This window comes from Minwuia sp. IMCC3060 (assembly GCF_029909435.1).
In the GTDB taxonomy this organism is placed as follows: domain Bacteria; phylum Pseudomonadota; class Alphaproteobacteria; order Minwuiales; family Minwuiaceae; genus Minwuia.
In genome coordinates this window covers 573,305-687,245 of sequence record NZ_CP123782.1, presented here as the reverse complement: position 1 = coordinate 687,245, position 113,941 = coordinate 573,305, and the positions used below count along the sequence as shown (strand labels likewise).

The 113,941-nt window shown below is 65.1% G+C and carries 106 protein-coding genes and 1 tRNA gene (2 of these 107 cut by a window edge); 36 read left to right on the top strand and 71 right to left on the bottom strand.

Going from position 1 to position 113,941, the window contains the following annotated elements; genetic code table 11:
- From ureG to QGV54_RS03060, 22 genes are all read right to left on the bottom strand, one after another.
- Positions 1 to 53, bottom strand: partial view of an urease accessory protein UreG gene (gene ureG, locus QGV54_RS03165; RefSeq protein WP_281018310.1) — the start only. Its footprint begins 568 nt before the window's first position; the window shows 53 of its 621 coding nt (coding positions 1–53); the start codon lies at positions 51 to 53; the stop codon falls past the left edge of the window.
- A complete protein-coding gene (locus tag QGV54_RS03160) occupies positions 50 to 736 on the bottom strand; it encodes an urease accessory UreF family protein (protein WP_281018311.1) in 687 nt (228 codons plus the stop codon). The genes ureG and QGV54_RS03160 overlap by 4 nt, the downstream gene beginning before the upstream one ends.
- Entirely contained in the window at positions 726 to 1,283 is a 558-nt protein-coding gene (locus QGV54_RS03155) for an urease accessory protein UreE (protein WP_348637635.1), read from the bottom strand. Before QGV54_RS03155 ends, QGV54_RS03160 begins: the two co-directional genes overlap by 11 nt.
- Positions 1,283 to 2,995, bottom strand: a complete 1,713-nt coding sequence (ureC, locus tag QGV54_RS03150; RefSeq protein WP_281018313.1) for an urease subunit alpha — start codon at positions 2,993 to 2,995, stop codon at positions 1,283 to 1,285. Before ureC ends, QGV54_RS03155 begins: the two co-directional genes overlap by 1 nt.
- The gene (locus QGV54_RS03145; RefSeq protein ID WP_281018314.1) at positions 2,995 to 3,303 is read right to left on the bottom strand and encodes an urease subunit beta; all 309 of its coding nucleotides are present in this window, start codon (positions 3,301 to 3,303) and stop codon (positions 2,995 to 2,997) included. Before QGV54_RS03145 ends, ureC begins: the two co-directional genes overlap by 1 nt.
- Before the next feature lie 11 nt (positions 3,304 to 3,314).
- Positions 3,315 to 3,617, bottom strand: coding sequence for an urease subunit gamma (locus tag QGV54_RS03140; protein WP_281018315.1), 303 nt, complete (start codon positions 3,615 to 3,617; stop codon positions 3,315 to 3,317).
- Positions 3,618 to 3,652: 35 nt separating this feature from the next.
- Entirely contained in the window at positions 3,653 to 4,531 is an 879-nt protein-coding gene (locus tag QGV54_RS03135) for an urease accessory protein UreD (protein WP_281018316.1), read from the bottom strand.
- Positions 4,506 to 5,201, bottom strand: a complete 696-nt coding sequence (gene urtE / locus QGV54_RS03130) for an urea ABC transporter ATP-binding subunit UrtE (RefSeq protein WP_281018317.1) — start codon at positions 5,199 to 5,201, stop codon at positions 4,506 to 4,508. Before urtE ends, QGV54_RS03135 begins: the two co-directional genes overlap by 26 nt.
- A 3-nt stretch (positions 5,202 to 5,204) precedes the next feature.
- Positions 5,205 to 5,951, bottom strand: a complete 747-nt coding sequence (gene urtD, locus QGV54_RS03125; RefSeq protein ID WP_348637657.1) for an urea ABC transporter ATP-binding protein UrtD — start codon at positions 5,949 to 5,951, stop codon at positions 5,205 to 5,207.
- Positions 5,952 to 5,965: 14 nt separating this feature from the next.
- Positions 5,966 to 7,120: an urea ABC transporter permease subunit UrtC gene (gene urtC / locus QGV54_RS03120; RefSeq protein WP_348637658.1), complete on the bottom strand. Its 1,155-nt coding sequence runs from the start codon at positions 7,118 to 7,120 to the stop codon at positions 5,966 to 5,968.
- The gene (urtB, locus tag QGV54_RS03115) at positions 7,120 to 8,727 is read right to left on the bottom strand and encodes an urea ABC transporter permease subunit UrtB (protein WP_281018320.1); all 1,608 of its coding nucleotides are present in this window, start codon (positions 8,725 to 8,727) and stop codon (positions 7,120 to 7,122) included. The genes urtC and urtB overlap by 1 nt, the downstream gene beginning before the upstream one ends.
- Before the next feature lie 135 nt (positions 8,728 to 8,862).
- A complete protein-coding gene (gene urtA / locus QGV54_RS03110; RefSeq protein WP_348637636.1) occupies positions 8,863 to 10,134 on the bottom strand; it encodes an urea ABC transporter substrate-binding protein in 1,272 nt (423 codons plus the stop codon).
- Between the two features lie 265 nt (positions 10,135 to 10,399).
- Entirely contained in the window at positions 10,400 to 12,592 is a 2,193-nt protein-coding gene (locus QGV54_RS03105) for a hypothetical protein (RefSeq protein ID WP_281018322.1), read from the bottom strand.
- Positions 12,589 to 13,077, bottom strand: coding sequence for a hypothetical protein (locus QGV54_RS03100; RefSeq protein WP_281018323.1), 489 nt, complete (start codon positions 13,075 to 13,077; stop codon positions 12,589 to 12,591). Before QGV54_RS03100 ends, QGV54_RS03105 begins: the two co-directional genes overlap by 4 nt.
- Positions 13,077 to 13,877, bottom strand: coding sequence for a hypothetical protein (locus QGV54_RS03095; RefSeq protein WP_281018324.1), 801 nt, complete (start codon positions 13,875 to 13,877; stop codon positions 13,077 to 13,079). Before QGV54_RS03095 ends, QGV54_RS03100 begins: the two co-directional genes overlap by 1 nt.
- Positions 13,877 to 15,367: a hypothetical protein gene (locus tag QGV54_RS03090; protein WP_281018325.1), complete on the bottom strand. Its 1,491-nt coding sequence runs from the start codon at positions 15,365 to 15,367 to the stop codon at positions 13,877 to 13,879. The genes QGV54_RS03095 and QGV54_RS03090 overlap by 1 nt, the downstream gene beginning before the upstream one ends.
- On the bottom strand, positions 15,360 to 16,241 hold the full coding sequence (locus QGV54_RS03085; protein WP_281018326.1) for a hypothetical protein: 882 nt from the start codon (positions 16,239 to 16,241) through the stop codon (positions 15,360 to 15,362). The genes QGV54_RS03090 and QGV54_RS03085 overlap by 8 nt, the downstream gene beginning before the upstream one ends.
- A gap of 5 nt (positions 16,242 to 16,246) precedes the next feature.
- Positions 16,247 to 19,555, bottom strand: a complete 3,309-nt coding sequence (locus QGV54_RS03080) for a hypothetical protein (protein ID WP_281018327.1) — start codon at positions 19,553 to 19,555, stop codon at positions 16,247 to 16,249.
- A complete protein-coding gene (locus QGV54_RS03075) occupies positions 19,555 to 20,067 on the bottom strand; it encodes a hypothetical protein (protein WP_281018328.1) in 513 nt (170 codons plus the stop codon). The genes QGV54_RS03080 and QGV54_RS03075 overlap by 1 nt, the downstream gene beginning before the upstream one ends.
- Before the next feature lie 206 nt (positions 20,068 to 20,273).
- Entirely contained in the window at positions 20,274 to 21,986 is a 1,713-nt protein-coding gene (locus QGV54_RS03070) for a hypothetical protein (protein ID WP_281018329.1), read from the bottom strand.
- Between the two features lie 92 nt (positions 21,987 to 22,078).
- Positions 22,079 to 22,897, bottom strand: coding sequence for a TIGR00282 family metallophosphoesterase (locus QGV54_RS03065; protein WP_281018330.1), 819 nt, complete (start codon positions 22,895 to 22,897; stop codon positions 22,079 to 22,081).
- Positions 22,894 to 23,484, bottom strand: coding sequence for a 5-formyltetrahydrofolate cyclo-ligase (locus QGV54_RS03060; RefSeq protein WP_281018331.1), 591 nt, complete (start codon positions 23,482 to 23,484; stop codon positions 22,894 to 22,896). Before QGV54_RS03060 ends, QGV54_RS03065 begins: the two co-directional genes overlap by 4 nt.
- 95 nt (positions 23,485 to 23,579) lie before the next feature.
- On the opposite strand from QGV54_RS03060, the gene QGV54_RS03055 reads away from it, so the two are divergent.
- Positions 23,580 to 24,260, top strand: a complete 681-nt coding sequence (locus tag QGV54_RS03055) for a hypothetical protein (RefSeq protein WP_281020058.1) — start codon at positions 23,580 to 23,582, stop codon at positions 24,258 to 24,260.
- The gene (locus QGV54_RS03050) at positions 24,257 to 25,051 is read left to right on the top strand and encodes a hypothetical protein (protein WP_281018337.1); all 795 of its coding nucleotides are present in this window, start codon (positions 24,257 to 24,259) and stop codon (positions 25,049 to 25,051) included. The genes QGV54_RS03055 and QGV54_RS03050 overlap by 4 nt, the downstream gene beginning before the upstream one ends.
- Positions 25,052 to 25,061: 10 nt before the next feature.
- On the opposite strand, the gene QGV54_RS03045 is transcribed toward QGV54_RS03050, so the two are convergent.
- Positions 25,062 to 25,415 (bottom strand): Spx/MgsR family RNA polymerase-binding regulatory protein, encoded by a 354-nt coding sequence (locus QGV54_RS03045; RefSeq protein WP_281018338.1) that lies wholly within the window; start codon positions 25,413 to 25,415, stop codon positions 25,062 to 25,064.
- A gap of 88 nt (positions 25,416 to 25,503) precedes the next feature.
- Between QGV54_RS03045 and QGV54_RS03040 the strand changes: the two genes are divergently transcribed.
- The gene (locus QGV54_RS03040) at positions 25,504 to 27,114 is read left to right on the top strand and encodes an AMP-binding protein (RefSeq protein ID WP_281018339.1); all 1,611 of its coding nucleotides are present in this window, start codon (positions 25,504 to 25,506) and stop codon (positions 27,112 to 27,114) included.
- 24 nt (positions 27,115 to 27,138) lie between these two features.
- Here QGV54_RS03040 and QGV54_RS03035 read toward each other — a convergent pair whose 3' ends face one another.
- A complete protein-coding gene (locus tag QGV54_RS03035; RefSeq protein ID WP_281018340.1) occupies positions 27,139 to 28,116 on the bottom strand; it encodes a helix-turn-helix domain-containing protein in 978 nt (325 codons plus the stop codon).
- 286 nt (positions 28,117 to 28,402) lie between these two features.
- Between QGV54_RS03035 and QGV54_RS03030 the strand changes: the two genes are divergently transcribed.
- The 3 genes from QGV54_RS03030 (at position 28,403) to QGV54_RS03020 (ending at position 33,743) form a co-directional block, all read left to right on the top strand.
- The gene (locus tag QGV54_RS03030; RefSeq protein WP_281018341.1) at positions 28,403 to 30,052 is read left to right on the top strand and encodes a hydantoinase B/oxoprolinase family protein; all 1,650 of its coding nucleotides are present in this window, start codon (positions 28,403 to 28,405) and stop codon (positions 30,050 to 30,052) included.
- Positions 30,049 to 32,088, top strand: a complete 2,040-nt coding sequence (locus QGV54_RS03025; RefSeq protein ID WP_281018342.1) for a hydantoinase/oxoprolinase family protein — start codon at positions 30,049 to 30,051, stop codon at positions 32,086 to 32,088. Before QGV54_RS03030 ends, QGV54_RS03025 begins: the two co-directional genes overlap by 4 nt.
- 107 nt (positions 32,089 to 32,195) lie before the next feature.
- Positions 32,196 to 33,743, top strand: coding sequence for an AMP-binding protein (locus QGV54_RS03020; RefSeq protein ID WP_281018343.1), 1,548 nt, complete (start codon positions 32,196 to 32,198; stop codon positions 33,741 to 33,743).
- Positions 33,744 to 33,922: 179 nt separating this feature from the next.
- Here the strand turns inward: QGV54_RS03020 and QGV54_RS03015 are convergent, their stop codons facing one another.
- From QGV54_RS03015 to QGV54_RS03005, 3 genes are read right to left on the bottom strand one after another with little or no spacing between them, the layout of a single operon-like run.
- Complete coding sequence (locus tag QGV54_RS03015) at positions 33,923 to 34,303, bottom strand: MaoC family dehydratase (protein ID WP_281018344.1); 381 nt, start codon at positions 34,301 to 34,303, stop codon at positions 33,923 to 33,925.
- Between the two features lie 7 nt (positions 34,304 to 34,310).
- The gene (locus QGV54_RS03010; RefSeq protein ID WP_281018345.1) at positions 34,311 to 34,712 is read right to left on the bottom strand and encodes a MaoC family dehydratase; all 402 of its coding nucleotides are present in this window, start codon (positions 34,710 to 34,712) and stop codon (positions 34,311 to 34,313) included.
- 10 nt (positions 34,713 to 34,722) lie between these two features.
- Positions 34,723 to 36,006, bottom strand: coding sequence for a hypothetical protein (locus tag QGV54_RS03005; protein ID WP_281018346.1), 1,284 nt, complete (start codon positions 36,004 to 36,006; stop codon positions 34,723 to 34,725).
- Between the two features lie 303 nt (positions 36,007 to 36,309).
- Between QGV54_RS03005 and QGV54_RS03000 the strand changes: the two genes are divergently transcribed.
- A tRNA-Arg gene (locus tag QGV54_RS03000) sits at positions 36,310 to 36,386 on the top strand.
- 65 nt (positions 36,387 to 36,451) lie between these two features.
- Here the strand turns inward: QGV54_RS03000 and QGV54_RS02995 are convergent.
- Together QGV54_RS02995 and QGV54_RS02990 are read right to left on the bottom strand one after the other, a co-directional pair.
- The gene (locus tag QGV54_RS02995; protein ID WP_281018347.1) at positions 36,452 to 37,471 is read right to left on the bottom strand and encodes a LysR family transcriptional regulator; all 1,020 of its coding nucleotides are present in this window, start codon (positions 37,469 to 37,471) and stop codon (positions 36,452 to 36,454) included.
- Positions 37,464 to 38,402, bottom strand: a complete 939-nt coding sequence (locus QGV54_RS02990) for a LysR family transcriptional regulator (protein ID WP_281018348.1) — start codon at positions 38,400 to 38,402, stop codon at positions 37,464 to 37,466. The genes QGV54_RS02995 and QGV54_RS02990 overlap by 8 nt, the downstream gene beginning before the upstream one ends.
- A 94-nt stretch (positions 38,403 to 38,496) precedes the next feature.
- On the opposite strand from QGV54_RS02990, the gene QGV54_RS02985 reads away from it, so the two are divergent.
- From QGV54_RS02985 to QGV54_RS02970, 4 genes are all read left to right on the top strand, one after another.
- A complete protein-coding gene (locus QGV54_RS02985) occupies positions 38,497 to 43,338 on the top strand; it encodes a tandem-95 repeat protein (protein ID WP_281018349.1) in 4,842 nt (1,613 codons plus the stop codon).
- Between the two features lie 247 nt (positions 43,339 to 43,585).
- Positions 43,586 to 44,461 (top strand): transglutaminase family protein, encoded by an 876-nt coding sequence (locus QGV54_RS02980; protein WP_348637659.1) that lies wholly within the window; start codon positions 43,586 to 43,588, stop codon positions 44,459 to 44,461.
- 434 nt (positions 44,462 to 44,895) lie between these two features.
- Positions 44,896 to 45,300, top strand: a complete 405-nt coding sequence (locus QGV54_RS02975) for a hypothetical protein (RefSeq protein ID WP_281018351.1) — start codon at positions 44,896 to 44,898, stop codon at positions 45,298 to 45,300.
- Positions 45,297 to 46,343: a phosphotransferase family protein gene (locus tag QGV54_RS02970; protein WP_281018352.1), complete on the top strand. Its 1,047-nt coding sequence runs from the start codon at positions 45,297 to 45,299 to the stop codon at positions 46,341 to 46,343. Before QGV54_RS02975 ends, QGV54_RS02970 begins: the two co-directional genes overlap by 4 nt.
- Before the next feature lie 19 nt (positions 46,344 to 46,362).
- On the opposite strand, the gene QGV54_RS02965 is transcribed toward QGV54_RS02970, so the two are convergent.
- From QGV54_RS02965 to QGV54_RS02940, 6 genes are all read right to left on the bottom strand, one after another.
- Positions 46,363 to 47,301, bottom strand: a complete 939-nt coding sequence (locus QGV54_RS02965) for a hypothetical protein (protein WP_281018353.1) — start codon at positions 47,299 to 47,301, stop codon at positions 46,363 to 46,365.
- Entirely contained in the window at positions 47,294 to 48,937 is a 1,644-nt protein-coding gene (locus QGV54_RS02960; protein ID WP_281018354.1) for an AMP-binding protein, read from the bottom strand. Before QGV54_RS02960 ends, QGV54_RS02965 begins: the two co-directional genes overlap by 8 nt.
- A gap of 95 nt (positions 48,938 to 49,032) precedes the next feature.
- Positions 49,033 to 50,097 (bottom strand): branched-chain amino acid ABC transporter permease, encoded by a 1,065-nt coding sequence (locus QGV54_RS02955; protein ID WP_281018355.1) that lies wholly within the window; start codon positions 50,095 to 50,097, stop codon positions 49,033 to 49,035.
- A 1-nt stretch (position 50,098) separates the two neighbouring features.
- Positions 50,099 to 51,016, bottom strand: a complete 918-nt coding sequence (locus QGV54_RS02950) for a branched-chain amino acid ABC transporter permease (protein WP_281018356.1) — start codon at positions 51,014 to 51,016, stop codon at positions 50,099 to 50,101.
- Positions 51,016 to 51,753 carry an ABC transporter ATP-binding protein gene (locus QGV54_RS02945; protein ID WP_281018357.1) on the bottom strand — a complete coding sequence of 246 codons (738 nt, stop codon included), beginning with the start codon at positions 51,751 to 51,753 and terminating at the stop codon, positions 51,016 to 51,018. Before QGV54_RS02945 ends, QGV54_RS02950 begins: the two co-directional genes overlap by 1 nt.
- 4 nt (positions 51,754 to 51,757) lie before the next feature.
- A complete protein-coding gene (locus tag QGV54_RS02940; RefSeq protein ID WP_281018358.1) occupies positions 51,758 to 52,495 on the bottom strand; it encodes an ABC transporter ATP-binding protein in 738 nt (245 codons plus the stop codon).
- A 410-nt stretch (positions 52,496 to 52,905) separates the two neighbouring features.
- On the opposite strand from QGV54_RS02940, the gene QGV54_RS02935 reads away from it, so the two are divergent.
- The 3 genes from QGV54_RS02935 to QGV54_RS02925 all read left to right on the top strand — a co-directional run bounded on the left by QGV54_RS02935 (position 52,906) and on the right by QGV54_RS02925 (position 56,746).
- On the top strand, positions 52,906 to 54,126 hold the full coding sequence (locus QGV54_RS02935; RefSeq protein ID WP_281018359.1) for an ABC transporter substrate-binding protein: 1,221 nt from the start codon (positions 52,906 to 52,908) through the stop codon (positions 54,124 to 54,126).
- An 81-nt stretch (positions 54,127 to 54,207) separates the two neighbouring features.
- On the top strand, positions 54,208 to 54,963 hold the full coding sequence (locus tag QGV54_RS02930) for an SDR family NAD(P)-dependent oxidoreductase (RefSeq protein WP_281018360.1): 756 nt from the start codon (positions 54,208 to 54,210) through the stop codon (positions 54,961 to 54,963).
- Between the two features lie 13 nt (positions 54,964 to 54,976).
- On the top strand, positions 54,977 to 56,746 hold the full coding sequence (locus QGV54_RS02925) for a hydantoinase B/oxoprolinase family protein (protein WP_281018361.1): 1,770 nt from the start codon (positions 54,977 to 54,979) through the stop codon (positions 56,744 to 56,746).
- A 62-nt stretch (positions 56,747 to 56,808) separates the two neighbouring features.
- Here the strand turns inward: QGV54_RS02925 and QGV54_RS02920 are convergent, their stop codons facing one another.
- From QGV54_RS02920 to scpA, 8 genes are all read right to left on the bottom strand, one after another.
- Positions 56,809 to 57,813, bottom strand: coding sequence for an LLM class flavin-dependent oxidoreductase (locus tag QGV54_RS02920; protein WP_281018362.1), 1,005 nt, complete (start codon positions 57,811 to 57,813; stop codon positions 56,809 to 56,811).
- Positions 57,814 to 57,837: 24 nt separating this feature from the next.
- Positions 57,838 to 58,230, bottom strand: a complete 393-nt coding sequence (locus tag QGV54_RS02915; RefSeq protein ID WP_281018363.1) for a Rid family hydrolase — start codon at positions 58,228 to 58,230, stop codon at positions 57,838 to 57,840.
- 11 nt (positions 58,231 to 58,241) lie between these two features.
- Positions 58,242 to 58,835 (bottom strand): hypothetical protein, encoded by a 594-nt coding sequence (locus QGV54_RS02910; protein WP_281018364.1) that lies wholly within the window; start codon positions 58,833 to 58,835, stop codon positions 58,242 to 58,244.
- Positions 58,832 to 59,728, bottom strand: a complete 897-nt coding sequence (locus tag QGV54_RS02905; RefSeq protein WP_281018365.1) for an Hsp33 family molecular chaperone HslO — start codon at positions 59,726 to 59,728, stop codon at positions 58,832 to 58,834. The genes QGV54_RS02910 and QGV54_RS02905 overlap by 4 nt, the downstream gene beginning before the upstream one ends.
- A gap of 39 nt (positions 59,729 to 59,767) precedes the next feature.
- Positions 59,768 to 60,697: an ornithine carbamoyltransferase gene (argF, locus tag QGV54_RS02900; RefSeq protein ID WP_281018366.1), complete on the bottom strand. Its 930-nt coding sequence runs from the start codon at positions 60,695 to 60,697 to the stop codon at positions 59,768 to 59,770.
- Positions 60,694 to 61,881, bottom strand: a complete 1,188-nt coding sequence (locus QGV54_RS02895) for an aspartate aminotransferase family protein (protein ID WP_281018367.1) — start codon at positions 61,879 to 61,881, stop codon at positions 60,694 to 60,696. Before QGV54_RS02895 ends, argF begins: the two co-directional genes overlap by 4 nt.
- Positions 61,882 to 62,029: 148 nt before the next feature.
- Positions 62,030 to 62,821 carry an ABC transporter permease gene (locus QGV54_RS02890; protein ID WP_281018368.1) on the bottom strand — a complete coding sequence of 264 codons (792 nt, stop codon included), beginning with the start codon at positions 62,819 to 62,821 and terminating at the stop codon, positions 62,030 to 62,032.
- A gap of 83 nt (positions 62,822 to 62,904) precedes the next feature.
- Complete coding sequence (scpA, locus tag QGV54_RS02885) at positions 62,905 to 65,058, bottom strand: methylmalonyl-CoA mutase (protein ID WP_281018369.1); 2,154 nt, start codon at positions 65,056 to 65,058, stop codon at positions 62,905 to 62,907.
- Between the two features lie 448 nt (positions 65,059 to 65,506).
- Here scpA and QGV54_RS02880 point away from each other — a divergent pair, with 448 nt between their 5' ends.
- Complete coding sequence (locus QGV54_RS02880) at positions 65,507 to 65,821, top strand: hypothetical protein (protein WP_281018370.1); 315 nt, start codon at positions 65,507 to 65,509, stop codon at positions 65,819 to 65,821.
- 70 nt (positions 65,822 to 65,891) lie between these two features.
- Complete coding sequence (locus QGV54_RS02875; RefSeq protein WP_281018372.1) at positions 65,892 to 66,206, top strand: hypothetical protein; 315 nt, start codon at positions 65,892 to 65,894, stop codon at positions 66,204 to 66,206.
- A gap of 86 nt (positions 66,207 to 66,292) precedes the next feature.
- Here QGV54_RS02875 and QGV54_RS02870 read toward each other — a convergent pair whose 3' ends face one another.
- Positions 66,293 to 67,375: a COX15/CtaA family protein gene (locus QGV54_RS02870; RefSeq protein ID WP_281018373.1), complete on the bottom strand. Its 1,083-nt coding sequence runs from the start codon at positions 67,373 to 67,375 to the stop codon at positions 66,293 to 66,295.
- Between the two features lie 106 nt (positions 67,376 to 67,481).
- On the opposite strand from QGV54_RS02870, the gene QGV54_RS02865 reads away from it, so the two are divergent.
- Both QGV54_RS02865 and QGV54_RS02860 read left to right on the top strand, forming a co-directional pair.
- The gene (locus tag QGV54_RS02865) at positions 67,482 to 68,333 is read left to right on the top strand and encodes an LLM class F420-dependent oxidoreductase (protein WP_281018374.1); all 852 of its coding nucleotides are present in this window, start codon (positions 67,482 to 67,484) and stop codon (positions 68,331 to 68,333) included.
- A 2-nt stretch (positions 68,334 to 68,335) separates the two neighbouring features.
- A complete protein-coding gene (locus QGV54_RS02860; protein ID WP_281020057.1) occupies positions 68,336 to 69,217 on the top strand; it encodes a phytanoyl-CoA dioxygenase family protein in 882 nt (293 codons plus the stop codon).
- Between the two features lie 99 nt (positions 69,218 to 69,316).
- On the opposite strand, the gene QGV54_RS02855 is transcribed toward QGV54_RS02860, so the two are convergent.
- The 3 genes from QGV54_RS02855 to QGV54_RS02845 all read right to left on the bottom strand — a co-directional run bounded on the left by QGV54_RS02855 (position 69,317) and on the right by QGV54_RS02845 (position 72,035).
- Positions 69,317 to 70,102 (bottom strand): SDR family oxidoreductase, encoded by a 786-nt coding sequence (locus QGV54_RS02855; protein ID WP_281018376.1) that lies wholly within the window; start codon positions 70,100 to 70,102, stop codon positions 69,317 to 69,319.
- Between the two features lie 25 nt (positions 70,103 to 70,127).
- A complete protein-coding gene (locus tag QGV54_RS02850; protein WP_281018377.1) occupies positions 70,128 to 70,520 on the bottom strand; it encodes a rhodanese-like domain-containing protein in 393 nt (130 codons plus the stop codon).
- A gap of 63 nt (positions 70,521 to 70,583) precedes the next feature.
- On the bottom strand, positions 70,584 to 72,035 hold the full coding sequence (locus QGV54_RS02845) for an aldehyde dehydrogenase family protein (RefSeq protein ID WP_281020056.1): 1,452 nt from the start codon (positions 72,033 to 72,035) through the stop codon (positions 70,584 to 70,586).
- A gap of 254 nt (positions 72,036 to 72,289) precedes the next feature.
- Between QGV54_RS02845 and QGV54_RS02840 the strand changes: the two genes are divergently transcribed.
- Genes QGV54_RS02840 through QGV54_RS02830 form a run of 3 tightly spaced genes read left to right on the top strand, consistent with a single transcriptional unit; the run spans position 72,290 to position 75,061 of the window.
- On the top strand, positions 72,290 to 73,030 hold the full coding sequence (locus QGV54_RS02840; RefSeq protein WP_281018379.1) for an SDR family NAD(P)-dependent oxidoreductase: 741 nt from the start codon (positions 72,290 to 72,292) through the stop codon (positions 73,028 to 73,030).
- 38 nt (positions 73,031 to 73,068) lie between these two features.
- Positions 73,069 to 74,583 carry a YifB family Mg chelatase-like AAA ATPase gene (locus tag QGV54_RS02835; RefSeq protein ID WP_281018380.1) on the top strand — a complete coding sequence of 505 codons (1,515 nt, stop codon included), beginning with the start codon at positions 73,069 to 73,071 and terminating at the stop codon, positions 74,581 to 74,583.
- A gap of 19 nt (positions 74,584 to 74,602) precedes the next feature.
- Positions 74,603 to 75,061: a GNAT family N-acetyltransferase gene (locus tag QGV54_RS02830; RefSeq protein WP_281018381.1), complete on the top strand. Its 459-nt coding sequence runs from the start codon at positions 74,603 to 74,605 to the stop codon at positions 75,059 to 75,061.
- A gap of 17 nt (positions 75,062 to 75,078) precedes the next feature.
- Here the strand turns inward: QGV54_RS02830 and QGV54_RS02825 are convergent, their stop codons facing one another.
- Positions 75,079 to 75,903, bottom strand: a complete 825-nt coding sequence (locus QGV54_RS02825; RefSeq protein WP_281018382.1) for a DUF1849 family protein — start codon at positions 75,901 to 75,903, stop codon at positions 75,079 to 75,081.
- Between the two features lie 76 nt (positions 75,904 to 75,979).
- On the opposite strand from QGV54_RS02825, the gene QGV54_RS02820 reads away from it, so the two are divergent.
- Positions 75,980 to 76,942: a D-glycerate dehydrogenase gene (locus QGV54_RS02820; protein ID WP_281018383.1), complete on the top strand. Its 963-nt coding sequence runs from the start codon at positions 75,980 to 75,982 to the stop codon at positions 76,940 to 76,942.
- Positions 76,943 to 77,076: 134 nt separating this feature from the next.
- Positions 77,077 to 77,811, top strand: a complete 735-nt coding sequence (locus QGV54_RS02815; protein WP_281018384.1) for a GGDEF domain-containing protein — start codon at positions 77,077 to 77,079, stop codon at positions 77,809 to 77,811.
- Between the two features lie 33 nt (positions 77,812 to 77,844).
- On the opposite strand, the gene QGV54_RS02810 is transcribed toward QGV54_RS02815, so the two are convergent.
- Positions 77,845 to 78,627, bottom strand: coding sequence for a 3-hydroxybutyrate dehydrogenase (locus QGV54_RS02810; protein ID WP_281018385.1), 783 nt, complete (start codon positions 78,625 to 78,627; stop codon positions 77,845 to 77,847).
- A gap of 184 nt (positions 78,628 to 78,811) precedes the next feature.
- Here QGV54_RS02810 and QGV54_RS02805 point away from each other — a divergent pair, with 184 nt between their 5' ends.
- The 6 genes from QGV54_RS02805 to QGV54_RS02780 all read left to right on the top strand — a co-directional run bounded on the left by QGV54_RS02805 (position 78,812) and on the right by QGV54_RS02780 (position 83,762).
- Positions 78,812 to 79,099, top strand: coding sequence for a hypothetical protein (locus QGV54_RS02805; protein ID WP_281018386.1), 288 nt, complete (start codon positions 78,812 to 78,814; stop codon positions 79,097 to 79,099).
- Complete coding sequence (locus QGV54_RS02800; RefSeq protein WP_281018387.1) at positions 79,096 to 80,433, top strand: MFS transporter; 1,338 nt, start codon at positions 79,096 to 79,098, stop codon at positions 80,431 to 80,433. Before QGV54_RS02805 ends, QGV54_RS02800 begins: the two co-directional genes overlap by 4 nt.
- Complete coding sequence (locus QGV54_RS02795; RefSeq protein ID WP_281018388.1) at positions 80,430 to 80,981, top strand: tetratricopeptide repeat protein; 552 nt, start codon at positions 80,430 to 80,432, stop codon at positions 80,979 to 80,981. The genes QGV54_RS02800 and QGV54_RS02795 overlap by 4 nt, the downstream gene beginning before the upstream one ends.
- Entirely contained in the window at positions 80,981 to 81,979 is a 999-nt protein-coding gene (locus QGV54_RS02790) for a ChaN family lipoprotein (protein WP_281020055.1), read from the top strand. Before QGV54_RS02795 ends, QGV54_RS02790 begins: the two co-directional genes overlap by 1 nt.
- A 137-nt stretch (positions 81,980 to 82,116) precedes the next feature.
- A complete protein-coding gene (locus QGV54_RS02785; protein ID WP_281018390.1) occupies positions 82,117 to 83,085 on the top strand; it encodes a hypothetical protein in 969 nt (322 codons plus the stop codon).
- Entirely contained in the window at positions 83,082 to 83,762 is a 681-nt protein-coding gene (locus tag QGV54_RS02780; protein WP_281018391.1) for an SDR family oxidoreductase, read from the top strand. Before QGV54_RS02785 ends, QGV54_RS02780 begins: the two co-directional genes overlap by 4 nt.
- 40 nt (positions 83,763 to 83,802) lie before the next feature.
- Here the strand turns inward: QGV54_RS02780 and QGV54_RS02775 are convergent, their stop codons facing one another.
- Genes QGV54_RS02775 through QGV54_RS02765 form a run of 3 tightly spaced genes read right to left on the bottom strand, consistent with a single transcriptional unit; the run spans position 83,803 to position 86,827 of the window.
- Entirely contained in the window at positions 83,803 to 85,056 is a 1,254-nt protein-coding gene (locus tag QGV54_RS02775; RefSeq protein WP_281018392.1) for a serine protease, read from the bottom strand.
- Between the two features lie 50 nt (positions 85,057 to 85,106).
- Entirely contained in the window at positions 85,107 to 86,054 is a 948-nt protein-coding gene (locus QGV54_RS02770; protein WP_281018393.1) for a hypothetical protein, read from the bottom strand.
- Positions 86,051 to 86,827 (bottom strand): class II aldolase/adducin family protein, encoded by a 777-nt coding sequence (locus tag QGV54_RS02765; protein ID WP_281018394.1) that lies wholly within the window; start codon positions 86,825 to 86,827, stop codon positions 86,051 to 86,053. Before QGV54_RS02765 ends, QGV54_RS02770 begins: the two co-directional genes overlap by 4 nt.
- Positions 86,828 to 86,941: 114 nt before the next feature.
- Between QGV54_RS02765 and QGV54_RS02760 the strand changes: the two genes are divergently transcribed.
- A complete protein-coding gene (locus QGV54_RS02760; RefSeq protein ID WP_281018395.1) occupies positions 86,942 to 88,144 on the top strand; it encodes a cupin domain-containing protein in 1,203 nt (400 codons plus the stop codon).
- 32 nt (positions 88,145 to 88,176) lie between these two features.
- On the opposite strand, the gene QGV54_RS02755 is transcribed toward QGV54_RS02760, so the two are convergent.
- From QGV54_RS02755 to QGV54_RS02710, 10 genes are all read right to left on the bottom strand, one after another.
- Positions 88,177 to 88,425: a hypothetical protein gene (locus QGV54_RS02755; RefSeq protein WP_281018396.1), complete on the bottom strand. Its 249-nt coding sequence runs from the start codon at positions 88,423 to 88,425 to the stop codon at positions 88,177 to 88,179.
- A gap of 76 nt (positions 88,426 to 88,501) precedes the next feature.
- Positions 88,502 to 89,386: an MBL fold metallo-hydrolase gene (locus QGV54_RS02750; RefSeq protein ID WP_281018397.1), complete on the bottom strand. Its 885-nt coding sequence runs from the start codon at positions 89,384 to 89,386 to the stop codon at positions 88,502 to 88,504.
- A gap of 112 nt (positions 89,387 to 89,498) precedes the next feature.
- The gene (locus QGV54_RS02745; protein WP_281018398.1) at positions 89,499 to 90,443 is read right to left on the bottom strand and encodes a MoxR family ATPase; all 945 of its coding nucleotides are present in this window, start codon (positions 90,441 to 90,443) and stop codon (positions 89,499 to 89,501) included.
- A gap of 75 nt (positions 90,444 to 90,518) precedes the next feature.
- Complete coding sequence (locus tag QGV54_RS02740) at positions 90,519 to 91,607, bottom strand: acyl-CoA dehydrogenase family protein (RefSeq protein WP_281018399.1); 1,089 nt, start codon at positions 91,605 to 91,607, stop codon at positions 90,519 to 90,521.
- Positions 91,604 to 92,377, bottom strand: a complete 774-nt coding sequence (locus QGV54_RS02735; RefSeq protein WP_281018400.1) for an enoyl-CoA hydratase-related protein — start codon at positions 92,375 to 92,377, stop codon at positions 91,604 to 91,606. The genes QGV54_RS02740 and QGV54_RS02735 overlap by 4 nt, the downstream gene beginning before the upstream one ends.
- Positions 92,378 to 92,422: 45 nt before the next feature.
- Positions 92,423 to 94,201, bottom strand: a complete 1,779-nt coding sequence (locus tag QGV54_RS02730; protein ID WP_281020054.1) for a M3 family oligoendopeptidase — start codon at positions 94,199 to 94,201, stop codon at positions 92,423 to 92,425.
- Between the two features lie 33 nt (positions 94,202 to 94,234).
- A complete protein-coding gene (locus tag QGV54_RS02725; protein WP_281018402.1) occupies positions 94,235 to 94,729 on the bottom strand; it encodes a PaaI family thioesterase in 495 nt (164 codons plus the stop codon).
- A complete protein-coding gene (locus tag QGV54_RS02720) occupies positions 94,729 to 95,178 on the bottom strand; it encodes a PaaI family thioesterase (RefSeq protein WP_281018403.1) in 450 nt (149 codons plus the stop codon). The genes QGV54_RS02725 and QGV54_RS02720 overlap by 1 nt, the downstream gene beginning before the upstream one ends.
- 4 nt (positions 95,179 to 95,182) lie before the next feature.
- Positions 95,183 to 95,647, bottom strand: a complete 465-nt coding sequence (locus QGV54_RS02715) for a PaaI family thioesterase (RefSeq protein ID WP_281018404.1) — start codon at positions 95,645 to 95,647, stop codon at positions 95,183 to 95,185.
- A 6-nt stretch (positions 95,648 to 95,653) separates the two neighbouring features.
- Complete coding sequence (locus tag QGV54_RS02710) at positions 95,654 to 96,637, bottom strand: NAD-dependent epimerase/dehydratase family protein (protein ID WP_281018405.1); 984 nt, start codon at positions 96,635 to 96,637, stop codon at positions 95,654 to 95,656.
- A gap of 180 nt (positions 96,638 to 96,817) precedes the next feature.
- Between QGV54_RS02710 and QGV54_RS02705 the strand changes: the two genes are divergently transcribed.
- On the top strand, positions 96,818 to 98,245 hold the full coding sequence (locus tag QGV54_RS02705) for a sigma-54 dependent transcriptional regulator (protein WP_281018406.1): 1,428 nt from the start codon (positions 96,818 to 96,820) through the stop codon (positions 98,243 to 98,245).
- A gap of 12 nt (positions 98,246 to 98,257) precedes the next feature.
- On the opposite strand, the gene QGV54_RS02700 is transcribed toward QGV54_RS02705, so the two are convergent.
- From QGV54_RS02700 to phaC, 7 genes are all read right to left on the bottom strand, one after another.
- Positions 98,258 to 99,520: a cyclopropane-fatty-acyl-phospholipid synthase family protein gene (locus QGV54_RS02700; protein WP_281018407.1), complete on the bottom strand. Its 1,263-nt coding sequence runs from the start codon at positions 99,518 to 99,520 to the stop codon at positions 98,258 to 98,260.
- Between the two features lie 145 nt (positions 99,521 to 99,665).
- On the bottom strand, positions 99,666 to 100,691 hold the full coding sequence (locus QGV54_RS02695; RefSeq protein WP_281018408.1) for a helix-turn-helix domain-containing protein: 1,026 nt from the start codon (positions 100,689 to 100,691) through the stop codon (positions 99,666 to 99,668).
- 161 nt (positions 100,692 to 100,852) lie between these two features.
- On the bottom strand, positions 100,853 to 101,698 hold the full coding sequence (locus QGV54_RS02690; protein ID WP_281018409.1) for a PhzF family phenazine biosynthesis protein: 846 nt from the start codon (positions 101,696 to 101,698) through the stop codon (positions 100,853 to 100,855).
- A gap of 95 nt (positions 101,699 to 101,793) precedes the next feature.
- Positions 101,794 to 102,432 carry a 50S ribosomal protein L9 gene (rplI, locus tag QGV54_RS02685; RefSeq protein WP_281018410.1) on the bottom strand — a complete coding sequence of 213 codons (639 nt, stop codon included), beginning with the start codon at positions 102,430 to 102,432 and terminating at the stop codon, positions 101,794 to 101,796.
- 31 nt (positions 102,433 to 102,463) lie between these two features.
- Entirely contained in the window at positions 102,464 to 102,739 is a 276-nt protein-coding gene (rpsR, locus tag QGV54_RS02680) for a 30S ribosomal protein S18 (protein WP_281018411.1), read from the bottom strand.
- The gene (gene rpsF, locus QGV54_RS02675; protein WP_281018412.1) at positions 102,739 to 103,200 is read right to left on the bottom strand and encodes a 30S ribosomal protein S6; all 462 of its coding nucleotides are present in this window, start codon (positions 103,198 to 103,200) and stop codon (positions 102,739 to 102,741) included. The genes rpsR and rpsF overlap by 1 nt, the downstream gene beginning before the upstream one ends.
- Before the next feature lie 190 nt (positions 103,201 to 103,390).
- Positions 103,391 to 105,196 carry a class I poly(R)-hydroxyalkanoic acid synthase gene (gene phaC, locus QGV54_RS02670; protein WP_281020053.1) on the bottom strand — a complete coding sequence of 602 codons (1,806 nt, stop codon included), beginning with the start codon at positions 105,194 to 105,196 and terminating at the stop codon, positions 103,391 to 103,393.
- Between the two features lie 265 nt (positions 105,197 to 105,461).
- Here phaC and QGV54_RS02665 point away from each other — a divergent pair, with 265 nt between their 5' ends.
- The 5 genes from QGV54_RS02665 to recJ all read left to right on the top strand — a co-directional run bounded on the left by QGV54_RS02665 (position 105,462) and on the right by recJ (position 112,555).
- Complete coding sequence (locus tag QGV54_RS02665) at positions 105,462 to 106,967, top strand: OmpA family protein (protein WP_281018414.1); 1,506 nt, start codon at positions 105,462 to 105,464, stop codon at positions 106,965 to 106,967.
- A gap of 91 nt (positions 106,968 to 107,058) precedes the next feature.
- Positions 107,059 to 108,273: an LL-diaminopimelate aminotransferase gene (locus QGV54_RS02660; protein ID WP_281018415.1), complete on the top strand. Its 1,215-nt coding sequence runs from the start codon at positions 107,059 to 107,061 to the stop codon at positions 108,271 to 108,273.
- A gap of 56 nt (positions 108,274 to 108,329) precedes the next feature.
- The gene (locus QGV54_RS02655) at positions 108,330 to 109,622 is read left to right on the top strand and encodes a homoserine dehydrogenase (RefSeq protein ID WP_281018416.1); all 1,293 of its coding nucleotides are present in this window, start codon (positions 108,330 to 108,332) and stop codon (positions 109,620 to 109,622) included.
- 53 nt (positions 109,623 to 109,675) lie between these two features.
- Positions 109,676 to 110,638, top strand: a complete 963-nt coding sequence (glpX, locus tag QGV54_RS02650) for a class II fructose-bisphosphatase (protein WP_281018417.1) — start codon at positions 109,676 to 109,678, stop codon at positions 110,636 to 110,638.
- 126 nt (positions 110,639 to 110,764) lie between these two features.
- Positions 110,765 to 112,555 carry a single-stranded-DNA-specific exonuclease RecJ gene (gene recJ / locus QGV54_RS02645; protein ID WP_281018418.1) on the top strand — a complete coding sequence of 597 codons (1,791 nt, stop codon included), beginning with the start codon at positions 110,765 to 110,767 and terminating at the stop codon, positions 112,553 to 112,555.
- A 20-nt stretch (positions 112,556 to 112,575) separates the two neighbouring features.
- On the opposite strand, the gene QGV54_RS02640 is transcribed toward recJ, so the two are convergent.
- Together QGV54_RS02640 and QGV54_RS02635 are read right to left on the bottom strand one after the other, a co-directional pair.
- Entirely contained in the window at positions 112,576 to 113,775 is a 1,200-nt protein-coding gene (locus QGV54_RS02640; protein WP_348637637.1) for a hypothetical protein, read from the bottom strand.
- A gap of 49 nt (positions 113,776 to 113,824) precedes the next feature.
- Positions 113,825 to 113,941 carry the final stretch of a sulfite exporter TauE/SafE family protein gene (locus QGV54_RS02635; protein WP_281018420.1) on the bottom strand. Its footprint extends 654 nt past the window's final position, so only the last 117 of its 771 coding nucleotides appear in the window; its start codon lies off the right edge, out of view — the gene reads right to left on this strand; the stop codon is at positions 113,825 to 113,827.

Sequence of the window (113,941 nt, the reverse complement as noted above, 5' to 3'; positions counted from 1 at the left end):
GGACCACCGATGCCGACGCGCAGCGGACCATTGGGTGAAGCGGATGCAGTCATGATCGGAAGAGCCTCGTTCGTTGGGTTTCATGCTGCATCGACGCAATGTCGGCAGCCAGGCAGCAGGTGGCAATCTCGTCCAGGCTCGTGGCCATGGCAACGTCCGCAAGCGCCTCCAGTCGCGGTTCCACAAGACGCAGCAGGTGCAGCCCGTCGGTCTGGCCCAGCGGCACCAGCCGGACAATGGCCGAGATCAGGTTGGCGGCGAAGGCATGCAGATAGCCGACGATGACGGGCCGCAGCGCCAGTCCGTGCCCGGCAGCGGCAGCACCCACCGCAACCGGATAGGCTACCGGCGCAATCGCGGCACCGGCCCGCAACCCATCGATGGCCGGGGTCGGCCAGGCTGCGGCAATGGCGGTCAGGAACGCCCTGCCCTGTGCCTCCGTCTCCAGCGCCAGCTCCGATGTGGCGGTCAGGGCAACAGCTTCTTCCGCCACGTCGTGCAGGCGATGGCTGTCCCCGGCCGTCACGGCGCGCCACGCCTCCGCCAGCAGCACCGCATCCGACTTGCCACCACCATCTGTCAACAGGTCCAGCACCCAGTCACCGGCGGTGGCACGGTCGCGGATATGCTCCAGTTCGACCGCGCGCTCCAGCCCATGACTGTAGGTATAGGCCCCGACAGGAAAGGACGGCGACAGCCAGGTCAGCAGCCGTGGCAGGTCCGCGTCAGACGGCATTCGCAATATCCTCGGGCAGCAGTTCGCCATCGTCGCCCGCATGGTCATGGTCGTGATCGTGCGCATGCGCATGGCCGTGACTGTGGCCATGGTCATGACCATGCACCGGACCATGGCCATAGGCACCACCCTCCGGCGTGAAGGCCGCGGACAGATGTCTGGTCTCGCCCCCCAGGCCGCGCACCATGTCCTCGATCACATGATCGGAGCGGATACGCAGACGGTCGCCGTCCAGTTCCGTCGGCAGATGCCGGTTGCCGAGGTGCCAGGCAATGCGCATCAGCGCATCGGCATCCGGTGCGGTGATCTCCGTCAGTTGCTCCAGCGCGGGCAGCACGGCAACCGTCCGCCCGTCCGTCAGCCGCAGTCCGTCACCATCCTTCAGGTCCGGCACCTGCGCCAGATCAAGGACGAACGACAGGCCGTCACAGCCTTCGAGTTTCAGTCGCCGACGACGCCGATCCTCGATATCCAGAACAACGCGGTCGACCGCAGTCGCGGTGTCCCAGGTTCCGGCCTCCAGTACTTCGTGTGCGCGCAATCCCATCAGAACAGGAAATAGCGCTGCGCCATCGGCAATACATCCGCCGGTTCGCAGGTCAGCAGTTCACCGTTCGCCCGCACCTCGTAGGTCTCCGGATTCACCTCGATATCGGGCAGCGTGTCGTTCAGCACCATGGAGGCCTTGCCGATGCCGCCGCGCACGTTCTCGATGGCAACGCATTCCTTCGCCAGACCCAGCGAGGCACCGATACCCGCGTCCCGGGCGGCACCCGAGACGAAGGTGACGGAGGATGCGGTCATCGCCTTGCCGAAGCTGGCGAACATGGGGCGGTAGTGCACCGGCTGCGGCGTCGGGATCGACGCGTTCGGATCCCCCATCATGGCGGAGGCGATGCTGCCGCCCTTCAGGATCAGGTCCGGTTTCACGCCAAAGAAGGCCGGTGTCCAGACCACCAGATCGGCCAGCTTGCCGACCTCGACGGAGCCGATCAGGTTCGACATGCCATGCGCGATGGCCGGATTGATCGTGTACTTGGCGATATAGCGGCGGACGCGGAAATTGTCGTTGTCGCCGCTCTCCTCCGGCAACCGTCCGCGCTGGCGCTTCATCTTGTCCGCCGTCTGCCAGGTGCGAATGATGACCTCCCCCACCCGGCCCATCGCCTGACTGTCTGAGGCGATGATGGAGAACGCGCCCATGTCGTGCAGGATGTCTTCCGCCGCGATGGTCTCCCGCCGGATGCGGCTTTCGGCAAAGGCCACGTCCTCGGGGATGTTGCTGTCCAGGTGATGGCAGACCATCAGCATGTCCAGATGCTCGTCGATGGTGTTCACCGTGAAGGGGCGCGTCGGATTGGTGGACGACGGGATGACGTTCGGCTCGCCGCAGACCTTGATGATGTCCGGCGCATGGCCACCGCCCGCGCCCTCCGTATGGAAGGCATGAATCGTGCGGTTCTTGAACGACGCCACGGTGTTCTCGACGAAGCCGGATTCATTCAGCGTGTCGGTATGGATCATCACCTGCACGTCCATCTCGTCGGCCACCGACAGGCAGCAGTCGATGGCGGCGGGCGTGGTGCCCCAGTCCTCGTGCAGTTTCATGCTGCAGGCCCCGGCCAGCACCTGCTCGCGCAGCGCCTCCGGCGTGGAGGCATTGCCCTTGCCCGACAGGCCAAGATTGACCGGAAAGCTGTCGAAGGCCTGCAGCATCCGCCCGATGTGCCACGGGCCGGGCGTGCAGGTCGTGGCATTGGTGCCGGTCGCCGGACCGGTGCCGCCGCCCAGCATGGTGGTGACACCGCTGGTCAGCGCCTCCTCGATCAGTTGCGGGCAGATGAAATGGATATGGGCATCGAAACCACCGGCGGTGATGATCTTGCCCTCACCCGCGACGGCCTCCGTCCCGGGACCGACGATGATGTCGACGCCAGGCTGGGTATCCGGGTTGCCGGCCTTGCCGACGCCGACGATGCGTCCGTCGCGGATGCCGATGTCGGCCTTGATGATGCCGGTGTGATCGACGATCAGCGCATTGGTGATGACCGTGTCCACGGCGCCCCCGGCGCGGGAGACCTGGGACTGGCCCATGCCGTCACGGATGACCTTGCCGCCGCCGAACTTCACTTCCTCGCCGTAGATGGTGCGGTCTTCCTCCACCTCCACGAACAGCTCCGTATCCGCCAGCCGGACCTTGTCCCCGACGGTGGGGCCGAACATGTCCGCATAGGCGGCACGATTGATCCTGTAGGCCATCAGTCGAGATCCCCCATGATCTTCTGATTGAAGCCGAAGACGCGGCGGTCCCCGGCCAGCGGCACCAGCGTCACGTCACGGGACTGGCCCGGTTCGAACCTGACCGCGGTCCCTGCCGGAATGTCGAGGCGCATGCCGCGCGCCTTCTCCCGGTCGAATTCGAGGCCCGGATTGGTTTCCTGGAAATGGTAGTGGCTGCCGACCTGCACCGGCCGGTCGCCGGTGTTGGCAACGGACAGCGTCACGGTCTCGGCACCTTCGTTGAGGACGATCTCGCCCTCAGCCGCAATGATTTCACCCGGTATCATGCTGCCCTCCCTCAACGGATCGGTTCGTGGACGGTGACCAGCTTGGTCCCGTCGGGGAAAGTGGCCTCGACCTGCACGTCATGGATCATCTCCGCGATGCCTTCCATGACCTGATCGCGGCTGATCACGGTGGCGCCTGCCGACATCAGGTCGGCAACCGAGCGGCCATCCCGCGCGCCCTCCACCACGAAGTCGGAAATCAGGGCGATGGCTTCCGGGTAGTTCAGCTTCACGCCGCGTTCCAGCCGCCGTCGGGCCACCATGGCAGCCACGGAGATGAGCAGCTTGTCCTTCTCCCTCGGTGTCAGGTTCATGTCTGTCGCCTCCCCTTCGCGTCGTCGTGGAACGCCTAGATTCGGAATACCGCAGGCAGCCGTTCCGGATGCCCCATGATTGCGTGTCGCAGTGCCGGGAGCAAACGGGCAAGAATGCCGCGCATGCCGTCGCCGTCGGTCGCCAGGATACGCCCCAGCACAAGACCCTGCCGCAGCGTGGCCCCGGCGTGCGCACCGCCCAGGTCCCGGATCAGGCCCAGCAGCATCTCCGTCATCCCTGCCGGTGCCTGCAGGATCAGGCTGGCCCAGGACTCCGCGCCGCCCAGCAGAGCAGGCCGGAGGCGCTGTTCACGGATTGCCGCGCCAAGTTCGAAGGCATCGTGCAGGATCAGCCGTCCGTCACGCCGCACCCGCCAGTGATCGCGCACCAGCCCTTCCGCCACCGTCTCACCCATGGCCTTGCGGCCCAGAATGACGGTTTCGGCGGCCAGGAACCGCGCGCCATCGGCCAGATCGACATCGGTGCTGCGGTTCATCCGTCCGCCGTCGAACAGGATCGTCTCCTGCGGCAGCCATTCCGCCCGTGCGTCCTTCGACACCTTCAGCCGGTTGCGCACCCGCGCGTCACCGCCGGAGCTGCGGTAGACCCGCTCCGCCGCCTGGGTGCTGACGCAGGCGATCGCGGATCCCTGCCAGGCCACGTCGGTCGAAACATCATCGCCGCCGGTCAGACCGCCCGCGGTATTGATCAGCACAGCCGTCTTCGGATCACCGGCATAGCAGTTGGGCAGACGGGCCTTCATGCAGCCCTGTTGATGGAGGTCGGCCAGCGCCGTCCGTGCGCCTACCCCCAGGAAGGCGACACGGGCCACACCGACCGACCGGGGCGGACCGGCGCGGCCTGCCGTGGGCGCCGGTTCCACCGTTTCAGACTGTGAGATGGGCTCTGACATCATCCTCGTTCATCTCGTCAGCCTTGCCGGAGAGCACGATTTCGCCCCGATCCATGACATGGAACGTGTCGGCGAGCTCCTTTGCAAACTCGAAATACTGCTCGACCAGCAGAATCGCCATGTCACCCCTGTCGCGCAGCAGGCTGATGACCCGGCCAATGTCCTGGATGATGGACGGCTGAATGCCTTCCGTGGGTTCATCGAGCAGGAGCACCCTTGGCCGTGTGACCAGTGCGCGGGCGATGGCCAGTTGCTGCTGCTGACCACCCGACAGGTCACCGCCACGCCGACCCAGCATGTCCTTCAGCACCGGAAACAGGTCGAACAGTTCCTCCGACACGTGCCGATCCGAAGCCTTCAGACAGGCGTAGCCGGTCTCAAGATTCTCCCGCACGGTCAGCAGGGGGAAGATCTCCCGCCCCTGCGGCACGAAGGCGATCCCCTCCCGCGCCCGCTCGAACGGTCGCATCCGGTCGACCGGCTTGCCGTCCAGCGCAATGCTGCCGGACATGATGCCCTGCTGTCCGACGATGGCGCGCAGGGTCGAGGTCTTGCCGACACCGTTGCGGCCCATCAGACAGGTCACCTTGCCCGGTTCCGCTGTGAGTGAAACACCCCACAGTGCCTGGGAGGCGCCGTAGGAGAGGTTGATTTCGTTCACTTCCAGCATGGTTCAGCGCCCCAGATAGACTTCGATGACGCGCTTGTCGGCGCTGACCGTGTCCAGCGATCCCTCGGCCAGGACGGAGCCTTCATGCAGCACCGTGACCTTGACACCCAGATCGCGGACGAAGGTCATGTCATGTTCGACAACCACCACCGAATGGTTCTCCGCGATTTCCTTCAGCAGGCGCGCGGTTTCGGCGGTCTCGTCATCGGTCATGCCCGCCGCCGGTTCGTCCACCAGCAGCAGCTTCGGGTCCTGGGCCAGCAGCATCCCGATCTCCAGCCACTGCTTCTGTCCGTGGCTGAGCGATCCGGCGATCTCGTTGGCGTGATCGCCCAGACGGGTGATCCCCAGGATCTCGTCGATGCGCCGCCTGGACTCGTTCGACAGCATCCAGAGCAGGCTTGAACGCACCGAGCGGTCCGCCTTCAGCGCAAGTTCCAGATTGTCGTGCACGGTCTGGGTCTCGAAGACCGTCGGCTTCTGGAACTTGCGACCGATCCCGAGTTCGGCGATCGCCGCCTCGTCATGCTTGGTCAGATCGACACTGCCCTCGAAGACCACCTGACCGGAGTCGGGCCGGGTCTTGCCGGTGATGATGTCCATCATCGTGGTCTTGCCTGCCCCGTTGGGGCCGATGATCGCGCGCATCTCGCCCGCATCGAGCACCAGCGACAGGTCGTTCAGCGCACGAAAGCCGTCGAAGGAGACGTTGACACCATCCAGATACAGGATGCTGTCGGCCATGGAGATGTTCAGGGACTGGTTCATGACCGGCCCTCCATGGCGCGGGCTTCCCGCCAGTTCCTGATCTTCGTCATTATGGGCGACGGCCCGCCGTCACCGCTGCCGTTGATGGCACCGACGATGCCGCGCGGCAGGAACAGGGTGACGAAGACGAACAGCCCGCCCAGTGCGAACAGCCAGATCTCCGGCAGGGCACCGGTCAGGTACGTCTTGGCATAGTTCACCAGGATCGCGCCGATGACGGCCCCGTAGAGCGTGCCACGACCGCCAACCGCCACCCAGACCACGACCTCGATGGAATTCGCGGGCGTGAACTCGCTGGGGTTGATGATGCCGACCTGCGGCACATAGAGCGCCCCGGCGACACCGGCCATGCAGGCCGAGAGGGTGAAGACGGCCAGCTTGTAGCGGTCCACCCGATAGCCGAGGAACCGGGTCCGGGATTCCGCATCGCGGATCGCGGTGATGACCTTGCCGTACTTGGAGCGTGTGACCGCCTTGCAGATCAGGAACCCGAGACCGAGCGCCGCCGCCGAGGCGAAGAGCAGCCCGACCCGTGTCCCGTCGTTCTGCAGGTCGAAACCGAGCAGATCCTTGAAGTCCGTCAGACCGTTGTTGCCGCCGAAACCCATGTTGTTGCGGAAGAAGGCAAGCATCAGCGCATAGGTCATGGCCTGCGTGATGATCGACAGATAGACGCCCGTGACCCGGCTGCGGAACGCGAACCAGCCGAAGATGAAGGCCAGCAGGCCCGGGACGAAGACGATCATGATCGCCGCGAACCAGAACATGTCGAAGCCATGCCAGTACCAGGGCAGTTCCGAATAGTTCAGGAACACCATGAAATCGGGCAGTTCCGGATTGCCGTAGACGCCCCGGTCACCGATCTGGCGCATCAGGTACATGCCCATGGCATAGCCGCCGAGCGCGAAGAACGCGCCGTGTCCCAGGCTGAGAATGCCGCAGAAGCCCCAGATCAGATCCACCGACAGCGCCAGCAGCGCATAGGTCAGATACTTGCCGATCAGGCTGACCAGATAGGTCGGCGCATGCAGCGCATGCCCCACCGGCATCAGCAGGTTGGACAGGGCCAGCAGCAGGATCAGACCGAACAGGATGCCGAGGAAGATCATGCCGCCACGGTCGAAGGCACGGAAGACGAGGCCACGCATGATCATGACTCCACCGCCCGTCCCTTCAGCGCGAACAGGCCGCGCGGACGCTTCTGGATGAACAGGATGATGGCCACCAGCACCAGGATCTTGGCCAGCACTGCCCCTGCATAGGGTTCAAGGAACTTGTTCGCGATACCCAGACTGAGCGCGCCTACCAGCGTGCCCCAGAGGTTCCCGACCCCGCCGAAGACGACCACCATGAAACTGTCGATGATGTAGGACTGGCCAAGGTTGGGACTGACGTTGTCGATCTGGCTCAGCGCTACCCCCGCCATGCCGGCAATGCCGGAACCGAGGCCGAAGGTGAGCGCGTCGACGCGGTCCGTGCGAATGCCCATGGCGCCCGCCATGCGGCGGTTCTGCGTCACCGCCCGCATCTGAAGCCCCAGCGGCGTGCGCTTCAGCACCAGCATCAGCATGGCCAGCACCACCAGCGCGAAGACGATGATCCAGATACGGTTGTAGGTCAGCGTCATCTCGCCGAGCTGCACCGCGCCGGACATGAAGTCGGGATTGCCGACTTCCTTGTTCGTCGGCCCGAAGATGGAGCGGACAAGCTGCTGGATGATCAGGCTGACGCCCCAGGTGGCGAGCAGGGTCTCCAGCGCGCGTCCGTAGAGATAGCGGATGACGGTACGTTCGATCAGGACGCCCACGGAACCCGAGACAAGGAAGGCCAGTGGCACCGCGATGGCCAGGGAGAACTCGAACATCCCCGGTGCGTTGTTGCGGATGATTTCCTGCACCACATAGGTCGTGTAGGCGCCCAGCATCACCATCTCGCCATGGGCCATGTTGATGACCCCCATGACGCCGAAGGTGATCGCAAGCCCGATGGCTGCCATCAGCAGCACCGAGCCGAGGCTGATGCCGTAGTAGATGTTCTGCGCCGTGGACCAGAGAGCCAGCGCCGCCTCGATGCTGGCGATGCCGTCGGCGGCGGCGGCCTTGACCGGGTCGGAGGCAGTGTCGGGAATACCCTTCAGCAGGGACATGGCATCCCGCCCGCCCCGGTCCGCCAGGGACTCGATTGCCGCGATCTTGGTCGCGTCATCGAGATCCGACAGCAGGATGGAGGCCGCCTGGGCCTCCTCCATGGCGGTGCGGATCGCCGCGTCCTTTTCCGCCGCGATGGCCTGCCCAAGTGCCTCGACGGCATTCGGATCAGGGCTCTTGAACAGGGACTGGGCCGCAGCGGCACGCACGGAGGGATCAGGCGAGAGCAGCGTCAGGCTGCCAAGCGCACCACGCAGCGCGCGGCGCATGTTGTTGTTGATCCCGATCTTCCGCGCATCGCGCCGACCCACGTTCTCGACGAACTCACCGGTGAGCGGATCGATCAGATCGGTCCCGGATTCGGCCTTGCGGGCGATGAAGACCTTGTCGTCGGATTTCCGGTAGTAGAGGTCACCGTCCGAGAGGGCCTGCAGCGGGGCGACAGCGAGGGGGTCGCCGGTTGCGGCAATGGCGTTGACGGTCTGCTCCATCGCGGCGTAGTCGCGCGTATGAAGCTGGTCAATGAGCCCTGGCAGATCATCCGGGTCCGCTGCGAGAGCCGGCAGGCCACAGCAGAGCGCGATCATCAGGGCGAGAAGGCGGGCAATCATGCGCCGGTCTCGCTTGTTGGCAATGGAGAAACTGGGGGTAAGGTCTTCGTCGGCATTCGTTCAGATGGTCGGGGTGGCGACCGGCCGGTTCGGCAGAAACCGGCAGCCGCCACCCCTTCCGTCAGATCACGTGGATCAGTACGTCGGCTTCTCGCAGCCACCGCACACCCACGGGTAGGTCCAGTCAGCCGTCAGCTTGGCGCTTTCGGGGATGAAATCGGACCAGGCATCGCCAACGACGACACCATCCGTGGACCAGACCGTCTGGATCTGGCCATCATCCTGGATCTCGCCGATCACGACCGGCTTCGACAGGTGGTGGTTGGTGTTCATCACCGCGATACCGCCGGTCAGGTTCGGAACGGTCTGGCCGTACATGGCCTGACGCACGGCATCGACGTCGGTCGTGCCGGCCTGCTGCACCGCCTGCACCCACATCTTGAAGCCGATGTAATGTGCTTCCATCGGGTCGTTGGTGACGCGGTCCTCGTTGCCGATGAACGCATGCCACTTGGAGATGAACGCGTCGTTCTCCGGCGTGTCGATGCTCATGAAGTAGTTCCACGCGGCCAGATGACCAACCAGCGGACCGGTATCGATACCAGCCAGCTCTTCCTCACCGACGGAGAAAGCGACGACCGGGATGTCTTCGGCCTTGATGCCCTGGTTGCCCAGTTCCTTGTAGAACGGAACGTTGGCGTCACCGTTGATGGTGGAGACCACGGCAGTCTTCTTGCCAGCGGAGCCGAACTTCTTGATGTCGGCCACGATGGTCTGCCAGTCGGAATGACCGAACGGCGTATAGTTGATCATGATGTCCTCAGCCGGAACGCCCTTGGCCTTCAGGTAGGATTCCAGGATCTTGTTGGTGGTGCGCGGGTAGACATAGTCGGTACCGGCCAGCACCCAACGCTCCACACTTTCGGTCTTCATCAGGTAATCCACTGCCGGGATCGCCTGCTGGTTCGGCGCAGCACCGGTGTAGAACACGTTGCGGCTGCTTTCCTCACCTTCGTACTGCACCGGATAGAACAGCATGCTGTTCAGTTCCTCGAAGACCGGCAGCACCGACTTGCGGGACACACTGGTCCAGCAGCCGAAGACGACCGAGGTGCCATTGACCTCGATCAGCTCACGTGCCTTTTCCGCGAACAGCGGCCAGTTGGACGCCGGATCGACCACCACGGCCTCCAGCTGCTTGCCCAGCAGACCACCCTTCTTGTTCTGGTCGTCGATCAGCATCAGCATGACGTCCTTCAGGGTCGTCTCGCTGATTGCCATCGTGCCCGACAGCGAATGCAGGATACCGACCTTGATCGTATCCGCTGCCTGTGCCGCACCGGTCGTCAGACCGATCGCCAGAGCACTCACTGCTGCCAGGGCTTTCACCCTCCCAAATCCAAACATTGTCGTAACCACCTCCTGTAAACGACCAGATTGTCCCGCTTACATTTCCAAGAGATGTGCCAGCGCCCAAAATTTCAGCGACTTTTATTTTTCTCCTTTCAAACCAATATGATGACCGGCAGCACATTGGCCTTCAGACGCAATTTCAAGGCAGGGTGAAGCCCATATTTCTTGCATATGTTTAAAATAGAGGCATTTTTTGCCAAAGGGTCACAGGTGCCTGTTTTTCGCGCAGAACTCCCTGCTGCACTGTCGCCTGAAACCTTCAGTTCAGCGCATCCAGGCCCCATAGCGTGATCGTCGGCGGCCGGAAGCTGCGGGCATGATGCACCTCGATCCGGACCTGACGATCCAGCCGTCGGGGGATGCCAAGCCGAAGCGTTCCGGAGGCCGTGCGCCATTCGACAATGCGGATCAGATCGCCATCGTCGATGGCCTGCACGACGTCCCCCGCGAAGTCGCCTCTCTCGAAGGTCCCGGACGGCGCACCATAGGCGGCAACCAGTTCCTCCAGCACTGCCTGGAAGTCGTTCTGCAACCCGGCAGCGTCCCCGGGGTTCGAGGGATCGATGATCAGGGCCGCCATGCGGAACCGCGCGCCCTTGTGCAGCAGGGCGAGACGCTGGCGCAGTGCGACGTTGGCCAGAACGGGGGTTTCATAGACGATCAGACCCTCCGCCTGCGCCTGGCCGCCGCGCAGACCCGCATCGGTCAGGTTCTGCAGCACGGCTTGCAGGGAACTGTTGGGGGCCAGTGCGGCAAGATCGAAGACGCCGCTCTCCTGCGGCACCTCGACGGCGGCGAAGCCTTGCTGTCCCGCCTGCGGGGCATCGAACAATCCGCTGCCGGGGGGCTTGTCGAAGCTGAAGGTATAGCGGGCAGCCAGCTTCAGCGGCTGGCTTGCCTGTGCGGCCTCTCTGGCCGTGACACTGAAATCGGCTTCCAGGGCGAAGGCATGGCGGCCCTGCTGCCAGTTGAGGCTGCCGTTGAGGCTGCTGGTCACGGTATCGGCCCCTGCGGCCTCGCGGGTCTGCTTCGCGAACCGGTAGGTGGCACGCGCCGACAGGCCGCCCCGCTCGACGCTGGCACCCAGCCCCAGGATCAGTTCGTCACCTTCCGCATTGCCGCCGTTGGTGCGGCGCCATGACAGGCTGGGGGACAGGGTGCCGACCACATCACCATGGGTGAAGCTTCTGTCGACACCGACGGTTGCCGTGCCCGACAGGGTCGGTTCGGCATTCAGCGCGCGGATTGCCTGCACCTGATAGCCGACCCGACCGAAGAGATTGTTCGGCAGGGGTGCCGACAGGTTGGCCGACGCCGCATGTGTCGTTGTCCTGACCGTACCCGCCGCGTTCGCCGTCCGGATGACGGAAGCATCGAAGGTGCCGTTCAGCACCGTGCCGAAGCCCGGATCCAGCGGACCTGCCAGGTTGAGACCGGAACTGATGGTATCCGTGTGATTGGCGCGGCCAAATCCGTCACGATCCCAGCGTGCCCGCCCGCGCATGGCCAGCCCGCTGTCGAACCGCCAGCCGGCGTTGCCCGAAAGGCTGCGCCGGCCTGCGGTCACCGCCGCACCGTTCGGGCGGTAATCACTGTCGAACTGGTCGAACCTGACGCTGTAATCCAGCGGCATGGACTGGTCACGGCCCCGGATCTCGGTGAACAAACCAGCCCCCGTGTCGTCGAGCCGGTTGCCCGCAAGATCATCACCGAACAGGAATCCGACCTCCCCCTTCCACTCCAGCGACTGTCCCCGCAGACCGAATGCACGGTCGGCGGCAACACTGCCGACGGTCTGCACCCGCTCCACCGCCACATTGTTGGCCCCTGCATCCAGCCGGTTGGTGACCAGACTGAAGGCCAGGTTGCCGCCCCGGCCCTGACTCATCAGCCACGACGCCCCGATCGTCTGGTCATCGTTGAAATCCACCTGCCGGTAGGTGGCCTGATTGATGCCCCAGAACCCGATGATCGAATGCTGCCAGCCGGGCAGGATGCCGATGCGGGGCTGCACCTCCACCTGCAGCCCCTTCAGGCTGCGCTGCGACGTGCGTGCGGTGGTCAGCGCGAAGATGTCGCCTGCCTCCAGCCTGAACGGCACCGCCCCGTCACCCTTCTCCCACTCCGCTTTCGCGCGCTCCGCCACGAAGCCATCGAAATTGCTGCGGAAGGGATTGTCCACCAGCACGCCGAAGAACTGCCCGCTGAAACGCTCGAACGGCGAGATCTGGCGCGACAGGTTCAGGTCCGCCTCCATGAAACCGAAGGTCGTGCGCTCCGCGAACGGACTCTGCGCCGGGTCGCCCGCATCGGAATAGCCTTCCAGCGCCGCCGTCAGGCTGCCGCCGATCTGCCAGTCGCGCAGGACTTCCTGCGCGCCGCTGCCGAACGGAAACAGGGCTGCAGGCGCAGCGCAGAGCAGCATCCAGGCGCTGTGGCGTTGCAGCCTCACTCGGCCAGTTCCTCGGTGATACGCAGGAAGAATTCGTTCTGGCCACGCAACTGCCGGAAGCCCCGCGCCGGGTCATTGAACTCGATCTGCGTGTCGGCGGTCAGCGAGACGATGGAGGTGATCTCCGTCCGGCCGTTCGCCCCGGTGCCCTGAAACTGCTGCACCGTCTGGACACCGCGAATGCCGAGCACCCGGATCTCCGCATCCTGCGGCACATCCTCGATCATGGAATCGAGCAGACGCTGGCGGTCCTGGAAATCCGGCGCGAGGACATCATCAAGCTGCCCGTCCGACCAGGCAGCCAGCACCTCCTCGGCTGCCGCCTTCGCGGCCTGGGCATCGATGACCTGCGGTGTCTCGACCGGCACCGTGCCCTCCGGCGTCGCCTCCGGCGTGGCAATGGCGCGAAACCCGCGAATGTCCTGGGCCGAAGCGGTCGCGGCCAGCAGGCCGCCCAGAATGACGAAAGGAACCAGTTTCAGCATCACTGCACCACCAGATTGACAACCGTCACCGAGAACTCGGTGAAACCGATGGGGGTCAGCGTGAACGTGCCCTCCACGGTCACGCCGTTGTTGGCCTGCAACACGATCCGCACCGTCTGCGCGGCCACGAACGGGTTGATGAAGATGAACCCGCCCGCCGGATCGATGATCCGCCAGACCGGCACGGTCGCATCGGGGAAGATCGTCACCGTCTCGTCCCCCTGGACCGTCAGATCCAGCGCGCCAGGGCTGTACTGGAAGATCAGGAAGGCACCATCGACGCTCTGGCCGGCAAAGATCCGGCAGTCCAGCGTCACCGGGTCCACAACCATGTTGACGAAGCGCAGGTCCGGCGGTGCCGTCGGCGAAAGCTGGCCCTGCAGCGTCTGGCCAATGCAGGCGTCCAGTCCGGCACCGTTGTTGTTGCCGTTGTCGTTGTTGTTCAGGTCATCGACCGCGACCTGCTGCACGATGCCGTTCACGGTCGCATTGTTGATCGGGTCCTCGGTATTGAACGGGTTGTTGCCGTTCTTCGGGTCGATGCGGAACAGTTCCACATTCGTGATCACACGGCGCAGCTCGGTCTTGGTATTGGCGTCCGGCGGCGGCACCACGTTCAGCTTGTTGAGGATCTGCTGCACCTCATCGCGGCTGAGGGTGTTGAACTGGTCATCCGTTGGCAGGATCGGACTGTCGTTGCGGCTGTCGCCGGTCAGGTCGGCGGCACCGGCACCGGCGACCGCCAGACCGAGGAGCAACAAAACCGCAGCCGCCGCACGTGCAATTCCGGACACATCCATCACTGTCCCTCCCCCGCCGCACGGACCAGCCTGACCCCCAGGGTCGGGAACTGGCCCAGTGTCGCCTCATTGACGTCCATCTCCACCGCGTTGGTGCAGGTGGCAAACCCGTCGCCGATGGGTGTCAGGCGGGTGGATCCGAAGGCGATGCTGCCGAAACCGCTTTCCAGCGACCACTGGCAGGCCAGATCGAATGGCGCCAGGCCGGAAATGCCGGAAATGCTGGCGGTCACGGGATGGGAAACACCCTGCCGGTAGATTTCCGGGATCTCCAGGCTGACGCGGGGAGCGATCGCCCCGAGCTGATTCGGGTTGATGCGCGCGACCTCCCGGCCATCCCCGTCAACGATGGCGACATGGCGTATGGCCGTGGTCGCCCCGAACTGCCTGCTGGCGACCCAGCCGGTGCCGTCCCGTCCGAAGATCTCGTCAAAATCACCGTCCGAGGTGACGTAGCGCGCGACATAGCGATCCATCTGTGCCTCACCCTCGATCAGCAGTCGCCAGATGAAGCCGTTGGCACCCAGGTTGTCGATCACCAGCAGCGCATCGTTCAGCGTGAAGACGCTCGCCTCCCCCTGCACGATGGGGGTGCCGGGCACGGGAGAGAGGTTCGTGGTCTCGGCGGCACTGGCCCGCAGGAACGGACGCAGCGCGGCGGAGAGCTGTTCCTCCAGCAGGCGCGGACGGACGATGGCCGCCGACTGAAGCCCCTTCGCCATCAGCAGGCCGCCCCCCTGGGACTGCTGGATACCGAAGGCGGGGGCCGAGGCGGGCGCGAAGCTGCGGCTGCTGCCGTCCCTGAAGCGCACGTCCAGCCGGATCTCCGTGCCCAGCGCGTCGGCGATCCGGAACAGGTCATGCGGGCCGGGACCGAACTCTCCTGCGACGCCTTCCCTCCGGCCCACCAGATCAACACCCACCACCGGCGGCGGACGGAACAGGACATCCTCTGCCGCCTCGAACAGGATGTCTGTGCCGCGCCGGATCTCGACTTCCAGCGTGACCGCCAGCCCCTGCGAACGGATGACGTCGACCATGGGCGGCGCACTGACCGGGATGGCGAGCGGCGTTCCCCCGGCCTGGGCGTCCAGGTCGCCCTGCTGATAGATGCGTCCGCCCGTGCGGGCCCGCCATTTCACCTTGAGCCCGGAATCCGCAGGCAACGGCCCCTGGACCAGAAGCTCCGCGGTGAAGGCCTCGTCGGCGAACGGACGCCGTTCCGTGATCACCAGCCGGGCGCGGCTCAGGGTCGGTTCCAGCACATCCACCAGCGACCCGGCGAGGCTTCCGGCGGGCGCGATGGCGACCTCGGCCTCACCTGCCTCCCCCGTGCCGGTCAGCACGATGGTCTGACGGCCATCGACAAGGCCAAGCGGTCCCCGGCGAAGATCGATGCGCACGGCTTCCGGGCGGTTCACCCGGGCCAGGAACTCCCGATCCGCCCCGACGAGGCGGGCAATCAGGTCAAGCTCCAGCCGGTCATCCAACGCGCCGGGTCCGGTGATCAGGTGACGCTCCGAACGCGGTGCCGAGCTGCAGCCCGGCCAGACCCAGCACCTCGATCTGCTGCTCGGGGCTGCCCTGGGCATAGCCGACCCGCAGGTCCTCATCGTCATTGACCAGAACGCTGCCATTGCCACCGTCACAGACGACCGTGTCGAACCGGGCCCCCTTGCCGGAAACCGTCGGGAACGGAAATGCGCCCGCGCTGCCGGGCACCAGATGATTGCGCCGGGCGTCGAACGTGTAGCCGCCACCGACATTCAGGCCGCGGCCGAGCCGGTCGGTGATGTCGACGCTGCGCTGTCCGAACCTGATGGAGACCCGCCGCTTCTGGCGCAGGGTCTCCCGCGCACCGGCACTGGTCGTGCGGGTACTGGAGCGGGTGCACTCCCCGTCCCGGACACGGAACGCCATCGCGGTGACGCGCACCGGAAGGCCATGCGGCAGATCGGTGATCTCCGCCGTCTCCTGATCCGCAGCGATCTGGCGCAGGAACTGGCGGTCATGGCCATAGGTCACAAGCACGGAACCCGCATCAATATGCTCATCGGGCCGCAGGACATCCGATGCGCGCGGCGGGATGAATGCGGAGAGATCCAGTATCGAGGGCTCCGGCAGAGCCAACGGCGGCAGGCCGTCCGTCCCGATCTCGCAGACCGTCCCGGCCAGCCGCTCCGCCATGCGATCCGTCTCCGCCGTGTAGCTGGCGACGTTGTTGCTGACGAATGTCCGCAGCAGGTCACCGATCCGCTGCGGCCCTTCCTCGATCTTCGCCGCAAGCTGTCCCTGAGCCAGGACCGGCGCCGCGAGCAGCACAGGCAGGAACCCGAGCCCGGCGAGAAGGCATCTGAATGTCATGCGCATCACCTGCCCTCCGGAAAGCCGTCGGACGGCGCGTCATCGGCCAGTCCTGTGCGGATCACGTCACGGCTCGCCTGTTCCTCCAGGTCGGATGCCGCCTGTTCCTGCGCCAGGCGCGCACGCCGTTCTTCCTCCGACTCATCGATCAGGTTGCCCAGCAGGGTATCCGGGATCTCGGGCGGCTGGCTGGCCGGACCTCCGCCCGAACCACCGCCGCCACCCGGGCGACGCTGTGTCGGACCGGACTCCTCGTCCTCCTCCGCATCGGTTTCGTCGTCGGTCAGCAGCGCCGTACCTGTCACTGCCGTCTTGATTGCCTTCACCCGCCGGGCAATGTCGTTCGCCGTCTTGGACTGGTCGCGGATGATCTTCGATGCGGCGATGATCGTGGCGGCCTGATCCACAACCACCTTGCCGGCTTCGTCGCCGACCAGCCCCCGCGCCTCGTCCAGGATCCGCGCGTCCTTGGCCTCGTCCAGGATGCGCGCCACCTCGTCGGCATCCGCATCGAAGAAGTTGCGTGGCTTGCCGCCCGACAGCGGACGGATACCGTCGAAGGTCGCCCCCTTGGTGCCAATGGCCTTGAAGCCTGGCGTATCCAGCTTCTGGAACAGCAGGGTCGGTGTCAGCAGATCAGTGAACTGGGTGATCTTGGCCGCTGTCGGGCAGCACGGATCGACACCGTCGATGATGATGCTCTGCAGTTTCCGCGCGCCCTCGACGGTCGACAGATCGAACTTCTCTCCGAACAGGTCGATCACCTCCGCCGTTCCGCCATCCTCGATCAGGTCCGGATTGTTGCGGCGGTTCTGGATCACCTCGTCCAGGTCGATCACCCCGTCGCGGTCGAAGGCATTGACCGTGGTGCGCCCCGCATCATCCAGCTCCAGGCCGATATTGGCAGGCTTGAAGTCGATCAGCACATGGCGCTGCTCCACCGCCTTGTTGGCGGCCTCCACGGAGGCGGCGAACTGTTCCTCCGTCAGGCGCTTGTCCGGATTGTTCTCCGCGATCTCCTTGACCTCCTTGGAGCCGTCGATCCGCTCCGACTGCTTGATCGGCCGCCCCTGCTCATCGAAGATCACCAGCACCGGCTTGTCGTCCAGATCCAGCAGCGGGTCGCCGAACTCGTCGGTGAAGGGGATGTCATCGGTTGTGCGGATGCCGAGCTTGCGAAGCCGGTTGCCTGCCTCGATATCGCGCTTGACGCCGTCCTCCCCCGCCCTGTTGAAGCGCTGCACGACCGTGTTGGGATCCTTGGCGTCGAAGACCGCCTTCACGCCACCGACACCGACCTGCTCCCCGAGTGCGATCTGACGGCCATCCTGCAGCGTGACACCACCCTCCTGCTTGAATGGGCGGTTGGAGGTCACGGTTGCCTTCTGGCGGTCGAGTATGTTCTGCAGGGAGGTGTCGATGACCTCCTGCCCGATGACGGATTCCTCGGCCTTGGCAAAGGCGGCATCGATCAGCTTGCGCGTGTCCCCGCCCGGCGCACGGCCCTTCTGCTGGCGTTTCAGCTCGTCGCGCAGGAAGGCAATCTCGTCCAGCACCTCCGGACTCTGGCGCGTGTTCCGCAGACGCTCGATCTCGTCCAGCGTATCCGCGATCTTCAGGTTGGTCTTCACCTCGCGGACCGTGTCGCTCAGCCCGCGCTTCAGCTTGCTGGAAAAGCGAACCAGACCGGTCAGCGTGCCCCGGGCACCCAGCACGTTCAGCGCGTCGAAGGCGCGGGCTTCGATGATCGCCGCGGCCTGCTTGCGATCACGGGCAAGCTGAACGGTCTCCCGGAACGCTTCCTTGCGCCGCTCCGACGCCGCGATGAAGGCATCCACCTCCGCCTGCGTCGTCACCGTGCCGGGCACATTCAGTTCCGTGCTCAGTTCCCGCGTCAGTTCCGGCGGGAAGCTCATGGACTGCTGGACTTCGGCAAGGAACGAGTTGCCCACCGTGACCGCGGCCCGGAACAGGTTGTTCTGGCGCGCGCTGCGATTGGCCTCCTCCGTCTCCCGCTGCACCAGCAGGCCGTTGGGCGAAAGGATGTCCAGACCGTCGCCGATCAGGTTGGAGGCCGACTTGACGACCCCTTCAACCGTTTCGAAGCCGATCTGGCCGATCGTGTTGAAGGCCGCGCTGAAGATGTTCTGAGACTTGTCGGTGAAGTTCTCCACGAAAGGCTGATAGACGGCATTGGCGGAACCCACGATGATCGTCTTGCCCAGCCCGGCAAGATAGCCGGGGATGCGCAGGAAATTGCCGACGGTCATGTCGAGCAGTTCGGCATTGGCCAGTTGCCGGTTGGCCTCGTCCTGGACCGCCTCGACTTCCCTGAAGTCGGCATAGATGCGCACGCCGTCCCGTTTCATCGCCAGCTCTTCGGGCAGCCTGGCGGGCGGGGGCGGGTCGGGCAGCAGGGACAGGGCCTTCAGCACCTCGGCCAGGGGAGTGATGCGCGGCAGGACACCCGGGATACCGGAAAAGGGAACGCCCTTCGGCTCCGGCTCGATCCCGATGAAGCCGAGCCCGTTGACCGCGCCACCCTGAACCACCGATTGCGCACCTGGCTCACCATCGGCGGCAGGCACACCCAGGCAATGCTCGAAGTCACGGCTGTCGAACATGCGCCGCAGGTCTGTCTGCAGCCTGGCCTGCGCGGCATGCAGGTCGGAAAGCGCGGCGTGCCGTTCGGCCAGCGCCTCATTGGCCCTGGTGACCTGCTCCTGCGCCCGGACCGCATAGTCCTTCGCGAAGTCCTCCATCTTCAGGTAGTTCGCGTCGTGGCGTTCTCGCAGCGGATTGATGCGGGCGACCTCTGCCGGGTCGAAGCTCATCGCGCGGGTCGGGATGCCGAACAGCGTCGGCACATTGACCTTTCCGGCACGGCTGGCCTTCACCAGTTCCGCCGTCTCCTTGTCCAGCAGCATTTTCGCCGCCGCGGCCTCCAGCGCGATCTCCTGATGCACCTTTGCGAGATCCTGCAGCGGGATCAGATCCTCGATGAAGATGCGCGACAGACGGTTCCTGCGAAATTCACTGGTCGAGACAAGCGCCCTGGAATAGCGCTGCTTCGCCGCCAGAAGCGATTGCATCAATTCGACGGCGGGTGCGCAGCTCTGCGCCAGACGCTGCCGACGGGCATCAATCTCCGCCCGCAGGGTGGCCAGATCACCGGTGCAGGTCTGACCGTCGTCCTGGGCGCGCGCCGGCCCCGATACCGCAGCCAGTCCCGACAGGATCACGAGGCCGGACAGCAGGACTCTCAGTCCCGGCCGGAGCCGCAGCGGCCGGTCCCCGCGCCACCACGCCCCCATCAGCCCTGCTCCCCCGCCACCGCGATGAGGCGTTCGGCCGCCTCCCGGCGGAGCCGCAGTATCTCCTTCAGGTCGTCTTCCCTGTAGCAGCCGCGCACCGCGACGGAGCGTGTCGCCCCCGGCCCCGGAACCCGGACCGCAAAGGAATTGCCGTCCGGTCGCCTGCGCGCGGGGGGAAAGACGCTCTCGACCCCGCGCGACCCGAGTGCCACTTCCGCCTCCGCCAGTGCGCGCAGATCACTGCCGCTCGTCAGGTTGATACGCCGGGGCAGCACGGGCGCGGCATTGTCAAAGGCCTCTCGGATGCGCGCGACCCTGTGCCCGATCCATTCGGGTTCATTGCTGTCAACACGCGGCACGAAACCGGCCACGGCCGCATTGTAGAAACGGATCACATGCCGACTGGCCGTCGTCGGCGCGTTGGAGCCGTAGCAGAGCCGGTCAACCACGAACAATGCGGTCCGGTCATCCACCGACAGTTCATGCGCGAACCGTGTTTCATCGGGACCCACATTTACGGTCTCGGCAAGGACCGTCGTGCAAGACAGAGACAGGACGGTCAACAGGAAGAAAGCAACGGCTCGAAGGCTTCGAGGCATGACAGGCTCATCCGCAGTTGAATTGCAGACGAAAGCCTAATTTGTCTGGTTGATGGAAGGCACCTGTCCGATCGGACAGGTCAACGCTCACCTTGCTGTGACAGCAGTCGCATCCACGCTCAGGCCGACGCGCCAGCCCTTTCGGAAGGGGCGGTTCGCGGGGCGAATTCGATGTCGGCCTGGCCCAGCATCGTGGTCAGCTTCTCGAAGCGCGAGACCTTTTCTTCCTTGCCCACAATGCCGGCAAAGAACGACTCGCGAAACTCCGGCTTCAGCAGCAGGCGACGGATCAGTGTCCGCGCCTCGTCCTCTGCCTTGCCATGCGTGAAATAGCCTTCGAGGACCATCTTCAGCAGGCCGATGCACTTGTCGGCAACGCTGTTGTTGGCCGAGAGCAACCGCTTGAACAGCTGCCGCTTCTGCACCATCCGAAAGCAGAGGTCGTCCAGCTTCTCCGCCAGTTGACGCTTGTGCATCTCCTGCAGGTCACTCTCCAGAATGCGCGCCTGGATGATCGCGAGACGCTTCATCTGTTCGGAGACCGGCTGAGCATCGTCCGTAAGGAACAGTTCAGCCTGTGGCGAGGTCAGAACGGGTATCAGGAATTCGGCAAGCTTGCGCTTGTTGGCGGCGCCGAAGATGCTCGGTTCCAGGTCGATCAGCCGCATTGCCCGCGTGTCGGCTTCCTCCGCCCCGACCAGATATTCCGCCACGGCCTCCGGATGCAGCCAACGCGCGTTGCGGTTGCTGATCGCCTCCATCATCCGGGTACTGCCCAGCCAGGCGCCATCCTCGGTCTTCAGATCGCGCACCAGATCCTTCGTGGCCTCGGCCTCGGCCCGCAGATCACCGTCCACCAGCTTGCGCCTGCCCTCCAGTTCGTCGATGAGGTACTGCGCCAGTGCCTGACGCGTGTGGGGCATCTTGGCGGCTGCAATCAGCCGGTTGACGGTATGGGCTTCGCGCCCGGCGTCGGTGTCATCCGCCGGCAACCGACCGTGCGCGAGCCTTGCCGTGGCCGACAGCTCCTGCTTCAGCGTGTCCCGCTTGCCGATCAGGTGCTGGGTGACATTGCCGATCAGCAGCAGCTCTCCGGCGAATGTATCGGCGACCTCATGCACCCAGTCGGGATGATCGGCACGGATTGGCGCCAGAACCCGCTCAAGCTTCTCGCCGAAGCCCTGGGCGTCGGCCAGGTGATTGACAAGTGCGAGATTGAGCAGATATCCGCGACTTTCCCGCGGTTCCACCTCCGCGATCAGGGCATCCAGATCCCCGTCGACGATCTTCAGTTGCTGCGCCAGTTCACGGTCACGACGCAGCGCCACGATACCCCGATCGATGATGTCATAGATCTGCTTGATGCGTTCCTGCACCCCCTGTCCAGTTTCCCGGACCTGCGCGATGGAGGTCTGCTGCACCGCGCGCTGCATGGCCGTCCCGTCATCCTGCAGGCGTTCCACATATTCCAGGGAGTGAACCAGTTCTGTCGCGGTCAGCCCCCAGCGAACAAGCTCACTGCGCAGCAGGCGGTTGATCGAACGGCGGCCTTCGTAGGAGTAGAAATCCTCCACCTTCCAGCAGACGCCGGGCACCGGATCGGAGTCATACTTGGAGGCCCGCGGCTTGGCACCGGAGAAGAATATCTGACCGGAACGGAATGTACCGGACTTGCTGTCGAAGCGCTCCCGCATCACCTTGACTGCACGGTAGTTGGCACGGGCTGCCTTCGCGGCCTCCAGCGCCTCTTCCTGATCGTCGACAACCGCGATGATCGTCCATGACGTTCCGCGCTGGCCCAGCACCTCGTAATGAATCTTGTTGCCGCTCACCCCGACACCCTTCCGTGTCCACACACCCTGAAGGTTGCCATGACACGGTTAATGTTCGGTTGACGGTTGTTCGGCGGCCCGCCGCTGCGCCTTCAGGCGGCTGTCGGCATGATCTGACTGAGCCTGCCGCCGACCCTGACGGGCTGTATCGAGGTTGCCAGGCCGGTCCGGTCGTCACTTTCGACCAGAACACCACAGACCGTTGCCTCGCCCAGGGCAGGCTCGAACCGGGCGCCCGGCGTCTTGTTGCGGAACCGCCGGATGGGCTCTTCCTTCCCCATGCCGATGACGGAATCATAGTCACCGCACATGCCCACATCGGACATGTAGGCCGTTCCCCCCGGCAGGATCTGGTGATCGGCCGTCGGCACATGGGTATGGGTGCCGACCACCATGGTCGCGCGCCCGTCCGCGAAGTGGCCCAGGGCCGCCTTCTCGCTGGTTGCCTCCGCATGCACATCCACCAGCACGAACTGGACGGAGCGTCCCAGCGTACTGGACTGCAGCCCCTTTTCCAGCGCCTGGAAGGGGCAGTCCATCGCGTCCATGAAGACCCGGCCCATGACCTGGATGACCGCAACGCGCCTGCCGCCCGGCGCATCGAACACCGCTACACCCCGTCCCGGCGCACCCGGGGGAAAGTTCGCGGGCCGGATCAGCCTCGGCTCCCGCTGGAAGTGGGGCATGATCTCCCGATTGTCCCAGACGTGATTGCCGGTGACGATGACGTCCGTGCCCGCGGCATAGAGCTCGTCGCAGATCTTCGGCGTGATGCCGAAGCCGCCGGCGGCATTCTCGCCGTTGATGACGACGAAATCTGTCTTCAGCCCGGCGATCAGATCCGGCAGATGCTTCAGGACGCCATCGCGTCCGCTGCGTCCAACAATGTCGCCCAGATAGAGAAGTCTCAACGGAACCTCCTGATCGCGGTCTCGGTCACCAGCATGTCCAGCACCTGATCATGGGATCCGGTCGGAACCACCGGTACGTACTGCGTCTCGTAGGCCATGCCAACCAGCAACGGGAAATGACCCCGGTTGTGCCAGGCCTGGATGGTGCGGTCATAGAAGCCGCCACCATAGCCGAGCCGCCTGCCGCGCCGGTCGATTCCCACCAGCGGCATCAGCACGATGTCAGGACGCATGGCAGGCACACGCGGTCCGGGTTCACGGATGCCGAAGGCGGACGTCTCGAACCGGATGCCGGGTCCGAAGCGTCGGAACACCAGCGGCACACGGGGCGCCACCACCACCGGCAATCCGACAATGGCCCCGCGACGGGTCAGCGTGCGCACCAGCCAGTCCGGATCAACCTCCGTCCCGAAGCCTGCGAAGATCGCGATCCGGCACCCGCGCCAGTCGGCGCGCAGCGCCATGGCGTTGCGCAGGACCCCGCGCGTCCGCCAGACGGCATGCGCCTTGCCGCGTTGTTTCAGGATCCGGGCACGCAACTGTTTCTTGGCCCTGTCGAGGGCCGGGATGGGTGTCACATCTGTCATGAACCGGCTTCAGTCCCTATATGGTGAAACATGATCAAATCTGTACGGGCGTCCGATGATTCAGGGCCGAAGGTGTGGCGCGGGGGGATCGTGACATGAGCTACCTGATCCTTGCAGCCTTTCTGCTGGCTGCCGCGCTGATCGGCGGCAGGGCCTTGCTTGACGCCGACCCGCACAAGCTGGCGCAGGGGCTGCGCATCGGCGGCGGGCTGGTGCTCGGGGTCGCGGGTCTGTTCCTGTCGATCCGCGGCATGTTCTTCGTCGGTGCCCCGGTCGCGCTCTTCGGCCTCGGCATGGTGGCGCGGGGGCTGGGCTGGAACGGCCTGCCCGGCGGTTTCAGCATGGGCGGCAAGCGCCAGCCTTCCTCCGGTGGAGCCTCGAAGGTGCGCAGCACCCATCTGGAGATGTCGCTGGACCACGACAGCGGCGACGTGGACGGACGGATCCTGAAAGGCGATCACGCCGGGCAGAAGCTGTCCGATCTCGATCTGTCCACGCTCACAGGCCTCTGGCAGTCTTGGCAGCACAGCGATCCGGACGCCGCGCGCCTGCTCGAAAGCTATCTGGACCGGGTACATGGTGCCGACTGGCGGGAGGACGGAGCGCGCCGTCAGCAGGACACCGGCACAGGCAGCCGCAGGGCTTCATCCGGCGGCGGCATGACCCTGGATATCGCCACCGGGCCCGACATCAGCGATGCGCGCCTCCGACACCTCGAAGGGCAGCGCTTCATCATCAGCCAGATCATCACCCTGATCGAAAGAGGACGGAAATGACCGACAGCCTGATCGACTACAAACCCGGTACGAATACCCCCGACATGGATGCCGAGAATCCGGCACCGGTCAGGACCCCGGCCAAGGGCATGCACCTCTACACGCTTGATGGTGTGACACACGAAATTCCGGAGAACTTCTGGGACCCGGAAACGAAATCGATCCGGCTCGGATCGCTGCTGAAGAGTCACGGTGACCTGCGGTCCAGAATCGGAGAGCGCCGGAAACCGCCGGAGACCTACGAGATCCGTCTGCCGGACGACCTGCAGTCGGTGATCAGCGCCAATCCCGAAGACCCTCTTGCGCAGTCCGCCATGGAATGGGCCCGCCGTCACGAACTCAGCCAGGAAGCCTTCGACGAACTGGCAGAGGCATTCTTCCGCAACGAAGCGCAGAGCTTCGATCCGGACCGGTATCGCGAGACCCAGATGAACGCGCTCGACGAAGCGCTGGGCAGCGACGCGGAAAAGGTGCGGAAGGACATCGGCCAGTGGTTCGGCGCCCTGATGGGTCGGGATTTCGAGGAGAGTCCCGAACTGCTCGCCGCGGCGGAGGAACTTGCCGCCGACGCACGCGGCGTGCTGTTGCTGAAGACCCTGCGGGACCGCCTGAGCGAGCATGGCGTTCCGGACCGCCGTTCAGATGCAGGTTCCGAAGCGCCCGTCGATGAGGCCGCGATCCGGCGGGTTCAGGCTTCCGACGCCTATCGCAACAGCACCCATGCCGACCATGAGGCGACCCGGAACTGGGTACGGAACGCCTGGCAGACGCTGGTCGACCGGGGACACTGATCCAGGCCGGCTATCCCTTCGATGACAGCAGTTCGCTCCGCACGCTGTCATCGAAGCCCTGCAGGACGTGGGGGCCGCGTGTGAAGACCGGCCGCCGGAGCAGCGCCGGATGCGCCAGAATCAGATCGACGGTTCCCTCCTTCCCGTCGTCCTGGGCCTGCTCATCCTTCGACAGCCCCCGCCAGGTGGTGCCGCGGCGATTGATCAGACCTGTTCCGATCGCCGCGGTCCATCGCATGACATCATCCCGCGACAGGCCGTCGGCGCGAACATCGATGAAATCGTGCCTGATCCCCTCGGCATCCAGCCACTTCCGCGCCTTGCGACAGGTGTCGCAATTCTTCAGGCCATGAACCTTCCACATATCCGCCACTCTCCACCCCGGCTTTGCATCTCCCCGGCCATAGCCCACTATGGCCCCGAGCAACAAGCCTTGGGGGAGGTCCGACGCCATGACGATCCATGATCCGCGCATACCGACAGCCGATGAGTGTGTGGTACCGGCCATGCTGCGTCGCCGCGCCGAGAGCCAGCCGGACGAGACCTTCGTGATCTTCGAGGATGGCGAGACCTGGAGCTATGCCGAGGCGCTGCAGCGGGTGCTGCGCGCCGCCGCCGGATTGCGGGCACTCGGTGTCCGCCAGGGCGACCACGTCCTCTCTTGGCAGCCCAATGGGCGGGAAGCGGTGCTGACATGGTTCGGCCTCAACATGCTGGGTGCGGTCTATGTGCCCGTGAACACCAGCTATCGCGGCGGACTGCTGGAGCATGTGGTGAGCCTGTCCGACGCCCGCCTGATGGTGGTGCATCCGCAGCTGATGCCCCGACTGGCCGATGTGGATGTCGGTGTTCTCAGCGACCTGGTCGTCACCGGGGCGGAGGCTGAGATGCCGACCGTGCCCGGCCTGGAGAACCATCCGTTCAGCCTGCTGGAAAGCGCCGAGCCGCTGGAGGAAGTGATCGAGGTCGCGCCCTGGGACACCCAGTACATCATCTTCACCTCCGGCACGACCGGGCCGTCGAAGGCGGTGCTGTCATCCTATATCCAGGCCCACAGCATGGCCTGCGAGGCCTACGACTTCCTGTCCGGCGACGACCGTGTCCTGGTGAACCTGCCGCTGTTCCATGTCGGCGGCACGATCTTTCTCTACGTGATGCTGGCGAAGGGCGGGTCCTGCGTGGTGGAGGACAGTTTCCGCACGGATGGCTTCTGGGAGTCGGTGCGCCGCAATGGCGTCACCAGCACCTGTCTTGTCGGCGCCATGACCCCGTTCCTGCTGAAGCTGCCGGCGAGCAACCGCGACAGGGACCATCCGATGCGGTCCATCGTGACCATTCCCTGGAACGAGGATTCTCTGGCACTGGGAGAGCGGTACGGCATCGACATGTACACCGGCTTCAACATGACCGAGATTTCCTCCCCCATCACATCGGAGGCCAACCCGCCGAAGATCGGCACCTGCGGCACCCCACGCGAAGGTGTCGAGGTGCGCGTGGTTGACGAGAATGACTGCGAGGTCGCGCCAGGCGTCGTGGGCGAGCTGATCGTGCGCACGGACCGCCCCTGGGCCATGAACCACGGCTACTACAAGAACCCGGAAGCGACGGCGAAGGCCTGGCGCAACGGCTGGTTCCATACAGGAGACGGCTTCCGCTATGACGAACAGGGCTATTTCTACTTCGTCGACCGCATCAAGGATGCGATCCGCCGCCGGGGCGAGAACATCTCCTCCTTCGAGGTCGAATCGGAAGTCACGCAGTTCCCCGCCATTCGCGAGGCCGCAGCCATTCCCGTACCTTCGGAACTGAACGAGGACGAGGTGATGGTGGTCGTTGCGCCCTCCCCCGGCGAGACAATCGATCCGGAGGCCCTGTTCCGCTTCCTTGAGCCGCGCATGGCGCACTTCATGCTGCCGCGCTATGTCCGCATCGTCGATGACCTGCCCAAGACGCCGACGCAGAAGATCCAGAAGGTGAAACTGCGCGAGGACGGCGTCACCGCCGACACCTGGGACCGCGAAGCAGCCGGCATCAAGGTCCGTCGGGAGAAGATCGGAGCCTGACTGCGGTCGCCGGAGCGCCGACGCTCAGCTCTCCATCTGTCGCTCTGTCCGGTACTCGCTGGGGGACAGGCCGGTGACATTGCGGAACGCGCGGCTGAAATGTGCCGGATCCGAGAATCCCACGGAGAAGGCAATGGAGGCGATGGAGAGGCCGCGCCGGGTTGGGTCCAGCAACCGGCGCTGCGCGGTGGCAATGCGCCGGGCGCGAATGACGCCTGAAAGGGTCTCGCCACGCTCGGCGAACATCTTCTGGATATAGCGTTCCGACAGGCCCAGCTCCATGGCCAGGGAGCCCGGCCCCAGCGCCTCGTCATCCAGCCGGTTCTCGATGGCGCGCATGATGCGGCGCAGGTGCGCCAGCCGCACCGAACTCTCGTTGCTCTTCAGGGCATCCACCGGGACCGTCAGCGCCAGGGCCAGCAGGTCCAGCAGGTGCGGTGACATCGCGGCAGCGGACTCGCCATCCAGTTCGTCACGCTGGCGGATCAGCGAATGGGCAAAATCCACGAAGACACGCACCAGCGGCGCCTTGCCGTTACAGGGCTGCGCCACCAGGTCATCGATCATCGGAATGCGATCCCGCATCACCGGCCCGTCCACCCGCAGGGTGATCAGGCTGTTCGGGGTCTCCTGCTGATACTGGTAGGTGTCGGCGGTGGCGATCACCGTCAGGTCACCGGGATCCAGCGCCGCCTCCCGCCCCGCCTGACGCAGCGCCACCGTGTCACGCATCGGTATGGGCAGGAAGTAGTAGTCACCGCCCGGATGGGCGAGATGTTCCCGCCTGCGGAAGACATTCATCGCGTCGCTGTCGATGGCTCCGAAGCGGATGCCCGGAATATCGAAGAAACCGAACCGGCCATTTTCGAAGGCATGAGCCGGGTCTGTCAGGTCCAGTGCGTACCAGTTCTCGTTCAGTGCATCGGTCCACGCCCCCAGCCGTTTCGACCTCTCGAAAGCGGAAACATCAATGGTCCGGGGCTTCAGGGCGACGGTGTTCATGGACCCAATACCTCTCATGCGAAAACGCACACAAATTCAGCAGATCACAACAAGGGTCAAAATCTAACCACTCCCAATCCCTGAACTCCAGCGCAATCTTGTGCCAGGCGGTTCTGGCAAGGGGCTTCTGCTGCCCCGGTCCCGGTTCGGTCTGTCCGTCCACACAGGGGATTCCGACAAGTATTCGGATGCATGGTGGCCAGCCCGCGATCTGAAAGCGCCTGCATGGCACGGCCAGCTTCGATACTGTCGGGGATATCTGTTTGCAGAATCCGGGAGGCGACTGTTGGACACTATCACGCTTGAAATCATGCACGGCAAGCTGCTGGCCACGGTGGATGAGATGGGCATGGTCCTGGCCCGCACCAGCATGAGCCCCGTGATCTACGAGGTACTGGATTTCGCATGCGGGATCTGCGACGCGGAGGGCGATCTGGTGGCGCAGGCCAACGGGCTGACCCTTTTCACCGGCACCTTCGCCGCCCAGGTCCGCTTCATCATCGAGAAGCATGGCGCGCGGATGCGGCCGGGCGACGCCTTCATCACCAATGACCCGTTCCGGGGGGGTACCCACTGCTGTGACATGGCGGTCATCAAGCCGCTGTTTCATGAACAGCAACGGATCGGCTTCGCGATCACGGTGGCGCACTGGCTGGACGTGGGCGGCGCGGTTGCCGGCAGCCTGCCCGCCGATGCGTCCGAGGTCTTTCAGGAGGGGCTGCGCCTGCCGGGGATCCGGCTCTGTCAGGATGGCAGGCTGCTGGAGGATGTGCGCGACATCATCGCCGCCAACTCCCGCCTGCCGCAGATGGCGCTTGGCGACCTGAATGCGGAACTCGCCGCGGTCAACATCGCCGAGCGGCGGCTGACCGAGCTGGTCGAGCGCTACGGGCTGGATGGACTGCAGTCCGCCTTTGCCGGGATCCTGAACCACGGGGAGCAACAGGCCCGGCAGGCCGTTGCCGCTCTGCCTGACGGTATCTATGCGGCCGAGGACTGGATCGACGGCGACGGCGTCACCGACGACCGCATTCCCGTCCGGGTCAGCGTCCGGATCGAGGGGGAGACGATCACGGCCGACTTCGACGGTTGCGCACCCGCGCGGGGCGGTCCGATCAACTGCACCCGTGGCGCGCTTCAGTCTGCGGTGAAGTCGGTGTTCAAGGCACTGGTCGGGCCGCAGGAACCGTCCAACGAAGGCTGGTTCCGGCCCGTGCGCATCGAAATTCCGGATGGCACGGTCTTCAGCGCCGTCAGTCCCTCCCCCATCGGCTGGTACTACGAGGGCGCGGCACAGGCATCGGAACTGGTCTGGAAGGCCCTGGCCCCGATTGCCCCGGAACGGTTCAGCGCCGGCAGCTACATGAGCCTCTGCGCCACCTACATCTGTGGCCGGGACAAGGCCGGGGAGATGTTCGTGCATATCGAGCCGCAGCATGGCGGCTGGGGTGCCACCCCGGAACGCGACGGGGCCAGCGGCCTGATCGCCATCACCGACGGCGACACCTGCAACCTGTCGGTCGAACTGCTGGAGGCGAAATATCCCCTGCGCATCAGCCGCTATGGCTTCAATACGGAGGAGGGACCGGGGGCCGGTCGTCATCGTGGCGGCTTCGGGCTGGTGCGGGAGTACGAGGTGCTGACCGACGACGCCTTCACCTATGCCAGCTTCGGGCGCTCGGTCGAGCGTCCCTGGGGTGCCGATGGCGGCCAGCCCGGCAGCCGCAATCACCTGACCGTCAGCCGCAAGGGCGGGACCTTGCGCACGGCCCGCACCGCGCATGAGGCACTGGCATATGGGGACCGCGTCGCCATCGTCACCGGCGGCGGCGGCGGCTGGGGTGACCCTGCCGACCGATCTGTCAGCGAGATCGCGGCAGACATCGCGGATGGCCTGCTGACGGAGGATCAGGCGCGGGAGGTCTACGGTCGATGATCCGCATGGCAACGGACGTGGGCGGTACCTTCACCGATCTGGTGGCATGGGACGAAACGGACGGCAGCCTGACCGTGGCGAAGGACCTGACCACCGTGCAGGACCAGTCGGGCGGCGTTCTCTCGACCATCGATCTGAGCGGCCTGAGCCCGGAGAGCATCACCGAGTTCGTGCATGGCGGCACCACGGTCATCAATGCGATCACCGAACGCAAGGGCGTGCGCACGGCGCTGGTCACCACGCGCGGGTTCCGCGACGTGCTGGCCATCGGACGCGGCAACCGGCCGGATCTCTACAATCTGCACTTCGACCCGCCGCACCCCTTCGTGCCCCGCAAATGGCGCTTCGAGGTGACCGAGCGCCTGGATGCCGATGGCGCGGTCGTCACGCCGCTGGACGAAAGCGACATCGACGCCATTGCCGAAGCCTGCAGGGCGGCGAAGATCGAGGCAATTGCCATCACCTTCCTGCACAGCTATCGCAATCCGGCACACGAACAGGCCTGCGCCGCGCTGCTGGCGGAGCGGCTGCCCGACGTCTCGATCACCCAGTCCTCCGGCTTCACACGGGAATGGCGGGAATTCGAGCGGACGAGCACGGCTGTGCTGAATGCCTATGTGCAGCCCATCATCGACCGCTACTTCGACCGCCTGGAGTCCCGCCTGCGCGCGCGGGCCGTGACAGCCCCGCTGCAGGCCATGCAGTCGAACGGTGGCACCACCAGCTTTGCCCGCGCCCGCACCCACCCGCTGACCCTGGTGGAGTCCGGCCCGGCTGCCGGTGTGAACGGGGCGGTGGTCGTGGGTCGTGCAGCGGGCCTGCCCAATGTCATTGCCTTCGATGTCGGCGGCACCACAGCGAAATGCTCCCTGATCCGCGGTGGCATGGCGACAGTGAACACCGACTACTGGATCGAGAAGACCCGGCATCACCCCGGCTATCCGGTGAAGGCCCCCGTGGTGGACATTGTCGAGGTCGGTGCCGGTGGCGGCTCCATCGCGCGCATTGCCGCTGATGGTCGCCTGCGTGTCGGGCCGCAGTCGGCGGGCGCTGAACCCGGCCCTGCCTGCTATGGCCGGGGCGGAACGGAGCCGACGGTCACCGACGCGAAGCTGCTGACCGGCGTCCTCGACACCAACCGCTTCTCCGGCGGCCGCCTCAGCCTGTCGACCGAGAAGGCCGCGCAGGCCATGCAGCCGGTCGCCGATGCACTGCGGGTCAGCATCGTGGAAGCCGCAGCCGCCGTCATCCGCCTGGCCGAGGCCAACATGATCAATGCGCTGAAGCTGGTTTCCGTCCAGCGCGGCCACGACCCCCGCGATTTCGCCATGCTGGCCTATGGCGGCGGCGGCGCCATGCATGCGGCCCAGCTTTCGCGCGAGCTGGGCACGAAGGAACTGGTCATTCCGCTGTATCCCGGCCTGTTTTCCGCCTGGGGCATGCTGGCGACCGCGCCGCGCGTCGACCTGGTGCGCACGGTTCCGCTGGACGGCGAAAGCGCGCGCAGCAGCGATCTGCAGGCCGTTCTGGACGCCATGGTGTCGGAGGCGGAAACCTATTTCACCAGCAGCGGCAAGGCGGCACCCCTGGACCTCACCGCCCGGATCGAACTGCGCTACCACGGGCAGGAGCACACGGTGCCGGTCCCGGTCGATGCGCGGAATGTCGATCTGGACGCACTGGTCGAGGCATTCCACGCGGCCCATGAGCGCGCCTATACCTTCCGGCTGGACGACACGCGGGTGGAGGTCATCCAGTTCCATCTGGCGGCAGAGCAGAGGACACGCCTGCCGGAGTTCGTGCCGCTGGACGGGAGCGGACGCAGTCTCGATGCCGCAACCAGTGGCCAGCGACCGGTCCATTTCGGAGAGGGCGGGATGCGCGAGACCCTGATCCTGGACCGTGCCCTGCTGCCGCTGGAACAGGCCATCGAAGGCCCTGCCGTGATCACGGAGCCGACCGCGACCACGCTGGTGCTGCCGGGGCAGCAGGTGCATGTGGACAGGCTGGGCTTCCTGCATATCCGGGAGGTGTAACCTGCCGCCCGTGCCTGAGACCAAGCGGCACTTCCCCCCAGAGAGCAGATCGCTATTCTGGCGCCAAGAACACGGCAGAGTCGGATTTCCGGGGAGGAACAGAGAACATGCATCCTGGCGTACACGGGGCGGAGCGGCCCGAGAAACCGGCCTACATCATGGCCTCCACCGGGGAGGTGGTGACCCATGGCGATCTGGACCGCCGGTCGAACATGGGGGCGCACTACTTCCGCTCGCTGGGGCTGCAGCACGGTGACGCCATCGCGATCTGCATGGAGAACAACCGGCATTTCCTGGAGATCTGCTGGGCCGCCCATCGTGCCGGACTCTATTACGCCTGTGCGTCGAGCTATCTGACCGCCCCCGAGGTCGCCTACATCGTGAACGACTGCGAGGCGAAGCTGTTCATCTCCTCCGCCTACAAGGCGGACATGGCGAAGGGCATGCCCGGTGAAGTGCCGCATGTGGAGCACATGCTGATGGTCGGCGAGCCGATCGACGGCTACAGCTCCTGGGACGATGCCATTGCCGACATGCCGCAGACGCCGATTGCCGACGAGTGGGAAGGGCACGACATGCTCTATTCCTCCGGCACCACCGGGCGGCCCAAGGGCATCAAGATCGACCTGGAGAACCGCAAGCTGGGCGAGGTCCGCCCGACCATGCAGGCCGTGCTCATGCTCTACGGCATGGATTCCGAGACCATCTATCTCTCGCCGGCGCCGCTCTATCACGCGGCGCCGCTGCGCTACAATCTGCTGATGAACCGGATCGGGGCGACCACGATCCTGATGGAGCGGTTCGACCCGGAACGGGCGCTGCAACTGATCGAGAAATACGGCTGCACCCACAGCCAGTGGGTGCCGACGATGTTCGTGCGCTTCCTGAAACTGCCCGCGGAAGTGCGGGCGAAGTACGATGTCTCCTCGCTGAAGGTCGCCATCCACGCCGCCGCCCCCTGCCCCGTCGAGGTCAAGCAGCAGATGATGGATTGGTGGGGTCCGGTGATCTACGAATATTACGCCGGAACCGAGGGCAACGGCTTTGTTGCCGCCAATCCGCACGAGTGGCTGGCACATCCCGGGACCGTCGGCCGTGCCATCGTCGGTGAGCTGAAGATCACCGACATGGACAGCCCGGACGAGGAGCTGCCACAGGGCGAGATCGGCTCCGTCTTCTTTGCCGGTGGACCGACGTTCAACTATCACAACGATCCGAAGAAGACGGCCGAGTCGCAGAACACGAAGGGCTGGTCCACCCTCGGCGACGTCGGTTACCTGGACAAGGACGGCTTCCTGTTCCTGACCGACCGCAAGGCCTTCATGATCATCTCCGGCGGCGTGAACATCTACCCGCAGGAGATCGAGGACAGGTTGCTGCTGCATCCGGCCGTGATGGATGCCGCCGTGTTCGGCGTGCCGGACGCGGACCTGGGTGAACAGGTGAAGGGCGTCGTGCAACTGATCGACCACACCAAGGCCGGACCTGACATGGCGGAGCAGCTGATCGCGTTCTGCCGTGAATCACTCAGTGGCATCAAGACGCCAAAGTCCATCGACTTCGAGAAGGAACTGCCCCGTCACGCCAACGGCAAGCTCTACAAGCGCCTGCTGAAGGACCGCTACTGGGGCAACAAGGACAGCCGGATCATCTGACCCGTCCCCTCCACCGACACGGTGCGTGCGGACCCGGTCCGCACGCACGGTCGCCCGCGCCCACTTCCCACCACGTCGCTCGCGGACTTGATCCGCGAGCCCAGTCGCCGACGTTTGAGCGGCACCATGGGTACTCGGGTCAAGCCCGGGTACGGCGTGGTGGGGCTGCGCAGACCTGTCTACACGCCCGCGACGGCCGGACGGACCCAGCCAACGATCACGGGCTCACCGGCCTGATTGGTGATCTGGACGGTATAGCGCCCCGACTCATCCTGATCACGGGTGCCGCTGGCCGTGACGACATCATCGACGCGGACAGGCTTCACGAAGCGGATGTCCATCTCAGCGCCGTCGCAGGCGTCCGGGCCGAAGGTCGCCGCCATGGCACGCAGGATCAGGTTCATCGACAGGGTGCCATGGGCGATGATGCCGCCCATTTCCGTCCTTGCCGCGAAGGCTGCATCCAGGTGGATCGGGTTCGGATCACCGGTGATCTCGGCATAGGCGTTGATGCGGTCCTGCGTGATCTTCAGGCTGACGGGTGTGAGTTCGGTCTGCATGGCGCGCTCAGCCTGCCCAGATCAGGGTAAGGACCGCTTCGTAGACCAGGCGATCCTGCTGGTCGCGGGTCTCGGTCTTCATCCGTACCCAGTTTCGGCCCTTGCGGACCTCCTTGGACAGCGGAACGGAACTGGTGCGCAGGGTGTCGCCGATGACCGGGCGACGGTGCAACACATACTGCTGCCCGGCATGCAGGCCACCATCGGGGTGGGGATTGGTCAGTTCGAGCTGCGCGGCCATGACGATGCCCGACACCATGTCTGGCGGCGCGGCGTCGGTATTGCCGCCCACGTCATCCCCGTAGACGGCACGCCAGCGGTCGAGCGCGGCCTGATCGATGGCGGATTCGTGAACCCCGAGACTCTGCCCGATCCGGATGCGGTCGAATGTCAGCATTTCGGGCAGCATCAGCGCAGCCTCAACGGACGTAGATATGCACCTCGGAGGCCCCGGCTTCGGCGCTGGTGGTGGAGGTCAGGCCCACACGGTCGGCGGGCAGCCCCATGCCGGTCAGGGTCCGCAGCACGTCATCGGCATGCTTGCGGGACCGGGAACGCTGCAGGGCGATGTCGGCGGCGGAGCCACTGCTGGGCGACACCGCGACAATGTCGAAGCGCGCGTCGGGACGCTGGTCCAGCGCACGGCTGACAGCCGTATAGAGCGCCTGCTCATATTCCACGTTCTGGCGGTCGAAGCGGATCACCACCAGCGGACGCCCGCTGGCAACGGCCGCGGAACCCGGATTTCCGGCGCGCGGGGCCTGCAGGCCGGTCGGCTGATAGCCACTGGTCGGCGGGGCATAGGCCCGCGATGCCAGACTGGTGCCGTAAAGCTCGCCATTCTTGATGGCCAGTGCCAGGGAACCGAGATTGCGGCGCTCATTGGCGATATAGGCCGTCTGGCGGCTGACATCGTCGGAAAGCTCGTTCAGCAGGCGGTCGATCACGACCACGGTCTTGTTGGTCTGATCCTCCAGCACGGCAAGCTGGCGATGATCCTCGTCGATCGCACCGGCAATACCGTAGGTCGCCCGCGCCGTCTCCAGCAGGAACGCTGCAAGGCTGGAATCAGCGGCCACTTCGTTGGCCAGGCCATTCATGGCGGCGATATCGCTGCTCAGGCGGGTAAGTTCGCTCTGCGCCTGGTTCCACTGGTTGACCAGCACCGGATTGCCGGGGGTCGAACCAACCTGCAACCGCGCCTGAATCGCGGCGACCGTGCCGTGATAGCGCTGGGCGTTCTGGATGGTGGAGCCACGGATCTGGGCCAGCGTGTCATTGCGCTGGTTCAGGCGCCCCTCCAGCTGGCGCAGTTCGGAAGCAAGCTGCTGGACCTTCTGCCCCACCACCGTGCCTGTGGCCGGGAAGGAAGAGACCGCAGGGGCCTCGAACGTCGTGGTGCCGAGCGGCGGCGGGCCGCCAGCGACCTGGGTCGAGGGGAACGACGTGGTCGATGCCGATCCCGTGGCGGCGGCATTGAGCGCGGCATTGCGCGCGGCCTGCGCCTCCGGCGAGAGGCGGCTGACACGCGGCGGTGCCTCACGGACCACGGTACCGGCCTCGTCCTCACCCGCCAGAGACGGCCACAGCGAGTCCGATACGAAGGTGCAACCACCTGCGAAAGACGCCATACCCACCATCAGCAGGCCTGCGGCCCGGCTGGTCCAGGGTGCGGATGATGTCGTGAATGACCTTGTGTTCATTACAGCAGTCTGCCCGCCCATTTCGTAGCCTCTGGCCCTGTCGCGCTGTTCAGCGTCGTCACTTAGCGATATCCGGTCAAGACCACCCGCCGCCCCAAATCTGGCCGGCCCGGCACCCTCGGCACACCGTACCGAATCACTGTTACATCCGACCGGCGCGGAGATGTTAGCGAAGCGATACGTGCGTCACAAGGAAGGCCTTGATTCAAGGGGCATACCTGTCAATTGGTGGCTTGCCAAGCAGAAAGGCATACCGTATACGTCCGCCTCGCCCGATGGTGCTGCATCAGCACACCGGGCGCGGCGCCGGTAGCTCAGCTGGATAGAGCACCAGACTACGAATCTGGGGGTCGGGGGTTCGAATCCTCCCCGGCGCGCCATCTTCTGCATCGCGATGAAGTCCGCTTCGCCTACGGGCGCGGCAGGACGGTCGTGCGGCGGCGGATCAGTCCGCCATGACCTGTCCCTGCGCCTCGGTCGGCCCGGCAGGCGCATCCGCGTCCCAGATTCCCTGAAACAGGCCCTCGTCCAGCGGCCAGCCGGAGCGCATGCGCCGGACCAGTTCGTTCACGCTGTGCATCCCCATTTCCCTCAGACGGCGGTGAATCGGATCGGCATCGGCGCGTCGATGCCACACCATCTCCAGCCGGGCCGGCGTGGCCAGGGGCGGCGGCGGATGGATATCGAGCCCGAACCGCCTGTGCACGAAGATCGCGAACGGCATCTGCACCAGGGCGACCAGATTGCTGTTGGCCACGATCTGCGGAATGCTCCAGGCACGATGCACCCGGCAGGCCGGCTCGCTGTTGGTCCTGTCGCCGGAATAGACAACCAGCATGTCCTCCGGCGCCACGGGGCGGTCGATCAGCACCTTCCTGGCCCTGTCGTAGGCTTCCGGAGTCTGGGGGCCGAAATCGTCCGACCAGCCCTTCCGGGTGATGCAGGCCCAGCGCCCGTCAACCATGTGCTGGCTTATCAGGTCCGGATGGTCGATCACTGCCCCCGCGTGATAGGCAAGGTCGAGCGAACCGCTGCAGAGTTCCTGAACGACATCGACCTCGTAGAATGGCGTGATCTCCACCGTGACACCCGGCATTTCCCGCCAGAGCTGGTCCAGGACCGGCGTGAAGATGGTGGGTTCGGCAAGGTTGGGCAGCGAGATCCGGATATGCCGCTTCTGGTCGTAGGACGCAGAATCGTCGCGGACCGACAGCCCGGATTCGAAGACATGCATGCCCTTGCGGATGGGCTCGATCAGCTTGTCAGCCAGGGGTGTCGGCACGATCCCGTTCTTCGTGCGCCGGAACAGGGGCTGGCCGTAATGCTTCGCCAGCCTGCCCAGTCCCGCGCTGACGGCGGGCTGGCTCATGCCCAGTTCCTCCGCCGCGCGTGTGACGTGACCGGTCTCGTAGACCTTCACGAAGACGCGCAGCAGGTTCAGGTTCAGCCGATTTCCCTCAACCATCCCGGTCCTTCCCCTGAAACACTGCTCCATTCCCCCGGAAGACCGACAGGCAGATGTCGCGCAGCCAGTCCAGCGTCGGATTCCCGTTGTTGCGCTCGTGCCAGATCAGATAGGCCTCGTCGCGGGGCACATCGAACGGCAGGGGGATCTCCTCCAGCCCGAATGTCGCGCCGACCTCGTCGAAGAACACCTTCGGCAGCACGGCGAGCATGTCGGTACCGGCGATCATCCCCGCCATCGACCAGTAGCCACCGGTCTGGTAGACCAGCCGCCGCACGCAGCCCTGGGCGGCAAGCGAACGGTCCAGCTTCTTGTGTGCCCGCTGCTTGGTCTTCAGGTCGATGAACGGGAAACCGGAAAAATTCTCCCTGGTGACGGGACCGTGGCGACTGTTCCAGCCGGGCCGGGCCGCACAGACCAGCGGGGAGCGCAGCAGCATCTCGCACCGGATCTGTCGTCCGTCTATGGGCTGGTCGTGGATCGCCAGATCCAGGCTGCCGTCATAGAGCCCGGTGGAAATGTCCTGGTCGGGAAGGTCGCGCAGGAACAGGCACATGTTCGGTGCCGATTCCTCGATGATGGGCATCAGGCACCGCATCAGAAGCGGTTCCGCCAGTTCCGTGAGTCCGATCCGTGTGGTGCCCGAGACCTCCGCCGGATCGAATTCCTGCGGCAGTTCGGAGGCAAGGTCGACCAGCGCCAGCCCCTCGCGGATCGGAACGGCGATCTCGTCGGCGCGTGGCGTCGGCACCAGACCGTCCCGGGCCCGTTCGAAGAGCGGATCGTCGAGCAGTTCCCGCAATCGCGCCAGCGATGCACTGACCGACGGCTGACTCAACCCCAGCAAGCGGGCGGCCAGGCTGACGCTGCCGGTACCGTAGACGGCGTCGAAGACACGCAACAGGTTCAGATCAAGCGTACGAAGGTTCATCAAACGATCCATATAAAGCGTATTCGGAATCCAAATTTCACAAGCTCCGGAATATCGCCCATAGCTCCACCTGCATCTTCGTGGAGGCTCTTCTATGTCGGGATATCATTGGACGCATTTCAACCATTTTGTTTCCGGCGGCAGGCGGGACGACCATCTGACCGGCTCGCGCCGTTCGGAACTCCTGAAGGGCGGCAAGGGCGACGACACGGTCGAGGCCGGGGGCGGGAACGACACGGTCTTCGGCGGCAACGGTAATGACCTGATCGATGGCGGGTCGGGGCGCGACCGTCTCTATGGCGGCAACGGTCGCGACATCATCGACGGCGGATCGGGCAGTGACCTGATCAATGGCGGACGCGGCGACGACACGCTGGGCGGCGGCGACGGCTGTGACATCATCTTCGGCGGCTCCGGCGATGACCTGCTGGATGGCGGCGCCGGGTCCGACTATCTGGATGCCGGCAGCGGCAATGATGTCGTGCGCTTCGAGGCATCACAGAACAGCCATGGCCTCGACCTGGTGGAAGGCGGACGCGGCCATGACACGCTGCGGCTGGTGCTGACCCAGGCGGAAGCCGACGACGCCGCGATCCAGGCCGATATCGACCGCTTCGAGGACTTTCTCAGCCATCGCGGCCATGCCTGGTCGCATTGCGGCTTCGTCTTCCGGTTCGATGCGCTGAACCTGATCGTGCACAGCGTCGAGGCGCTGGAGATCGAGATCATCGGTGGCGTGAACACGGACCCGGTGGCGGCTGACGACAGCCTGATCACGGACGAGGACATCTCCGCCAGCATCGACGTGCTCGCCAACGACCTGGACGCGGACGGTGATGCGCTGACCGTCACCGCGGCCAGTGCTGCCAACGGCACGGTGGTGATCGGGGCGGACGGGACGCTGACCTATACCGGCAATGCCGATTTCAACGGCACGGACACGATCAGCTATACCGTCGATGACGGTAACGGCGGCACCGAAACAGCGGAAGTCGCGGTAACGGTGAATGCGGTCAATGATGCGCCGCTTGCCCGTGATGACTTCTTCTCGCTCCGGGCGGGCCAGTCCGCGACCATCGACCTGCTCGGCAATGATCTCGACCTTGACGGGGATACACTGACAGTCACCTCGGTGAACGGCCAGCCGACCGACGGCCCCATCGAGGTGGTCTTCGAAGGCGTCGGCTCCGGCTTTCTCCATTTCCCTGCCAATGGCCAAGGCAATCCCACCTTCGATGTCACCAGCGGCTTCGAGAGCCTGGGAGCACCCGACCTGATCTCGACCGAGATCTCCTACACGGTCTCCGACGGCAACGGCGGCAGCAGCACGGCGCGTGTCGCGCTGCGGGTGAGCGGGATCAATGATGCCCCCGTGATCGACGCTGATGCCTCCGACCTGTCGGCCACGCTGGTCGAGGACAGCGCCACGATCCTGAGCACGACGGGCAATCTGGTCTTCAGCGATCTCGACGACAACGAATTGCACACCGCCTCCGTCAGGTTCGACGGTTTCGGGGGCGATCAGGGCGGCATCACCGCAGCCGAGGCCCAGGGCTTCCTGTCCGCGTCAGCCAGCGAGCCTCTCATCGGATGGACCTTCGGTGCGGCGAACGGACACTTCGATCATCTGGGCAGCAACGAATCCCTCGACCTGACATACGAAGTCACGGTCAGGGACCTGGGCGGGGACACGGCGAGCGAATTCGTGACCGTCACGGTGCAGGGAACCAATGACGCGCCGGTGGCCGTCAATGATGCCGCGACGACCGACGAGGACGTTGCAGTGACCATCGACGTGCTGGGCAATGACTCGGACGTGGATGGGGACACCCTGACGGTGACGGGAGCCAGTGCCGCCAACGGCACGGTGGTGATCGGGACGGACGGGACGCTGACCTATGTCGGCGATGCGGACTTCAACGGCACGGACACCATCAGCTACACCGTTGATGACGGTAATGGCGGCACCGCGACAGCCGAGGTCGCGGTGACGGTGAATGCGGTCAATGACGCGCCGGTGGCAACTGACGACACCCTGCGCGCGTTCGAGGACTTTCCCGCGACCGTCAATGTGCTCGGCAATGATACCGACCCGGAGGGCGATGCCCTGACCGTGGTGGAGGCAAGTGCCGGAAACGGCACGGTGACCATCAACGCCAACGGGACCCTGACCTATCTGGGCAATGCCAATTTCAATGGCCCGGACACGATCAGCTATACGGTCGCAGACAGCGGCGGGGCCACCGCGACAGCGCAGGTGGTGTTCGACGTCATCCCGGTGAACGACGCGCCGGTTGCCGGGGCCGACACGGCGGAGACCGACGAGGACACGGCCGTCACGTTCGACGTGCTCGCCAACGACACGGACCTCGAAGGCGACGCGCTGACGGTCGAGTCGGCGACTGCCGCCAACGGCACGGTGACCGTCAATGCCGACGGCTCCCTGACCTATCTCGGCAATCCCGATTTCAACGGCACCGACACGGTGACCTACACGGTGCGCGACAGCAATTTCGGTCGGGCGACAGGCACGGCGGAGATCAACGTCAATGCCGTCAACGATGCACCCCAGGTGCTCGTCTCCAATGCCATCGCCCTCTCTGACGTGCGCGCGGGCGACGGCGGCTTCATCATGAACGGGATCGCCGATTCCGATCTGGCCGGTCGGGGGCCGCGCGGCGCGGGCGACGTGAACGGGGACGGCATTGTCGATGTGATCGTCGATGCCCGCCATGCGGACGTGAACGGCAACAACTCCGGATCGGCCTATGTCGTCTTCGGCAAGGCGGACGGCACGGCGGTCAACCTGGCGGATGTCAGTGCAGGCACGGGCGGCTTCGCCATCCAGGGCCGGCCACAGGGTGAACTGGCCGGATCGTCGGTCGACGGCATCGGTGACCTGAATGGTGACGGCCTGGATGACCTTCTGGTCGGGGCCTATCGCTTCAGCGGACAGACCGGGTCGGCCTATGTGGTGTTCGGCAAGGCGGACGGGACGACGGTGGAACTCTCCGATGTCTTCAACGGCAATGGCGGCTTCTTCATCCGCCCCGACCAGACCGGCCAGTCACTGGGCAACGCGATCAGTTCTGCCGGGGATGTGAACGGTGACGGCATCGAGGACCTGATCGTCGGCGCCAGTCGCGATGACGCCAACGGATTTGATTCCGGTGCCGCTTTCGTCATCTTCGGCAAGGCGGACACGTCCGAAGTCCGCATCAGCGACATCCGCAGCGGCAATGGCGGCGGCTTCGTCATCAAGGGCGCGGCTGGCACCAGCGGTGCCGGATTCTCGGTCTCGGATGCTGGCGACGTGAATGGTGACGGCCTGGCGGACATGCTTGTCGGGGCGCCGCTGGGTGGCCAGGGCGCCGCCTATGTCGTCTTCGGCAAGGCCGACAGCACCGCGATCGACCTGGGCGATGTGGAGGCCGGTATCGGCGGCTTCGCCATCACCGGCAGCAGCCCACTGGACAATATCGGCCAGGCGGTGTCCGGGGCTGGCGACCTGAACGGCGACGGCCTGGATGACCTCATCGTCGGCTCCCCGCAGAGCAATGCCAACGGCGTCCGTTCCGGTATCGCCCACGTCATCTACGGCAAGGCGGACGGAGACACCGTCGATCTGGACAATTTCACCGAGTCCGTCGACGGCTTCTCCATTGTCGGTGCGTCGGCGGACGACCGTGCGGGGTACGCGGTGGCCGGCGTTGGCGATTTCGACGGCGATGGCCTGGATGACATCGCCGTCAGTTCGCCCACCGCCGCACTGGACAGCGGTGGCGCCGGCATGACCTACATCGTGCTCGGCACGGCGGGCGCGCAGGGCAATGTGGATCTGGCCGATGTGGAGAATGGTATCGGCGGTATCGCCATCTTCTCCAACGGTGTCGGCAACAGTGTCAGCGCCATCGGCGACATGAACAATGACGGGCGTGCCGACATCATCATGGGTGCCCAGTCCGAGAACAATGGTGCGCCGCGCAGCGGCGGCGCCTATGTCGTGTTCGGGCGGGAAGCGACACCGGACGTCGTCGTCGACCCGGACCAGTCGGTGGCCGTCAGCAACATCAGTGTCAGCGATGTCGATGCCGCGGAGGGTACCGGCGAGGTCGAGATCGTCCTGACAGTCGGAAACGGTGTGCTGAGCGTCAGCGGCACGGTCGCCGTGGTTGCGGGCAACGGCACATCCGAACTGATCCTCACGGGCGACCTGGCGGACGTGAACGGGCTGCTCGACACCCTGACCTACACCCCCGACCCGGACTTCAGCGGCACGGACAATCTGGACGTGCAGGTCACCGATCTGGGGAACACCGGACTGGGCGGGCCGCTGTCGGCAACGGACAGCGTCGCCATCACGGTCACGCCTGCCGGCCTGGTCATCGAAAGCGATGCCCCCGTGATCGAAGGCGGCGACCTGGACGACCAGATAACCGTCACCGGGACCGGCGGCAGCAACGTGGCCGGTCTCGGCGGCAACGACACGATCCTTGGCGGCGACGGCAATGACACGCTCGCCGGCAATGACGGCAATGACACGGTCTTCGGCGGTGCGGGCGACGACCTGATCGGCGATGTCTTTCCGGAGAACGCCGGTCTGCCCGGCAGCGAACCGGGCGCGGGCGACGCCAACACATTCGTCGGCGGCACCGGTAGTGACACGCTGTTCGGCCTCGACGGAATCGATGACACCTTCGTCTTCGGTGACGGCGATGGCGATGATGTGGTCAACGGCTTCGAGGCCGGAGCGGGTTCGCTGGACCAGATCGACCTATCCGACTTCGGCCTGGATGACTTCGCCGATGTGCTGGCAATCGCGAGCGAGACGGGGGGCTCGGCCAGCCTCGCGCTGCTGGGTGTCGACGGCGGGGTGACGATCACGCTGAACGACATCGGCATCGCGGACCTGCATCAGGACGATTTCATCCTCTGAGGCCGGTCCGGGGCTGCGGGCACCGCCCGTGGCCCCGGTTCAGTCTCGCCGCGCGACCGGCAGGACCGCATGATCCGGAGACTGTGACCTCACGCCTGTCCGACAAATCGCTTAGCATCGGGCGGCCGAGCGACCAGACTTCGTGCCGAGAGGAAACTGCCATGACCTACTGTCCGCGCATCCCTGACGTGGAGCGGACCCGCATGGTCGGCTGCCGCGGAACCGGTGTCCCCGGTGACCGACCGTGATCTCCCCGGTGCTGAAGGTCCATCATCGCACCAGCTATCGCTATCACCGGCCCGTCGATTTTGGTCCGCACCGGCTGATGTTGCGGCCGAGGGAAAGCCGCACCCTGCGGCTGCTCTCCCATGAACTGCAGATCTCGCCCGCCGCCAGCGTCGCATGGTCGAACGATGTGTCGGGGAACGCCATCGCGACAGCGACGTTCGGCCAGCCCGGCGACACCCTGGTTGTCGACAGCCTTGCCGAACTGACACTGGAGGCCGAGGAATGGCCTGTCTTCGACATCGCGGCATCCGCTTCAAGCTACCCCTTCCTGCTCGGCGATGACGAGATGACCGATCTCGGTGCCTTGCGGCTGCAGGCCTATCTCGATCCTGCCGGACGGCTGCGGGACTGGGCGCAGGGCTTCGTCCCCGGGCCGCGGGCGGACACCCTTTCCCTGCTGAGGGCCATCAGCGACGGTGTTGCCGGGCAGACGACCTATGAGGAGCGCGAGGACGACGCCGCGCAGTCGCCGGTCGAGACCCTGGAACGCGGCAGGGGGTCGTGCCGCGACTTCGCGGTGCTGTTCGCGGATGCCGTGCGCAGCCTCGGCTTCGGCGCGCGGATCGTCTCCGGATACCTGCATGATCCCGCGCGCAACGCCATCGGCTCCGCCGGCGCGGGTTCCACACATGCCTGGACCGAGGTCTACATCCCCGGCGCCGGCTGGGTCATGTTCGACCCGACGAACCGCAGCGTCGGCGGCTTCAATCTGATTCCGGTCGCCGTGGGGCGCCACATCAGCCAGACAATGCCGGTCTCCGGCAGCTTCACCGGCGACGCCGACGCATTCGAATCACTGGATGTCGCCGTGACCGTCAGACGGTCGGCAGCCTAGCCACAGGCCCCGCAGGCATCCCGGACAAAGGCGTGTTCCCTGACCGCAAATCCAGGCCTGCGCATCCCTAGACGAGGCTGTCCGTCAGGCGGGGAGCGGCGGGGCTAGGAGGTCATCGCGAAACTGCCGACTGAAGCAGGAATCTCGGCACCGCCGCACCAACAGCAACGACGGACACCGCCCGTTGGCGTGATTTCCCCGGCAGAAAGCCCTTTGCACACCCCGGTCGATTGAACACTATCGGCATGGGGAGGAACCTGCCGTGAGCCGTTTAAACAGCTTTTTCCGTGACCGGTGCGCCACATGAGCATCGACGTCGGGAATTTCCACAACCGCAGCCACGATCCACGCCGGAACCGCAGGGCCGTCGGCGGCAGGGTCCTGACATTGAGGCTGCATGCCGTGCGGGCCGCAGATACTGCGGGAGGCGCGCAATGAACCGTGCGGACCTGCTGACCGGCATGGCCGAACTGCTGAAGGGTGAGATCGCCCCGGCGGTGAGTGATGCCTACCCGAAGACCCAGGCCTATCTCGGCGCGGTCGTGCTGCAGAAGATCGCGGCGGAACTGCGACTGGCGGAGGCTCACGGTCAGGCGCAGGCGGCCGAACGCGAGACCCTGCTGGCCGATCTCGATCCCGAACTGCGCGGCGCACCGGATGCCGTGACCACGGCCTACGCAGCGCTGCGCACCGGCGGCGACGCGGAACTCTGTGCCTTCATCCGGACCCTCTACGCCAATCGCGACGGACTGGGCCGGGACCGCTTCGATGCCTTGCTGGGCAGGGTGCGACAGGACCTGCGGCGCAGCATCGACAGGCGCATGGAGATCGCGTCATGAGCGGGAGACTGCCAGCCGACCAGGTGCCCGACACCATCCGCGACTATCTGGTATCGAAGCTGCCCGGCGCACGGGACATGGCCTTGTCCGACTGGCAGCAGATGGCCGTTGGCTGGTCGCACGAGACCTGGCTGTTCGACGCAACCTGGACCGAGGGCGGGGAAACGCGGCAGCGCGGTTTCTGCCTCCGCCGCGATCCCGGCAATGCACTGCTGCGCGACCTGTCCGACCTGGGCGACCAGTTCCGGGTGCTGCAGTGCCTGGCCGACACCGACCTGCCGACGCCGCGCGCCTACTTCTACGAGGATGTGCCGAATGTCCTCGGCGCGCCTTTCCTGGTGATGGAGAAGGTCCCCGGCCACTGCCCGAACCCCTGGGGACGCGAGGGACGGAAGTACTATGCGGAGGCCGCCGGGCGCGGGGTGCTGCCGCAGAGTTTCACGGACGCGCTGGCGACCCTGCACATGGTCGACTGGCAGGCGGCGGGGCTGGATTTCCTTGGCGTGCCGGAGGCCGGCACGAACGCGTTTGCGCTGGGCGAGATCGCCAAGTGGAAGGGCATGATCGCGGAGTCCGGCCACGGACCGGAGCCGGTGCTGACCGACCTGATCTGCTGGCTTGAAGCCAACGCACCGGTGACGGAGCGGCTCACACTGGTTCACGGGGCCTACCGCACCGGCAACCTGCTGATCGATGATGATCGCGTCTCCGCCGTGCTCGACTGGGAACTGCAGGTGATCGGCGACCCGATGTACGATGTCGCCTACATGTTGAGTGACCTGAACCGGGAAGACAGCGACCTGCTGTCCAACCTGGTACCGCGGGACATGTTCTTCGAACGCTACGAGGCCGCGACCGGCATCCGCATCGACGAGGATGCCTGCCGTTATTACCAGCTGCTCTACGCCATGCGCTCCGCCGCCTTCTGGATGAGCGCCTCCGGCCTTTATCGCGACGGCCTCAGCAGCGACATCCGCCTTGCCAGAACGGAATGGTCGATCCCGGTGGTGCTGGAAAGGGCAGCCCGCGACCTCGGCTACTGAGCAACGTGCGGGATTGGCGTCAGCCGCGCTTCAGCCGCTCGAAATGGTGCATGGGCCACATGTCCTGCTCCTCCCCCCAGGCAATGCCGTCGCTTCCACAGTCCCAGCGCACCAGGCTGTTGATGTCGATGAAGGTATGGCGGTTGATGATGATCCGGCTGACCGGCTCCCCGCGCGCGACGAGATTGCGGCCTTCCTGATCCGTCAGGTTCATCTCGATCGAGGTCATGCAGCCCGTCTCCGGGTCGCGCGTGCCGGTGCGGCTGCCGCTGGCAAGGGAAACCGTCCTGCCATCGCGACGCAGGAAGCCGTAGGCCGCTGTTTCGGCTTCCGCGCTGATATTGGTCACCGCCAGGAAGCCGGTATCGGGATCGGCCATGCCGGTGATGTAGCCCGCTCGGCGGGGCCGGTTCTCCGGTCTGCGCCCCCAGGTCCGGTCGCGCATGCCGTAGCAGTCGACGGCAATGCGTTCGCCCTTCAGCACGATATGGCCGTGCACCCGTCCGAACTGGTCGAAATGATGCGCCGAACCGAAGGTCGAACCGGTGGCCGTCAGCGGTTCCGGCGGCATCACCCCGTCGAACCGCAGGTCCGCCGAAAGCAGCCCGCGACCATTGTCGTCATAGCTCAGCGCATATGACATGCAGGGTTCGATCATGCGCATGCCGACACCGGTCGGCAGCCGGATGTCGGTCAGGTCCTGATCCTTCGGGATCGGCAGCGCCGTGTAATTGGCAGAGAACGGCACTTCCCACGGCAGATGCGCGGTCCCGTCCCAGATCCACGCCCCGCCGGAGACAATGCCGATGTTCGGTCGCGCCATGGTGTAGAACCAGCCGCCGAGCTGGCGTTCCGGAACGTGGAACGAGAACCAGGCGGTCTCCGTCGCCCACCAGTCATCGTCCATCTGGTCGAAGTGCCAGCCATCGTCGGCGGGCGTGAAACCGCGCTCATCCATTCTCGTCCTCCGTCAGGTACATCTCTCTCAGCCGGAACTTCTGGATCTTGCCGCTGGGCGTGCGCGGGAAGGCGTCGATCACCTCCAGCCGCTCCGGCAGGTAGTTGCGCGCCAGCTTGTGTCCCTGCAGCCAGTCGACCAGATCCGCCAGCACCAGCGACGCGCCCGCCACCAGCGTGACCACGGCACAGCCCCGCTCCCCCAGTCTCGGGTCCGGCAGGCCGATCACGGCAGCGTCCACGATGTCCGGGTGGCGGTAGAGCAGGTTCTCCACCTCCACCACGGGCACGTTCTCGCCGCCGCGGATGATGATGTCGCGGGACCGGCCTGTGATGCGGATATAGCCTTCCGTGTCCATCCGGGCATTGTCCCCGGTCTCGAACCAGAGGTCCTGGTCGACCAGATAGGCCTCGGGCCGGTTGAAGTAACCGACGAACATGGTCGGCCCGCGCGACTGCAGCCGGCCCTCGGTACCCGGCGGCACCAGCAGGCCCGCGTCATCGACCACGCGCACGGCCTGATGCGGGATCGCCCTGCCGTCGGTCTCGAAGACCTTCTCCTCCGGGTCGCCGGGATAGGTCGCGGTGACGATGCCGTTCTCGGTCATGCCCCAGGCGCTCATGACATAGAGGTTCGGATGCCGCGCCGCCGCATCCCGCAGCAGCACGCGCGGGATCGGCGCCCCCGCACAGAGGAACAGCCGCAGGCTGGAGACGTCGAAGTCCCCGACCGCCGGGTCATGCACCAGATCGCTGAGGAAGGGCGTGGCGGCAACGGTGATGGTGCAGCCTTCTGCCGCGATCAGGCTGGCGGCGACACCCGGGTCCCAGACGTCCTGCACGACACTCTTCACCCCCCGCGCCAGGGTCATGACGCAGGCGTACATGAAGCCGGTCTGGTGCGCCATGGGCGAGCCCATGTAGACCACGTCCCGTGTCGTCATGCCGAACAGTTCCCACGCCAGCCTCACCTTGGCCAGCAGCGTGTTGGGCGTGTGCATGACACCCTTCGGCTCCCCGGTGGTGCCGGAGGTGTACATCAGTTCCGTCACGTCGTTCGCGCCGGGGCGCGGGGGCAGCGGCAGGTCTTCGCCGGCGGGCGCATCGCGCAGCAGCACTGTCGCGAAATCGCTGTCCGGGTCGGGGCCATCGACCACCAGCACATGTGCCAGGTCCGGCAGGTCGCCCCGGATCTCGTCGATCATCGCCGGATAGTCGAAGCCCCGGAATGTGGCCGGGATCACCAGCAGCTTCGTCTTCGGAAAGCCCAGCATGAAGCGCAGCTCGCGCTGGCGGAAGATCGGCATCAGCGGGTTGATGGCCGCACCGATCCGGGCACAGGCGGGGTAGAGCACGAAGTAGTGCCACCAGCCGGGCAGTTGGGCGGCAACGACATCACCGGGACCGATCCCCAGCGCCAGCAGTGCCCGGGCGGCCCGGTCGGAGAGTCGTTTCAGGTCACCGAAGGTCAGGCTGGTGCGCTGGCCGTCGGCGGCCCGGTGACAGACCACCGCCACCGCATCCGGCCGCGCCGCCGCGATCCGGTCGAAATGATCGACAATCAGTTCCTCACCCCAGAGCCCGGCCCCGGTCAACTGCCGCAACCGTTCCGCCGGAATGACCGGATCAAGCGCCATCCGTTTCCTCCCCGAAGGGAAGCCTAGCAGCCCCTCAGGCGCGATGCGAACGACTTGCGACGGTCAGCCGCCGCCGACCGTACCGGAAACAGGTCCTACGACTGGCGGTGCGTTACCTCGGTGACGGCGACCTTGGGCTTGAAGGGCCAGTAGATCTCCGAGTTCCGGGTAAAGCCGGAGGGGCGGAAGATCAGGATCAGCAGCAGGATGATACCCAGCCCCACCTCCGCCGAACTGGCCGGCAGGCTGATGCTGGTCTCGCCGAGGCTGAAGCCCTTCTCCGCCTTGCGCAGCAGTTCGATCACGAAGGAGAGGACGATGGTGCCGACAACAGCGCCGGAAAGGCTCTGCATGCCGCCGACCACCAGCATCGACAGCGTGATGAAGGTCATAGGCAGATAGAAGGTATCCACCGTCAGCAGTCCCAGGAAGTGGCCGTAAAGACCGCCCGCCATGCCGACGAAGAAGGCGCTGAGGGTGAAGGAGATCACCCGTTCCCCGGTCACGTTGACGCCTGCGGCCTTGGCCGCGACCTCATCCTCACGGCTCGCCCTGAGCGCCAGGCCGAACTTGGAGCGGGAATAGACGAAGGCCCCGATCATGGCGACGATGCAGAACCAGAACGCCACCCAGGGGGTCGTCGTGACCGGTATCCCGACCAGCGAACTCTGGCCCGCCGTCCAGGTGCTCCATTGCAGGTAGAGGGAATAGAAGCTCATGAACAGCGCGAAGGTGCCGATGGAGGCCGCGATGCCGGAGAGCCGCATCATGGCCAGGCCTGAAATGAAGGCCGCGATGGCCGCGATCAGGCCACCGATGATCGTCGCGATCAGCCAGTGGTGCGAGTTGGCCAGCAGATAGGCCGGCAGACCGGGAATGAAGATGTCCTTGGTCATCGGATCCATGGTCTGCCAGGCCGTGGCGTAGGCACCGATCATCATGAAGCCGATGTGGCCGAAGGAGATCAGCCCGGAATTGCCGATGAAGATGTAGAGGCCGATGACGACCACCAGCCGGATCAGTCCCTCCGTCAGGGACTGGCTGACGATCCGGTCTCCGAAGGACTGGATGACGACGACCACCAGCAGCAGCCCGACGGACAGGATGATCAGTGGCCAGACTTCGCGGACCATGTGGCCCAGAGGTGATTTCGGCTCCATCTCAGACACGCTCCCTGGACGCACGGGACATGACCAGACCCTGCGGCCTGACCAGAAGAATGAAGATCACGATGGCGAAGACGAACACGTCCCGGAACACCCGCATCTCCGACGGCAGGAAGGTCTGCAGCAGGATACTGACCGCACCGACGGCAAAGCCGCCGACCACGGCCCCGACCAGACTGCCCATCCCCCCGATCACCGTGGCGATGAAGGCGAACAGCATCAGCGAGACACCCATGCGGAAATCCAGGATACCGGTCTGCACCACGAACAGCATGGAGACGGCGGCGGCCAGCATGCCGCTGATCGCGACCGCCAGCATGATCACGCGATTGGCCTCGATCCCCAGCATCCGCGCCATCCGGAAGTCCTCCGCCGCGGCACGCATGTGAACACCGTATTTCGTCTTGGTCAGGAACAGTACCAGCACCACCATCAGCACCAGCGTCACGCCGATGATGATCAGCTGCAGCTTCGGCACCTCCACCCCGGGCATCAGTTCCACGCCCAGGCTCAGGTCCGACCAGATGCCGACCGCCTTCGGGCGGCCGCCATAGATCATGATCAGGATGTTCTGGATGACGAAGCCGAGCGCGAATGACCCGATCATCAGGGTCGCGGGTGAAGCGTTCCGCAGGGGCCGGAAGACGAGGAATTCCGCGATCAGCGCCAGGATGACGACAACTACCACGATGCAGGGGATCAGGATCAGCGGGTGGAAGTCGCCGATCAGCAGCGTCGCCTGGGTCGCGGCGGACGGTACGATCAACGCGTAGGCACCCACCGTGATGAAGTCACCATGGGCGAAGTTGATCAGTTTCAGCACCCCGAACAGCAACCCGATACCAAGTGCGGCCAGGGCATACAGGCTGCCGAGGCTGAGTGCATTCATCAGAACCTGAAGTGCGAACGCCATCAGATCATCACCTCCCCTTCATGGTCATCAGAGAAGCCGAAATAGGCCTTGTGGACTGCCTTGCCGTCCTGCAGGTCGGCTGCCTTGCCGCCCAGCTGGATGGAGCCGTTGCGCAGGACGTAGAGGGAGTCCGCAGCCTTCAGCGCGCGTTCCGAACTCTGCTCGACGATCAGCAATGTCAGCCCGCGCTTCTCGCGCAGGTCGATCAGCACCTCGTAGACCCGGTCGACGATCTTGGGCGCGAGGCCGAGAGACGGTTCGTCAATGGTCATGAAGCGCGGGTTGGTCATCAGCGCGCGACCGATGGCCAGCATCTGCTGCTCCCCGCCGGAAAGCTTGCCGGCGGACTGCTTGCGACGTTCCCCCAGGATCGGAAAGGTCTCCAGCACCCGGTCATAGTCGCGCTTCATCTCGGCCTTGTCGCTGCGGGTGGCCGTGCCGACCTGAAGATTCTCCTCAACCGAGAGCGACGTGAAGATGTGTCGTCCCTCCGGCACCTGGGAGATGCCCATGCGGGCCACTTCCTCGGGTCGGGTGCCGTGGATGGGGGTGCCATCGAAGATGATGCTGCCCGCGGTCGGGGTCAGGACACTGGAGATGGCCAGCAGGGTGGTCGACTTGCCCGCCCCGTTGGGGCCGACGATACAGGCGATCTCGCCTTCCCTGATCGAGAGATCGACACCGCGCAGTGCGGTGAGCCGTCCGTAGCGGACTTCGAGGTCCTTGACTTCAAGCATCGCCTTACCCCTTGCCCAGATAGGCTTCGATCACCGCCGGGTTCTTCTGAACCTCCCCCGGGGTGCCGCGCGCGATGGTCCTGCCGCTGTCGAGCACGTGGATCCGTTCACAGACCCCCATGACGACGCGCATGTTGTGTTCGATCAGCACGATGCCGCAGCCGAATTCGTCCCGTACGCGCTGCACCAGCTTCATCAGGTCATCGCATTCCAGATCGGACATGCCGGCGGCGGGTTCGTCGAGCAGCATGAACTTCGGCGACTGGATCAGGGCGCGGGCGATACCGACGCGCCGTTCATCGGTGTAGGGCAGAGCGCCGGCCAGCACGTTGGCGCGGTCGGAAAGGCCGATCCAGTCGAGCAGCTTGGTGGCTTCCTTGTGCGCCGCGGCGCGACGCAGGCCCATGCCGACGCCGGCAACCTCGACATTCTCCACCACGCTCATCTCGCGGAACAGCCGACCCGCCTGGAACGTGCGGGACACGCCCATGCGACGCAGCTGGTGAGCATTGACCTTGCGGACCGAGGTACCATCCAGCAGGACATCCCCGACAGTCGGTTCCTGAAATCCGGTCATCGTGTTGACCAGCGTTGTCTTGCCCGCGCCATTCGGACCGATGAGCCCGAGGATCTCACCTGGTGTTACGGTCTCGTTCACCTGATCGATGGCTGTCAGCCCCTCGAATCTGATGGTGACGTCGCGTACTTCCAGCGTGGAACTGCTGTCTCCGCCCTGTTGCACCAATAGCCCCTCCGCGATTGCAGAAATGTCCGGGAACGATGTGTTTCACCGCATCGATGCTGCGACGTTAGACGCGATGTTGCGGCGCGGCAAGATAACCACCGCTGCCTGCACCCTGTCGCGACCCATGGCGAAGCGCTGGAATCCCGCGGGTTCTGCGGGCTTGCGAGCCGCTGAAACGTCCCAAACCTCAGGTGCGGTGCGCCATACATCTCAGTTTTGTGCACATGGGTCCAAGCTATCCCCCCTGCCCGGTGGTTGCCAGTTTCCCGATATGTCGTAGCATGTTTCCAGCGTGACGCCGTTCTGTTGCAGCGCAACAAGAACCCGGTCCGATGTCAGGAGGCGACATCGGTCAGGTTCAATGCTCGACGGAAGGGCGCGCGAACATGACAGGAGGTTTTTGTCGAATGAGAAAGCTAGCAACATCTGCCATCGGCGCGGTCGCGGCGCTGGGTCTCGCCGCCGGTGCGACCGTGGCGAACGCCGCTGATGACGAAGTCGTCGTCGGCTTCGCGGCGTCCTATTCCGGCTGGATGCAGGCCTACAGCCAGCCATCCACCAATGCGGCGCTGATCGCCATCGATGACATCAACGCCAAGGGCGGCATCCTCGGCAAGAAGATCACCTACGTCATGGCCGACGCCAAGACCGACCGTGTCGAAGGTGCCAAGGCCGGTCAGGAAGTCCTGAACGAGGGCGCGCAGATGGTCGCCGTCGACTGTGACTACGACTTCGGTGCTCCGGCGGCGCTGGCTGCGAAGAACGCCAACAAGATCGCGATCTTCCTCTGTGCGGAAAGCGTGCTGGCGGGCATCCAGGGTGTCGGCAAGAACGCCTTCTCCTCGTCCGTTCTCGCGGGCGTGCAGGGTGCGACGATCGCCGAGTGGGGTGCGCAGAACAAGGGCTGGAAGACGGCCTACATCCTGCTGGACACCACCATCGAGTACAACAAGGGCATCTGCTACGGCTTTGACTGGATGTGGCGTGAGAAGCTGGGGCTGGAGATCCTCGGTCATGATGTCTACCAGAACGGCGATGCCTCCATTGCGGCCCAGATCACCCGCATCAAGAGCCTGCCGACGCAGCCCGACATCATCATCAACTGCTCCTACATCCCGGGTGGCGCCAGTGCGCTTCGCCAGATCCGGGCAGCCGGGATCACCTCGGCCCTGGCCGGTGGCAGCTCCATGAGCGGCACCTACTGGCTTGACTCCGTTCCGAACCTGACCGGCCACTATGTGACCGAGCAGGCGTCGATCTACGGTGACGATCCGCGCCCGGCTGTTGAGGAGTTCAACAAGAAGTACGAAGCCCGCTTCGGCGAGCGTCCGAACAGCCAGTACACCTATCCCGGTTACCTGGTGGTCGAGATGTGGGCCCGTGCCGTCGAGAAGGCCGGTACCTTCGACACCGATGCCGTGATTGCCGCCATGGAAACCTTCCGTGAGGAGCCGTTCCTGATCGGAACGCGGACGTTCACGAACATCCTGCACCATCAGGATCGTGCGCCGTACCTGATCGTGGAAACGACCAATGGCAAGCCTGCCGTGGCCGCTGACTTCACCATCTCGGAACCTGTTCCGCTGGATGTGCTGTTCGGCAAGCGCTACTCCTACATCGCACGGTGATCTACCCCTTGCGATGAAACGACCCGAGCCCCGTTCCGGCCACCACCGGGACGGGGCTCCCTTTTTTCCAGGAGCCCTTCCATGCGACTTGCAGGCCGAATTGCAGCCGTGACCGGCGGATCCCAGGGGATCGGGGCCGAGATCGCTCTGGCGATGGCCGCTGAAGGGGCTGCCGTGGCGGTCATCAACCGCCGGAACCGCGAAACCGCCGACGAGATCGTGGCCCGGATCAGGGCCGACGGTGGCACAGCGGAAGCGTTTCAGGCAGACGTGAGCCAGGTCGCGGAGATCGAAAGGCTGCATGCGGACATCACCGCGCGCCTCGGTCCCGTCGACATTCTCGTCAACAATGCCGGCATCTTCCAGCCATGTCCCATCGAGGACGTGGACGAGGCGAACTGGGACAGCCAGCTCGACACCAACCTGAAGAGCGCCTTCTTCCTGACCAAGGTCTGCGTGCCGCACATGAAGCAGCAGCACTGGGGCCGGATCATCAATGTCAGTTCCATCGCCGGGATCGGCGGCTTCCCGGAATCGGCGGCCTACTGCGCCTCCAAGGGCGGGATGAACAATCTGACCAAGTCCCTTTGCCTGGAACTCGCGCCGCACGGCATCAACGTGAATGTCCTGGCCCCCGGCAACATCGTGACCCCTTTGAACGCCGAACTGCGCGCGGATGCCGAATGGTCCGCGAAGGTGCGCGACCGCACCCCGTCAGGGGACGATTTCCTGCCCGCCGCCGACATGGCCGGCGCGGCAATATTCCTGGCCTCGGAAGAAGCCAGATCGGTTCACGGCGTGATCCTGCCCGTCGATGGTGGCTGGCGCGCCTGGTAAGGGAGTAGTGAAAATGGCTGACAGTGCGACTTCGAAGCAGATCGACGGCGTTCAGCTTGCGATTCTGAACAACCGGCTGGAGGGAATCGCGCGCAAGATGGCGAACACGCTGCTGCGCACGGGCCGTTCGGGCGTTCTGAACATCGCCCGCGACTTCTCCTGCTGCATCATCACTGCCGACGACCGGCTGCTGGCGACGGCGGAAAGCCTGCCGATCCATGTGCTGAGTGGCCCGGACCTGATGGCGCGGTCGATCAAGGAGTTTCATCCGACGCTGAAGAAGGGCGACGCGTTCCTGCACAATTCGCCCTACCACGGCTGCTCCCACCCCGCCGATCACACCCTGATCGTGCCGGTGATCGATGATGATGGCGTGCATCACTTCACCGTGCTGGCGAAGGCGCATCAGGCCGACTGCGGCAATTCCCAGCCCACCACCTACATGGGCAATGCGCGCGACGTCTATGAGGAAGGCGCGCTGATCTTCCCCGGCGTGAAGATCCAGGAGAACTACGAGAACATCGGTGACATGATCCGCATGTGCATGCTGCGCATCCGGGTGCCGGAGCAGTGGTGGGGTGACTATCTGGCCATGGTCGGCGCCGCCCGCATCGGGGAGCGGGAACTGCTTTCCCTGGCCGACGAGATCGGCTGGGACACGCTGCATGACTTCACGGGCCAGTGGTTCGACTACACCGAGAATCGGATGGTCAACGCCATCGCGAAGATGCCCAGCGGCAAGACATCGTGGACCAGCCGTCATGACCCGGTCCCCGGCACGCCGGAAGACGGCATCCCCATCAACGTCACGGTCAATGTGGACGCGAGCGCGGGTCGGATCGCGGTGGACCTGACCGACAACATGGATGCGCTGCCCTGCGGCCTGAACCTGTCGGAGGCCTGTGCCCGCACGGCGGCGATGATCGGCGTGTTCAATTCCATCGATCCGTCAGTGCCGAAGAATGACGGTGCGTTCCGACGCATCGACATTCACCTGAAGAAGAACGCGATCTGCGGCATTCCGGAGCATCCGACAAGCTGTTCCGTCGCCACCACGAATGTGGCCGACCGGGTGGCCAACTCGGTTCAGGCAGCGATCGCGGAGCTGGAGGAAGGCTTCGGCATGGCCGAATCCGGCGCCATCCTGCCCGCCTCCGTCGGCGTCGTGTCGGGCTATGATCCGAAGCTGAAGGAACGCTACGTCAACCAGCTCTTCCTGGCCATGACCGGCGGCGCGGCAGCACCCGGCACCGATGCCTGGATCACGCTGGGCCACGTCGGCAATGCCGGACTCTGCTATCAGGACAGCATCGAACTGGACGAGATGCGTCATCCGATGCTGGTCAAGACACGCCGCTTCATCACCGACTCCGAGGGCGCGGGGAAGCAGAAGGGCGGCCCCGGCATGCTGGTCGAGTACGGCCCGACCCGTGGCAACATGGAAGTGGCCTTTGTTTCCGACGGTACCCACAATCCGGCCCAGGGTGTGCGCGGCGCCGGTCGCGGCGGCAGTGCCTTCCAGGGCATCCGCGGCACGAACGGGGAGATCACGCCGACCGCGAACAGCGATGTCGTCACCCTGCATGAGGGAGAGACCATCGTCTCGCACTGCTGCGGTGGCGGAGGCTACGGTGATCCGGCGGAACGCGAACCGGCACGGATCGAGAAGGACGTGCGCGAAGGCTGGATCAGCCGCGAGCGCGCCCGCGATGTCTATCGCGTCGCCCTGACCGATGCGGGAGAGGTCGACATGGCGGCGACAACGGCACTGCGCGGCGGCTGAGGCCACCTGCCTCCGGTCCGCATCACACGCGACCGGGGCGCTGGCGGGTCTGACCAGCCGTTTCAGGCCGCCAGGGAGAAGACTTCCGGACGGAACGCCTCGAAGCAGCGCACCGCTTCCTTCGGATCGGGGCTGAGGGGCGCGATGATGTGGGTGTGGATGCCTGTCTGCGCCGCCCAGCGCAGCCGTTCGCGGCATTCGTCCGCCGTGCCGATGATGGCGATGTCGTCGATCAGGTCATCGACCAGCGCGCCGGTGGTCTTGGCGCGGTCCTTCTCGGCCCAGCCTTCGCGGATCTGCGCGGCCTCATCCTCATATCCCGCCCAGGCGAGAAACTTGTTGTAGACGGGCGTCGCGTAATAGGGCGCGAAATTCTGGCGGAACCGGGCGCGGCCCTCTGCCTTGTCGTCCGTCACCAGCACCATGTGGCGGTTGACGATCTCCACATCCGCGCCGTCGCGCCCGGCGCGGGCCGCACCGGCATGGACATGCTCGATCATCTTAGGCAGCGCCTTCTTCGGCCAGAGATTGAAGATCACGCCGTCACCGACCTCGGCCGCCATCTCGATCATGTTGGACCGCAGCGCAGCCAGATAGATCGGCACGGTCGGCTCCAGCGGGGCCTGACGGTAGCCCTTGCTCTTCACCGTCACACCATCGAAGTCCAACTTCTCACCGGCCAGCATGGAGCGCACCAGTTGCGCGGTCTCCCTGACGCGGGTCAGCGGCTTCTCGAAGTGCTGACCGTGCCAGCCCACCATCATGGTCTGGCTCGACGATCCCAGCCCCATCACGAAACGACCCGGCATGGCCTGACCGATCACGTTGGCGGTTGCCGCCAGCACGGCGGGGGTGCGGGAAAAGACGGGCGTGACGGCGATGCCGAACCGCAGCTTCTCGAAGCGTGGGCCGAGCGCGGCAACCGAGGTCAGCGCGTCCGGCGCGGCACCGTCGGCGAACCAGGCGTCATCGTAGCCATTGGCCTCCGCCCATGTCAGGCGGTCGATCGTGTCCTGCAGCCGGGGGCCGGCGGGTACGGTGACGGCAATGCGTTGTCTGGGTGCCACGTTCAGTCTCCTTGCAGAAGGCGGTCAGGCGAGTGCCACCGCCTCGATCTCGATATCGAACGACCAGGGCCAGGAGCCCACGGTCACGAAGGTCCGGGCAGGCGGTTCGCTGGGGAAGAATTCGGCATAGACGGCATTGACCCGGTCAAACTGTCCGGCATTCACGGCAAAGACCGTGCATTTCAGCACCTTGTCGAGGGATGAACCCGCCTCTTCCAGCACCGCCCTGACCGCATTCAGGGACGCACGGGTCTGTGCCTCGATATCGCCCTGGACCAGTTGCCCGGTCTCCAGATCAACCGGCGGCAGGCCCGAAACGAAGACCAGCCCGGCCCCCTTCGTCGCCAACGACAGGGGCACGTTGCCCTTGTCGATCATCTGCTGCAGCACGGGATGCCGGATGATTTCCTTCGCCATGTCGCCGTCCCCTATGGCTTCACGAATGTGGTCAGGTTGAAGCGGATCTCCGTTTCCAGCCGCCGGTTCATATCCTGACCCAGAGCCTCGACAAAATCGATCTGCAACTGCTCCCGTTCATCCAGGGTCAGCCCTTCCGGGATGGTCTGGCTGCGGGTCGCGATGGCATTGGTGAAACCCGCGCCCCTTGAACTGTTGATGTCGATACGGACCTCGACCCGCCCCTCCAGCTTGCTTTCCTGCTGCGTCTTCAGCAATCCGGTCAGGGACTTGTCGGTCTTCAGTGCAACCTCGCGAACGCTGGCGTCCAGGATGGCATAGCGCGCCACCCCATCCGCGCCGCCGGCCTTCAGCCGGTCACGCGCCCAGTTCCGTGCCACCTGTGCCGGTGTGACCGGTATCTGACTCTCGATCGACGGCGGCTGGCCGGACGAGACGAAGGGCTGCTGCACGTCGATGCTGGCGACATCGAAGGTGATTGCAGGCAGGTGCCGGAAGGAAATCTCCGGCACGCGCGGCCCGTCGGGCAGCACGGACGGGCCACCGCACCCCACCAGCAACAGTGCGGGCGCAACAAGGAACAGCCGACGGCGAGAGAGGTTCATGTGCTCGAATCTCCTATCAGGGCATCCAGTGGCAGCCTATAGGTTCGACCGCAGAACTGACAGTCCACCGACACATCGCCGGTATCGACGGCCAGGTCCCGCACCTCCTCTTCGGGGAAGGACTGAACCACTTCCGTGATGCGTTCGACGGAGCAGGTGCACTGGTCCCGCACCGGCGTCGCGTCATGCAGCCAGACGCCATCCTCGTGAAACAGCCGGTACAGCAGTTCCGCCGGAGAAAGCGTCGGGTCGAGCAGTTCCTGCGGCTTGACGGTCGCGGCAAGCGTTTCCGCCAGCGTCCAGTCTTCCTGTGCCTTGTCCTCGTCCGGATCCTTGGGCAGGGATTGCAGCATCAGGCCACCGACACGCCAGTTGCCGTCCGGCCCATGCCCCGCGAACAGCCGGAACAGGCTCGGCACCTGATCCGACTGACGGAAATAGTACTCGGCCGAACTCGACAGGTTGTCCCCTTCCAGCTCCACCGTGCCCTGGTAGCGCTGGTGGTCCCCTTCGCGGTCGACCGTCAGGGCCAGGACGCCCTTGCCCAGCAGGCCATCCGCGCTGGTGTCGCGCACCGCGTCAAACGACTCCGACAGGCGGATATAGCCCCGCAGATCGCCGCCATTCCGGTAGTCCGCCACCAGCACCTTGGCCGGTCCATCACCCTGCGCCTGCAGGGTGAAGATACCGTCGAACTTCATCGCGCTGGCCATCATGGCGGTCAGGGCCATCGCCTCCCCCAGCAGGGATGCGGCGGCAGGGGGTAGGCTGTGGCGGGTCAGCACGGCATGTGCCACCGATCCCATGCGGATGATGCGTCCCCGCACCTCCCGCCCGTTCAGGTGAAAGGGCTGAATCAGGTCGTCAGTCGGTGCGGCCTTGGCCTGCGCCATTGCTTGTTCCTCATCACTCAATGCGACCGGACAGGTCGGTCAGTGGCCGAGACACCAGAGCAGAACGCCCTTCTGCGCGTGCACGCGGTTCTCGGCCTGCGAGAACACCACCGACTGCGGGCCGTCGATCACTTCCGCCGTGACTTCCTCCCCCCGATGCGCCGGCAGGCAGTGCATGAACACCGCATCCTTGCGGGCCAGCCCCATCAGTTCCCTGTCGACCTGATAGGGGCGCAGCAGGTTGTGGCGGTCCGCCGCGTCCTCGTCGCCCATCGACACCCAGGTATCGGCCACGACGCAATCCGCCCCCTCCACCGCAGCGCGCGGGTCGTCGGTCAGGGTAATGTCGCCACCGTCAGCCTGGGCGCGTTTCAGCACCTGGGCATCCGGCTCCAGTCCCTGCGGACAGGCGAGACGCAGCCGGTAGCCGAAGCGGGATGCGCCCTCGATCCAGGAATTGGCCATGTTGTTGCCGTCGCCGGACCAGGCAATCGTCTGCCCGGCGATGCCACCACGCTTCTCCTCCAGCGTCAGGACATCAGCCATCAACTGACAGGGATGCCCCGAATCCGTCAGGCCGCTGATCACCGGGACGGAGGCCTGTTCGGCCAGCTCGTCCAGCTTCGCCTGTTCGAACGTGCGCATCATGATGCCGTCGGTATAGGCCGACAGCACCTTCGCCGTGTCGCCGATGGTCTCGCCGCGACCAAGCTGAAGCTCGCCCGCGTTCAGGATCGTGGTCTGGCCGCCGAGCTGGCGCATGGCCGCATCGAAGGACACCCGCGTCCGGGTGGACGGCTTCTCGAAGATCAGCGCCAGCAGATGCCCGTCGAGCGGTCGATCCTCGTCGGCGCGGCCCTTGGGCCACCCCGCCCGGGCCTCCTTGCGGTCCCGTGCGTCCCTGATGATGCCCTGCAGCGCTGCCGCGGAAACATCCTCGATGCTCAGAAAGTGCCTGATCGCGCTCATCCTGCCGCTGCCTTCCCGGCCAATGCGGTGGCGGCGGTCTCGATCATGCCCAGTCCCTCGTCGATCTCGGCATCACCGATGACGAGCGGCGGCAGGATCCGGACCACATTGTCACCGGCGGGGACGGTCAACAGTCCCTGTTCACGCAGCGCCGCAACAACGTCGCCATTCACCATGACGCATTCCAGACCCAGCATCAGGCCGGTACCCCGCACGCCCTTGAAGACAGTGGGGAAACGGTCGCTGATGGATGCCAGCCCCTGCTTCATGCGATTGGCGACCTGCTGCACATGCTCCATGAAACCCTCGGCCAGTACCGTGTCGGCGACGGCATTGCCTGCCGCCATGGCCATCAGGTTGCCGCCATAGGTGGTGCCGTGGCTGCCGGCCACCATGCCCTTGGCAGCTTCCGCCGTTGCCAGGAAGGCACCGAGCGGGAAACCGCCGCCAATACCCTTGGCGACGCCCATGACGTCGGGGGTGATGTCCGTCCACTGGTGCGCGAACAGCTTGCCGGTCCGACCCATGCCGCACTGGACCTCGTCCATCAGCAGCAGGATACCGGCATCGTCACACAGCTTCCGCAGCCCCTTCAGGAAAGCATGCTCCGCCACGCGGACACCGCCCTCGCCCTGGATCGGCTCCACCAGGATGCCGGCAGTCTCCGGCCCGATGGCAGCCCGGGCAGCGGCGAGGTCACCGAACGGCACCTGATCGAAGCCATCCGTCTTCGGGCCGAAACCGGCCAGGATCTTCTCCTGCCCGCCCGCTGCCATCGTGGCCAGCGTCCGGCCATGGAACGCGCCCTCGAACGTGATGATGCGATAACGCTCCGGCGCACCGTTTGCGGAATGATACTTCCGCGCCGTCTTGATGGTGCCCTCCAACGCCTCCGCACCCGAATTGCAGAAGAACACCGTGTCGGCGAAGCTGTTGTCGGTCAGTTTCTTCGCCAGCGCCTTCTGCTCAGGCACCTCGTAGAGGTTGGAGACATGCCAGAGCTTCGCGGCCTGGTCCTGCACGGCCTTCACCAGCGCAGGATGGCTGTGGCCCAGCAGGCTGACCGCGATACCGGACCCGAAATCCAGGAAGCGTCGCCCGTCCGTCGCGTACAGATGCGCACCCTCACCACGTTCGAAGGAAACGGGGGTTCTTGCATAAGTCGGCATCACGACATCGATCATGGCGGCCTCCAATGGGCTCGATTTTCGGGAACAGGTCTCCCGTTCCGGTTGGATGACAGGTTGGTTGGAAGTCTGGATTGGTCCCCGGCGCCGGATCAATGCTGACCCGACGGAAAGGGGGAGGTTTTATGGGGCAGTCACCCCACGGTCAAGCCTTGAGGTTGTACCCTCGTCGGAACAGGACCAGAACCCAGATGGCCAGAATCACGTCAATGACGGCCAGCACCGTGCCCCCGAGCACCAGCGAAACGTCACCCTGCCCGGTGAGGGCATGGCGAAAACCATCGATGGCATAGAAGAAGGGGTTCACGAACGCTATTCCTTGCGCGAATTCAGGCAGGCGGTCGATCGAATAGAACGTGCCCGAGAGAAACGCAAGTGGCGTGATGACGAAATTGGTGATGAAGGCCATGTGATCGAACTTGTCGGCCCAGAGGCCCGTCAGGATACCGATCAGCCCCATCATGACGGAGGCCAGCACCACGAACAGCAGGCCCCAGCCAATCGACCAGAACGGCAGATCGACGAAGGGTGTCATCGCCGCCGTGACCGCTATCGCGACTGCAAGTCCCCGCGTGACCGAAGCCCCGACAAAGGCGACGAGCAGCTCTGCCGCGCTGAGCGGCGGCATCAGGATATCGACGATATTGCCCTGGATCTTCGCGATCAGCAGCGCGGAGGAACTGTTGGCGAAGGCGTTCTGGGTCACGGCCATCATGACCAGTCCCGGTGCCAGAAAGACCTCGAACGCGACACCGCCAACCGGCGCCCGCCCCTCCCCCAGGGCCAGCGTGAAGATCGCCAGGAACAGCAGGGTAGTGACGATGGGCGCGAGCACGGTCTGCCCCGCCACCTTCATGAAGCGCTGCACTTCCTTGGCATAGAGGGTCCAGAGGCCGATCCAGTTGACCAGGCCGACTTGACGGGGTTCAGGATACATTCAACGGGTCCGGACGTGATGGGGGCGGCGGGCCACCTGCATAGCGACCCGCCCCAGCTTGCACAAGTCTGGCCGAGAAGGCGTCAGGCTGCCGCGTCGCGCCGCGACTTCGCCACCAGTTCCAGGATCTCGGCCGCGGCGGCGGGGATGTGCGTGCCCGGACCGTAGATGCCGGAAACGCCAGCCTGCTTCAGCCAGTCATAGTCACCGGACGGGATGACACCGCCGCAGATGACCAGGATATCCTCCGCATCCTGCTCCTTCAGCGCCTGCATCAGGGCCGGGACGAGGGCCTTGTGCCCGGCGGCGAGGGAGGAGACGCCGATGACGTGCACGTCGTTCTCCACCGCGTCGCGTGCGACTTCTTCCGGGGTCTGGAACAGGGGTCCGACATCCACATCGAAACCGATGTCGGCGAAGGCCGTCGCGATCACCTTGGCCCCACGGTCGTGCCCGTCCTGGCCCATCTTGACCACCAGCATGCGGGGGCGACGGCCCTCGGCAGTGACGAAGTCATCGATATCCGACTGGATCTTCGCGAAGCCCTCGTCACCTTCATAGGCCTTGGCATAGACACCGCTGACGGAGCGGATCTCGGCGCGGTGACGCCCGAAGACTTCCTCCATCGCGTCCGACATCTCCCCCACCGTGGCCCGGGCGCGGGCCGCATCGACACACAGGGCCAGCAGGTTGCCGTCGCCGCGCGCGCCTTCGGTCAGTGCCTTCAGCGCCGCGTCGCAGGCGGCCTGATCACGGGACTCCCGGATGCTCTTCAGCAGGGCGATCTGCCCGTCGCGCACCTTGGTGGTGTCGATGTCCAGCACCTCGGGCGCTGTATCCGTCGATGGCTTGTACTTGTTGACGCCGACAATCACGTCCTCGCCCCGGTCGACGCGCGCCTGGCGACGGGTCGCCGCCTCCTCGATCATCAGTTTCGGCATCCCCTCGGCCACCGCCTTGGTCATGCCGCCCTGCTCCTCGACCTGCTGGATCAGCGCCCAGGCGTCCTCCGCCAGCTTCGCAGTCAGCGCCTCGACGTAATAGGAACCGCCCAGCGGATCGATCACGTTCGGGATTCCGGTCTCTTCCTGCAGCACAAGCTGGGTATTGCGGGCGATGCGGGCGGAGAAGTCGGTGGGCAGGGCAATCGCCTCGTCCAGCGCGTTGGTGTGCAGGCTCTGGGTCCCCCCCAGCACCGCCGCCATGGCCTCCACCGTGGTGCGGATGACGTTGTTGTAGGGATCCTGCTCCGTCAGGCTGACGCCGGAGGTCTGGCAATGGGTGCGCAGCATGGTGGAGCGCGCATCCTTCGGGTCGAACTGGCTGACGATGCGGTGCCACAGCAACCGGGCCGCGCGCAGCTTCGCCACCTCCATGAAGAAGTTCATGCCGATGCAGAAGAAGAAGCTGAGCCGCGGGGCGAACCTGTCGATGTCCAGCCCCCGGTCAACGGCGGTGCGCACATATTCCAGCCCGTCCGCCAGGGTGAAGGCCAGTTCCTGCACCTGCGTCGCCCCGGCTTCCTGCATGTGATAGCCGGAGATCGAGATCGAGTTGAACTTGGGCATGTGGTTGGCGGTGTAGTCGATGATGTCCGCCACGATCCGCATGGAGGGCTCCGGCGGATAGATGTAAGTGTTGCGGACCATGAATTCCTTCAGGATGTCATTCTGGATGGTACCGGAGAGCTTCTCCGGCCCGACGCCCTGTTCCTCCGCCGCCACGATGTAGCCCGCCAGAGTCGGCAGCACCGCGCCGTTCATGGTCATGGAGACCGAAACCTTGTCCAGCGGGATGTCGCGGAACAGGATCTTCATGTCCTCGACCGAGTCGATGGCCACCCCGGCCTTGCCCACGTCGCCCATGACGCGCGGGTGGTCACTGTCATAGCCACGGTGCGTCGCGAGATCGAAGGCCACGGACAGGCCCTGCTGTCCCGCCGCGAGGTTGCGGCGATAGAAGGCATTGGACTCTTCCGCCGTCGAGAAACCCGCATACTGGCGGATGGTCCAGGGCCGGTTCGCATACATGGTGGCGCGCACACCCCGGACGTAGGGGTCCATGCCGGGCAGGCTGCCCAGATGGTCCAGACCCGATATGTCCTCCTCCGTATAGAGGGGTTTCACGGGGATGCCTTCGGGCGTCTGCCACACCAGATCGTCCAGCGACTTGCCGCGCAGTTCCTTTTCCGCCGCAGCCTCCCAGTCCGCGAGGGTCTTGTCCTTGCCGTCGGTCATGTGCGCCTTCTCCTTCGTGTTCGGTCTCACGGTTTATATCGCGCAGGTTTTGCACATGCCAGACAGAGCAATCGCCGCATGCCAGCGGTGCAAATCGCGACTCCCACGGCAAGAACATCCATTTGCATGACAGATTGCACCTCATCCCCCGGTGCCGGCACCGCGAGACTCCCGGCACTCCCGCGCGGGGTTCTCGCGTTGCGACATTGCTGTGGCATTATTGTGACCATAGCCACAATCCCGCTTTTTTTCTTTTTTAATTCAGATGGTTAATGGATTTTCACGATGGTCGTCGGTCGAGAAATTCGCGCAGTACGAGGGGGGTCGCGCCGTCCTGGCACGCCTCTTAACTCACCTCTGCGCTGAGTCTGGCACGGATGCTGCTCCTGTTCCGGCGAAAGACGAAGGGGCCGCCCGATGCGGCCAGACGAATGAAGGAGCTGAAACCATGTACTACCTGCTGATCGCCGCCGCTGCCGGACTGAGCATCCCCGCCGACAATGCACCGATCTCCAAGGTCGACGTGTTCACCGCACCGAGTTCGGAACTCACCGCCTATGACACCCGCCGGATCCAGTACAAGGCCCGCAACTGGGAAGCCGAACTGAAGAGCGACGTGGATGTCTACTTCGGCACCTTCGACAGCATGGAAGCCTGCAAGGCCGTCCGTGCCCAGATCCGCACCGAGCTTTCAGACAAGGGTCTGGAAGAGGACAAGCGCTCCGGTTGTTTCGAATCGAAGCAGATCGTCGCCAGCCGGTAACCAACCCACAACCGACCAAGTCAGACCGGGACCCTGCTGAGGCCCGAACAAACACCTAGGAGACCATACAATGTACTATCTGCTGATCGCCGCTGCCGCCGGCATGAGTGTTCCGGCCGACAGCAGCCCCATCGCCACCATTGACGTGACCAGCTCACCGGCTTCCGTGCTGACCGCCTATGACACGCGCCGCATCCAGTACAAGGCCCGCACCTGGGAAGGCGAACTGAAGAGCAACGTCGATATCTACTTCGGCACCTTCGACAGCGAGGAAGCCTGCAAGGCCGTTCGCGCCCAGATCCGCGCCACGCTCGGCAACCAGGAAGACGCGACCCGCTCCGGTTGCTTCGAGTCGCGTGACAACGCCGGTGCCACCGACAGCTGATCCTCCGACCCCACCTATCGGAACACGACCACAGGGCGGCCCGTCAGGGTCGCCCTGTTGCGTTCAGGCACATATCCGGAAGCGAGTCAGCCCGCAACGCGTGTCCGCGCACCGGTCCAGGCCAGCCGGACGAGCCAGAGTGCCGCTGTCCAGACCAGCAGGGCTGTCGCCTGATGGAGCGCACCGAGCCAGACCGGCACAACCATCACCAGCGTGGCGATACCCAGCAGGATCTGCAGGATGATGGCGTGCATGACCCCCATCGATGCGGACTTTGCCCGCCCGCCGACCCAGCGCCCGCGCAGCATGGTCCAGATGGCAACGCCGAGAAGGGTATAGGCCAGAATGCGGTGGACGAACTGGATGGTCAGGTGATCGTCGAACAGGGCGGCCAGTCCCGTCCCCCCGGCGAACAGGCCATCCGGCACCAGCGCGCCATCCATCAGCGGCCAGGTATTGTAGATGTGGCCCGCATTGATGCCGGCGACGAAGGCCCCGATGACGATCTGCAGCAGGACCAGCGCCGCGAGGATGATCGCCGGTGTCCGCATGCCGCTCAGGGCCTGGCGATCACGCCCTTCCTCGCGCAGCGACCAGGCGGTCCAAAGCAGCAGGGCATAGATCGAGAAGGCGAGCGCCAGATGTGCCGCCAGCCGGTACTGGCTGACATCGGGCCGGTCGACCAGACCGCTCTGCACCATGAACCAGCCAAGCGCACCCTGTGATCCACCCGCCACCAGCAGGAACAGGAACCAGGGAATCTCCCGTCGCCTTATCCGTCCGGTGAGCATGAAGAACGCCATCGGCACGAAGAAGGCGAGACCGATGATCCGCCCGAGCAGCCGATGGCTGAACTCCCAGGCGTAGATCGTCTTGAACTCGTCCAGGGTCATGCCGAGGTTGACCTTCTGGTACTCGGGGAATGCCTTGTACTTGTCGAACTCCACCTGCCAGGCGGCGTCGCTCAGCGGCGGCAGCCAGCCGGTGACAGGATGCCAGTCGGTCATGGACAGGCCGGACTCCGTCAGCCGCGTGATGCCGCCGACGACGACCATGATGAAGACCAGCGCGGCCACGATGAACAGCCATGTGACAACCGCGCGGCGGGAAGGTCCCTGATAAGATGCCGTGTTCATGGGGCGGAGATAGGACAGGCGAATGCCGCGCACGATGCGCCGATTGCCGCATGAGCCTCGCCAAAGCTCGGGCTTGCCCCGGCGGCAAGGTCATGCTGCGATTGGAGCAGCATACAACAGGTGGGGAGGCCTGACCGTCATGAAACTCGGCGCATTCTGCTACAATACCGACTATTCCATACGTCCCGACGCCCTGGCGGTGATGATGGAGGAACGCAACTACGACTCTGTCTGGTTTCCGGAACACACCAATATTCCGACCTCCCGCCTCTCCCCCTTTCCCGGCGGCGGCGAACTGCCGAAACCCTATTACCGCATGATGGACCCCTTCGTTTCGCTGGGGGCCGCCGCTGCGGTGACGAAGAACCTGAAGCTCGGTACCGGCATTTCGCTGGTCATCCAGCGCGACCCGATCACGCTGGCCAAGGAAGTCGCGACCCTGGACGTGATCTCCAACGGTCGGGTGCTGCTGGGCATCGGCGGTGGCTGGAACGCCGAGGAGATGGCGCAGCACGGCATCCCCTTCGAGCGGCGCTGGAAGGTGCTGCGGGAAAAGGTGGAGGCGATGAAGGCGCTCTGGACCGAGGAGAAATCGTCCTACGACGGAGAGTTCGTGAAGATCGACGAATGCTACTCCTACCCCAAGCCGGTACAGCGACCGCACCCGCCGATCATCCTCGGCTCGGCCACCGGCACCGGCAGGCAGCGTGTCGTGAACTATTGTGACGGCTGGATGCCGATCAATGTGCTGCTGGACGACATGCCCGCCGCCATCGCCGACCTGCACCGCCGCGCGGAGGAGGCCGGACGCGATCCGGCGTCCATCGAACTCTCGATCTTCGCGCAGGTGGATGTGAACGAGGATCTGTTGAAGCGCTACCGCGACCTGGGCATTGCCCGTTCGGTCATCGGTGTCCCGACCTCCGCGCCGGACCGGGTGGAGGGTGTTCTGGACCGCTATGCGAAGCTGATGGACGAACTGGAGAGCTGATCATGACGCATGATCTCAAGACCATCACCCCGGAGCAGAAGGCCTTCTATGAGGAGAATGGCTATCTGCTGCTGGAAAACTTCGTGTCGGACGCCTGGATGGACCGGCTCTGGGAAGTGACCGACCGCTTCATCGCGGAAAGCCGCAAGGTGACGAAATCCAGCGGCAAGTTCGACATCGAACCCGACCACAGTGCCGACAATCCGCGTCTGCGCCGACTGTCCCAGCCTGCGGAGCATGATCCCGTCTATCGCGAGTTCGCCTTCGACGGCCCCATCGTCGATCTGGCTGCCGACCTGCTGGGACCGGATGTGAAGTACCACCACTCGAAACTGAACTTCAAATGGTCGGGGGGCGGCGAGGAGGTGAAATGGCACCAGGACATCCAGTTCTGGCCGCACACCAATTACTCGCCGCTGACCATCGGTCTCTACATGTCGGACGTGGATGACGAGATGGGGCCGATGGGGGTGATCCCGAAGAGCCACGAGTCGGAACTGTTCGACCTCTATGGCGCCGACGGCAACTGGACCGGCTACATCGCGGAGAAGGACATCGGGCGCGTGCCGGTGGACGACGTGGTCTGGCTGAAGGGCCCGCGCGGCTCCGTCACCGTCCACAATTGCCGGATGGTGCATGGCTCCGAACCCAACCGCTCCAGCCAGGTCAGGCCACTGCTGCTCCATACCTATTCGGCGGCCGACGCACTGACGCTGGAACCCAGCATCGTCGCCAACCTGCCGCTTTCGAACACCATCGTCCGGGGTGAGCGGGCCAGGTGGGCCCGCTTCGACCCTCGCCCCTGCCTGATGCCGCCCGACTGGTCGAAGGGCTACGTCTCCATCTTTGACGTGCAACAGGCCGGAAAGGGAGACGCCGCCTGAGCGGGCGACGCAATCGGCGAACCTGCACGGGAGCGAACGTCCCCTCCCCCCGCAAGGGGAAAGAGAGCGGTTCCTGTGCGAGCAGGCGGTTCGAACGCGTCAGTTCGCGGTCATGCCACCATCGACGACGACTTCGGAGCCGGTCATGAAGGATGACAGGTCGGAGGCGAGGAACAGGATGGCATTGGCGATGTCGGTGGCCTGACCCAGGCGACCGATGGGGTGCCGTGCCTTCATCTGCGCCAGCCGCTGGTTGCGCTGTTCGTCCGGCACACCGGTCATCAGGTCTTCCAGCATCGGCGTCTCGATGATGCCCGGATGCACGGAGTTCACCCGGATCGGGTGCCCTGCCCCGGCCAGTTCCAGCGCCGTCGCCTTGGTCATCAGTCGCACCGCGCCCTTGGAGGCGCAGTAGGCCGCCTGCCGGGGCGCGCCGATCAGACCAGCGACCGAGGACAGGTTGATGATGGAGCCCGAACCGGACGCCGTCATGGCATCAGTGCAGGTCTTGATGCCCAGAAAGACACCCAGCACGTTGATATCCATGACGCGCCGGAAATCGGCGGTCGAGATATCGGGGATGGTCTTCACCAGCTCGATCCCGGCATTGTTGACCATGATGTGCAGGCCACCCAGGGCATCGACGGTCGCCTTGACCGCCGCCTCCCATTGGTCTTCCTCCACCACGTCATGGGCAATGGCGATGGCGCGCCCGCCCGCAGCCTCGATGGAGGCCGCGGTTTCCTGGGCACCGGCCAGGTTGATGTCGGTGCAGGCCACGGCGGCCCCGGCACCGGCCAGGGTCTCCGCCGCCTGGCGGCCAATGCCGGACCCGGCGCCGGTGACCAGCGCCACGCGCCCGCTCAGATCTGTCGTTTCAGCCATTGTGTTTCCTCCCCAGGAAAGCGGGTCACTTCTTCTCGACAGCCTCGATCTCGTAGCCGGCCTTCTTCCAGTCGCCGAAACCGCCATCGATGTGGCAGGTGTTCTTCAGACCCAGTTCCATCGCGGCTTCCGTCGCCAGTGCGGAACGCCAGCCTGCGGCGCAATAGAAGACGATCCGCTTGCCCGACTGGAAGACGTCCTTGGCATAGGGGCTTTCCGGGTCGACCCAGAACTCCAGCATGCCGCGCGGCGCGTGATAGGCACCGGGAATCTTGCCCTCCCGCCACAGTTCACGCACATCGCGGATATCCACGATGGTCACGTCATCCCGGCCCACCAGCGCCTTCGCATCCTCGACACTGATGGTCTCGACCTTGCTCATGGCCCGGTCGACCATCTGCTTGACGGTTGTCGCCATTTTCGAATTCTCCCCTCAATTTCCGATACCTGCCGGTTGAACTGACCGGACAGACTGCCGTGATCAGTCCCGAATCTCGGGCGAATTGATCACGGTCATCTTGCGAACGGACATCTCGTGCATGGAATGCGGCACACCGCCCACCCCATGACCCGACAGTTTCAGACCCGCGAAGGGCATCCAGTCCACCCGGAACGCGGTGTGGTCATTCACCATCACCGCCGCCGCATCGAGACGGCTGGTGGCGCGCATGATGCGGTCGATGTCCTGTCCGAACACCGCCGCCTGGAACGAGAACGGCAGGGAGTTCGCCCTGGCGATGGCTTCGTCCATGTCGTCGTAGCTGAAGACGCAGACCACGGGGCCGAAGATCTCCATGGTGGAGACCTTGGCGTCCGCAGGCGGATTCAGGATCACGGTCGGCTTGTAGGCCGTGTCCGACAGCTTCTCGCCGCCGCACAGGATCTCGCCACCGCCGGCGCGGGCCTCCTCGACCCATTCATGCACACGATCCACCTCGCCCGGCGTGATCAGCGGACCGACCTCGGTCGCCTTGTCCGTAGGATCGCCCACCACCATCTTCTGCGCCGCCTCGGCCAGCCGGTCGGCAAAGGTGCGGCAGACCGATGAATGGGCATAGACCCGCTGTACCGACACGCAGACCTGACCGGCGTGATAGAAGCCACCCTTGGCCAGTGACGGCACCGCGCGGTCGAGATCGGCACTTTCCGTCAGGATCACCGGGGCCGCGCCGCCATGTTCCAGCGCGCAGCGGGTGCCGGGGGCGAGCTGCGCCCGCAGGGCCCAGCCGACCTTGGCCGAGCCGATGAAGCTGAAGAACCCGACGCGCGGATCGGTCACCAGCGCGGTGGCATCCTTGCGATCCGCCGTGACCACGGCCTGCGCCCAGGCTTTCGGCAATCCCGCCTCATGCAGGATCTGCACGAAGTGCAGGCACGACAGCGCGGTCTTGTCCGCCGGTTTCACGATCACCGGACAACCGGTCGCGACCGCAGGGGCCACCTGATGCGCGATGAGGTTGAGCGGATGGTTGAAGGCACTGACCGCGACCACCACGCCAATCGGTTCCTGCCGGGTGAAGGCAACGCGATTCTTGGAGCTTTCGGTGATGCCCATGGGGATCACCTCCCCCGCACGGCTGCGCAGTTCGTCGATGCAGATGTGCACGGAATCGATGGCCCGATCGACCTCGATCAGGGAATCGGCCAGCGGCTTGCCGCCTTCGCGCGCGGCCTCGACAGCCATGCTCTCGCGACGGTCGCGCATGATTGCCATGGCACGGGTCAGGATCTGCACCCGCTCCCGCATCGGGATCCAGGCGTCGCGGTCCCGATAGAGCTCGAAGGCGTTGCTGAGGGCCTTTTCCACCGTCGCACTGTCCGAACGGGCGACATTGGCTATCGGTGACCCGTCCCAGGGTGCGGAGACGACGACATCACTGGCGGAACTGGTGGCACCCGGCACAAGCAACGGGACGCGCGGCAAATCAGACATGGTTCAGACCCCCTCCGGAACTGGCTCAAGTATTCTGGCGGTGCGGGCGGCCCCAACCGGCCACACCCGAAAGCTTCCGGGATTGTCTACGACCGGGCAGCGGAATCATAGACCCAGTTTGGCCGGACGCGGCAACCGTCACAGGGGAAGCACCGCAACGGCCCCGCGTGCTGCCTCTGGCTTTTTGCACGCTCCGGCTCCAATCTGGCGCAAAACAAGGCGATACAGCGCGATACAGACTTTGGGGAGATACAATGAACACGATTGATCTGGCGGGCCGCAGGGCCGTGGTGACCGGCGGCGCACAGGGGATCGGACGCGCGGTGGCGGAGCGTTTCATCGCCTCCGGCGCCAGGGTGGCACTCTGGGACCGGGACATGGACCTTGCCAGTGCGACGGCCAGCGAGATCGGGGCCACCGCCATCAGCGTCGATGTGACGAATGCCGACGCCGTGGATGCGGCGGTGAAGGAGACCGTCAGTGCGCTTGGCGGTATCGACATCCAGGTCAACAATGCCGGTATCGCCGGGGCCAACCGCACCGTCTGGGACTACACGCCCGATGAGTGGCGCCAGATCATCGAGATCAACCTGATCGGCGTCTGGCTCTGCTGCCGCGCGGTCAGCCCGCTGATGCGCGCGGCGGGCTATGGCCGCATCGTCAATGTCGCCTCCATCGCGGGCAAGGAGGGCAACCCCAACGCGTCGGCCTACTCCGCCTCCAAGGCCGGAGTCATTGCGCTGACCAAGTCGCTGGGCAAGGAAATGGCCGACCACGACATCATGGTGAACTGCGTCACCCCCGCCGCCGCCCGCACGGCGATCTTCGACCAGATGTCGGAGGAGCACATCAACTACATGCTCTCCAAGATCCCCATGGGCCGCTTCGTCGAACCGGCCGAGATCGCCGCCCTGATCGCCTGGCTGTCGTCGGCGGACTGCTCCTTCACCACCGGTCAGGTCATCGACATCTCGGGGGGCCGCGCCACCTATTGAGGGGCGACACCAGAATGGCTCTGGTCTAACTTGCGTGCATGGTCGCAAGAATTTCAACCGTCGCCTTCCAGGGCTTCCGGGCGCAGATCGTGGACGTGCAGGTGCAGGTCTCGGCGCAGATGCCTGCCTTCACCATTGTCGGCCTGCCCGACAAGGCGGTGGCGGAGAGCCGGGAGCGGGTGCGGGCGGCGCTGGACGCCATCGGCCTGGGTCTACCGCCGAAGCGGATCACGGTGAACCTGTCCCCCGCCGACCTGCCGAAGGAAGGCAGCCACTACGACCTGCCCATCGCGCTGGCGCTGCTGGCCGCCGTCGGTGTGCTGCCCGCGGAGGACATGGCGGGCCACATCGCGCTGGGAGAACTGGCGCTGGACGGTCAGATCGCGGCGGTAGCCGGTGTATTGCCTGCCGGGGTCGCGGCGGCGGAGCGGGACCAGGGGCTGATCTGCCCCGCGCTCTGCGGCGGGGAGGCCGCTTGGGCCGGGGATCTGGAGATCATCGCGGCACCCGACCTGCTGGCCATCGTCAATCACTTCAAGGGCACACAGGTGCTGTCGGCGCCGGAGCCGGGACCGGTGGACATGGATGCCATCGGTGCCGACCTGCGTGATGTGAAGGGGCAGGAGAGTGCCAAGCGGGCGCTGGAGATCGCGGCTGCCGGGGGCCACAACCTGCTGATGCTGGGGCCGCCAGGATCCGGCAAGTCGATGCTGGCCGCGCGCCTGCCCGGCCTGCTGCCGCCCCTGTCACCGGCAGAGGCGCTGGAAGTCTCCATGATCCGCAGTCTGGCAGGCGAACTGACGGAGGGGCGGCTGTCCCGCCGCCGGCCCTTTCGCAACCCGCACCATTCCACCTCCACCCCTGCCCTTGTCGGTGGCGGGCTGAAGGTGCGACCGGGCGAGATCTCGCTGGCGCACCGGGGCGTGCTGTTTCTCGACGAACTGCCCGAGTTTCCCCGCCCCGCGCTGGAAGCCTTGCGTCAGCCGCTGGAGACGGCGGAGGCCGTGGTGGCCCGCGCCAACGCCCATGTCACCTATCCGGCGCGGGTACAGCTCGTCGCCGCCATGAACCCCTGCCGCTGCGGTCATCTGGATGACCCGGAGCGCGCCTGCTCCCGCGCGCCGCGCTGCGCCATCGATTACCAGTCGAAGATCTCGGGGCCGCTGATGGACCGTATCGACCTGTCCATCGACGTGCCTGCCGTGTCCGCCGCAGACCTGACCCTTCCGCCCCCCGCCGAAGGCTCCGCCGAGATCGCCGCACGGGTTGCCCGCGCCCGCGACCTGCAGGCGGCACGACACGAGAGCCTGGATCTGGGACCGATCACCAATGCGGAGGTGGATGGCCAGGCCCTGATCGCCATCGCCACCCCCGACAGCAGCGGCCAGAGCCTGCTGACCGACGCGGCCGAACGGCTGAAGCTCTCCGCCCGTGGCTATACCCGTGTCCTGCGGGTCGCACGTACCATCGCCGACCTTGAAAGCAGCGCCAGCATCGGTCGCCCGCACATCGCCGAGGCGCTGGGCTACCGCCGCCGGGCGGGACTCAACTGAGATACCGGAGAAGACCACCATGCAATTGCGGCTGGCAGGACAGGAGGAATGTGCCGCACTGACCGACCTGGTGATGCGCTCGAAAGCGTCAAACGGCTACGACGCGGCCTTCATGGAAGCCTGCCGCACCGAACTGACGGTCACCCCGGAGATCCTGGCCAGAGGCCCCTTCGCCGTTCTGGAAGCCGACGGCAAGCTCATCGGAACAGCGCAGGTTTCCCGCGAAGGGGACGTGTGGCATCTGCAGCTGATGTTCGTTGATCCGGCCTGCCAGGGTATGGGAGCCGGTCGGCGGCTGATCGACTGGGCCATGACAGAGGCCGGAATGCAGGGCGCGTCCGAACTGCATATCGAGGCTGATCCGAATGCCGAGGCCTTCTATCTCAAGGCAGGTGCACATCGGGTCGGCGTGGCGCCTTCCGGCTCCATACCGGGCCGGATGATCCCGCTGATGATCCTGCCGCTGTCGCCCGGGTAATCAGACAGCTCAGTCGCTCAGTCGCAGACCGGCGCGTCGCGCAGTTCGACCTCGCTTAGGCGGGCAATCGCCGAGAGGTCTTCGGTCTCCAGCGTGAAGCTGCCGGACAGGCCGTTGGCGTACATGCGCATCTGGCTCTCGTAATAGGGCGCGGAATCGATGGCATCGGGCTTGTAGAACGACACCCGCATCATCCAGGCGGATGTGTCCTTCATGCTGTCGGGGATGCTGGCCTCATGCTTGCCGCGATCCTTGCCGATGAAGGTATCGACGTAGGATATCGAGTCGCCGTCGAAGGTCTTCGCATTGTGGACGAACTGGCCAGCCTGTGCCGCACGCACCATGTCGATGCTGTGCCCCAGCGGGAACAGCGCGCCCTTCGGCAGGGTTTCCGGCACTTCGTCGGCATCGTCGCCATCATTGCGGCTGTAGGTGACGGAGGCGATCTCACCAACCGCATTGCGGGTCGCGGAGCCTTCGCGATGGGCGGACATGCGACCGTTGTAGCTCTCCCGCACCGAGAACCGCAGGCTGTGTCCGTCCTTGCTTTCCAGGAAGCTCACCACCGCTTCCGACTGCACGCGCTCGCCCCGCTGGGTCACCAGGTTCATCAGCATGCGATGGGAATAGATCAGCCCGTCACAGGTCTCGTCGAACTCGTAGACCATCCGTCCGGAAACCTGAGAGAAGGTTGCAGGCTTTTCCCGGTCGAGCACGTCCAGATCATAGATCGCACGATGCGGGATGAAATTCTGCGCCGCGGCGGTTCGGGTCAGGCTCGGAGCCGCCATGCCAGCCACGAGAAGGGTGAGCAGGAGCAGCAGTCGGGTGGAGATTGTCATCAGGGGGTCGCGTCCTTTGATTGATGTCCATAACCTATAGGCGGAAAAGCCAAACACAAGCTGAACGGAGCCCATGATGCAGAAGAAGCCCCGCCTGCTGGTCACGCGTCACATGCCGGACAATGTCACAGCCAGAATCCGGCGAGACTATGACGCCACCCTGAACCCGACGGACCGGATCATGTCGCCGGAGGAACTGGTCAGCGCGGCCCAGGGCATGGACGCAATGATGATCTGCGGCTCGGAGAAGATCACGCCTGCACTGCTGGACGCCCTGCCCGACAGCATCCGCATCATCGCCACCTACTCCGTCGGCCATGAACATATCGATCTTGCGGCGGCTCGGGCGCACGGGGTGACCATCACCAACACGCCGAAGGTGCTTGACGCTGCCGTGGCCGAAATCGCGATGCTGTGCCTGCTGGGTGCCGCGCGGCGGGGGCATGAGGGGCAGACGCTGGTGCGGGAGGGCAAATGGGCAAGCTGGACCTCCACCATGCTGCTGGGCAAGCAGGTCAGTGGTGCCCGGCTCGGCATCCTGGGCCTGGGCGGGATCGGACAGGCCGTCGCCGCCGCTGCCCGCGGGTTCGGCATGCAGGTCCACTATCACAACCGCAATCGCCTGCCGCAGGATGAGGAGAACGGTGCCCGCTATCACGCCACTGCCGCGGAGCTGTTCGCCGTCTCCGACTTCCTCTCGATAAGCTGCCCCAGCACCGATGAGACCCGTGGCATGGTCAACGCCGACCTGATCGGGCAGATGCCGGACGGCGCGATCATCGTCAATACGGCGCGCGGCGACATCATCAACGATGACGACCTGATCGCGGCCCTGCAGTCAGGCAAGCTGTTCGCGGTCGGTCTCGACGTCTTTGCCAACGAACCGAATCTGGATCCCCGCTACCGCACCTTGGACAACGTGTTCCTGATGCCGCACCTGGGCAGCGCAACCGTCGAGACCCGTGACGCGATGGGGTACTGCTGCCTCGACAATCTGGACGCTTTCTTCCAGGGCAAGCCTTGCCCTACCCCCCTGTAAGTGCGCGGAACATCTTGCCGGTTGGTCGCGGGAGAATTTCTAACTTATTGATATTATGAATGTAATTTTCTGGCACGCCGGTTGCTTTGATGGGCTCGTGAATTGAGAGCACATCAGATCAGGAGTATCCGGTCATGAGCCTTGCGACGCTGAACGATCCGCTTCCCAGCCTGAGCTGCGCGCCCTACGTCGGTCGCCTTGCTGACGAGGTCCTCAGTCGGTACGGCAAGTCTAGTCCGGATTTCAACGGCGACGGACTGCAACTGCTGGAGCGGCTGCTCGACTTCGCCGCCAACGCGGAACAGCAGCTTGCCCAGCAGCGCCAGCAGATCAGGGCACTGGAGGAACTGACGCGCACCGACGCGCTGACCGGCATGCTCAACCGCCGCGGTTTCGAGGAGGCGATGACGGCACTGCTCGGCACGGCGCAACGCTACAACGAGGAAGGCGTGATCTGCTTCATCGACCTTGATGGCTTCAAGCAGGTCAATGATGCCTACGGCCACCATGCAGGCGACCAGGTGCTGTACGAGGTTGCTGCCGCCCTCAGCGACAATGTGCGGTCGAACGATCTGGTGGCGCGCATCGGCGGTGACGAATTCGTCGTCGTGCTGTCGCGCACCACGCTGAGCAACGGCCTGAAGAACGCACGCCGGTTGCAGCGCATGCTCGACGGAATGGTCGTCACCACCGACATGGGCCAGAAGATCGACACCTCCGCCTCCATCGGCATCCACTGCTACGGCCCGGACACGGAACTGCGCCGGGTGATGCAGGAAGCGGACAGTGCCATGTATGCCGAGAAGACACGCCGCAGGAACGGCGGCAACAATCTGGTCGCGATCAACACGGAAGTCTCTGCCGGCTGAGACGCGCCGACCGAACCGCCGAAGGGCCCGGCCCTACTGCGCGGTCCAGCCGCCGTCCATCGGCATGCCTGTCCCCGTGATGGCCGCCCCGGCATCCGATGACAGGAACACGGTCAGCGCCCCGATCTGTTCCACGGTCGCGAATTCCTTCGTCGGCTGTGCGGCCAGCAGAACGTCGCGCTTCACCTCTTCCTCCGTGATGCCGCGCGCCCTGGCGGTATCTGGTATCTGCTTCTCCACCAGCGGTGTCAGCACATAGCCGGGACAGATGGCGTTCACGGTGATCCCGTGCTGCGCGACCTCCAGCGCCGCCGTCTTCGTGAAACCCAGAACACCGTGCTTCGCCGAGACGTAGGCCGACTTGAACGGGCTGGCCACCAGACTGTGGGCGGAGGCGATGTTGATCACCCGCCCCCAGCGTCGCGCCTTCATGCCCGGCAGCGCCGCCGCGGTGCCGTGGAACACTGCCGACAGGTTGATCGCCATGATCCTGTCCCACATGTCCGGCGGAAAGTCCTCGATGGGAGCCACGTGCTGGATTCCGGCATTGTTGACCAGAATGTCCACCTTGCCGAAAGCCGCCTCGGTTGCCGCCACCAGATTGCGGACCGCTTCACCGCTGGCGGCATCCGCCGCCAGATAGCGAACGTCGGCACCATGGCGCGCGGCCACTTCGGCGCGCAGGTCCTCCGCGGCGTCAGCGGCGCGACTGCCGTTCATCATCACCATGGCTCCGGCAGCGGCCAGCGCCTCCGCGCAGCCCAGACCGATCCCCGACGTGGAACCGGTCACCAGCGCCACCTTTCCCTGCAACATGCCCTTGTGTCTCCGCTCAAAGCATCCAACTGACCCCATGATGCGCCGCGGGCCGCGAACCGCAAGTGCGGGACCGGAAGGTGCGACGCCGCTGCCTGATCCCCGACCGGGGCTTTGCCGTAGAGTAAGCAGCGCAATTGACGGGCAACGTTTGCCCGCGACCAGCGAGATACAGGAGACTTTCATGGCCAGTGACAACCTTCATGCCCCGCGCGAGCGGCTGAGCACCGAGACCATCCACATGCACCAGGCGATCACGTCCCTGATGGAGGAACTGGAAGCGGTGGACTGGTACCGCCAGCGCGCCGACGACTGCGACGACAAGGATCTGAAGGAGATCCTGCTGCACAACATGCGCGAGGAGATCGAGCACGCGGCGATGGTGCTGGAATGGCTGCGCCGCAACAGCGCCGACTTCGATGGCCAGTTGCGCAAGTTCCTGTTCAAGGATGACGAGATCGCCGACCATTGAGCTCGATTGACGTCAACAGGCTGACACCGGTCAGGCGCGCCTATGGCATCCTGACCGGTGATGACGAGGGCCGGGTCTGCCGTGACATTCCCGACTCCGCCTGCAATGAGCAGCCACGCAATTTCATGACGCACGTGCTCAGCCTGTCGCTGACAAAGGTCGGCGACGGGCTGGTCGATCCGAAGCTCGTGCTCGCCTGGCTGATGACGGCCCTTGGCGCGCCCGCCGGGCTGATCGGTTTTCTGGTCCCGGTGCGGGAAGCCGGGGCGCTGTTGCCGCAACTGTTCATTTCCGGCGGAATCCGGTCGCTTGCCGTCCGCAAGTGGGTCTGGTCGACCGGCAGCATCATTCAGGGTCTGGCCGTCATCGGCATGGGGCTGGTCGCCCTGACGCTTCAGGGCGCGGCGGCCGGCTGGGCCATTGTGGGCCTGCTGGCTGTCATGGCGACGGCGCGCAGCGCCTGCTCCGTCAGCTACAAGGATGTGCTGGGCAAGACGGTGTCCAAGTCGACGCGCGGCACCGCCACCGGCACCGCGGGCAGTCTCGCCTCCGGTGCCGTGCTGCTGTTCGGGCTGGCGCTCAGCCTTCACCTGCTGGAGCAGACCATCACCACCATCGCCATCGTGCTGCTGTTCGCAGGCGGCGCCTGGCTGCTGGCGGGTGCCCTGTTCACGACACTGCAGGAAGCACCAGGCGCTACGGAGGGCGGCGGCAACCCGTTCGCCGTCGCCATCCGGCAATTGCGCCTGCTGGGGGAGCGGGTGCAGCTGCGCCGGTTCATCGTGGCGCGGGGACTGCTGGTGGCAACCGCGCTGGCCCCGCCCTATCTGCTGGCCATGGCGGGGGAGAGCGGGCGCAGCGGACTGGCCGATCTGGGCCTGTTCGTCATCGCGGCCTCCCTTGCCTCCATTCTCGGCGGCTATGTCTGGGGACGGCTCTCCGACCGTTCGAGCCGCAAGGTACTGGCCCTGTCCGGCCTGCTGGGGGCGGCAACCCTCGCCGGGGCACTGGTGATGCAACAGGCCGGGCTGCTCGGACAGCACGGCAGCTTCTGGCTGGCGCCGCTGCTGTTCGTGCTGACACTGGCCTACCAGGGGGTCCGGCTGGGCCGTTCCACGCATCTGGTGGACATGGCGCCGAAAGAGGATCGCGCCGCCTATACAGCGCTGGCCAACACCATCATCGGCATCCTGCTGCTCGGGACGGCGGCGATAGGTGTCGTCGCGGAAAGCTTCGGCATCGCGGCAGCCATCGGGGTCTTCGCCATCATGTCGCTTGCCGGTGCGGGCGTCGCGCTGGGCCTGGATGAAGTGCAGCAGGATGACCCCGAATGATCGAGGCCGCGCTGCACAGGACCCTGGAGGTGGTGATCGGTTTGCCTGACAGGCAGCCGCATCCGTCTCTCCCGAAGCGGCTGAACAGCCTGTTCCGCGACCTCGCATCGCCGGAGAGCGCCAATCTGCCGTTCGAGATCGAGGACCTGATCTGGGCGGTCTGGTGCGAGCACAGCGACGCGGCAGCGGCGGACCTGATGCAGCGCGCCATCACGGCAATCGCGTCCGGCGACCACGAGGGCGCGGGCAAGCTGCTGGATGACCTCTGTGCCCGCCAGCCGCAATGGGCCGAGGCATGGAACAAGCGCGCCACCCTGCACTACATCGCGGGCCGTCACGAACAGAGCCTGAATGACATCCAGCAAACGCTGCTTCGTGAGCCCCGTCATTTCGGCGCCCTTTCCGGATTTGGTCAGATATGCCTCCAGCATGGTGATTCCCTGTCCGCCCGCCTCGCCTTCGAGGCGGCGCTGAGGATCAACCCGCACCTGGCACAGGTGCGCGGCATGCTGGACCGTCTCGGCGACATGAAGGGCACGATGAACTGATGCGCATTCTCCCGGCGATCCTGTGCTTCCTTACCCTCGCGCTGGTAGGTCTCGGCACGCCGGCCAGCGCGGACCGGCTGATCCCGGAGAGCTGGCGGACCAGCCTGCTGTCCGATCACAAGCTGGTTGGAAAGATATGGGTCCACGCCCGCAAGGCCATCGGCACCGAACGCGACCTGAAGTTCCTGGTGCAGAAGGCGGATTTCGTGCTGCTGGGAGAGAAGCACAACAACCCGGATCATCACGTGCTGCAGGCAAGGCTGCTGCGCCTCGCGGCTGCGGACCGGCCCCCTGCCGAACGTCCCACGGTCGTCTGGGAGATGATCACCGCGGAACAGGACGCGAAACTCCAGTCATGGCTGCGCCGCGACGGGGCCACGGCGGCGGGCATGGGTCCGGCGCTTGACTGGGGCTCCTCCGGCTGGCCCGCCTGGACGCAGTATCAGCCGATCGCAGAGGTCGCGCTTGAACTCGGATTGCCGCAGATTGCCGGCAATATCTCGGCAGCACGCCTGATGGATCTGGCCATGAACGGCAATGCGGACGCGGTACCCGCCTCCGTCGCTCACCTGCTGGAGCAGACACCCTGGTCGGACGCGGATCGTGCGGCGCTCGACCAGGAACTCGTCGACAGCCATTGCGGCATGATGAAGGCCGGTGACAAGGGGCTTCAGGGCATCGCGAAGATCCAGCGGCTGCGCGACGCGGCCATGGCCCTGGCGATGGTCGCCAGTACCGAGGGCAGCGGCGCGGTGCTGATCGCGGGCAGCGGTCATGTCCGGAAGGACCGGGGCGTGCCGCGTTATCTGCAGACACTGGATGGCCGCGCCCGGACAGCCGCCATCGCGATGTTCGAGGTGGTGGATGGCGTCGACGATCCGGCGGCCTACATGACCAACTTCCCGCCCGGCGCTTTCGACGCGATCATCTTCACCCCCCGCCTGGATGACAAGGACCCCTGCGACGCACTGCGCAGATCGCACGGCAAGAAAGAGTAGTGCCAGCAACAAGGCAGTGCGCTTGCGCACGGCCAGTCGCCAGACGATGCTGCCTCTCAGGGGGTCGCGATTTCAGCGGGGAGGATCGGCACGTGCCAATCGAGTCATGCAAAGCCATGTGCGCGGGCTGAGCACGGATGCATTCCATCCTGCTGTCCCCCCTGGCATTCATCGGACGTCATGCCACCCGGTTCCTGGCGCTTGCGGTCGTGATCGGCTTTGCCATTCCGCCGCTCAGCACCCTGGTGCGTCCCTGGCTTGCCGCCTTCATCGTCCTGCCTCTGGTCATCGCACTGATGCGTATCGACTGGGCCGACCTCTGGGCATATGCCAGACGCTGGAAACTGATCGGCCTGCTGTGCCTGTGGATGATCGTCGTCAGCCCGGTGCTGACCTGGCTGATCCTGCGCCACCTGGGTCTGACCGATGGCGTGCTGGCCGGCATGGTGCTGATGGCCGCCGCGCCGCCGATTGTCTCCGCCGCCGCCATCGCCATCTTCCTGAGACTCGACGGGGCCATCGTCATCGTCACCACGGTTGCCGCCATGTGGCTGACCCCCTTCATCCTGCCGCCCATGGCCCTGAACCTGCTGGACCTTGCGCTGGAAATCTCGCTCGGCACCTTCATGATGCGGCTCGGGCTGCTGGTGGCCGTCGCCTTCGGACTCGCATGGACCATGCGACGGCTGCTGGGTCAGGAAAGGCTGATCGGCATGCGACCGCAACTGGATGGTGCCGCGGTGCTCGCCATGACCTGTTTCGTCGTCGGTGTCTTCGATGGCGTCACGGAGATGGCGCTGCAGATGCCGGGACACGTGCTGGCCACGACGGCCCTGGCCTTCGCCTTCAACATAGTGCTGCAGGTCGCGGGGGCGGCCCTGTTCTGGCATCTTGGCCCCCGGATCGCGCTGGCCGTCGGCCTGATGAGCGGCAACTGCAACATGGGTCTGGTACTGGTCACGCTGGCTGACCGGGCGGAACCGGATACGATCATGTACTTTGCGGTCGGGCAGGCACCGATGTACACCTTGCCTGTGCTGCTGACGCCGGTCTATCGCTGGCTGGTGGCACGGGCTGACCGAAGGACCGAAGGGAACAGCACATGAGCAAGACAATCCTGATCACGGGTGCCGGACGCGGCATCGGTCGCCAGCTGGCGCTGCAGAGTCTGGAAGGCGGCGCCAACGTCATCGCCTGCGCCCGCAGGATCGGTGACCTGGACGACCTGGTGGCAAAGGGTGCGGAAGCCCAGGCGCTGGAGGTCACTGACCTGGACGCCATCAACAGCCTGAAGGCCGCACTGGGCGACCGGCCCATCGACATCCTGTTCAACAATGCCGGCATCATCGGACCCGATCGCCAGGCCATCGGCGACATGGACATCGACGGCTGGCGGGAGACCATGGAAGTCAACGTCTATGCCCCCTATCGGGTGTCGGAGGCGCTGGTCGACAATGTCGCGGCCAGCGATCACAAGACCATCGTCGTCGTGTCCAGCAGGATGGGATCCATGTCCCTGAACACGGTCAGCGACCGTTTCATCTATCGCAGTTCCAAGGCCGCAGTGAATCAGGTCGTGGTCTGCATGGCGAACGAATGGCGGCCGCGCGGCATCCGGGTCATCGCCACCCATCCGGGCTGGGTCTCCACCGACATGGGCGGCTCGGCCGCACCGGTGACACCTGCAGACAGCGCCGCGGGGCTGCTGAAGGTCGCCAACGGCATGACGGATGAGGCTTCCGGGCGGTTCTGGAACTTCGACGGCGAGGAACTGACCTGGTAGGGGCGCAGGCCGTTGCAGTCCGATCGAATGATGGACTGACCTACTTCCAGAACTCGTCGGCGGCGATCGCGAAGTGCAGGCGATCATCCTTGCCGACCACGAAGTTGGTGATGCCGACCAGGTTCCCGCGCCGGTCGAACAGCCCGCCGCCCGATGATCCCGGTGCCGCATATGCGGAGGTCTGGATCAGGTTGACCCCGGCGTTGGAGCGAAGCTGGGAGACGATACCATCCTGCATGGATTGCTGCAGGCCGCGCGGCGCGGATATGGCGAAGACGGGTTCACCGATCTTCATGTCCGCATAGTCGCGCACGCCCGGCACCGGCTGCAGCGTCAGTTCCAGCGACCGCAGGATGCAGCGATCCGACGAAGGGTCGGCATGAACCAGCTCCGCCGGGCCATGCGTCTTGCCCTGCAACAGCACCAGAATGCCGGCGTCCTTCACCGTATGGCAGTTGGTGGCCAGCCGATCCTCGGAAATGGCCACGGCGGACCCCTGCCGGACATGGCGTGCGGCCCTGAAATCCGCCTCGTTGGCGGCGGCCAGCACGACAAAGACCGCAGGTGCAACGCGCTGGAACAACTCATGCCCCGACAATATGTCACCGGTCGCGCTGCCCGGTCGGTACTGCGCGCCACCCTGCCAGTCGGGCCAGAAGTCGCTGTCGGGATCAAGCTGGCTGAAACCTATCAGCCCGCCGGTCATCGGCTGTGCCTCGACGGAGGGTACTTCTGCCTCCGCTGCCGCGGCGGCGACATTGACCGGTGCGGACGCCTCGGGCGGCTCCGCCTGCGGTGCGGCTTCACGCTCCTGTTCCTCCAGCACCCGCTCGAGCCAGTGCTCCTGGCAGGCCGCCTCCCGGTGGGAGCTGACGTCCGCTGCCGAGGCGCAGGCTTCGCGCACACGCCCCACACCATCGGCGTCAAGCCGGGCAAGATCGGGATATTCGACGGGCACCTTCTGACGCACCATCTCCTGCTCGATGCAGCGGCCCCACGGTGCCGGTCCCTTCTCGACCATCTCCGCGCAGCCTTCGCGCAGGCGCTTCTGCTCACCCGGTGGGTAGAGAGAGAGATCCGGCTGGAACACCAGACGTCGCCAGGCCTCCGCGTGATGGCTGAGACAGGGAACGTGGCGCTGCAGGATGCGGCCATCCCGGATACCGCAGGCGGACATCAGGGACCGTTGCACGTCGACCGAAAGATCCCGCAGGTCCAGCGGCCGTGCGGCCTGCACGCCCGAGGCAATCACCAGCATGGCGACGACGAGCGTCAGGCAGCCAACGAGGTGCATCCCGCGCCTGCCACCAGGAAGAGACCGTCGGGTGCCCTGAACCCTTCGGATCATTTCTGCCCGTAGACCTCCACGCCCTGCAGGGCATGACGACCGCGGATGTTCCGCAGCCGCAGCCCGTCAAACGGATCACGAAAGGCGGTGTCAGAGACATCCAGAATGCCCTGATCATCGACCACCACGGTCATCCTGCCCCGCGCGTCGCGTCGCCAGATCACATCATACCCCGGATTGCGCCAGCCATCGACCAGTTCCGGCATCCGGAAGGGCCCTTTCGCCAGGACACTGACGCTGCGCCCGACACGCACGAGCTGCGCCTCACCCCCTGAGCCAAAGACCAGGCGATAGCCGATGCGACCGCCCTGTCCCTGAAACACACCAAGTTCGATACTGCCGCCCGCTTCCGGATCGCTCTCCAGCCGGGCACGGATCTCGAAGGCATTGCTGAAGGGCTGCACCAGATAGATCAGGGCAGGATCGGGTCGGGTCTCCGCCGGTGCATTGTTGGCCTGTCGGCCCGAGTTCCCGTTCTTCGCGCCCAGGATCTGGCCGAACAGGCGGACCACCGCCTCCGCCTCGCTGCCCTGACCGGAACCCTGCGTCTGTGGCTGCGGCTCGGGTTCGACGACTTCCGAGATCAGGCCGCCATAGCGACCGATCCGGAACGTGCCCTCGGTCACCTGCCACTTCGGCGCATTGGTGAAGTCACCATCCTCGAACAGGTCGCGCACCAGCAGCTCGAACTTCGGCTGGTCATGCCGCTCGATCAGCTGTCGCAGGTCGCGGATGAAACGGGGGTCGGCCGCGCGGGACCGTTCTGCCTCATCCACAAGCCCGCGCAGTTCCTTCAGCAGCGCATCCTGTTCACCGTCCTGCGCAGTCCCGGCGACCGTGTTGTCGCCGAAGATCTGCCCGCGCTCCTCCGCTGTTGCCGTGCCGACGAGCGGCAGGGCCAGCAACAGCAGGGACAGCGCGGCGGGGGTGGCGTGGCGGATCATTCGCGCCAGCTCGTGTCCTGACGGTCCAGACGACGCACCAGGGCCGCAAATTCCCGCTGGCCAACGCCCGCACCGAAACCACCGGAGGCCGCGTCGCGCACATACTGCTGCACCTGGGGAGACGGAATGGTCAGCTTGCCGCCACCGGACTGGGCCGCGACCTGCATCCGGCAGGCCTGCTCCATGTAGTACATCATCAGGAACGCCTCCTGCACCGTCTCGCCGACCGTCAGCAGGCCGTGGTTGCGCAGGATCATGATGCGCTTGTCGCCCATGTCGGCCAGCATCCGCGCCTGCTCCTCCTCCCGCAGGGCCACGCCCTCGTAGTCGTGATAGGCAACCTGGCCGGTGAACAGCATCGACGTCTGGGTGAGGGGCAGCAATCCCTCCTCCTGCGCCGAGACCCCGGTGCCGGCGACAGTGTGGGTATGCAGCACACAGGCGATCTCCGGCAATTCGCGATGGATGCAGCTGTGGATGACATAGCCCGCCGGATTGATGCCCCATTCGCTGTCGGAGAGGATGTTCCCCTCGATATCCACCTTCACCAGGTTGGAGGCCGTGATCTCCTCGTACAACAGGCCGAACCCGTTGATCAGGAAGTGCTCCTCCGGCCCCGGAACCCGCGCCGATATGTGGGTGTAGATCAGGTCATCCATGCCGAACATGTGGATCAGCCGGTAGCAGGCGGCCAGGTCGAGCCGCGCCTGCCATTCCTCCGCGGTGATGCCATCGGGCCGGGAACTGGGGTGGCGTGTAACGGTTGCAGTCATGAAATCCTCCCATTGCGGACAGTCCGTGCCTCCAGCGGCAGAACCGTCTGGCTCGCCTGTATCCGACGGTCATGTTAACCTGACCCGAAAGTCGGCGCAAAGAAACGGCATCCAATGAACGAAACGCGCATCACCTTCGCAAGCCTTCTCGCCCCCGTGACCCCGGCCGATTTCGTGCGGGACACCTTCAGGCAGTTTCCGCTGCACATTCCCGGAACCTCCGCAAGGACACGGCATGTCTGCAACTGGCAGGACTTCGGAGCCCTGCTCGACATGACCGCGCTCTGGACCGGCAGCACCCTGCGGCTGGTGCTGGACCGGGAGACGATCCCCCCCGAGGACTACTGCACCAGAACCCTGGGCCGCGATGATCAGATGGTGATGCGCCCCGACTTCGTGCGGGTCCAGGAGTGGCTGGCCCGGGGCGCAACGGTCGTGGCCGACCTTGTGGAGACCCTGACGCCGGGTGTTCGTGCCGCCGCGCGGGCGCTGGAAATGGGGCTGGGCGCCGAAGTGACCTGCAACGCCTATTGCAGCCAGGCAGGTCATCAGGCGTTCCCGAGCCATTTCGACAGCATGGAGGTCTTCGCGCTGCAGATCTCCGGCACCAAGGTCTGGCGTATCTACGAAGGCCGCTTCGAACATCCGGTGGAACGTCCGGGCCACAATTATTCCAGCTTCGACCAGGCCTGGCATGACCAGGCCCGTGGCCCGCTGGCGATGGAAGTGACGCTGAAACCCGGCGACCTGCTCTATATCCCGAAGGGCACCTACCACGACGCGCTCGCCTCCGACGGGGAGAGCCTGCATCTCTCCTTCGGGCTGACGGAGGCGACCGGACTCGACTATCTGCGCTGGGTACTGGGGTCGCTGGACGATCTGGCCGAATTCCGCGAGGCGTTGCCCGCCTACGACGACCGGGAGGCCCATGACAGGCACATCGGAGATCTGGTGCAGACGCTCCACAGGGCGCTGCAGAACCCGACCCTGGCCGCCCAGTTCCGCGAGGAGCAGCGCAGCCGGGCACATCGCCTGCAATCCCCCGTGCAGATGCCACCAGGCCCCGTCACGCGCCAGTACCGGGTGCGCACGGCGGCAGCCTCGCTGACCCGGTCGTCCGGGCAGGTGGCGGTCGAGACCGATGCAGGCGTGATCCGGAGATCGGGACAGCAGGGAACGATCCTGCGCTGGATCATGGAACGGGACAGCTTCCTTGCCGCCGAGATGGCCGAACGCTTTGACCGCCTGGACATCGAGGACCTCGCCGGACTGCTGTCGGAAGCCCAGGAACGCAGGCTTGTGGTGGAGATCAACTGACCATCAGCAAAGCTTCGGCGTACCGGGCCGCTTCAGTCGGCCAGGCTTTTTCTGACCATCTCGAGTTCGCCAACGAACTTCTCGAGCTCCGCACTGTCCATGGCGTGATACTGCACGATTCCGGGATACCAGAACTTCAGGATGAAATTGAGCCTTCCGGACTTGCGCGTGATGAGCACCGCCTTGTTTCCACCGAGAGGGAATCCGTCGAGGATGTGATGACGAAAGTGAACGAACCTGTCGATCAACGTGATCCGGTAGGTGTTCCTCTGTCCAGACATGGAAACCCTTCCAGCACTTCTGTCGGCATTGCTTCGATCTGCCGGATCCTGTTTCTTGCCCGTGAAGCAGCGCCCCTCAGATCGCCCCCTCCGGCGGTGGCGTGACTTCCAGCGGCAGGCGCAGATAGCGGCGACCGTTGGCGGCAGGTGGCGGCAGGCTGCCGGCGCGCATGTTGAGCTGGACCGAGGGCAGCATCAGGCGCGGCATGGAGAGCGTGGCGTCGCGGCTCATGCGCATCCGCACGAAGCTTTCCTCATCGACACCATCACGCATGTGCAGGTTCTCCGCCCGCTGCTGCGCCACGGACGATTCGAAGCGCAGCTCGCGACCATCCGGCTGATAATCGTGGGCGGTGAACAGCCGCGTCTCCGGCGGCAGGTCGAGGATGCGCCGGACACTGCGGTAGAGCGTGCGGGCGTCACCCCCCGGAAAGTCGCAGCGGGCGGACCCGAAGTCCGGCATGAACAGGCAGTCCCCCACGAACGCGGCGTCGCCGATCACATAGGTCATGCACCCCGGCGTATGACCGGGGGTCGACATGGCGAAGGCCTCGATATCGCCGACCTGGAATGTTTCACCATCCCTGAACAGGCGGTCGAACTGGGAGCCGTCGGTGGGAAACCCCGGCTCCGCGTCGAACAGGTCGGCAAAGATCGTCTGACTGCGTGCAACACCCTCACCGATTGCGACAGGGGCCTCCAGCGCGGCACCGACCCAGGGCGCGGCACTGACGTGATCCGCGTGCAGATGGGTTTCAAGCACCATCGTGACCCGCAGCCCCTGTGTCCGGGCGCGGTGCATCACCGGCATGGCTGGGGTCGGATCCAGGCGACCGGTCACCGGATCGAACTGCATCACGGGGTCGATGATCACCGCTTCCCGCGTCGCGGGGTCGGCGACGAGGTAGGTCAGCGTGAATGTATCGGGGTCGAAGAACCCTTCGACGTCCGGCGCGGCCATCCGTTCCTCCCCTCAAGAAATCCAGAGGGATATTACATATCAATGCTGTGAAAACGACAAGGGCGCGAATTGCTTCGCGCCCCTGTGTTTCAGTGAAACGTTCCGCGTCGGCTCAGACGGTGTTCTTCGCGTCGGAGACCAGCTTGTAGAGACCGCGCTGCACCATCTCCACATCCTCCTGAAACTTCAGCAGGACATTGATCGTGCGGCGCACGGTCTCCGTATCCAGTTCGGAGACATTCAGCAGCAGCAGCGTCCGCGCCCAGTCGATGGTCTCGCTGATCGCCGGAACCTTCTTCAGTTCCTCCTCCCGCAGTCCCTGCACGAAGGCAACGATCTGCTTGCGCAGCGACTCGGCCACTTCCGGCACCCGCGCGGCAACGATCCGACGTTCCGTCTTCTCGTCCGGGAACGGGATGTAGAGGTGCAGGCAGCGCCGCTTCAGCGCGTCCCCCATCTCGCGGGTGTTGTTCGACGTCAGGAAGACGATCGGCGGCACCTTTGCCTTGATGACCCCGATTTCCGGCACGCTGATCTGATAGGCCGACAGGATCTCCAGCAGATAGGCCTCGAACTCGTAGTCCGACTTGTCGATCTCGTCGATCAGCAGCACGGAACCGTTCTCGGCCTGCAGCGCCTTCAGCAACGGACGGGGTTCCAGGAACTCCTCGCTGAAGAACACATCGGAGAAGCCATGCAGCTTCTCCATCGACTCGGGCAGGGTCTTGGCGTCCTGCATCAGGTCGCCCAGCTTTTCCTTCAGCACCTGGGTGTAGAGCAACTGCTTGCCATACTTCCATTCGTACAGTGCTTTCGCCTCGTCCAGTCCCTCGTAGCACTGCAGCCGGATCAGTGGCAGGCCGAGCATCTCCGAGGTGGCGATGGCGAGTTCCGTCTTGCCGACACCCGGCGGGCCTTCCACCAGAATGGGCTTCCGCAGGTGCTGCGCCAGAAAGACGGAGGTCGCGATACGCTCGTTGGAAATATAGCCCCGGCCCGCGAAGGCCTCATCGATCAGGCCCGGATTGGCCAGCTTGTCCTGCCATTTGGCTGTCACGCCCTGCTCCCCTGCATCAGAAGATTCCATTCATTCGTTTCGGCACCGGACCACTCCCCCGGTCCGGCGCACCAATCAGTCGGCAGCGCGCAACAGTACGGTGCCCGACCGGGCAAGCTTCGCCTGATCGACCCGTTCGGCCACACGTCCTAGCTCCGTCATATCCCGGCTCAACAGCTTGAGGAACCCGTCATCCTGCATGGCCGCCGCGATCAGGTCTCGTACCCGACCCTGAAAGGCCCGCGCGAAGGCCCGCAACGACAGCAACTGGGCCTCATGGGCCGGACTTGCCGGATCGCCCTGCGACTCGATCAGCAGCGCGCGCGCCGCTGTCCGGAACAGCGCCCGATCCGCCGCCAGCCCCCCCAACTCCGCCGCCTGATCAGCGGAGAGAATCGCCGAAAGCCTGCGGATCTCGACCGCCATGCCGCCGGAGGATGTCGCCAGCCCGATCGCATCCTCGATCCGGCGGAACCGTTTCAGAACCGTCTCCACCGCATCACCGGCACCGCCCAGAAAGGCATCGTCCGGCAGTTCCACGCCGTCCATGCGGATACCGCAGTGACCGGACGGGCGGGCGAAGTCGATCCTGATGCTGTCTGTCCGCGTCAGTCCCGGGGCATCCTCAGGCACCAGAAAGGCGCCGAAGCGCTTCCGCCCCGCGTCTTCCGCGACAATGGCAACCACGACGAACAGGCCCGCGATGGGGCCATTGGTCAGCCATGCCTTCTCCCCGGTCAGACGCCATCCGTCGGCCGTCTTTTCCGCGCGGGACTTCAGGTGCTTCGGATGCGCCCCGGCACCGGGTTCGGAGATCGCGATGCAGCAGGAGAGTTCGCCCCGCGCCACCCGTGGCAGAATGGCCGCCGCCTGCGCTTCCGTGGCAAAGGGGGCGATGACACCGTTCGCGACCATGTGGTGCGTCATCCAGGACGTGGCGAAACCGATCACCTCCACCCCGTCAGCCAGCGACTCAGCCAGGTCGAACAGCTGCCCCTGGTCCGCCTTCGTGCCGCCCCAGGCGTCCAGCCCGTAGCCCAGGTGCCCGGCGGCACCCAGGGCCTTCCAGATGTCGTGTGGAAAGTCCGGTTCGCGGATCAGACGGTCCGCGACCGGTGCGACATGTTCCCTGGCAAAGCGGGAGAGGGCTTCCGCCCCGCTCACCGGCCCTTCCAGTTCGGCTTGCGCTTCTCGGCGAAGGCCTTCGGCCCCTCGATCATGTCTTCCGACGACCGCAGCACGGCAACCGAATCATATTCCACCAGATTGGCATCCCAGACGTCCGCCTCCTCCAGCCCGCGCCGGACGACGTCCAGCGATGTGCGGATGGAGACCGGGGAGCATTCGAGGATCATCGCGGCCCAGCGGCGGGCGGCCTCCAGGGCCTCCCCCTGCGCCACGACCTCGTTGACGAAGCCAAGCTCCTTGCCCTCCGCCGCCGGGACATGGCGACCGGTCAGGATCATGCCCATCGCCTGCTTCAGGCCGATCTGACGCGGCAGGCGGTGCAGCCCGCCAGCCAGCGCCGCCAGCCCGACCTTCGGCTCCGGCAGTGCAAAGCGTGCATTTTCCGACGCGATCACCAGGTCACAGGCCAGCGCGATCTCGAAGCCGCCGCCCATGGCAACCCCGTTCACGGCCGCGATCACAGGCTTGGTCCGCTCATAGCGGGCGGTCAGGCCACCGAAGCCCATCGGCGGATACCATTTCGGGTTCCCCTCCGCCTGATAGACCAGGTCGTTGCCCGCGCAGAAGGCACGGTCCCCGGCCCCGGTGATGATGGCGACCCAGAGGTCGTCATTGGCCTCGAACATGTCGAATACCGCCCCAAGCTCCGCATTCGCGGGGGGATGGACGGCATTCATCCGTTCCGGCCTGTTGATGGTGACGGTCAGGACATGACCATCAATTTCCGTCTCGACAAATTCACCCATGACATCCTCCCCGATATTGGCCGGTCGCACGACCCGCCCCTGATCCTACATCTGTTCCAGCTCGTCGATGAAGCCCTCGATCACCGACAGGCCACGACCCCAGAAGGCCGGATCACTGGCATCCAGCCCGAAGGGAGCCAGCAGGTCCTTGTGGCGCAGGGTGCCCCCGGCGGACAGCATCTGCATGTATTTCTCCGGGAACCCTTCGGGCGCGCGCTGGTACTCGGCGTAGAGCGCATTCACCAGACAGTCGCCGAAGGCATAGGCGTAGACATAGAACGGCACATGCACGAAGTGGCCGATGTAGCACCAGTAGGTCGCGTAGTCGTCCCGCAGGTCGAAGACCGGACCCAGGCTTTCCCGCTGCACATCCAGCCAGGTCTGACCGATCTGTTCCGCCGAGATCTCGCCCTCCCGGCGCTGGCGATGCAGGCGCAGTTCGAATTCGTAGAACGCCGTCTGGCGCACCACCGTGTTGATCATGTCCTCGGTCTTGGAGGCCAGCATCAGGCGGCGCTGGTTCGGATCCTTCGCGCTGTCCAGCAGCTTGCGGAACGTCAGCATCTCGCCGAAGACGCTGGCCGTCTCCGCCAGGGTCAGCGGCGTGTCGCACATCAGTGTGCCCTGCCCCCCCGCCAGCACCTGATGCACGCCGTGGCCGAGTTCGTGCGCCAGGGTCATCACGTCGCGCACCTTGCCCTGGTAGTTCAGCAACAGATAGGGATGCGCGCTGGGCACCACGGGGTGGGCGAAGGCACCGGGTGACTTGCCGGGCCGTGGCCCCGCGTCGATCCAGGCATTATCGAAGAACCGCTGGCCGATTGCCGCCATGTCGCCGGAGAAGCCGGCATAGGCATCCAGCACGGTCTTCACGCCATCGCCCCAGGCAATCGCGGTGTCGTCGCTGTCCGGCAGCGCGGCATTGCGGTCCCAGTGCTCCATCCGCTCCAGGCCCATCCATTTGGCCTTCAGCCTGTAATAGCGGTGCGAAAGGCGCGGAAAGCTGTCGAAGACGGCATCGCGCAGGGCCTGCACGACCTCCGGCTCCACCTGGTTGACCATGTGGCGACCGTTCTCCGGCTTCTCGATCCGACGCCAGTCATCCTCGATCTGCTTGTCGCGGATCAGGGTGTTCATGATCAGCGCGAAGGTGTCGATGTGCTGGCCGAAGACGCGCGAGAGCTCTTCCGCCGCCTTCTTGCGCTTCGCGCGGTCGCGGTCGCTCAGCAGGTTCAGGGCGTCCTGCGACGGCATCTCCTTGCCGTCGATGGTGAAACGCATCCGGGCAATGGTGTCGTCGAACAGCCGTGTCCAGGCATTGCGGGCGGTGATGGAGCGTTCGTGCAGCATACGCTCCAGCTCATCCGACAGCATGTGGTCGCGCATGGTCCGCAGGTCGCGCAGCCAGGGCCGGTAATGCGCCAGCCGCTGCGAGACCGTGAACAGCCCTTCCAGTGCGGCATCGTCGATCAGATTGACCTCGATGGAGAAGAACAGCGTCTGCGCCGTCAGCCCGTTGATCCGCTCCTGAATGCCCTGGAAGAACCGCGTCCGCTCCCCGTCCGACATGTCGGTGGCATAGTTCAGGTAGGCGAAGGCCATCAGCCGGCCGGTACGGTCCGACATCGCCTCCTGCATCTCGATGGCGTCGGCGAGTTCGTCACCGGACAGGGTGGCGATGCGCCCGGCCCAGGTCTCGCGAAACCGTGCGGACTCCGCTTCCAGCCAGGCCAGATCCGCCGCGATGGCCGGATCCGATGTGCCCTTGTAGAGATCGTCGAGGTCCCAGACCGGCAGGTCCATGGGCGTGCTCATGTCATTCATCGCAGGTACTCCCGCAGGTCGGAAAAAACGGGCTCAGTCGCCGGAACCGGAGATGGTGGACTCGCGCTCCGGCAGCAGCATGTAGGTACAGGAAGCGAAGGCGATCGGGTCGTTCTCGTCCTCGTTCCAGGCGGTCGCGGCAATGAAGGCCACCTGCCGGGTCACCTTGCGACACTCGGCGCGGACATGCACGGCCAGACCCGGCGCCGCGGGTTTCAGGTACTCCACGCGCAGATCGATGGTCACGCAGGGCACGTAGTGGCCGATGCGCGAATGCAGGGCCACGGCGCACAGGTTGTCGATCTGTGTCGTGATGACGCCGCCATGCATCACCCCGGTCTCTGGATCGCCCACCAGCTTCTCCTGATAGGGCAGCCGGGAGACGGCAACCGGCCCGTCAATGGACACGACCTCGATACCCAGGGCCCTGATCTGGGGAATCCTGTCCTCCAGCTCGTTCATCCCCGCCAAGGTCACCGCCGGGAACCGGGACCACTCCGGCGGAACGGTCTGATTGCTGTCCGCCATCATTCCTCTTCCCGCGGCAGCAGGAAATGCGCATGCGCGGCGGCAACCGGCTTGGTCCGGTCTGCCTGCCAGGCCTCGACCCGCATGTTGGCGATGCGACGGCCCTGCTTGGTGATGACCGCCTGTGCATAGGTGTCCACGACACGGGCGGAGCGCAGATACTCGACCGTCAGATTGATGATCTTCGGCACGTGCAGGCTCTCGTGCGACCACATGATGTGCATGATCGCGGTGGATTCCAGCAGCGCACCGACAACACCGCCATGGATGGCGGGCAGGACGGGATTCCCGATGATGTGGTCGCTGCCCGGCATCCGGCAGATCGGGCCTGCGGCATCCGGCTCGACCACCAGGCCGAGGAACTTCATGTAGGGAATGCTTTCCAGAACGGACTGGTAATCGCCGCTTTCCCGCGCAGCCTTCACCGCGTCCACTATTGTCGTTGTCATCAACTCAACCCTGTCTCGCGTTGTACTTGGGCGCGTTCGCACCCAGCATGAATGTGGCGACCGCATTGGCGATCGGGTCGCCTTCGGTCTGGAAGGCGGTGGCCCGCAGGAACGCGATGGACGATGTCACCTTGTAGACTTCCGCGCCTGCGAACACGTCCCGGTCCGGCTCCGCCGGTTGCAGATAGTCGATGCGCAGATCCAGCGTCGCGATATCGGGAAGGCTCTCGAAGTAGCTCATCAGGGAATAGCCGCAGGCGGAATCGATCAGCGTCGTGATCACGCCGCCATGCAGCACCCGCGTCGCCGGATTGCCCACCAGTTTCTCCTGCCACGGCAGGCGCAGGACGGTGCGTTCGCGCGTGGCACTCTCCAGCGCCAGACCGAGCGCCTTCGCCTGCCCCTGCCCGGTTTCCAGCATCATCGCCAGCTTCTCGGCCCAGGTCAGCGTTTTCGGATCAACATCCATTCAGTTTCAGACTCCGTGATAGGTCTTGTACCATTCGATGAAGGCAGGAATGCCCACATCGATCGGGGTCGATGGCTCAAAGCCCAGGTCGCGCCGGATCGCCTCGATATCCGCATAGGTCGCGGGCACGTCGCCCGGCTGCATCGGCTCCATGATCTTCTCTGCCTTGCGCCCCAGCGCATCCTCGATCAGGCCGATCATCCGCATCAGCGGTTCGGCCTTGTGATTGCCGATATTGTAGACGCGATAGGGCGGCTTGCCCTCGCCACCGTCAGCAGGTGGATTGTCCAGGGACGCGACAACACCGGTGACGATGTCATCGATATATGTGAAGTCGCGCTGCATCGCACCATTGTTGAAAACGCGGATCGGCTTCCCGGCCAGGATTGCCTTCGTGAACAGCCACATGGCCATGTCCGGACGCCCCCACGGTCCATAGACGGTGAAGAACCTGAGTCCCGTCTGCGGCGTGCGGTAGAGATGCGCGTAGCAGTGGCTCATCAGTTCATCCGCCTTCTTCGTCGCGGCATAGAGCGAGACGGGATGATCGACCCTGTCGTCGACCGAGAAGGGTAGCCCCTTGTTGCCGCCATAGACCGATGACGAACTGGCATAGACCATGTGCTCCAGACCGTCGCAATGGCGCGCGATCTCCAGCATGTTCAGATGCCCGGCCAGGTTGGCCTGCAGATAGGCGTGCGGATTGGTCAGCGAATAGCGGACACCGGCCTGCGCCGCCAGATGCACGATGCCCCGCAGCGGACCGACACCAGCCAGCGCGCCCTTCAGTCCCTCGAAGTCCGCAATGTCGGTCTGGATGAAATCGAAGCCCGACTGCGCCTGCAGCATGGCCAGCCGGTCCCGTTTCAGGCTGACATCGTAGTAATCGTTCAGATTGTCGAGCCCGATGACCCTGTCGCCCCGCGCCAGCAACCTGCTGGCCACATGGAACCCGATGAAACCCGCCGCGCCCGTCACCAGAATGGTCATCTTCCGCTCACCACCACAATACCTCTAATGCGCTGCACCATAGTTTCGCTGCCGCCGCATTTCACCTGTCTTCTGAGCAGGAATGCCTTGCCCAAACGCAGTTGATGTCCCATATTGAAACATGAAAGCGGTAGTGATGAATGCCGCCCGGGAATGTGTAGCGGAGGCCGGACTCCCCAAATGGCGCGAACCGTTCTTGTTGTCGATGACGACCCCACACAATTGAGATTGCTGGAAAGTGTCGTGACCAAGGCCGGCTTCCGGGTGGAAAAGGCCGCCGGGGGCGCTGCGGCCATCGCACTTCTGACCGGCGAGCAGCGGGCCAGTGTCGATGTGGTGCTGCTGGATCTGGTGATGCCGGAGGTCGACGGGCTGGAGGTGCTGGAACAGGTTCGCCCGCTGCGGCCTGAACTGCCCATCGTCGTGCTGACCGCGCATGGTGGTGTCGATACCGTGGTCAAGGCCATGCGGGCCGGGGCCTCCGACTTCATGGTCAAGCCAGCGGCGCCGGAACGGATCCGGGTCACGCTGGAGAATTCACTGAAACTCAGCACCCTGACCGGCGAGATCTCGCGCCTGCACCGGCGCATGTCGGGTGAAATGACCTTCGACGACCTGATCGGCAACAGCGCCGCCATGCAGGCCGCCATTCACCTGGCACAGCGGGGCGCATCGTCGAACATTCCGATCCTGATCGAGGGCGAATCGGGCGTCGGCAAGGAAATGGTCGCCCGCGCCATCCAGGGCACCAGCGATCGCGCAGGCCGTCCCTTCGTCACCGTCAACTGCGGCGCCATTCCGGAAAATCTGGTCGAGAGCATCCTGTTCGGGCACGAGAAGGGGTCCTTCACCGGCGCCTCGGCCAAGTCCATCGGCAAGTTCCAGGAGGCATCGACCGGCACCCTGTTCCTGGACGAGATCGGCGAACTGAAGCTGGACATGCAGGTGAAGCTGCTGCGCGCGCTGCAACAGGGGGAGATCGATCCGGTCGGGGCCAGCCGCCCGGTGAAGGTCGATATCCGACTGATCTCGGCCACCAACCGCACGCTTTCGCAGATGGTCAGCGAGGGCACGTTTCGCGAGGACCTCTATTACCGCCTGAACGTCTTTCCGATCACCCTGCCGCCGCTGCGGGAACGGCCGGAGGATGTGCCGGACCTGATCAACCACTTCACCCGCACCTTCGCCGCCAGCGAGAACAAGAACATCCAGGGCGTGACGGCGGAGGCGATGGCGCACCTGTGCGACCACGACTGGCCCGGCAATGTCCGCCAGTTGGAGAACGCGGTGTTCCGTGCCGTGGTGCTGGCCGAAGACACCATGCTGACGCCGCAGGACTTCCCGCAGATCACCGGCAAGCAGCCGATGCCGGGCGGCCAGGCACCGATGGAGACCGGTGACGGTGTTTCAAACGGCAAGCCGATCCTGAACCTGCACGACGATGAGGGTCACGTCCGGCCCCTGGAAGAGATCGAGGGCGATGTGATCCGTCATGCCCTGAAACACTACGACGGGCAGATGTCGGAGATCGCGCGTCGCCTGAAGATCGGTCGCTCCACCCTCTATCGCAAGATCGGGGAGCTGGAGGAACAGGACGCCGCTGACTGAGCGCCGCCAGGCTCAGTGAACTTCGGGAATCTCCCGCTTCGGCGGCGCGATCGGTGTTGCGGGCGGTGACTGGCGTTCCCAATCGAACATGTAGTCGCGGGTATAGGGCACCGCGTCGATCGACCGGGTCATCTGCAACTGGAAGACCGTCAGCCAGGACTTGCGGAAATTCGCCTCGCAGGATTGCAGATAGAACTCCCACATCCGGCAGAACCGCTCGTCATACAGATTGTCGCGCACGTGCTCGCGGTGGGTCTGGAACCTCTCGTTCCAGTCCTTCAGGGTCTCGGCGTAGTGCGTCCGCAGGCTCTCGAAGTCACTGAGCCAGAGGCCGAGCTGCTCCAGATGCGGCAGCACCTCGCTGAGGCTCGGCAGATAGCCCCCGGGGAAGATGTACTTCCGTATCCATGAGGCAACCGGTCCCGGCGGGTCGGCACAGCCGATGGTGTGCAGCAGCGCAACGCCGTCCGGTGTCAGCAGGTCATGCACCTTCGAGAAGAACTCGCGGTAGTGCAGATTGCCCACATGCTCGAACATCCCGACGGAGACGATCCGGTCGTAGGGGCCTTCTTCGTGGCGATAGTCCTGCAGCTTGAAGGTGACCCGGTGATCCAGCCCGGCCTCCCGCGCGCGGCGGGTGGCAACGGCATGCTGTTCCTTCGACAGGGTGACACCCGTGACCTCGACATCCTCCACGGTGGCGAGATAGAGCGCCATGCCACCCCAGCCGCAGCCGATATCCAGCACCTTCTGCCCCGGTCGCAGCATCAGCTTGGCCGCGATGTGGCGCTTCTTCTGGTCCTGCGCGGCCTCCAGCGTGTCGTCGGGCGTGCGGTAGTAGGCACAGGAATACTGACGGTCGGCATCCAGGAACAGATCGAACAGTTCATCGGACAGATCATAGTGATGCGCCACGTTCTGCTGCGCACGGCCAACCGGATTGTAGCGGTCAAGCACGGTCGCGGAGCGGCGCATCACACGACCGATGCGGGTTTCCTGGTGGTTCAGCAGGGCGAGGTTGGAAACCGCGAGATCGAGGAAATCGTAGAGGGTGCCTTCCTCTATGGTCAGGCGACCATCCATGTAGGCCTCGCCGACCGCGAGCCGCGGCCGGATCGCCATCTCGAACGCCAGCTTCCGGTCATGCAGGCGAATGGTCGACTTCCGCCCGGGTGTTTCCCCGCGAAAGACCGTCGCCATGCCGGTATGGTCGATGACCGTAAGCTCACCGACCTTAACCAGACGTCCCAGATATTTTCGTGCGAGCGCGTTCATGATCGCCCTCTCGGCTCGTTAACCTGTCAAAAATAGCCAAGGCAATGGCTCCGCCGCAACTGTCTGATGCATCCCGATACCGCGCGGCCCGGCGGTGAGGTCCGCGGGGAGGATACGGTCGCACGGCGGAAGCGCCCGTGGCGGATCAGTCAGCGCCGACGGCAGAGGACCGCATTCCGGCCTGTATCTCGCGCCGGTATTCGCCGGGGGAACGGTCCGTGAGCTCACGGAACACACGGCTGAAACGCGTTGAATCCGCAAAGCCGACCGCATGGCCGATACTTGCAACGGATACGCCGGACAGCGCCGGATCAGCCAGGCGGCGGCGGGCGGCGGCAATGCGCCGGTCGCGGATCAGGCCGGACACCGTCTCGCCCCGTTCCGCCACCAGCCGCTGCACATAGCGCCGCGACAGTCCCAGCGACTCCGCGATCACTTCGACGCCCAGCTCGAACTGTTCCAGCCTGGTGTCAATCTCGCGAATGATGCGGCGGATATGCGCCAGTCGGACAGATGACTCGCCGCTTTCGCCCGCATTGGCATCCGCAGTCAGCGTCAGTCCGATCAGGTCCAGCATCTGGTCGGACAATGCCTGCGCGGACCAGGAATCGAGCTCATCCGCGCACCGCATCACCGACAGGATGAAGTCGACCATCACGCCCGTCAGGGCCGAGTCGCGGCGAAAGGGAACGGCAACCAGGTCATCGATGAAGGGCACCCGTGCCCGAACGCCTGCCCCGTCCAGGCGGAGTGTGGCGACCCGGTTACGCGTGTGCTGCAGATAGGCATAGGCGTTGCTGGTGTTGATCACCGCGGCCTCGCCCGGATGCAGCACCGTATCCCGGCCTTCCTGCTGCAGACCCAGTGCATGGTGCAGCGGTACCGGGATGAAATAGAAGTCGGACCCGTTCGAAGCCACATGGTTCCGACGCCGGTGCACCGTGTAGCCGTCGCTGTCCAGTGCACCGAGCCTGATTCCGGGCAGATCCATGATCCTGAGTTCGCCATGCCGGAAGGCGTCGCCTGTCGGAGTCAGGTCGAGCGGGTAATAGTGTTCGTAGATCGATTCCGTCCAGGCGCTGATACGCTGTGCCGTCGGCATGCAACTGACATCGGCAACGACCGTCGCGGCCCCCATGGGGGACGGCTGGCAGTCCAATGCATTGATCATCGCAACCTCCTGTCCCTCCAAGTGGCAAAGCGCGCGGGTCTTGCGCGCCCGACAGTCTAGTGGCCAGACCGGGCCTGGTGGAACAGGGGCAATTGGCACCAGATGCACAAATGCATCCTGCCAGGTGTCCTTTTCCGCCCCCGGAAGGCAGGACCGCAGGCTCAGAGAGTTACCGTCCCGTCAATCAGCAGCAGGGTCTGGCCACCGACCAGGATCCGGTCAGGGTCCGTCTTGTCGGGGCGGATGTGGACACGGCCGACACGACCGATGCACCCGCCCTGAGCCATCAGCAACGGGCGATCCAGGCGGCCCAGGCTTTGGAACCAGCGGGCGATGGCAGCATTCAGGGAACCGGTGATCGGGTCCTCGCTCATGCCGCTGGAAGGGGCGAGCATGCGTACTTCATAGTCCGCGTCGCCATCGTCGGGATGGGCACCGATCAGGCCGATGGCCTTGTACTCCGGCCATCGCACCCGCACCGCATCGACCGCCCGCACATCATCGGCAGAAGCCAGTTCCAGAACCTGCCAGAGGGGACCATTCTCCAGTTGCGTTGTCATGCGCACCCTGTCGGCGGGGATCTCCAGCCGCGCCAGAATGGACTGCAGATGCGCGTCATCCATGGGCATGATCCGCGTCGGCGGGGCGACGAAGGCAGGCACGTCGCCGCGAAGGTCGATCTCGACGATGCCGACCGCACATTCCTGACGCACCAGATCGGGCTGCGCGGGCCTGCCACCCGCGTGCAGCCAGGCCGCGCAACTGCCCAGGGTCGGATGTCCGGCGAAGGGCATCTCCCGCGTCGGTGTGAATATCCGCACCCGATAGTCGGCCTCCGGCCCTGACGGGGGCAGCAGGAAGGTCGTCTCCGCCAGATTGGTCCAGGCGGCGAAATCCTGCATCTGCTGGTCGCCGAGGCCCTCCGCCTCGACAACGACCGCAAGTCCGTTGCCCCTGGTCGGCTGGTCGGTGAACACATCACACTGGATGAAGCGACGCTGTTGCATGGACACCTCCCGACGCCAGCCATGAATCGAAACGGGGGTCGGAACCATATGGTTCCGACCCCCGAAACGAAATCACCAATCGTGCGACAGGCGTATCAGACTTCCGGCTGATCCGATTCGGACGGATCGAGCTCTTCCATCTTCTGGCCGGTGATGGCTTCCACCAGTTCCTCGGCGGTCGCGGCACCTTCCTCGAACAGCTCTTCGGCTTCTTCGATGTCCAGCACGTCGTCGTCGTCATCCTCGGTATTCAGAACGTCGACACCACGCGCCTGCGCGGCAGCCTCGTCCTCGGACCGGGCAACATTGGCCTCGACGGTCAGCGTCACCTCAGGATGCAGCCGCACCAGAACCTCGTGCAGACCCAGCGTCTTGATCGGACGACCGAGTTCAACCTGCTTGCGGTCGATGGTGAAGCCGGCCTCCGTCACCGCCGTGGCGATGTCACGGGTATTGACCGAGCCGTAGAGCTGACCGCTGTCGGACGACTGACGGATCAGCACGACCGAAACCTCGTTCATGCGACCGGCAAGGTCTTCGGCCTCGGCCTTCAGTTTCAGGTTCTGTGCCTCAAGCTGCGCGCGACGGGACTCGAAAGCCTCCAGCGCCGAAGAGGTGGCACGTTCTGCCTTGCCCTGCGGCAGCAGAAAATTGCGGGCGAAGCCGTTCTTGACGGTGACAACGTCACCCATCTGGCCAAGTTTTTCGACCCGTTCGAGAAGAATGACTTTCATCAGTCTGTCTCCTTCCTCAACTAGGGTTGCGTCAGTCCTGGACGTAAGGCAGCAGGGCGAGGAAGCGGGCGCGCTTGATCGCACGGGCCAGCTCACGCTGCTTCTTGGCCGAGACGGCGGTGATCCGGCTGGGCACGATCTTGCCGCGCTCAGACAGGTACCGCTGCAAGAGCCGCACATCCTTGTAATCAATCTTCGGCGCGCCCTCGCCCGTGAACGGGCAGGTCTTGCGGCGGCGGAAGAACGGACGGCGTGCGCCCTTCACGGCAGAGCGGACAACACCCTTGTGTTCGGTCGTGGTCTGCATCAGCTCGCCTCCCTCTCACGGCGTTCGCCACCTTCGCGGCCACCACCTTCACGACGCGGACCCCGGTCGTCGTCGCGGCGCGGGCCACGATCCCGGTCACCCGGGCGACCACCGCCACGGCGGCCATCACGTCCGCCACCACGGCTCTGCATCTGGACGGAGGGTCCTTCCTCCAGTTCCTCGACCTTCACGGTCATGTAACGCAGAACATCGTCATGCAGACGCATCTGGCGCTCCATCTCCTGCACCGCCGGCGCCGGAGCGTCGAGGTTGTGCAGGACATAGTGGCCCTTGCGGCTCTTCTTGATGCGATAGGAGAGACTGCGAAGACCCCAGTATTCGGTCTTCTTCACGTCTCCGCCATTTTCCTTGATCAGGTTGGTGAAATGCTCGTTGAGCTGCTCCACCTGCTGGGCCGAAATATCCGGCCGCGCGATCATGACAGTTTCGTAGGTTGCCATTGCTTCCTTCCGGGTTGATCAGCGCCCACCAGCGGGGGTCCCGAAAGGCCCGCTGGCTCGAATACCCCGAATGCCTGAATGACAGACCGGGCAGGACGCCGAGCCGCGGGTTATTGCGCAAAAGACAGGCGACCGCAAGGGCACAGAATCACGCCCTGCGGTCGCACGGTCGATCCATCACGGATCAGGGTCAGGAACGGACCTTCACATAGCTGCCGGGCGCGTCCTCGATCACGGTCAGCTTGCCGTCGCCCGGCACCCTGGCCGGCACCTTCTTGCCCGAATGCTTCTGCATCCACTTGATCCAGTCCGGCCACCAGCTCCCCGGATGCTCGGTGGCATCGGCCAGCCAGGCTTCGGGCGTGTCGTATTTCTTGCGCTTGTCGTTGGTCCAGTGCTGGTACTTCACCGGCTCCGGCGGATTCACCACCCCGGCGATATGCCCGGAACCGGCCAGCATGAAGCGGGTCGGACCGGAAAAGTGCTTCGTCGCCTTGAAGACGGAGGTGTAGGGGGCGATGTGATCATCCTTGCCTGCCTGCAGATAGACCGGAACCTTGACGTTCGACAGGTCGATGCCGACACCGTTCATCTTGATCGTACCCGGCTCGATCAGGTGGTTCCGCTGGTACATCTCGCGCAGGTAGAAGCTGTGCATCTTCGGCGGCATGCGTGTGGCGTCCGCGTTCCAGAACAGCAGATCGAAGGGGAAGGGATCCTTGCCCATCAGGTAGTTGTTCACCACGAACGACCAGATCAGGTCATTGGCCCGCAGCATGTTGAAGGAACTCGCCATCTCCGCCCCGTCGAGATAGCCCTTCTGTTCCATCATCTGTTCCAGATGGGTCAGCTGCTCGTCGTCGATGAAGACACCAAGCTCACCGGGTTCGGAGAAATCGACCTGGGCCGTGAAGAAGGTCGTCGCCTTGATCCGGTCGTCACCGATGGCCCCCATGTAGGCGAGGGTCGTCGCCATCAGCGAACCACCGAGGCAATAGCCGATGGTCGTGACCTCGCGCTCCCCCGTTGCCTGCTCCACGCCATCGAGGGCGGCGAGCAGACCTTCGTTCATGTAATCCTCGAAGGTCTTGTCCGACAGCTTCTCGTCCGGGTTCACCCAGGAGATCACGAAGACCGTCAGCCCCTGCTCGGTGCACCACTTGATGAAGGAATTCTCCGGGCGGAGATCCAGGATGTAGAACTTGTTGATCCAGGGCGGGCAGATCAGCAGCGGGCGCTTGTAGACCTGTTCCGTCACCGGCTCGTACTGGATCAGCTGCATCAGGTCGGTCTGCATCACCACCTTGCCCGGCGTGGTGGCGACATTGCCGCCGACTTCGAAGGCGTCCATGTCGGTCATGCTGATGGCGAGCTTGCCCTTGCCGCGCTCCAGGTCCTTCAGCATGTTCTCCAGGCCGTTCACCAGGTTCTCGCCGTTGGTGGCCAACGTTTCCTTCAGCACGACCGGGTTGGTCATCAGGAAGTTGGACGGCGACAGCGCATCGACGAACTGGCGGGTGTAGAAATCGACCTTCTTGGCGGTCTTGTCATCCAGGCCCTCGACCTTGCGAACGGTCTCCGTCATCCAGGACGACGTCAGCAGGTAGGATTCCTTGATGAAGCTGAAGACCTCGTTCTCGTCCCACTCCTCACCCTTGAACCGCTTGTCCTTCTTCTTCACGGCGGCAGGCGGTTCGACGATGTCGTCGGTCTGGCCCAGCATCCGCTGCGCCGTGCTCTGCCAGAGCTGGACGTAGCTCTGCCAGAGGTCCATCTGTGCCTGGGCTACCTGAGCCGGATGCTGCATCATCTGTGTCGTGAGGGCCATGAAGGCCTCGGAGATGTTCAGCGGGTCCACGGGTCTGGGGGACGTGTCCTGCTGGTTCTCCAGGAATTCCTGGACCAGGCGCTGGCTCTGCGCCGCCACCCGCGCCATGTTCTGCGAGAGCTCCACGGGATCCGGCGTCGGCATGTCGTCGGGAGTCTTGTCGGTCATCTTCCGTCTCCTCCAGGTCGATGGTCGGATTCCAGACTGCCATGGCAGCCATGTCTGTTTACCAAGTTTCTGCGCCTGTAAGTAACGTAGCGTCAGGAGACGGTCGAGGCAAAAATGCTGCATTGCACAATTATGCCGCACCGCACCATTCGACAGGCCGCCGGAGCCGATCTTGCGGATCGGTCGCAGACAAGCCTTGCATCTGCCGCTAAATTGGCGAATCACCTTTCCCAGATGACACAGGCATTCAATGTCGGAGCCGAACATGATGGACATTTCCTCGATGCGCGCAGGGCGCGACCGGGTCGGTCGCCGGGTTCGGATCGCCGCATTGCTGCTGGCCCCGGTGCTCTTCGGCGGCTGCTCGCTGCCCGACTGGGCGGACCCCTTCGGCAATGACTATGGCCCGGTGCCGCAGCCAGTGACCCGCGCAGGGGCCGCGACCGCCATTCCGCCCGCGCCCGACGCCGGTCTCGCGGCAGACACCACCAATGTCCGCCACAGCGAAGTCCGCCAGGTGGCCGCCGTGACACAGGACAGCGCGGCGGAGGCAGCCGAGATCCGCGCGGCTGCCGCGGCACGCCCCGAGATTGCCGTGACCCGGATCGAGACACCGGCCGCCACCACGCAGGTGCGCCCGCCACAGGTTGCCGCACCGCGCGCCGAGGCGGCACAACCGGCCGCTCCGGTCACGGTCATGCCCGCCGTGACCGCACAGGAGACCCGCGCCACACGCGTGGCCGTGGCCCCGGCACCGTCGGCGGGCGCGTCATCCCGCACGGCGGATGATGACGAGATCAGGAATTCACCGACCCCGATGATCGCCGCGATGACGCGCGGCCAGCAGCCGCCGTCGTTCAGCCGCGACGGCTCGGTCGTGGCGCGGCGCACCAGCGTGCAGCCCTCGTCCAGCATCAGCCCGGGTGATCCGCAGACCCCGGTAACGGATACGGCGTCGCGCGATCCGGGCAACGACACGATCATCTCCTCCGAACCCGCAACGGCCATTGCAAGCCACAGCGATGTGCGTCCCGGCACATCCAGCACGGCCGCACTGGCGACCACGGCGCCGGCCCTGACCGCGCCGCAGCCCCAGACGACGCTGGACCGTACCTATCGCGACCAGCTGCGTGCCGCCGGTATCGACCCGGTGACGGGCCAGGGTGCCGGCGGCTCCGCTGCCGTCGCGCCCGGCCAGTTCCCCAGCAGTGTTTCCCCGGTGGTGCAGCAGACCTATCTGCAGTCGCTCAATGCGCCCCAGACCTATGAGCAGGCCGTCGGGCTGGCCCCGCGCAGCAGCGGGTCGACAGCCGTGATCACGGGCGGCTATGGCGGTTCCGGTGCCGGATCGAGCGGCCCGGTGGTGATTTCGGGCGACGGCGTCTATCAGCCCGCGACCGCCCGCTCCTTCGCCGGTCGCAGCGGCGCCGCCGCGACGATCCTGTTTGCCAACAATTCCGCCCGACTGAGCGCCAGTGACGATGCGGTCATCCGGCAGCTGGCCGCGAACGCCCTGCGCCAGAACGCCACTGTGCGGGTGGTCGGCCATGCCTCCAGCCGCACGCGCGAGCAGGCGGTGGGCGCGCATCTGCTGGTCAACCTGCGGATCTCCGCCGACCGGGCGAATGCCGTCGCCGACCGCATGGCCGCCTTTGGCGTGCCCTATGAGCGGATCATCGTCGAGGCCAGGGGCGACAACGAGCCGGTCTATAACGAGGCCATGCCCAGCGGCGAGTCCGGCAACCGCCGTGCCGAGATCTTCCTGGAATAGGGTCGCCGTTCCCTGCCCCACTCCTGCCGCATCCCGAACCGGATTCCGGCGCATTCGGCCGTCATGACGGACGGCGGAGGTACAGTCTGCCATGCAAGTCGATTTTCACCTGATCAAGCGCCTGCCCCCCTACGTCTTCAATGAGGTCAATCGCCTGAAGGCGGAGGCCCGCGCCGAGGGCCGGGACATCATTGATTTCGGCATGGGCAATCCCGATCAGCCCACGCCGGAACATATCGTCGAGAAGCTGGTGGAGACGGCACGCAACCCGAAGACCCACCGCTATTCCGCCTCCAAGGGCATTCCCGGCCTGCGCCGGGCGGTCTCCGCCTATTACGAACGCCGGTTCGGGGTCTCGGTCGATCCGGAGACGGAAACCATCGTCACGCTGGGCTCGAAGGAAGGGCTGGCGCATCTGGCGATGGCGATCACCACACCGGGCGATGTGATCCTGTCCCCCAACCCGTCCTACCCGATCCACCCCTACGGCTTCATCATCGCCGGTGCCGTCATCCGCCACTTCCCCGTCGGGCCCGGTCATGACTTCATGACCAGCCTGGAGCGGGCGATGAAGCACTGCATTCCGGCGCCGACCCTGCTGGTCCTGAACTTCCCGTCGAACCCGACAGCCATGGTGGTTGATCTGGACTTCTATCGTGAAGTGGTCGATTTCGCCCGCAAGCGCGGTCTCTACATCCTGTCCGACCTGGCCTATTCGGAGATCTATTTCGACGGCAACCCGCCGCCGTCGATCCTGCAGGTGCCGGGTGCGCGGGAGCGGGCCGTGGAGTTCACCTCCCTCAGCAAGACCTATTCGATGCCGGGCTGGCGCATCGGTTTCGCCACCGGCAACCAGGAACTGATTGCCGCCCTGACCCGCATCAAGTCCTACCTGGACTATGGTGCATTCACGCCGATCCAGGTTGCTGCCGCCGCCGCGCTGAACGGGCCGCAGGATTGCGTCGACGAGATTCGCAGCGTCTACCAGTCGCGCCGCGACGTGCTGATCAAGACCTTCGCGCAGTCGGGCTGGGACATCCCCTCCCCCGCCGCGACCATGTTCGCCTGGGCGCCGATCCCGGAGCCCTTCCGCCACCTGGGCAGCATGGAGTTCTCCAAGCTGCTGCTGCAGGAGGCCGACATCGCCGTCGCGCCGGGCATCGGTTTCGGCGAATATGGCGACGATCATGTCCGTATCGGGCTGGTCGAGAACGAACAGCGCGTGCGTCAGGCCGCCCGGAATCTGCGGCGCTTTCTCGGTCGCGACGAAAAGACGGTTGACGCCCCCCGCGACGCAGCCGAATAGACTGCCCGGCAGGTCGCCCGGTCGCGGGTGACCCGAACGAGCGGGAGATTTCCATCGTGAGCGCGACCTTGCGGATCGGAGTGGCGGGCCTTGGCACCGTCGGGGCGTCATTGCTGCAGTTGCTGAGCCAGCACGGCACGACGATTGCCGCACGCGCAGGCCGGACGCTGACCGTCACCGCTGTTTCGGCGCGGGACCGCAGCCGTGATCGCGGCATTGACCTGTCCGCCATGACCTGGGTCGATGACCCATGCGAACTTGCGACCATGGACGGCGTCGATGTCGTGGTCGAACTGATGGGCGGCGCCGATGGCGCAGCGCGCGAACTCGTCAGTCGCGCCCTGGCCAATGGCCGCCCCGTTGTCACCGCCAACAAGGCCCTGCTGGCCGAACACGGCAATGAGCTGGCCGATCTGGCGGACCTGAACAACGCGGCGCTGGGCTTCGAAGCTGCCGTCGCAGGCGGCATTCCGATCATCAAGGCCCTGAAGGAAGGGCTGGCCGGGAACGACGTGCAGCGCATCTATGGCATCCTGAACGGCACCTGCAACTTCATCCTGACGGAGATGCGCAGCACCGGACGCCACTTCGCCGATGTGCTGGGGGAGGCGCAGGCGCTCGGCTATGCGGAGGCGGATCCGACCTTCGACGTGGAAGGCATCGACGCTGCCCACAAGCTGGCGCTGCTGTCGGCCATTGCCTTCGGTCACCGCGTCGACTTCTCCCGCGTGACGGTGGAGGGGATCAGCGACATTTCCCCCGTCGACATCGCCTATGCCGACGAATTCGGTTTCAGCCTGAAGCTTCTGGGCATCGCCGAACGCAACGGTGACAGCATCACCGAACGGGTGCATCCGTTCCTGGTGGCGATGGACGACCCGATCGCGAAGGTCGATGGCGTCAACAATGCGGTCATCGTGGAAGGCGATTTCGTCGGCCAGGTGCTGCTCGAAGGTCCCGGTGCCGGTGGTGGTGCCACCGCATCCGCCGTGGCGGGTGACCTGGTGGACATCGCCGCGGGCCGGACCAGCCCGGTGTTCGGCATTCCGGTGAAGGATCTGTCCGCCGAACCCGCAGGACGCGCCAGCGAGGCCCACGGCCGTTTCTACATCCGCCTGAAGGTGGAAGACCGCCCCGGCGTGATCGCCGATCTCGCCGCCGTGCTGCGTGACAATGCGATCAGCATCGAGTCGCTGCTGCAGCGCGGGGAGCCGGAAGGCGGCACGGCACCCATCGTGCTGATCTGCCATGACGCGCCCGAGTCGCGGGTGCTGGCCGCCCTGAAACAGATCGAAGGGCTGGACTGCATCTTGCAGAATCCGCATATGATCCGCATCAAGGACCTGTAGAGGTCCAGAATCGAAACTATGGCATGTCGCAATGCCTGAAGGGATGAACGCAAATGGCTGACAGGGCGAAACTCGACCGCAATCTGACGCTGGAAGCGGTCCGCGTGACCGAGGCCGGCGCCGTGGCCGCATGCAACTGGATTGGCATGGGCAACGAGAAGGCTGCCGACCAGGCTGCCGTGGACGCCATGCGCACCGCGCTGAACGGTCTGTCGATCCGGGGCACCGTGGTGATCGGCGAGGGCGAACGTGACGAGGCACCGATGCTCTTCATCGGGGAGGAAGTCGGTCTCGGCACCGGCCCCGAAGTGGATATCGCCCTCGACCCGCTGGAAGGGACCACCATCACCGCGAAGGCCGCTCCCGGCGCGCTGGCCGTCATGGCACTGTCGGAGAAGGGCAAGCTGCTGAACTCCCCCGACGTCTACATGGACAAGATCGCGGTCGGCGGTGGACTGCCGGAAGGGGTCGTGGACCTTGACCGCTCCGTCGCCGAGAACTTGGGCAGCCTCGCGGAGGCCAAGGGCTGCGCCATCTCCGATCTGACTGTCTGCATCCTTGATCGCCCCCGCCATGGCGAGATCATCCGCGACTCCCGCGCGGCGGGTGCCCGCATTCAGCTGATCCCCGACGGCGACGTCGCCGGCGTGATCGCAACCACCGACCCCGATACCTCCGTCGACCTGTACATCGGCACGGGCGGCGCACCTGAGGGTGTGCTGGCCGCCGCGGCGCTGCGCTGCGTCGGTGGCCAGATGCAGGGCCGTCTGGTGTTCCGCAACAATGACGAGAAGGGCCGGGCGGAGCGGATCGGCATCACCGACCTGAACCGCAAGTACGGCCTGGAGGAACTGGCGGCGGGTGACGTGATCTTCACCGCGACCGGCGTCACCACCGGCGGCATGCTGCGCGGTGTCCGCCGTGCCAACGGCCAGATCATCACCGACTCCATCGTGATGCGGTCGCGCACCGGCACCATCCGCCGTATCGAGGGCCGGACCCGGATCGTCGGCTGAGCGTGAGGTCTGCCTGATGATGGTGCCGTTCCGGCCCACGCCTCCGACCGGCCACCCGGGCAAGTATCCTGGATGGCTCGCCGGGGGGAGAGGATCGGCGCCGTACCCGGGCAACGAGATGAACCCTTGAATCCGGCTGACCCGCAGCCCGCATTCCTGGGTGTCGGCCAGTCCGTCACCGGGCGACGCTGGATCGCCGCCATCGACCCCGCACAGGAGCGTCTGGCGCAGGCCATGGCACAGAAGCTGGGTCTGCCCGAAATCGTCGCGGGGCTGCTGGTCAGCCGCGGCGTCACCCCGGACGAAGCCCCGGGGTATCTGGAACCGCGCCTGAAGGACCTGCTGCCCGATCCATCCTGTTTCGCCGACATGGACCGGACAGCCGAACTGGTGGCCGCCTGCGTGCGGCAAGGCAGGCCCATCGCCATCTTCGGCGACTACGATGTGGACGGTGCCACCTCCTCCGCCCTGCTCTATCGCTTCCTGCAGGCGGTGGGCGGGACCGTGCGCTATTACATTCCCGACCGGATGACCGAAGGCTACGGCCCCAATATCGCGGCACTGCGCAAGCTGCATGCGGAGGGGGCGGCACTGGTGCTGACCGTTGACTGCGGCATCGCCGCCTTCGACGTGCTGGAACAGGCGGCCGGGGAAGGCATCAGCGTGGCGGTGATCGACCACCACCTGGCAGAGAGCCGCCTGCCCAGGGCCGCGGCCATCGTCAATCCCAACCGGCCTGACTGCGGCAGCGGCCTTGGCTATCTCGCGGCTGTCGGCGTGGCCTTCATGCTGGCCATCGCAGTGAACCGCACCCTGCGCGCCGCCGGATGGTTCAGCGAGCGGAAGGCACCCGACCTCATGGGCCTGCTGGACATCGTCGCGCTGGGCACGGTCTGCGATGTGGTGCCGCTGGTCGGACTGAACCGGGCACTGGTGGCACAGGGGCTGAAGGTCATGGCCCAACGGCAGAGCCTGGGCCTGACGACCCTGGCGGACGTGGCGCGCGTCAATGGTCCACCCGGCACCTATCACGCCGGTTTCCTGCTGGGTCCAAGGGTCAATGCGGGCGGGCGGGTCGGCAAGGCCGATCTGGGTGCCCGGCTGCTGACCACCGATGACCGGGAGGAAGCGCTCGGCATCGCCATGGAACTCGACCGCCTGAATGACGAACGCAAGCGCATCGAGGCCAATGTGCTGGAAGAAGCCCTGGCCCGCGTCGAGGGTCAGGACAATCGCGCTGTCACCCTCGTCGCGGCGGAGGGCTGGCACCCCGGTGTCATCGGCATCGTGGCGAGCCGCCTGAAGGACCGCACCGGTCGCCCCAGTCTGGTGGTCGCGCTGGACGGGGCGCAGGGCAAGGGTTCCGGCCGGTCGATCCGGGGCGTCGACCTGGGGGCGGCTGTCACGGCGGCTCGACAGGCTGGACTGCTGATCAATGGCGGCGGTCACGCCATGGCGGCGGGGATCACCATTGCCAGCGACCGGCTGGAGGCCTTCAGTGACTTTCTGGAGGAGCGTCTGGCAACCCCGGTCGCCCAGGCGCGCACCGGATCAGGCCTGAAGATCGACGGATCGGTCGCGGTGCAGGGCATCAGCATCGATCTGGCGGAGACCATGCAGCGGGCCGGTCCCTTCGGCGCGGGCAACCCCGAACCGCGCATCGCCGTCACCGATGCGAAGCTGGTGAAGGCCGACGTGGTGGGGGAGAACCATGTGCGCGTCATTCTCTCCGGCCGGACCGGCGGACGTGCCACGGGGATCGCCTTCCGCGCCACCGACGGCCCGCTCGGCGCCGCCCTGCTGGGCAATGCCCGCAAGGGGGGCAGCATACATCTGGCCGGACACCTGCGCGTCGATCACTGGCAGGGCGCGGCGCGGGCACAGTTCATCATCGAGGATGCGGCGAGCATCGACTGACCGTCACCGGTCGTGTCGGACTACCCCTCCACCGGCTGACCGAAGACAATGATCAGTGCCCCGAGCACAGCCAGCGCGCCAAATCCGAGACAGCGCCAGATGTCCCTTCTGCGCCAGGCCGTCAGTGCCGCGATCAGCGCCTGCAGCGCGTAGTAGATGGCGAAGGCGCGCGACGCATAGCTGATGATCTCGAAGATGTCGGCAGCCCAGGTCAGCAGGAGTCCGACAACCCCCAGAACGAGATAGGCCATCCGCGGGCTGACGCGGTTGTCGGAGAGTTCCGCGACAAGCCCCCCTGACCCGCTGGTATCCGCAACCGCCGCGCTGAACTGGGCAGCCAGCGCCGCCGCGACCAGCAGAACGGGGAGGATCGGGGCCACGACCACCATCATGCCGACGATGGCCGTCTCGCTGAGTTTCAGTTCCCCGCGCTCGAACACATAGGCCAGCAGCAGGACATAGGTCATGTAGATGGCGGTCGAGACCCATTGCGCCCATTTCATCGACCGCAGACGGACCGCGCGGTCGTAGGTGGCACCGAGATAGCGGGAGGTCTCGAACCCCTGAACCGTCACGATCAGCCCGAAGGCCAGCGTGATCGCAGGCCACCCTGACAGTTCCGCGGCGTTGAAGATCAGGCTGCCGGTGGACAGCCGGTCACCGAAGTAGACAGCCAGTCCCAGCAGCAGCCCGGCAATGATCGCCAGCTTTGCACCGACCGAGACATATTCCATGCGTTCCAGCGATCTGAAGCCGCGCGTCCAGCCCACGAACAGGATGACCGCAAAGACCGCCGTGGTCAGCAGCCGCGCATTCAGCGGGTCATTCGCCGCCGTCAGGCTGACACCGAACGCGCCGAACAGGTTCAGGTAGTAGGCGACCGAGACGATATAGGCGAAGCCGAGGGACCATGAGGCAAGCGTGTCCAGTTGCCTGACCAGCCTCTGGCTCTCGCGATGCACGGCGTCGATCGTCACCATGTTGTATCGAATGGCGGCACCGTAGAGGTAGGCACCGATGCACAGCGCCGCCATCACGAGGGGGGCATACCTGCCGTACTGCGCGTCCAGGATCGGTCCCAGCACCAGGAACCCGCTGCCGATGATCGACGCCAGGGGTGTGGTCATGGCCCGCCAGGTCACCGATCTGCGAACCCGCGGCAACCACAGCAGCAATCCTGTGGCGACGACGGTCAGAAGTATGGCGGAACTGAGCAACATGAACCGGGGAATAGCCGATCAGACGGTCCGCCGGACAGATGGCCAAGCGTCACGCCACCCAGCCGCTGACGCCGTCGAACAGCAGTTTCAGCCCGACGATGAATACGAAGGCATAGCAGAGGGCGTAGAACGGTTTCTCCGGCACCTTGTCGTGCAGCCATATCCC

What these genes read in the sequence shown, in the direction of transcription:
- QGV54_RS03160 (WP_281018311.1), bottom strand. Translation starts at nt 736, where the DNA reads ATGCCGTCTGACGCGGACCTGCCACGGCTGCTGACCTGGCTGTCGCCG.
- QGV54_RS03155 (WP_348637635.1), bottom strand. Translation starts at nt 1,283, where the DNA reads ATGGGATTGCGCGCACACGAAGTACTGGAGGCCGGAACCTGGGACACC.
- ureC (WP_281018313.1), bottom strand. Translation starts at nt 2,995, where the DNA reads ATGGCCTACAGGATCAATCGTGCCGCCTATGCGGACATGTTCGGCCCC.
- QGV54_RS03145 (WP_281018314.1), bottom strand. Translation starts at nt 3,303, where the DNA reads ATGATACCGGGTGAAATCATTGCGGCTGAGGGCGAGATCGTCCTCAAC.
- QGV54_RS03140 (WP_281018315.1), bottom strand. Translation starts at nt 3,617, where the DNA reads ATGAACCTGACACCGAGGGAGAAGGACAAGCTGCTCATCTCCGTGGCT.
- QGV54_RS03135 (WP_281018316.1), bottom strand. Translation starts at nt 4,531, where the DNA reads ATGTCAGAGCCCATCTCACAGTCTGAAACGGTGGAACCGGCGCCCACG.
- urtE (WP_281018317.1), bottom strand. Translation starts at nt 5,201, where the DNA reads ATGCTGGAAGTGAACGAAATCAACCTCTCCTACGGCGCCTCCCAGGCA.
- urtB (WP_281018320.1), bottom strand. Translation starts at nt 8,727, where the DNA reads ATGATTGCCCGCCTTCTCGCCCTGATGATCGCGCTCTGCTGTGGCCTG.
- urtA (WP_348637636.1), bottom strand. Translation starts at nt 10,134, where the DNA reads ATGTTTGGATTTGGGAGGGTGAAAGCCCTGGCAGCAGTGAGTGCTCTG.
- QGV54_RS03100 (WP_281018323.1), bottom strand. Translation starts at nt 13,077, where the DNA reads ATGCTGAAACTGGTTCCTTTCGTCATTCTGGGCGGCCTGCTGGCCGCG.
- QGV54_RS03095 (WP_281018324.1), bottom strand. Translation starts at nt 13,877, where the DNA reads ATGGATGTGTCCGGAATTGCACGTGCGGCGGCTGCGGTTTTGTTGCTC.
- QGV54_RS03085 (WP_281018326.1), bottom strand. Translation starts at nt 16,241, where the DNA reads ATGACATTCAGATGCCTTCTCGCCGGGCTCGGGTTCCTGCCTGTGCTG.
- QGV54_RS03080 (WP_281018327.1), bottom strand. Translation starts at nt 19,555, where the DNA reads ATGGGGGCGTGGTGGCGCGGGGACCGGCCGCTGCGGCTCCGGCCGGGA.
- QGV54_RS03060 (WP_281018331.1), bottom strand. Translation starts at nt 23,484, where the DNA reads ATGACAGATGTGACACCCATCCCGGCCCTCGACAGGGCCAAGAAACAG.
- QGV54_RS03055 (WP_281020058.1), top strand. Translation starts at nt 23,580, where the DNA reads ATGAGCTACCTGATCCTTGCAGCCTTTCTGCTGGCTGCCGCGCTGATC.
- QGV54_RS03050 (WP_281018337.1), top strand. Translation starts at nt 24,257, where the DNA reads ATGACCGACAGCCTGATCGACTACAAACCCGGTACGAATACCCCCGAC.
- QGV54_RS03045 (WP_281018338.1), bottom strand. Translation starts at nt 25,415, where the DNA reads ATGTGGAAGGTTCATGGCCTGAAGAATTGCGACACCTGTCGCAAGGCG.
- QGV54_RS03040 (WP_281018339.1), top strand. Translation starts at nt 25,504, where the DNA reads ATGACGATCCATGATCCGCGCATACCGACAGCCGATGAGTGTGTGGTA.
- QGV54_RS03035 (WP_281018340.1), bottom strand. Translation starts at nt 28,116, where the DNA reads ATGAACACCGTCGCCCTGAAGCCCCGGACCATTGATGTTTCCGCTTTC.
- QGV54_RS03025 (WP_281018342.1), top strand. Translation starts at nt 30,049, where the DNA reads ATGATCCGCATGGCAACGGACGTGGGCGGTACCTTCACCGATCTGGTG.
- QGV54_RS03020 (WP_281018343.1), top strand. Translation starts at nt 32,196, where the DNA reads ATGCATCCTGGCGTACACGGGGCGGAGCGGCCCGAGAAACCGGCCTAC.
- QGV54_RS03015 (WP_281018344.1), bottom strand. Translation starts at nt 34,303, where the DNA reads ATGCAGACCGAACTCACACCCGTCAGCCTGAAGATCACGCAGGACCGC.
- QGV54_RS03010 (WP_281018345.1), bottom strand. Translation starts at nt 34,712, where the DNA reads ATGCTGCCCGAAATGCTGACATTCGACCGCATCCGGATCGGGCAGAGT.
- QGV54_RS03005 (WP_281018346.1), bottom strand. Translation starts at nt 36,006, where the DNA reads ATGAACACAAGGTCATTCACGACATCATCCGCACCCTGGACCAGCCGG.
- QGV54_RS02995 (WP_281018347.1), bottom strand. Translation starts at nt 37,471, where the DNA reads ATGGTTGAGGGAAATCGGCTGAACCTGAACCTGCTGCGCGTCTTCGTG.
- QGV54_RS02990 (WP_281018348.1), bottom strand. Translation starts at nt 38,402, where the DNA reads ATGAACCTTCGTACGCTTGATCTGAACCTGTTGCGTGTCTTCGACGCC.
- QGV54_RS02985 (WP_281018349.1), top strand. Translation starts at nt 38,497, where the DNA reads ATGTCGGGATATCATTGGACGCATTTCAACCATTTTGTTTCCGGCGGC.
- QGV54_RS02975 (WP_281018351.1), top strand. Translation starts at nt 44,896, where the DNA reads ATGAACCGTGCGGACCTGCTGACCGGCATGGCCGAACTGCTGAAGGGT.
- QGV54_RS02970 (WP_281018352.1), top strand. Translation starts at nt 45,297, where the DNA reads ATGAGCGGGAGACTGCCAGCCGACCAGGTGCCCGACACCATCCGCGAC.
- QGV54_RS02965 (WP_281018353.1), bottom strand. Translation starts at nt 47,301, where the DNA reads ATGGATGAGCGCGGTTTCACGCCCGCCGACGATGGCTGGCACTTCGAC.
- QGV54_RS02960 (WP_281018354.1), bottom strand. Translation starts at nt 48,937, where the DNA reads ATGGCGCTTGATCCGGTCATTCCGGCGGAACGGTTGCGGCAGTTGACC.
- QGV54_RS02955 (WP_281018355.1), bottom strand. Translation starts at nt 50,097, where the DNA reads ATGGAGCCGAAATCACCTCTGGGCCACATGGTCCGCGAAGTCTGGCCA.
- QGV54_RS02950 (WP_281018356.1), bottom strand. Translation starts at nt 51,016, where the DNA reads ATGGCGTTCGCACTTCAGGTTCTGATGAATGCACTCAGCCTCGGCAGC.
- QGV54_RS02945 (WP_281018357.1), bottom strand. Translation starts at nt 51,753, where the DNA reads ATGCTTGAAGTCAAGGACCTCGAAGTCCGCTACGGACGGCTCACCGCA.
- QGV54_RS02935 (WP_281018359.1), top strand. Translation starts at nt 52,906, where the DNA reads ATGAGAAAGCTAGCAACATCTGCCATCGGCGCGGTCGCGGCGCTGGGT.
- QGV54_RS02930 (WP_281018360.1), top strand. Translation starts at nt 54,208, where the DNA reads ATGCGACTTGCAGGCCGAATTGCAGCCGTGACCGGCGGATCCCAGGGG.
- QGV54_RS02925 (WP_281018361.1), top strand. Translation starts at nt 54,977, where the DNA reads ATGGCTGACAGTGCGACTTCGAAGCAGATCGACGGCGTTCAGCTTGCG.
- QGV54_RS02915 (WP_281018363.1), bottom strand. Translation starts at nt 58,230, where the DNA reads ATGGCGAAGGAAATCATCCGGCATCCCGTGCTGCAGCAGATGATCGAC.
- QGV54_RS02910 (WP_281018364.1), bottom strand. Translation starts at nt 58,835, where the DNA reads ATGAACCTCTCTCGCCGTCGGCTGTTCCTTGTTGCGCCCGCACTGTTG.
- QGV54_RS02905 (WP_281018365.1), bottom strand. Translation starts at nt 59,728, where the DNA reads ATGGCGCAGGCCAAGGCCGCACCGACTGACGACCTGATTCAGCCCTTT.
- argF (WP_281018366.1), bottom strand. Translation starts at nt 60,697, where the DNA reads ATGAGCGCGATCAGGCACTTTCTGAGCATCGAGGATGTTTCCGCGGCA.
- QGV54_RS02895 (WP_281018367.1), bottom strand. Translation starts at nt 61,881, where the DNA reads ATGATCGATGTCGTGATGCCGACTTATGCAAGAACCCCCGTTTCCTTC.
- QGV54_RS02890 (WP_281018368.1), bottom strand. Translation starts at nt 62,821, where the DNA reads ATGTATCCTGAACCCCGTCAAGTCGGCCTGGTCAACTGGATCGGCCTC.
- scpA (WP_281018369.1), bottom strand. Translation starts at nt 65,058, where the DNA reads ATGACCGACGGCAAGGACAAGACCCTCGCGGACTGGGAGGCTGCGGCG.
- QGV54_RS02880 (WP_281018370.1), top strand. Translation starts at nt 65,507, where the DNA reads ATGTACTACCTGCTGATCGCCGCCGCTGCCGGACTGAGCATCCCCGCC.
- QGV54_RS02875 (WP_281018372.1), top strand. Translation starts at nt 65,892, where the DNA reads ATGTACTATCTGCTGATCGCCGCTGCCGCCGGCATGAGTGTTCCGGCC.
- QGV54_RS02865 (WP_281018374.1), top strand. Translation starts at nt 67,482, where the DNA reads ATGAAACTCGGCGCATTCTGCTACAATACCGACTATTCCATACGTCCC.
- QGV54_RS02860 (WP_281020057.1), top strand. Translation starts at nt 68,336, where the DNA reads ATGACGCATGATCTCAAGACCATCACCCCGGAGCAGAAGGCCTTCTAT.
- QGV54_RS02855 (WP_281018376.1), bottom strand. Translation starts at nt 70,102, where the DNA reads ATGGCTGAAACGACAGATCTGAGCGGGCGCGTGGCGCTGGTCACCGGC.
- QGV54_RS02850 (WP_281018377.1), bottom strand. Translation starts at nt 70,520, where the DNA reads ATGGCGACAACCGTCAAGCAGATGGTCGACCGGGCCATGAGCAAGGTC.
- QGV54_RS02845 (WP_281020056.1), bottom strand. Translation starts at nt 72,035, where the DNA reads ATGTCTGATTTGCCGCGCGTCCCGTTGCTTGTGCCGGGTGCCACCAGT.
- QGV54_RS02840 (WP_281018379.1), top strand. Translation starts at nt 72,290, where the DNA reads ATGAACACGATTGATCTGGCGGGCCGCAGGGCCGTGGTGACCGGCGGC.
- QGV54_RS02835 (WP_281018380.1), top strand. Translation starts at nt 73,069, where the DNA reads ATGGTCGCAAGAATTTCAACCGTCGCCTTCCAGGGCTTCCGGGCGCAG.
- QGV54_RS02830 (WP_281018381.1), top strand. Translation starts at nt 74,603, where the DNA reads ATGCAATTGCGGCTGGCAGGACAGGAGGAATGTGCCGCACTGACCGAC.
- QGV54_RS02825 (WP_281018382.1), bottom strand. Translation starts at nt 75,903, where the DNA reads ATGACAATCTCCACCCGACTGCTGCTCCTGCTCACCCTTCTCGTGGCT.
- QGV54_RS02820 (WP_281018383.1), top strand. Translation starts at nt 75,980, where the DNA reads ATGCAGAAGAAGCCCCGCCTGCTGGTCACGCGTCACATGCCGGACAAT.
- QGV54_RS02815 (WP_281018384.1), top strand. Translation starts at nt 77,077, where the DNA reads ATGAGCCTTGCGACGCTGAACGATCCGCTTCCCAGCCTGAGCTGCGCG.
- QGV54_RS02810 (WP_281018385.1), bottom strand. Translation starts at nt 78,627, where the DNA reads ATGTTGCAGGGAAAGGTGGCGCTGGTGACCGGTTCCACGTCGGGGATC.
- QGV54_RS02805 (WP_281018386.1), top strand. Translation starts at nt 78,812, where the DNA reads ATGGCCAGTGACAACCTTCATGCCCCGCGCGAGCGGCTGAGCACCGAG.
- QGV54_RS02795 (WP_281018388.1), top strand. Translation starts at nt 80,430, where the DNA reads ATGATCGAGGCCGCGCTGCACAGGACCCTGGAGGTGGTGATCGGTTTG.
- QGV54_RS02790 (WP_281020055.1), top strand. Translation starts at nt 80,981, where the DNA reads ATGCGCATTCTCCCGGCGATCCTGTGCTTCCTTACCCTCGCGCTGGTA.
- QGV54_RS02785 (WP_281018390.1), top strand. Translation starts at nt 82,117, where the DNA reads ATGCATTCCATCCTGCTGTCCCCCCTGGCATTCATCGGACGTCATGCC.
- QGV54_RS02780 (WP_281018391.1), top strand. Translation starts at nt 83,082, where the DNA reads ATGAGCAAGACAATCCTGATCACGGGTGCCGGACGCGGCATCGGTCGC.
- QGV54_RS02775 (WP_281018392.1), bottom strand. Translation starts at nt 85,056, where the DNA reads ATGCACCTCGTTGGCTGCCTGACGCTCGTCGTCGCCATGCTGGTGATT.
- QGV54_RS02770 (WP_281018393.1), bottom strand. Translation starts at nt 86,054, where the DNA reads ATGATCCGCCACGCCACCCCCGCCGCGCTGTCCCTGCTGTTGCTGGCC.
- QGV54_RS02765 (WP_281018394.1), bottom strand. Translation starts at nt 86,827, where the DNA reads ATGACTGCAACCGTTACACGCCACCCCAGTTCCCGGCCCGATGGCATC.
- QGV54_RS02760 (WP_281018395.1), top strand. Translation starts at nt 86,942, where the DNA reads ATGAACGAAACGCGCATCACCTTCGCAAGCCTTCTCGCCCCCGTGACC.
- QGV54_RS02755 (WP_281018396.1), bottom strand. Translation starts at nt 88,425, where the DNA reads ATGTCTGGACAGAGGAACACCTACCGGATCACGTTGATCGACAGGTTC.
- QGV54_RS02750 (WP_281018397.1), bottom strand. Translation starts at nt 89,386, where the DNA reads ATGGCCGCGCCGGACGTCGAAGGGTTCTTCGACCCCGATACATTCACG.
- QGV54_RS02735 (WP_281018400.1), bottom strand. Translation starts at nt 92,377, where the DNA reads ATGGGTGAATTTGTCGAGACGGAAATTGATGGTCATGTCCTGACCGTC.
- QGV54_RS02730 (WP_281020054.1), bottom strand. Translation starts at nt 94,201, where the DNA reads ATGAATGACATGAGCACGCCCATGGACCTGCCGGTCTGGGACCTCGAC.
- QGV54_RS02725 (WP_281018402.1), bottom strand. Translation starts at nt 94,729, where the DNA reads ATGGCGGACAGCAATCAGACCGTTCCGCCGGAGTGGTCCCGGTTCCCG.
- QGV54_RS02720 (WP_281018403.1), bottom strand. Translation starts at nt 95,178, where the DNA reads ATGACAACGACAATAGTGGACGCGGTGAAGGCTGCGCGGGAAAGCGGC.
- QGV54_RS02715 (WP_281018404.1), bottom strand. Translation starts at nt 95,647, where the DNA reads ATGGATGTTGATCCGAAAACGCTGACCTGGGCCGAGAAGCTGGCGATG.
- QGV54_RS02710 (WP_281018405.1), bottom strand. Translation starts at nt 96,637, where the DNA reads ATGACCATTCTGGTGACGGGCGCGGCGGGTTTCATCGGGTTCCATGTG.
- QGV54_RS02705 (WP_281018406.1), top strand. Translation starts at nt 96,818, where the DNA reads ATGGCGCGAACCGTTCTTGTTGTCGATGACGACCCCACACAATTGAGA.
- QGV54_RS02700 (WP_281018407.1), bottom strand. Translation starts at nt 99,520, where the DNA reads ATGAACGCGCTCGCACGAAAATATCTGGGACGTCTGGTTAAGGTCGGT.
- QGV54_RS02695 (WP_281018408.1), bottom strand. Translation starts at nt 100,691, where the DNA reads ATGATCAATGCATTGGACTGCCAGCCGTCCCCCATGGGGGCCGCGACG.
- QGV54_RS02690 (WP_281018409.1), bottom strand. Translation starts at nt 101,698, where the DNA reads ATGCAACAGCGTCGCTTCATCCAGTGTGATGTGTTCACCGACCAGCCG.
- rplI (WP_281018410.1), bottom strand. Translation starts at nt 102,432, where the DNA reads ATGAAAGTCATTCTTCTCGAACGGGTCGAAAAACTTGGCCAGATGGGT.
- rpsR (WP_281018411.1), bottom strand. Translation starts at nt 102,739, where the DNA reads ATGCAGACCACGACCGAACACAAGGGTGTTGTCCGCTCTGCCGTGAAG.
- rpsF (WP_281018412.1), bottom strand. Translation starts at nt 103,200, where the DNA reads ATGGCAACCTACGAAACTGTCATGATCGCGCGGCCGGATATTTCGGCC.
- phaC (WP_281020053.1), bottom strand. Translation starts at nt 105,196, where the DNA reads ATGACCGACAAGACTCCCGACGACATGCCGACGCCGGATCCCGTGGAG.
- QGV54_RS02665 (WP_281018414.1), top strand. Translation starts at nt 105,462, where the DNA reads ATGATGGACATTTCCTCGATGCGCGCAGGGCGCGACCGGGTCGGTCGC.
- QGV54_RS02660 (WP_281018415.1), top strand. Translation starts at nt 107,059, where the DNA reads ATGCAAGTCGATTTTCACCTGATCAAGCGCCTGCCCCCCTACGTCTTC.
- glpX (WP_281018417.1), top strand. Translation starts at nt 109,676, where the DNA reads ATGGCTGACAGGGCGAAACTCGACCGCAATCTGACGCTGGAAGCGGTC.
- QGV54_RS02640 (WP_348637637.1), bottom strand. Translation starts at nt 113,775, where the DNA reads ATGTTGCTCAGTTCCGCCATACTTCTGACCGTCGTCGCCACAGGATTG.